At 39.1% G+C, this 101061-nt stretch carries 91 protein-coding genes and 2 rRNA genes; 35 read left to right on the top strand and 58 right to left on the bottom strand.

What is annotated here, in order from left to right:
• Nucleotides 1-158: 158 nt before the first annotated feature.
• Nucleotides 159-1826 carry a methyl-accepting chemotaxis protein gene (locus H5092_RS16565; RefSeq protein WP_182734118.1) on the bottom strand — a complete coding sequence of 556 codons (1668 nt, stop codon included), beginning with the start codon at nucleotides 1824-1826 and terminating at the stop codon, nucleotides 159-161.
• A gap of 521 nt (nucleotides 1827-2347) precedes the next feature.
• Here H5092_RS16565 and H5092_RS16570 point away from each other — a divergent pair.
• The 8 genes from H5092_RS16570 to pelG all read left to right on the top strand — a co-directional run bounded on the left by H5092_RS16570 (nucleotide 2348) and on the right by pelG (nucleotide 17021).
• Nucleotides 2348-5053, top strand: coding sequence for an endo alpha-1,4 polygalactosaminidase (locus H5092_RS16570; RefSeq protein WP_182734123.1), 2706 nt, complete (start codon nucleotides 2348-2350; stop codon nucleotides 5051-5053).
• 305 nt (nucleotides 5054-5358) lie between these two features.
• Entirely contained in the window at nucleotides 5359-8067 is a 2709-nt protein-coding gene (locus H5092_RS16575) for an endo alpha-1,4 polygalactosaminidase (protein ID WP_182734126.1), read from the top strand.
• Nucleotides 8067-11354, top strand: coding sequence for a tetratricopeptide repeat protein (locus tag H5092_RS16580; RefSeq protein WP_182734130.1), 3288 nt, complete (start codon nucleotides 8067-8069; stop codon nucleotides 11352-11354). Before H5092_RS16575 ends, H5092_RS16580 begins: the two co-directional genes overlap by 1 nt.
• A 14-nt stretch (nucleotides 11355-11368) precedes the next feature.
• On the top strand, nucleotides 11369-11884 hold the full coding sequence (locus H5092_RS16585) for a protein PelC (RefSeq protein WP_182734132.1): 516 nt from the start codon (nucleotides 11369-11371) through the stop codon (nucleotides 11882-11884).
• Nucleotides 11881-13179, top strand: coding sequence for a PelD GGDEF domain-containing protein (locus H5092_RS20840; RefSeq protein WP_182734134.1), 1299 nt, complete (start codon nucleotides 11881-11883; stop codon nucleotides 13177-13179). Before H5092_RS16585 ends, H5092_RS20840 begins: the two co-directional genes overlap by 4 nt.
• Entirely contained in the window at nucleotides 13176-14159 is a 984-nt protein-coding gene (locus tag H5092_RS16595; RefSeq protein WP_024597303.1) for a hypothetical protein, read from the top strand. The genes H5092_RS20840 and H5092_RS16595 overlap by 4 nt, the downstream gene beginning before the upstream one ends.
• Nucleotides 14152-15669 (top strand): GT4 family glycosyltransferase PelF, encoded by a 1518-nt coding sequence (gene pelF, locus H5092_RS16600; protein WP_182734136.1) that lies wholly within the window; start codon nucleotides 14152-14154, stop codon nucleotides 15667-15669. Before H5092_RS16595 ends, pelF begins: the two co-directional genes overlap by 8 nt.
• The gene (gene pelG / locus H5092_RS16605) at nucleotides 15657-17021 is read left to right on the top strand and encodes an exopolysaccharide Pel transporter PelG (protein ID WP_024597305.1); all 1365 of its coding nucleotides are present in this window, start codon (nucleotides 15657-15659) and stop codon (nucleotides 17019-17021) included. The genes pelF and pelG overlap by 13 nt, the downstream gene beginning before the upstream one ends.
• A gap of 273 nt (nucleotides 17022-17294) precedes the next feature.
• On the opposite strand, the gene H5092_RS16610 is transcribed toward pelG, so the two are convergent.
• The 3 genes from H5092_RS16610 to H5092_RS16620 form a co-directional block, all read right to left on the bottom strand.
• On the bottom strand, nucleotides 17295-18296 hold the full coding sequence (locus tag H5092_RS16610) for a D-Ala-D-Ala carboxypeptidase family metallohydrolase (RefSeq protein ID WP_182734138.1): 1002 nt from the start codon (nucleotides 18294-18296) through the stop codon (nucleotides 17295-17297).
• A gap of 11 nt (nucleotides 18297-18307) precedes the next feature.
• Nucleotides 18308-19633: a murein L,D-transpeptidase gene (locus H5092_RS16615; RefSeq protein WP_182734140.1), complete on the bottom strand. Its 1326-nt coding sequence runs from the start codon at nucleotides 19631-19633 to the stop codon at nucleotides 18308-18310.
• A gap of 210 nt (nucleotides 19634-19843) precedes the next feature.
• On the bottom strand, nucleotides 19844-20821 hold the full coding sequence (locus tag H5092_RS16620; RefSeq protein ID WP_154903681.1) for a DNA topoisomerase IB: 978 nt from the start codon (nucleotides 20819-20821) through the stop codon (nucleotides 19844-19846).
• 312 nt (nucleotides 20822-21133) lie between these two features.
• Between H5092_RS16620 and H5092_RS16625 the strand changes: the two genes are divergently transcribed.
• Both H5092_RS16625 and purU read left to right on the top strand, forming a co-directional pair.
• Complete coding sequence (locus tag H5092_RS16625; RefSeq protein WP_182725105.1) at nucleotides 21134-23020, top strand: hypothetical protein; 1887 nt, start codon at nucleotides 21134-21136, stop codon at nucleotides 23018-23020.
• Nucleotides 23021-23226: 206 nt separating this feature from the next.
• On the top strand, nucleotides 23227-24057 hold the full coding sequence (purU, locus tag H5092_RS16630) for a formyltetrahydrofolate deformylase (RefSeq protein ID WP_024597310.1): 831 nt from the start codon (nucleotides 23227-23229) through the stop codon (nucleotides 24055-24057).
• 100 nt (nucleotides 24058-24157) lie between these two features.
• Here the strand turns inward: purU and H5092_RS16635 are convergent, their stop codons facing one another.
• Together H5092_RS16635 and acs are read right to left on the bottom strand one after the other, a co-directional pair.
• Complete coding sequence (locus H5092_RS16635; protein WP_182734142.1) at nucleotides 24158-24808, bottom strand: response regulator transcription factor; 651 nt, start codon at nucleotides 24806-24808, stop codon at nucleotides 24158-24160.
• Between the two features lie 104 nt (nucleotides 24809-24912).
• Nucleotides 24913-26853: an acetate--CoA ligase gene (gene acs / locus H5092_RS16640; RefSeq protein WP_024597311.1), complete on the bottom strand. Its 1941-nt coding sequence runs from the start codon at nucleotides 26851-26853 to the stop codon at nucleotides 24913-24915.
• 441 nt (nucleotides 26854-27294) lie between these two features.
• Here acs and H5092_RS16645 point away from each other — a divergent pair, with 441 nt between their 5' ends.
• Both H5092_RS16645 and H5092_RS16650 read left to right on the top strand, forming a co-directional pair.
• A complete protein-coding gene (locus H5092_RS16645; RefSeq protein WP_024600614.1) occupies nucleotides 27295-28461 on the top strand; it encodes a DcaP family trimeric outer membrane transporter in 1167 nt (388 codons plus the stop codon).
• Between the two features lie 219 nt (nucleotides 28462-28680).
• Nucleotides 28681-30804, top strand: a complete 2124-nt coding sequence (locus H5092_RS16650; RefSeq protein WP_182694253.1) for a TonB-dependent siderophore receptor — start codon at nucleotides 28681-28683, stop codon at nucleotides 30802-30804.
• Nucleotides 30805-30994: 190 nt separating this feature from the next.
• Here the strand turns inward: H5092_RS16650 and recA are convergent, their stop codons facing one another.
• Together recA and H5092_RS16660 are read right to left on the bottom strand one after the other, a co-directional pair.
• Complete coding sequence (recA, locus tag H5092_RS16655) at nucleotides 30995-32038, bottom strand: recombinase RecA (protein WP_002958952.1); 1044 nt, start codon at nucleotides 32036-32038, stop codon at nucleotides 30995-30997.
• 67 nt (nucleotides 32039-32105) lie between these two features.
• Nucleotides 32106-32594, bottom strand: coding sequence for a CinA family protein (locus H5092_RS16660; protein ID WP_024597314.1), 489 nt, complete (start codon nucleotides 32592-32594; stop codon nucleotides 32106-32108).
• A gap of 21 nt (nucleotides 32595-32615) precedes the next feature.
• Between H5092_RS16660 and mutS the strand changes: the two genes are divergently transcribed.
• Nucleotides 32616-35201, top strand: coding sequence for a DNA mismatch repair protein MutS (gene mutS, locus H5092_RS16665; RefSeq protein ID WP_182734144.1), 2586 nt, complete (start codon nucleotides 32616-32618; stop codon nucleotides 35199-35201).
• 91 nt (nucleotides 35202-35292) lie between these two features.
• On the opposite strand, the gene rpoS is transcribed toward mutS, so the two are convergent.
• The 11 genes from rpoS to H5092_RS16720 all read right to left on the bottom strand — a co-directional run bounded on the left by rpoS (nucleotide 35293) and on the right by H5092_RS16720 (nucleotide 42879).
• Entirely contained in the window at nucleotides 35293-36267 is a 975-nt protein-coding gene (gene rpoS / locus H5092_RS16670) for an RNA polymerase sigma factor RpoS (protein ID WP_002958955.1), read from the bottom strand.
• A gap of 35 nt (nucleotides 36268-36302) precedes the next feature.
• Nucleotides 36303-37127, bottom strand: a complete 825-nt coding sequence (locus tag H5092_RS16675) for a peptidoglycan DD-metalloendopeptidase family protein (protein WP_182734146.1) — start codon at nucleotides 37125-37127, stop codon at nucleotides 36303-36305.
• 41 nt (nucleotides 37128-37168) lie between these two features.
• A complete protein-coding gene (locus tag H5092_RS16680) occupies nucleotides 37169-37747 on the bottom strand; it encodes a YqaA family protein (protein ID WP_002958957.1) in 579 nt (192 codons plus the stop codon).
• 9 nt (nucleotides 37748-37756) lie between these two features.
• On the bottom strand, nucleotides 37757-38395 hold the full coding sequence (locus H5092_RS16685) for a protein-L-isoaspartate(D-aspartate) O-methyltransferase (protein WP_002958958.1): 639 nt from the start codon (nucleotides 38393-38395) through the stop codon (nucleotides 37757-37759).
• Nucleotides 38385-39149 (bottom strand): 5'/3'-nucleotidase SurE, encoded by a 765-nt coding sequence (surE, locus tag H5092_RS16690; RefSeq protein WP_024600608.1) that lies wholly within the window; start codon nucleotides 39147-39149, stop codon nucleotides 38385-38387. The genes H5092_RS16685 and surE overlap by 11 nt, the downstream gene beginning before the upstream one ends.
• On the bottom strand, nucleotides 39130-40182 hold the full coding sequence (gene truD, locus H5092_RS16695; protein ID WP_182734148.1) for a tRNA pseudouridine(13) synthase TruD: 1053 nt from the start codon (nucleotides 40180-40182) through the stop codon (nucleotides 39130-39132). Before truD ends, surE begins: the two co-directional genes overlap by 20 nt.
• Nucleotides 40179-40676, bottom strand: a complete 498-nt coding sequence (gene ispF, locus H5092_RS16700; RefSeq protein ID WP_024604077.1) for a 2-C-methyl-D-erythritol 2,4-cyclodiphosphate synthase — start codon at nucleotides 40674-40676, stop codon at nucleotides 40179-40181. The genes truD and ispF overlap by 4 nt, the downstream gene beginning before the upstream one ends.
• Nucleotides 40673-41374: a 2-C-methyl-D-erythritol 4-phosphate cytidylyltransferase gene (ispD, locus tag H5092_RS16705; protein WP_182734150.1), complete on the bottom strand. Its 702-nt coding sequence runs from the start codon at nucleotides 41372-41374 to the stop codon at nucleotides 40673-40675. The genes ispF and ispD overlap by 4 nt, the downstream gene beginning before the upstream one ends.
• Nucleotides 41364-41651: a cell division protein FtsB gene (gene ftsB / locus H5092_RS16710; RefSeq protein WP_002958963.1), complete on the bottom strand. Its 288-nt coding sequence runs from the start codon at nucleotides 41649-41651 to the stop codon at nucleotides 41364-41366. Before ftsB ends, ispD begins: the two co-directional genes overlap by 11 nt.
• Before the next feature lie 37 nt (nucleotides 41652-41688).
• Entirely contained in the window at nucleotides 41689-42324 is a 636-nt protein-coding gene (locus H5092_RS16715) for a hypothetical protein (RefSeq protein WP_002958964.1), read from the bottom strand.
• Between the two features lie 75 nt (nucleotides 42325-42399).
• Nucleotides 42400-42879 (bottom strand): DUF2947 domain-containing protein, encoded by a 480-nt coding sequence (locus tag H5092_RS16720; RefSeq protein ID WP_002958965.1) that lies wholly within the window; start codon nucleotides 42877-42879, stop codon nucleotides 42400-42402.
• A 60-nt stretch (nucleotides 42880-42939) separates the two neighbouring features.
• On the opposite strand from H5092_RS16720, the gene H5092_RS16725 reads away from it, so the two are divergent.
• The 4 genes from H5092_RS16725 to H5092_RS16740 are packed head-to-tail and all read left to right on the top strand — an operon-like array spanning nucleotide 42940 to nucleotide 45693.
• Nucleotides 42940-43179: a DUF1653 domain-containing protein gene (locus H5092_RS16725; RefSeq protein WP_039486721.1), complete on the top strand. Its 240-nt coding sequence runs from the start codon at nucleotides 42940-42942 to the stop codon at nucleotides 43177-43179.
• 52 nt (nucleotides 43180-43231) lie between these two features.
• Complete coding sequence (locus H5092_RS16730; protein ID WP_182734152.1) at nucleotides 43232-44080, top strand: MoxR family ATPase; 849 nt, start codon at nucleotides 43232-43234, stop codon at nucleotides 44078-44080.
• A gap of 1 nt (nucleotide 44081) precedes the next feature.
• Nucleotides 44082-45269, top strand: a complete 1188-nt coding sequence (locus tag H5092_RS16735; RefSeq protein WP_182673807.1) for a VWA domain-containing protein — start codon at nucleotides 44082-44084, stop codon at nucleotides 45267-45269.
• A gap of 1 nt (nucleotide 45270) precedes the next feature.
• Complete coding sequence (locus tag H5092_RS16740) at nucleotides 45271-45693, top strand: hypothetical protein (RefSeq protein WP_182692905.1); 423 nt, start codon at nucleotides 45271-45273, stop codon at nucleotides 45691-45693.
• A 322-nt stretch (nucleotides 45694-46015) separates the two neighbouring features.
• Here H5092_RS16740 and H5092_RS16745 read toward each other — a convergent pair whose 3' ends face one another.
• From H5092_RS16745 to tkt, 7 genes are all read right to left on the bottom strand, one after another.
• Nucleotides 46016-46444 carry a DUF4160 domain-containing protein gene (locus H5092_RS16745; RefSeq protein ID WP_182734154.1) on the bottom strand — a complete coding sequence of 143 codons (429 nt, stop codon included), beginning with the start codon at nucleotides 46442-46444 and terminating at the stop codon, nucleotides 46016-46018.
• Nucleotides 46445-46509: 65 nt separating this feature from the next.
• The gene (locus H5092_RS16750; protein WP_182694096.1) at nucleotides 46510-46965 is read right to left on the bottom strand and encodes a GNAT family N-acetyltransferase; all 456 of its coding nucleotides are present in this window, start codon (nucleotides 46963-46965) and stop codon (nucleotides 46510-46512) included.
• A 22-nt stretch (nucleotides 46966-46987) separates the two neighbouring features.
• Nucleotides 46988-47194, bottom strand: a complete 207-nt coding sequence (locus H5092_RS16755) for a hypothetical protein (protein WP_182734156.1) — start codon at nucleotides 47192-47194, stop codon at nucleotides 46988-46990.
• 79 nt (nucleotides 47195-47273) lie between these two features.
• Complete coding sequence (locus tag H5092_RS16760; RefSeq protein WP_182734198.1) at nucleotides 47274-48449, bottom strand: NRAMP family divalent metal transporter; 1176 nt, start codon at nucleotides 48447-48449, stop codon at nucleotides 47274-47276.
• Between the two features lie 202 nt (nucleotides 48450-48651).
• Nucleotides 48652-49008, bottom strand: coding sequence for a ribosome hibernation-promoting factor, HPF/YfiA family (gene hpf, locus H5092_RS16765; protein ID WP_007376058.1), 357 nt, complete (start codon nucleotides 49006-49008; stop codon nucleotides 48652-48654).
• Nucleotides 49009-49185: 177 nt separating this feature from the next.
• The gene (locus H5092_RS16770; protein ID WP_182734159.1) at nucleotides 49186-49500 is read right to left on the bottom strand and encodes a pyrimidine/purine nucleoside phosphorylase; all 315 of its coding nucleotides are present in this window, start codon (nucleotides 49498-49500) and stop codon (nucleotides 49186-49188) included.
• Between the two features lie 184 nt (nucleotides 49501-49684).
• Nucleotides 49685-51676, bottom strand: a complete 1992-nt coding sequence (gene tkt / locus H5092_RS16775) for a transketolase (RefSeq protein ID WP_138489545.1) — start codon at nucleotides 51674-51676, stop codon at nucleotides 49685-49687.
• A gap of 304 nt (nucleotides 51677-51980) precedes the next feature.
• Here tkt and metK point away from each other — a divergent pair, with 304 nt between their 5' ends.
• The 5 genes from metK (at nucleotide 51981) to serA (ending at nucleotide 56417) form a co-directional block, all read left to right on the top strand.
• Nucleotides 51981-53132, top strand: a complete 1152-nt coding sequence (gene metK / locus H5092_RS16780; RefSeq protein WP_002958976.1) for a methionine adenosyltransferase — start codon at nucleotides 51981-51983, stop codon at nucleotides 53130-53132.
• 175 nt (nucleotides 53133-53307) lie between these two features.
• The gene (locus tag H5092_RS16785; RefSeq protein ID WP_024595234.1) at nucleotides 53308-53856 is read left to right on the top strand and encodes a hypothetical protein; all 549 of its coding nucleotides are present in this window, start codon (nucleotides 53308-53310) and stop codon (nucleotides 53854-53856) included.
• An 18-nt stretch (nucleotides 53857-53874) separates the two neighbouring features.
• On the top strand, nucleotides 53875-54471 hold the full coding sequence (locus H5092_RS16790; RefSeq protein WP_182734161.1) for a 5-formyltetrahydrofolate cyclo-ligase: 597 nt from the start codon (nucleotides 53875-53877) through the stop codon (nucleotides 54469-54471).
• Nucleotides 54472-54524: 53 nt separating this feature from the next.
• Complete coding sequence (gene rpiA / locus H5092_RS16795) at nucleotides 54525-55178, top strand: ribose-5-phosphate isomerase RpiA (RefSeq protein WP_002958979.1); 654 nt, start codon at nucleotides 54525-54527, stop codon at nucleotides 55176-55178.
• Between the two features lie 9 nt (nucleotides 55179-55187).
• A complete protein-coding gene (gene serA, locus H5092_RS16800) occupies nucleotides 55188-56417 on the top strand; it encodes a phosphoglycerate dehydrogenase (protein ID WP_024595232.1) in 1230 nt (409 codons plus the stop codon).
• A gap of 52 nt (nucleotides 56418-56469) precedes the next feature.
• Here the strand turns inward: serA and panP are convergent, their stop codons facing one another.
• A complete protein-coding gene (gene panP, locus H5092_RS16805) occupies nucleotides 56470-58095 on the bottom strand; it encodes a pyridoxal-dependent aspartate 1-decarboxylase PanP (protein ID WP_024595231.1) in 1626 nt (541 codons plus the stop codon).
• Nucleotides 58096-58627: 532 nt separating this feature from the next.
• Here panP and H5092_RS16810 point away from each other — a divergent pair.
• Nucleotides 58628-60508, top strand: a complete 1881-nt coding sequence (locus H5092_RS16810) for a GGDEF domain-containing protein (protein WP_182734163.1) — start codon at nucleotides 58628-58630, stop codon at nucleotides 60506-60508.
• Nucleotides 60509-60774: 266 nt separating this feature from the next.
• Here H5092_RS16810 and H5092_RS16815 read toward each other — a convergent pair whose 3' ends face one another.
• The 8 genes from H5092_RS16815 to folB all read right to left on the bottom strand — a co-directional run bounded on the left by H5092_RS16815 (nucleotide 60775) and on the right by folB (nucleotide 66947).
• Nucleotides 60775-61452: a tRNA (guanosine(46)-N(7))-methyltransferase TrmB gene (locus H5092_RS16815; RefSeq protein ID WP_024603594.1), complete on the bottom strand. Its 678-nt coding sequence runs from the start codon at nucleotides 61450-61452 to the stop codon at nucleotides 60775-60777.
• Nucleotides 61452-62219 (bottom strand): ABC transporter permease, encoded by a 768-nt coding sequence (locus tag H5092_RS16820; RefSeq protein ID WP_002961025.1) that lies wholly within the window; start codon nucleotides 62217-62219, stop codon nucleotides 61452-61454. The genes H5092_RS16815 and H5092_RS16820 overlap by 1 nt, the downstream gene beginning before the upstream one ends.
• Complete coding sequence (locus tag H5092_RS16825) at nucleotides 62220-63149, bottom strand: ABC transporter ATP-binding protein (protein WP_024595485.1); 930 nt, start codon at nucleotides 63147-63149, stop codon at nucleotides 62220-62222.
• Nucleotides 63149-63769, bottom strand: a complete 621-nt coding sequence (locus H5092_RS16830) for a flavin prenyltransferase UbiX (RefSeq protein ID WP_002961027.1) — start codon at nucleotides 63767-63769, stop codon at nucleotides 63149-63151. Before H5092_RS16830 ends, H5092_RS16825 begins: the two co-directional genes overlap by 1 nt.
• A gap of 1 nt (nucleotide 63770) precedes the next feature.
• A complete protein-coding gene (gene mpl, locus H5092_RS16835) occupies nucleotides 63771-65126 on the bottom strand; it encodes a UDP-N-acetylmuramate:L-alanyl-gamma-D-glutamyl-meso-diaminopimelate ligase (RefSeq protein ID WP_182734165.1) in 1356 nt (451 codons plus the stop codon).
• Between the two features lie 175 nt (nucleotides 65127-65301).
• A complete protein-coding gene (locus H5092_RS16840; RefSeq protein ID WP_149603106.1) occupies nucleotides 65302-66102 on the bottom strand; it encodes an undecaprenyl-diphosphate phosphatase in 801 nt (266 codons plus the stop codon).
• The gene (gene folK, locus H5092_RS16845; RefSeq protein WP_024604057.1) at nucleotides 66099-66587 is read right to left on the bottom strand and encodes a 2-amino-4-hydroxy-6-hydroxymethyldihydropteridine diphosphokinase; all 489 of its coding nucleotides are present in this window, start codon (nucleotides 66585-66587) and stop codon (nucleotides 66099-66101) included. Before folK ends, H5092_RS16840 begins: the two co-directional genes overlap by 4 nt.
• Nucleotides 66588-66947 (bottom strand): dihydroneopterin aldolase, encoded by a 360-nt coding sequence (gene folB / locus H5092_RS16850; RefSeq protein ID WP_024604056.1) that lies wholly within the window; start codon nucleotides 66945-66947, stop codon nucleotides 66588-66590.
• Between the two features lie 230 nt (nucleotides 66948-67177).
• Here folB and plsY point away from each other — a divergent pair, with 230 nt between their 5' ends.
• Nucleotides 67178-67789 carry a glycerol-3-phosphate 1-O-acyltransferase PlsY gene (gene plsY / locus H5092_RS16855; RefSeq protein ID WP_002961038.1) on the top strand — a complete coding sequence of 204 codons (612 nt, stop codon included), beginning with the start codon at nucleotides 67178-67180 and terminating at the stop codon, nucleotides 67787-67789.
• Between the two features lie 11 nt (nucleotides 67790-67800).
• Here plsY and tsaD read toward each other — a convergent pair whose 3' ends face one another.
• Genes tsaD through H5092_RS16870 form a run of 3 tightly spaced genes read right to left on the bottom strand, consistent with a single transcriptional unit; the run spans nucleotide 67801 to nucleotide 69789 of the window.
• Nucleotides 67801-68814: a tRNA (adenosine(37)-N6)-threonylcarbamoyltransferase complex transferase subunit TsaD gene (gene tsaD, locus H5092_RS16860; protein ID WP_182734167.1), complete on the bottom strand. Its 1014-nt coding sequence runs from the start codon at nucleotides 68812-68814 to the stop codon at nucleotides 67801-67803.
• A 38-nt stretch (nucleotides 68815-68852) separates the two neighbouring features.
• Nucleotides 68853-69443, bottom strand: a complete 591-nt coding sequence (locus H5092_RS16865) for a YjaG family protein (protein ID WP_002961040.1) — start codon at nucleotides 69441-69443, stop codon at nucleotides 68853-68855.
• Nucleotides 69436-69789 carry a DUF2007 domain-containing protein gene (locus H5092_RS16870; RefSeq protein ID WP_002961041.1) on the bottom strand — a complete coding sequence of 118 codons (354 nt, stop codon included), beginning with the start codon at nucleotides 69787-69789 and terminating at the stop codon, nucleotides 69436-69438. Before H5092_RS16870 ends, H5092_RS16865 begins: the two co-directional genes overlap by 8 nt.
• Before the next feature lie 75 nt (nucleotides 69790-69864).
• Here H5092_RS16870 and H5092_RS16875 point away from each other — a divergent pair, with 75 nt between their 5' ends.
• The 3 genes from H5092_RS16875 (at nucleotide 69865) to H5092_RS16885 (ending at nucleotide 72261) form a co-directional block, all read left to right on the top strand.
• Nucleotides 69865-70287, top strand: a complete 423-nt coding sequence (locus tag H5092_RS16875) for a DUF2721 domain-containing protein (RefSeq protein WP_002961042.1) — start codon at nucleotides 69865-69867, stop codon at nucleotides 70285-70287.
• Nucleotides 70288-70664: 377 nt separating this feature from the next.
• Nucleotides 70665-71549 carry a LysR family transcriptional regulator gene (locus H5092_RS16880; RefSeq protein ID WP_182720489.1) on the top strand — a complete coding sequence of 295 codons (885 nt, stop codon included), beginning with the start codon at nucleotides 70665-70667 and terminating at the stop codon, nucleotides 71547-71549.
• 91 nt (nucleotides 71550-71640) lie between these two features.
• Nucleotides 71641-72261, top strand: a complete 621-nt coding sequence (locus H5092_RS16885) for a 2OG-Fe(II) oxygenase (protein WP_154903688.1) — start codon at nucleotides 71641-71643, stop codon at nucleotides 72259-72261.
• A 38-nt stretch (nucleotides 72262-72299) separates the two neighbouring features.
• On the opposite strand, the gene ubiA is transcribed toward H5092_RS16885, so the two are convergent.
• On the bottom strand, nucleotides 72300-73178 hold the full coding sequence (gene ubiA, locus H5092_RS16890) for a 4-hydroxybenzoate octaprenyltransferase (protein WP_039489667.1): 879 nt from the start codon (nucleotides 73176-73178) through the stop codon (nucleotides 72300-72302).
• Nucleotides 73175-73714 carry a chorismate lyase gene (locus tag H5092_RS16895; protein WP_002961048.1) on the bottom strand — a complete coding sequence of 180 codons (540 nt, stop codon included), beginning with the start codon at nucleotides 73712-73714 and terminating at the stop codon, nucleotides 73175-73177. Before H5092_RS16895 ends, ubiA begins: the two co-directional genes overlap by 4 nt.
• 154 nt (nucleotides 73715-73868) lie before the next feature.
• Between H5092_RS16895 and H5092_RS16900 the strand changes: the two genes are divergently transcribed.
• Nucleotides 73869-74267 carry a flagellar basal body-associated protein FliL gene (locus H5092_RS16900; protein ID WP_002961049.1) on the top strand — a complete coding sequence of 133 codons (399 nt, stop codon included), beginning with the start codon at nucleotides 73869-73871 and terminating at the stop codon, nucleotides 74265-74267.
• A gap of 3 nt (nucleotides 74268-74270) precedes the next feature.
• Here the strand turns inward: H5092_RS16900 and glpG are convergent, their stop codons facing one another.
• The 6 genes from glpG to H5092_RS16930 all read right to left on the bottom strand — a co-directional run bounded on the left by glpG (nucleotide 74271) and on the right by H5092_RS16930 (nucleotide 79522).
• Nucleotides 74271-75089: a rhomboid family intramembrane serine protease GlpG gene (glpG, locus tag H5092_RS16905; RefSeq protein WP_024595695.1), complete on the bottom strand. Its 819-nt coding sequence runs from the start codon at nucleotides 75087-75089 to the stop codon at nucleotides 74271-74273.
• Nucleotides 75086-75403 carry a thiosulfate sulfurtransferase GlpE gene (gene glpE / locus H5092_RS16910; protein ID WP_010554397.1) on the bottom strand — a complete coding sequence of 106 codons (318 nt, stop codon included), beginning with the start codon at nucleotides 75401-75403 and terminating at the stop codon, nucleotides 75086-75088. Before glpE ends, glpG begins: the two co-directional genes overlap by 4 nt.
• Before the next feature lie 68 nt (nucleotides 75404-75471).
• Entirely contained in the window at nucleotides 75472-76497 is a 1026-nt protein-coding gene (tdh, locus tag H5092_RS16915; RefSeq protein WP_182734169.1) for an L-threonine 3-dehydrogenase, read from the bottom strand.
• A 50-nt stretch (nucleotides 76498-76547) separates the two neighbouring features.
• Nucleotides 76548-77741: a glycine C-acetyltransferase gene (locus H5092_RS16920; RefSeq protein ID WP_002961055.1), complete on the bottom strand. Its 1194-nt coding sequence runs from the start codon at nucleotides 77739-77741 to the stop codon at nucleotides 76548-76550.
• A gap of 159 nt (nucleotides 77742-77900) precedes the next feature.
• Nucleotides 77901-78464: a D-glycero-beta-D-manno-heptose 1,7-bisphosphate 7-phosphatase gene (gene gmhB / locus H5092_RS16925; RefSeq protein WP_182734171.1), complete on the bottom strand. Its 564-nt coding sequence runs from the start codon at nucleotides 78462-78464 to the stop codon at nucleotides 77901-77903.
• The gene (locus H5092_RS16930; RefSeq protein ID WP_182734174.1) at nucleotides 78464-79522 is read right to left on the bottom strand and encodes a glycosyltransferase family 9 protein; all 1059 of its coding nucleotides are present in this window, start codon (nucleotides 79520-79522) and stop codon (nucleotides 78464-78466) included. Before H5092_RS16930 ends, gmhB begins: the two co-directional genes overlap by 1 nt.
• A 122-nt stretch (nucleotides 79523-79644) precedes the next feature.
• Here H5092_RS16930 and H5092_RS16935 point away from each other — a divergent pair, with 122 nt between their 5' ends.
• Complete coding sequence (locus tag H5092_RS16935) at nucleotides 79645-80373, top strand: 3-deoxy-D-manno-octulosonic acid kinase (RefSeq protein WP_182734176.1); 729 nt, start codon at nucleotides 79645-79647, stop codon at nucleotides 80371-80373.
• On the opposite strand, the gene H5092_RS16940 is transcribed toward H5092_RS16935, so the two are convergent.
• Together H5092_RS16940 and H5092_RS16945 are read right to left on the bottom strand one after the other, a co-directional pair.
• Complete coding sequence (locus H5092_RS16940) at nucleotides 80370-81455, bottom strand: glycosyltransferase (protein WP_182734179.1); 1086 nt, start codon at nucleotides 81453-81455, stop codon at nucleotides 80370-80372. The genes H5092_RS16935 and H5092_RS16940 overlap by 4 nt on opposite strands.
• Nucleotides 81452-82525, bottom strand: a complete 1074-nt coding sequence (locus H5092_RS16945; RefSeq protein WP_182720496.1) for a glycosyltransferase — start codon at nucleotides 82523-82525, stop codon at nucleotides 81452-81454. Before H5092_RS16945 ends, H5092_RS16940 begins: the two co-directional genes overlap by 4 nt.
• A 211-nt stretch (nucleotides 82526-82736) precedes the next feature.
• Between H5092_RS16945 and H5092_RS16950 the strand changes: the two genes are divergently transcribed.
• Entirely contained in the window at nucleotides 82737-84242 is a 1506-nt protein-coding gene (locus H5092_RS16950; protein ID WP_182734200.1) for a capsule assembly Wzi family protein, read from the top strand.
• Nucleotides 84243-84490: 248 nt separating this feature from the next.
• Here the strand turns inward: H5092_RS16950 and hldE are convergent, their stop codons facing one another.
• Both hldE and H5092_RS16960 read right to left on the bottom strand, forming a co-directional pair.
• Complete coding sequence (hldE, locus tag H5092_RS16955) at nucleotides 84491-85930, bottom strand: bifunctional D-glycero-beta-D-manno-heptose-7-phosphate kinase/D-glycero-beta-D-manno-heptose 1-phosphate adenylyltransferase HldE (protein WP_182734181.1); 1440 nt, start codon at nucleotides 85928-85930, stop codon at nucleotides 84491-84493.
• Nucleotides 85930-86520, bottom strand: coding sequence for an SIS domain-containing protein (locus H5092_RS16960; protein ID WP_002961065.1), 591 nt, complete (start codon nucleotides 86518-86520; stop codon nucleotides 85930-85932). Before H5092_RS16960 ends, hldE begins: the two co-directional genes overlap by 1 nt.
• A gap of 182 nt (nucleotides 86521-86702) precedes the next feature.
• On the opposite strand from H5092_RS16960, the gene waaA reads away from it, so the two are divergent.
• Nucleotides 86703-88001 (top strand): lipid IV(A) 3-deoxy-D-manno-octulosonic acid transferase, encoded by a 1299-nt coding sequence (gene waaA, locus H5092_RS16965; RefSeq protein WP_182734184.1) that lies wholly within the window; start codon nucleotides 86703-86705, stop codon nucleotides 87999-88001.
• A complete protein-coding gene (locus H5092_RS16970) occupies nucleotides 87998-88546 on the top strand; it encodes a DUF1415 domain-containing protein (RefSeq protein WP_182734186.1) in 549 nt (182 codons plus the stop codon). The genes waaA and H5092_RS16970 overlap by 4 nt, the downstream gene beginning before the upstream one ends.
• A 48-nt stretch (nucleotides 88547-88594) precedes the next feature.
• Here H5092_RS16970 and H5092_RS16975 read toward each other — a convergent pair whose 3' ends face one another.
• From H5092_RS16975 to purL, 4 genes are all read right to left on the bottom strand, one after another.
• Nucleotides 88595-88924, bottom strand: coding sequence for a YdbL family protein (locus H5092_RS16975; RefSeq protein ID WP_182712287.1), 330 nt, complete (start codon nucleotides 88922-88924; stop codon nucleotides 88595-88597).
• An 11-nt stretch (nucleotides 88925-88935) separates the two neighbouring features.
• Nucleotides 88936-89133, bottom strand: coding sequence for a YnbE family lipoprotein (locus tag H5092_RS16980; RefSeq protein ID WP_024595684.1), 198 nt, complete (start codon nucleotides 89131-89133; stop codon nucleotides 88936-88938).
• Between the two features lie 2 nt (nucleotides 89134-89135).
• A complete protein-coding gene (locus H5092_RS16985) occupies nucleotides 89136-91586 on the bottom strand; it encodes a YdbH domain-containing protein (protein WP_182734188.1) in 2451 nt (816 codons plus the stop codon).
• 121 nt (nucleotides 91587-91707) lie between these two features.
• Nucleotides 91708-95598 carry a phosphoribosylformylglycinamidine synthase gene (gene purL / locus H5092_RS16990; RefSeq protein ID WP_182734190.1) on the bottom strand — a complete coding sequence of 1297 codons (3891 nt, stop codon included), beginning with the start codon at nucleotides 95596-95598 and terminating at the stop codon, nucleotides 91708-91710.
• Nucleotides 95599-95809: 211 nt separating this feature from the next.
• On the opposite strand from purL, the gene mltF reads away from it, so the two are divergent.
• The gene (gene mltF, locus H5092_RS16995; RefSeq protein WP_182734192.1) at nucleotides 95810-97318 is read left to right on the top strand and encodes a membrane-bound lytic murein transglycosylase MltF; all 1509 of its coding nucleotides are present in this window, start codon (nucleotides 95810-95812) and stop codon (nucleotides 97316-97318) included.
• A gap of 164 nt (nucleotides 97319-97482) precedes the next feature.
• Nucleotides 97483-97650: a hypothetical protein gene (locus H5092_RS17000; RefSeq protein ID WP_002961076.1), complete on the top strand. Its 168-nt coding sequence runs from the start codon at nucleotides 97483-97485 to the stop codon at nucleotides 97648-97650.
• A gap of 2 nt (nucleotides 97651-97652) precedes the next feature.
• Here the strand turns inward: H5092_RS17000 and tadA are convergent, their stop codons facing one another.
• Nucleotides 97653-98168 carry a tRNA adenosine(34) deaminase TadA gene (tadA, locus tag H5092_RS17005; protein ID WP_182734194.1) on the bottom strand — a complete coding sequence of 172 codons (516 nt, stop codon included), beginning with the start codon at nucleotides 98166-98168 and terminating at the stop codon, nucleotides 97653-97655.
• 178 nt (nucleotides 98169-98346) lie between these two features.
• Here tadA and H5092_RS17010 point away from each other — a divergent pair, with 178 nt between their 5' ends.
• The gene (locus H5092_RS17010; RefSeq protein WP_182734196.1) at nucleotides 98347-99651 is read left to right on the top strand and encodes an inosine/guanosine kinase; all 1305 of its coding nucleotides are present in this window, start codon (nucleotides 98347-98349) and stop codon (nucleotides 99649-99651) included.
• Nucleotides 99652-99687: 36 nt separating this feature from the next.
• On the opposite strand, the gene glsB is transcribed toward H5092_RS17010, so the two are convergent.
• The 3 genes from glsB to rrf (H5092_RS17025) all read right to left on the bottom strand — a co-directional run bounded on the left by glsB (nucleotide 99688) and on the right by rrf (H5092_RS17025) (nucleotide 101059).
• Complete coding sequence (gene glsB, locus H5092_RS17015) at nucleotides 99688-100611, bottom strand: glutaminase B (RefSeq protein ID WP_024597412.1); 924 nt, start codon at nucleotides 100609-100611, stop codon at nucleotides 99688-99690.
• A gap of 156 nt (nucleotides 100612-100767) precedes the next feature.
• Nucleotides 100768-100882: ribosomal RNA gene (gene rrf, locus H5092_RS17020) — 5S ribosomal RNA — on the bottom strand.
• A gap of 62 nt (nucleotides 100883-100944) precedes the next feature.
• Nucleotides 100945-101059: ribosomal RNA gene (gene rrf / locus H5092_RS17025) — 5S ribosomal RNA — on the bottom strand.
• Nucleotides 101060-101061: the final 2 nt, after the last annotated feature.

Genomic DNA, 101061 nt, shown 5'->3' on the forward strand with positions numbered 1-101061 from the left:
GAGTATGTTCGTTAATCATAATGTGCCCTCAAACAAGATTTGAAGATCTGATCATGACATTGAGATTTAGTTCAAAAAAATCCCCGCTAATTTCTTAGCAGGGATTTGTGTATAAGAGACAGCTATTAGCGGCTTTTAGTGTAGGGCTTTAAGCTTTGTTAAATTTTAAATTGGCCAACTAAGTGTCCTAAGCTTTCACCACGCCCAGCTAAATGCTGACCAACTGAAGAGGTGGTTTTACTTGAAATAGTTAGCTCATTAACTATTTCTTGAATAGCAAATACATTACGGTTTATTTCTTCTGTAACGCTACTTTGCTCCAGCGCCGCTGTCGCAATTTGTGTGCTCATGTCGTTAATTGATCTAACTGAGCTTGTTACAGCGCCTAAACTTTCTGAAATAGCACGAGAGGATTCAACAGAGCGATTACAACTACTTTGGCTTGCTTGCATTGCTGCAACTGCATCTGATACTAAATTATGTAGCTCACTCAACATTTCACTAATCTCTAGTGTGCTAACTTGAGTACGACTTGCTAGGCTTCTTACTTCATCGGCTACAACTGCAAACCCTCGGCCTTGCTCACCTGCTCGCGCAGCTTCTATTGCAGCATTGAGTGCAAGTAAGTTTGTTTGCTCAGCAATTCCACCAATTACACTTAGTACGCTATTAATCTTTTTAGATTGATCACTGAGTGAATCAACCTGTTCAGCAGCTAGGTTAATTTCGCCCATTAAGTTTGAAACCTCACAGAGTGAAATATCAACACACTCTTGAGCTTTAGCAACTTCTTGCGTTGCCGCTTGAGTTGACTCTGCCACTTGGTTTGTATTTTGAGCCACCTCATGAGAAGTAGCCGACATTTCGGTAATAGCCGTTGCAACAAGGTCTGTTTCATGATTGTGATTAAGTAACTTGTCTTCAATTAATCGTGTTTGTGTATTTATGTCACCAGAAGCTGTTTTTACATCGTGTGTTACATCAACCACATTAGCAATAATGCCATGTAGCTTACTTACAAACATATTAAATGCTTCGCCAAGTTGACCTATTTCATCATTAGTATCAATGTCTAGACGCTTAGTTAAATCGCCCTCACCTTTTGCAATATCGTCAAGGCTTTGCGCCATGCGCTGTATTGGTTTTACCATTGTGTTTGCGGCAACTAACGCACATATAATTGTTAAAACAACCCAAAATAAAGCAATTAATAATAAGGTCATTACCTTATCATTCATGTGCTCTTGCATTGTTGTTTGGTATTTAAGTAGCTCTGCGTCTATATCATCCATATATGCGCCAGTACCAATCATCCAGTTTGTGCCTGGTATCATTGCTGCATAGCCCATCTTTTCAACTAAGCCTGTGGTATTTGGTTTTTGAAAATGATAGTTAAAAGCGCCACCGCCTTTTCTAGCTTGCTCTAATAAGCCCACTATTATTTTTTTACCGTTAGGGTCAGTCATCCCTATTTTGTTTTGCCCTTCAATAGCATCACCTAGTAATGCATGAAAAACACTAATGCCATTGGTGTCGTATATAAAAAAGTAACCACCTTGGCCAAATGTTAAGTCTCTTAAAGCGTTTTTAGCATCTTGCTCAGAGCCATTTGCTAATTGATAGCGAACAATTTTGCTAGCAATTTCAATTTCGGTACTTAGTAACGTTTGCTTGTCACTTATTAACTTAGTTTGAAATGCTTCAAAATTTTGTTGCTGATTTTTATTCTCTAAATAATAAGAACTCAGCATTAAGCTGATCAAAAGTAGCATTAGCGGTAAAATAGCTAGTAACAGCAATTTGTTTTTCAAGCTTAAATTACTCATTTTTTCTCCGAGGTGAATAAAGGTGTGTGTGCAGCAACAACTAAAATCTAGCAAAACGAATATAGTTTGCAGATTTACTTATTTGCCCAAAATAACTTCGCTCATTTATATCGCTTTAAACTTATATTAAGAAAAGCATAGGTAAAATTAGGTAGGACCAAGTTAGTTAGAAGTCAGCTTAGCCATATTATAATCCCAACTCGGCATTTTAGACACCAATAACGCAGAGACCTTAGTCTTAATAAAAATAATTCATCCAACGTTTATCCATTATTTAAAACACTCTCTATAAATAATATCCACGTAGCCTTACTGCTTTTATTTAAGTTAATTAGTTTTAATTGCGGCGAGTTAGATTATTTGTAAGCGAGTATAAATATTGGCCTCAAGGTTAAATTAATATGTAGAGATTAATTTTTTATTAACATATAAAAACCCTATCTTCCTAGTAACAAATAACCAGATAGATTAAAACATATTGTTTTGAGCCACTGTTATGAATTAATAAAAATGAATTACTAATGAAATATATTTTATACCTCGTGCTTTTAATCTCTAGTCAAGTATTTGCAAAGCCTGTAAATAATAGTATTGCATTTTACTATTCGTACCCGATGCCTCTAGCCGAAATGACTTTTTATTCTCGCGTTGTAGTTCAGCCCGAACACGTCACTGAGCACGAACTTAATTGGTTGAAACAACGTAATATTGCTGTTTATGCTTATTTAAGTGTTGGCGAGTCTTTTAATAGAAATAAGTCCTCACTTAGTATAAACCCCAACTGGAATAGCCATATTGCCGATTTAGCATCAGCACATTGGCAACAACATATTCAAAGGAGCGCTGAGACATTAAAAGCACGTGGTTTTAGCGGCTTATTTTTAGATACTCTAGACAGCTATCAACTTTTAGATGACAAGCACAGTAAACCCGAACAACAAGCTGGATTAGTCACCATAATAAGCTCTCTATCTGAAACTTTTGATAAGCACCTTATTCTCAACCGGGGCTTTGAGTTATTGCCTAAACTCGCTGATTTAGCCAATGATTTAGTGGCGGAAGGTTTATATAGCCATTACAACCCAAACGACAATAGCTATAAACTGACCAACAAAAACGACCAAAATTGGCTAAGCGCACAATTAAAAAAAGCACAAAACTTAGGCCTCAACGTCCAAATTATTGATTATGCAAAGCCCGATAACCGCCTCGCTATGGCACAAAAGATTATATACGCAGGTTTTAATCCATGGGTGACAGATGGCCACTTGCAAACATGGGGTACATCATCAATAAAACCGGTGCCTAGGCGAATATTAATTCCTTATAATAGCGATATTTCACCCTTAGTTAAAAAATCTGTTCATTCAAAGCTTGCTACAATCATAGAATACTTAGGGTATATTCCTGATTATGTAGATGTAGCTAAAGAAAGCTTACCTAGAATAGATCCCAGTTTACATGCCGGCATTATTTCTTGGACTACTCATAGTATATTTTATAGTACTGAGATTATTAAATGGCTGGAAGGGGGTTTAAAAATAGTACCGGAGCTAATATTAGGGGAATTACCTCAATCAAATAAATTACTGATTAGTTTAGGCGTAGAAAATATAAATAATGCGCAACCTGGCCCTTATGAAGTTAAATACTTTGCCGATTGGCTAAAAGGTGAAACTACAAAAGCACCTGTAATTATCAGACCAAATTCCCTTAAGTTAACCTCAGACGCCACAGCGTTAATTAGCATTAGTTCAGCAAATGGTAAAATCCTAGCGCAAGGAAGTAAGACTAAACTAGGTGGCATAATAGTAGCCCCTTGGCTAATTGATAATTTACCACTGGAAGGCAGTAAATGGGTGATAGACCCTAAGAACTTGTTAACAAAAGTACTAAATTTACCCACAATATTAGCTCCTGATACAACGACTCTGAGCGGAAGGCGTATGTTAACTTTGCACATAGATGGCGATGGATTTAGTAGCGTTGCGCACTTCAAAGGTAAGCCATACAACTCAGAAGTTATTCGCGATGAAATAATAAAAAGGTACAAATTGCCATTAACATCCTCCATAATACAAGCAGACATAGAGCCTAACGGCTTACATCCAAAACAAAGTGAAGAACTTGAGCAAGTTGCAAGAGATATATTTAAACTACCTTATGTAGAGGTTGCATCACACACATACAGCCACCCTTACTTTTGGAAAGTGCTATCAGGGATACAAAACATAGATGAAGATGATACGAAATACGGACTTAATTTAAATATTCCTGGGTATCTCTCTGTCGATTTAGAAAAAGAAATTTCAGGGTCAATTCAATATATTAATGAACGACTGACGCCAAAGAATAAAAAAACAGTATTAATTCTATGGTCAGGCGATGCGGTTCCAGGACCAAAGGCTTTAGCCATAGCAAGAAAAGCTGGCGTGCTCAACGTGAATGGTGGTAATACTTCAGTAAAAGCTGATAACCCAACTCTTACAAATGTATCGCCAATTGGACGACCTGAAGGTGACTTGTTATACCAAATTTATGCACCCATTATTAACGAGAACGTATACACCAACTTGTGGCATGGGCCTTATTATGGTTTTAAGCGCCTAATCGAAACATTTGAAATTACAGAAAAACCATACAGATTAAAACCCTATAGTATTTACTTTCATTTTTATTCTGGTGAACTACCTGCTGGACTTGATGCCCTGAAATATAATATAGACTACGTACTTGCAAGACCGAATACGCCAGTACATTTAAGCCAGTATGCAAAAATAGCTAAAGACTTTTATTTTTCAGCTCTTGCTAAAAACAGCAATAACGAATGGGTTTTTAGCTCTCAAAGTATTCGAACATTACGTATTCCCAATGATTTTGATGTTCCTAATGTAGCTCAAAGTTCAGGAATATCCGGCGTCACTCAAAAGGGTAATTACATTCATATAACTGATGATTTAGCAAAGCTTAGCTTTGATCACAGCCAAGAAAACAATGTACCGTATTTAGCTTCAGCTAATGTCTCCATGGATAATTGGCAAGTGAATGGAGCTGTCAGTTTTAAAGCCTGGGTGCCTGCTAAAATTGATTTAGTTAATGGGCGTTCTTGTGAGTTTGTTTCTAATGATGGAAAGCGCTTTAAAGGTAAATCAAATGCTGATATCACACAGTTTAGTCTGCCAAAAGGTCAATTCTACGGTTACTTAAAATGTAAAAGAGCTGCTTGATGGTGAGTAATAAAAAACTAAGCTCTTATTGTAAGTAACATATTGATACATTCTTTTATCGTTTTTCTAAGTATAGGTTTGTAGGTTGCTCTTAATAACTCGAGTGGCAAACCAATGGGTTTTATTGTGGTGAGTTAATCAAACCAGCATGTTATTATACCCCTTGAGTATATGGTTGAATTAACATGTAGAAATTAATCTTCCATTAACATATAATAACCCTATATTACTAATACCAAATAGCTAGATAAATTGGACCGCATTACTTTGAGCCACAGTTATAAATTAATTGAAATGAATTACTAATGAAATATTTTTTATACCTAGTGCTTTTAATTTCTAGTCAAGTATTTGCAAAGCCTGTGAATAATAGTATTGCATTTTACTACTCAGCGCCGATGCCATTAGCCGAAATGACCTTTTATTCTCGCGTTGTAGTCCAGCCTGATCTTGTGACTGAGCACGAACTTAATTGGTTTAAACAGCGTAATATTGCTGTCTATGCTTATTTAAGTGTTGGTGAGTCGTTTATTGAAAGTAAGTCTTCACTCGCAGTTAACCCTAACTGGAATAGCCATATTGCCGATTTAGCATCAGCACATTGGCAACAACATATTAAAAGTAGCGCTGCGGCATTAAAAGCACGCGGCTTTAGCGGCTTATTTTTAGATACCCTAGATAGCTATCAGCTATTAGATGCTACACACAGTAAACCCGATCAACAAGCTGGGTTAGTCACCATAATAAGCTCACTATCTGAGACTTTTGATAAGCACCTTATCCTCAATCGGGGATTTGAGTTATTGCCTAAACTCGCTAATTTAGCAACTGACTTAGTTGCTGAGGGTTTGTATAGCCACTTCAATCCAACCGACAATAGCTATAAAGTGACCAACAAAAACGACCAAGATTGGCTAAGCGCACAATTAAAAACAGCACAAAGTTTAGGCCTCAACGTCCAAGTTATTGATTATGCAAAGCCCGGTAATCGCCTTACTATGGCACAAAATATTATAGACGCAGGTTTCAATCCGTGGGTGACCGACGGTCACTTGCAAACGTGGGGCACATCATCAATTACGCCGATCCCTAGGCGCATTTTAATCCCTTATAACAGTAACGTAAAACCACTCATATACACTACCGTACACTTAAAGCTTGCGACCATGATTGAGTATTTGGGGTACATACCTAATTACATAGATATGGCAAAACGCGACTTACCTTTGGTTGACCCTAGCTTACATGCCGGTATTATTTCGTGGACCTCAAGCGATGCATTTTACACCCCAACACTTACCAATTGGCTTGAAGCTAATTTAGGTGTTGTGCCAGAACTTATTTTAGGCGAGTTACCACAGTCAACTAAATTACTATTTAACATGGGTATTGAGTCGTTAAACACACTACCTGAAGGTCCATATAAACAAGATAGCTTTGCACCTTGGCTCAAAGGAGAATCCACAACACCTCCCCCTATCGTTAAACCATATTTACTAAAATTAGCAACTAATGCGACTCCTTTAATTACAATAAAATCAGCTGATAACACAATAATTGTACAAGCGGCTAAAACTAAATATGGTGCAGTCGTGGTTGCTCCTTGGCTAATTGATACATTTCCGATGGAAGGCAGCAAATGGGTTATTGATCCGCGTACATTGCTTACTCAAGCAATGGGGTTACCACCTATATTAGTGCCAGATACAACCACCGAAAGCGGCAGGCGAATGCTTACTTTGCATATCGATGGAGATGGATTTACAAGTATTGCCCACTACGCAGGTAAGCCTTATTCAGCAGAAGTAATTCGAGATGAAATAATTAAACACTACAAACTACCGTTAACGTCATCAGTGATCCAAGCTGATATTGAAGAAGGCGGTATTCATTCTAAACAAAGTGCCAAACTCGAAGGCATTGCGCGTAGTATTTTTAACCTGCCTTACGTAGAAGTTGCTTCACACACCTATAGCCACCCCTATTTTTGGACTGCTCTATCTGGGCAAAAAAAAATAGATGAAGACGACACAGATTACGGTTTTCATCTAGATGTACCTGGCTACAACACAATTAGCCTTAAAAAAGAAATTACCGACTCGATAAAGTACATTAATGACAAGCTCGCACCTAAAAATAAAAAAACAGTGATGATGTTATGGTCAGGCGATGCAACTCCTGGTCCTAAAGCGCTTGAACTGGCTCGTGATGCTGGCGTGTTAAATGTCAATGGCGGTAATACTGATGTAAATGCTGATAACCCAAGCCTTTCTCACATCTCCCCTATCGGTCGCCCTGAAAGAGATTTGCTGTATCAAATTTACGCCCCCATATTAAATGAAAATGTTTACACAAACTTATGGCATGGCCCTTATTACGGCTTTAGACGCTTAACCGAAACATTCGAAATAACAGAAAAGCCATATAGGTTAAAACCTTACACTATTTATTATCACTTTTATTCAGGTGAAGTTCTTGCGGGCTTAGACGCTCTAAAACACAACATAGATTATGTTTTAGCAAGGCCAAATACACCGGTGCATTTAAGCCACTATGCAAAAGTAGCAAAAGATTTTTACTTTTCTGCACTTGCAAAAAACAGTAATAATGAATGGTTATTTAGCTCAAAGTACATTCGCACTCTGCGCATACCTACCGATTTTGATGTGCCAAACATAGCTCAAAGTGAAGGTGTATCTGGTGTAACTGAAAAAGGTGACTACATACATATTATAAATAACATAGCTCGCCTTAGCTTTGATCATAGCCAAAATAGTAAAAAACCTTATTTAGCATCTGCAAATGTTGTTATTAATAACTGGCAAGTTAACGGACCGGTTAGTTTTAAAGCATGGGTGCCCGCTTCACTTGATTTAATTAATGCACGTTCTTGCGAATTTGTATCTAATTTGGGTGAGCGCTTCAAAGGTATTAATCGGGGTAAATTAACACATTTCAAAATACCTGCAGGTGATTTTTATGGTTACCTTAACTGCGACGGAGCCGCACTATAATGAATACTACAAAGCGCCCTCAGTTAATTTCAGTAAAAACAATATTAGCGATATTAGCCGTAAGTTGTTTTGCACTTTATGCATTATTTCCACATACCTTATTTTTTGAAGATGATGCACTTTCACAAGACTATACCTTTGAGAAGTCTTACCTTAATGCAGCGCTCAATACAGAGCCCGACAACGAAAAGCTACGCGCAAAATTAGTTGAGCTACATATAGGGCTTAGTGAGTATTCACAAGCTACTAACGAGCTTGAAAAGCTACCTAGAGGTGAGCGCAAAGCAACACTTGAAATAAAGCTGCTCTACTCATTATGGCTAGCAAGCGGTGCTAAAGTTGACGACCGCTTTGAAGAGTTATCTTTAAAAATTGGTGCTCATAAAAACTGGAACGAACAAATATTAACTATTGCAAAAGCAGTTGGGTTAAATGCAAAAGTTGCTCAGTACTATCAAAAAAATAAACAGCCTCTCCTTGCAGCCGATTACTGGTTAAGCGCAGGGGAACCTGACAAAGCATTCGCTATTTATAAAACAAATATAAATGCTGATATTGCAGCTAAAGCGATTGAAACTGCACTTGGTGCAAATAACCCGATACAAGCTTATGCATGGTGGAAAACCTATGGCGACCAAGCCAATATTAAACGCACACTTTATTTGGCTAACTTAGCAGGCAATACAGAAGATGCGGCTCAAGCTATTGAAAGCTTATTAAAGACCGATCCAAATAACAGCGAGTACTTAACACAAGCAATGCACCTGCGTTTAGCAAATGGAAATGCAAAAGGGGCTGAGCAATTACTTGCAAAGCTATTACTACAAAGCCCAGCTGACAAAGAGCTACATTTATTAAATTGGAAGATAAAGCGCTGGCAAAACAAGCCTAAAGAAGCACTTCGAGAGTTTAAATGGCTAATGTCTAACAAAGCTGTAACTCCTGCGATGCTTACCGATAGTATTAACGATGCCACCGCTTTATATTTATACCAAGACGCTAATGATATATACGAATATAAAGCCCAAAATAGAAATCTAAAAGGTAATGGCTTTGCTAATTGGATGCAAGCTAACGAATTTATTGGTAACACAAAGCAAGAATTAAATAATATTGAACGCTTTGAGCAAATAAATGGTAAAAGTGCATTATCACAATATTGGAAAGCAAAAGTACTTCACGATACTGGTAATTTAAAAGCATTAAGAGCTTTGTGGCCTACATATAAAGGGCCTAAAAATGAAGAAGATTTACTTTGGATTGCCCGCGCATTTTGGCTAGATGATGACTTTTCTACAGCTCTGCAAGTACTAAAAAACAAACATGAAAGTTCTGACGATGAGTTTTGGAGCGCCAATGTAGACATGGCAATGCGAGTCCAAGACAAAGCTCATGAGCTATATGCATTAGAGAAGTTACAAAAAATAAGTCCTTTGAGCGTAGGCGACATGCTGCACTACCAACAACTGCGCTTTGAAGGTCGGCCTCAGGAGCTTCTTGATTATTTATGGAAAAGTGAGTCGCAAACTGACCGTCAATTGATTCAAATTGCATTATTAAGCACACAAGTAAATGATGCTAAATCAGTTGCACGTATTCATGCTGAACTTGATAAGCAGCGCTACAATAAAGCTCTCTACCCTGCTTGGTTAATTCTTTCAAATTGGTATCAAAACCAAAGTGATTTAAATTCAGCTTATACAACTTTAAACCGCGCCGCTAAATTAAGCGAATATGACTCTGATGTTGTGCTTGCACAAGGTTGGTTAGCGCTGCAAATGCATGACACTGTAATGATTGGCCGCATTTTAACACGCTATTCTCAAAGCGACACTTCCTATGCGTGGACGCAGCTCTTAGCTAGCCTATCTATTTATGAAAAATCATATAACAGTGCCTACTTTTATTTGCGTAAATTAGCCATTGCAGATCCAAGCGATTTAACAACACTGGTTAACTTAGCCGATGTAATGAAGCAACTTGGTTATTATGCAAATGCTGCTGAACTTAATCACTATTTACTGCAACACTTACCTAAAGATAAATATGCATACAGAGGCTTAATGTTCCGCTGGGCGGGCGCGATGGCTGTTCCTCATTTAATGCAATTAAACACAATGGAAGAACTTGCCCCCGACACTATTGGTGAGCCCCAAACAAACTGGTGGTTAGCGCGCAGAGCTGCACAAAAATTAGAGCCATGGCAAAAACTACAACTTTATATGACCAACGGCGAATTTAATAAAGCGAAACAACTATTAGCAGAAGGCTCACTAAGCAAATTAGATGAACTAAACGCCCTACTCTATCTAAAGCAGCCATACGCAACAATGCAGCGTTGGTACGAAGAACTCACTGGCGAGGCAAATGAATCGCAATTGAGTTTACTCAGAAATGCACGCGCATCCTATTTTAGAGCGCTTGAAATAAACCTATCGCCAGAGGCTGGTTTAAACAGTAGCCAGTACGATGTAAACGTTTATTTTCCTTATGCTAATGGGCAATGGAAATTAAGTTTAAGTAATCAGCAAAACCTTGATAACAACGGATTACTGTTTGCAATAGAAGATAAAATGACATTTGGTCGTTGGTATTTTGATGCAAAAATAGATTCGCACCAAGGCAGCTTAGTTAGCCGCCAAGGTCTTAGCATAGACTCTCGTTATCAATGGGATTCACGAACACAGGTAGGTTTAAAGCTTGAATATAATGTTGAAAACCGCCAATCAGAAGCACTACTTAGCTATGCTCAGCTAGATAAAGCCACGGCCTATGTTAACTACAATATTGATGGTAGACAAAACGTACAGCTATCAGCAGCAGCGATGTCTTTTTCTCGAAGAAGCGATGGCAGCTCACTAATAAACGGCCAAGAATATAATGCTCGTTACCAATACAGCATTTTAAAAGACCGCCCAATTTGGAACGCTTATTTTAGTGCGCAATGGCAAGACTTTGAACGTGTTAATGCATTAATAAATACAGATGCAAGCAGAAGACCGCTAAGAGTTGACCTTCAACCATTTAGACGTTTTGCACTAGGGACTTCATTTGCTTCAACTGGCTCATTAGAACCTCCTTATTTAGGCGCAAGCCCTTCGTGGTTATTTGATATAAGTACTGGCTATCAAACACTTAACGATACAGTAGATGTATCAGTTTCAAGTGGCGCAGGTTGGTCTGTACTGGGCGATGATTTATTTAAATTACAGCTGGGTTACCAAAGTAGTAATAAAGTGGGTAACTCAGATACACAATTACAATTAGGTTATTACGTACATTTTTAATGTTAGGAGAGAGTATGTTTCGTTTAATTATACCGTGTTTGGTATTACTATTATCAGCATGTACCACCAGCAGAGTTGCTGATGATGTAGAGCTTAGCCCTTTAAAAACAGTGGCATTAATGCCACTTGTTAATCATGCTCAAACACCGCTTGCCGGTGAGCGTGCTGAAGATATTTTAGCCAGCATTTGGCAACAAAATAAATTACCAACTCTAATACGTGCACCTCGCGTAAACAGCAAAGAGCTTCCACCACTGGAAGATCAATACCGTTTAGACAATGCTATGCAATGGTTAAGCACTCAACAAGCTGACTATGTACTAACAGGCAGCATTGAAGAGTGGCGCTATAAAGCAGGCCTTGATGGCGAACCTGTTGTTGCACTTACATTATCACTCACTGTAAATGGACAAACCACACCAGTTTGGACAGGTACTATTGCTAAAAGTGGCTGGGGCCGCGATAGCATTGCAGCAACAGCACAAGATGTGATTGCCGATTTAATTTCTTATATAGAGGTTAGTGAGTGAAAACACATTTCCTTAGACCAAGAGACGTTCCTGAGCTACAAATATGGGCTGAGGTATTTATATTTACCGCGCTTGCTTTAGGGCTGCCTGTATTATTTAACGCAGAGGACCCATTTTGGACTGAGGGAGGGTTTTCGTGGCCTGTACTTGGCCCACTTTTAGTTTCTCTACGTTATGGCTTTTCAAAAGGCTTTATTAGTATTTTATGTTTACTTGTTGGCCAACTTTTTTTACTTCAAGCAAATATTTTATCACCACAAACCGACTTCAATATTAACGCCATGATTGGCTACATTATTGTAATTATGATCACAGGCGAATTTAGGGATGTGTGGGAGCGTACTAATCAACAGCAAAGTATTCAGCTTGAGTACGTAACAGATCGTCTTGAAACATTTACTCGTCAGTATCATTTAATTAATTCATCTCACGATAGAATTGAGCAAATGCTAGCTGGCCATACGTTAAGTTTACGTGAATCGCTACAAGCAGTAAGAACCTCTATCGGGCTATTAAAAGAAAGAAGACTTGATAGCGCAGCGCAAAAAATAATCGACTTGTTTGTTGAGTACGGTTCGCTAGAAAGAGCGGGTTTATATAAAGTTGAAAATGACACTGTTTTAGAGCCACCACTAGCCTCTATTGGCAAAATGAGTCAAATAGCTGAAAACGATCCTCTTATATTAGCGATGATTGAAGAAAAAGAATTAGTATCAGTAAAAGACGCAAAAATGGCATCAGGTATAAGTAAATACCATATGGCGATTCCACTTATCGACGTAAATAACACAATTTATGGCGCTATTTTAGTTGAAAGAGTACAATTTTTTGCACTTAAAAATACCACTCTTACACTACTTGCAGTTATGGCTGGGCATATTGGCGATCTACTGCGCCATGAAATAACAAACCCAGTAATGACTTATGAAGAGTATCCATACTTTATTCGCCAAGTTAAACGTGCGAATAAAGAAGCAAAACGATACAACATTCCATCGCAGCTACTAAAAATAAAAGCTAATAATATTACTGATAAATCCACTCAACTTATGAGTTATTTAAGTGAAGCACGCCGTGGTTTAGACATTTATTTGTACGATAATCAAAATCAGGTATTACTGCTATTAATGCCATTAGCTGATGAGCTTGAAAAAGCAGGGTTTATCGCCCGAATGAACACTTGGTGTAAAGAGCGCACTGGTAGCACTTTAGCTGAGCTTGATATTGTTATTGAGCAGCAACTTGCACTACCTATAAGCTCAGATGACATAAAGAGATTGGTTTCACTTTCATGATTATAATTATTGTAGCGGCTATATTAGGGTGTATTTGTCAGTACTTTGCACTAATAGAAGTACTGGAAACACCTGATTGGTTTTTAGCTATATTATTGCATGCTATTGCTAGCATCTTTTTTGCTATTGTTAGTTATGTTTTTATACCTAAAAAATACAAAACGACTCCTTATAGCTCTTTGCTACTCATGTTTTTATTATTGTTTACATTACCAGTACTTGGAATTATAGGTGTTGTAGTAGCGCTTACATTTGCTCTTTGTAAACCTCTCAAGAATGACGAGATAGAAATAGAGGAGCATAAAATACCTGAGCTTCCTTTTGAAGCCAGAGCAATATCAGCAAATCCAACCTATTCAATTGGTGGACTTAAAGCAATTTTGAAGCACGCTAATGAGCCAAATAAGCGTTTAAGTGCTGTAATGGCGGCTCGTCACATGAGTGACTCACAAGCTATTCCTATTTTAAAGCTAGCACTTAAAGATTTAGAAGATGATATTCGCTTGCTCGCCTACTCAACCCTTGATGGTAAAGAAACCAAACTTAACGAAAAAATCAGTTTGTATCAGCAAGAAATAGCAGTTACAACTAAGCAGCCAAAATTGAGTCATTTACAAAAACAGCTAGCCGAACTTTATTGGGAACTGAGCTATTTAGGCTTAGCACAAGGCGCACTGCGTAAATATGTTTTAGAAAAAGCAGAAGCACTTGCATTGCAAAGTATTGAGCACGTAAAAACACCTGCAACTTTTATATTTTTAGGGCGTATATCTTTAGCCTTAGACAAATACGAAATAGCCCATGAGTATCTACTTAAAGCAACTGAGTTTGGTATGGCAAGGCGCCATGTATTGCCTTATAAAGCCGAAGTTGCCTTTTGTATGAACAAGTTTGACGACTGTAAACGCTACTTAAAAGAACTCCCAGAACAACCTAAGGGCAGTGAATTACGTCATTTGCAGGAGTATTGGCATGAGTAATAAAAATGCAGACATTTTACTGCTTTTAGAAGGCACTTACCCTTATGTACGTGGTGGCGTATCTAGCTGGGTTCATCAAATAATTGAAGGGTTACCTCATTATAACTTTGAGCTTGTTTTTATAGGTGGAGCACCAGAGCATTATGGCGAGATTCAATATACTTTGCCTGAAAACGTTACCAAGCTGCATGTTCATTATTTAGTGGAAAATGACACATCTGAAATAAAAGCTAAGCATGGCGTTAAATATAAAAAAGAGCTCTTTGATTTTTGGCAGCAACTACAAAATTATTTTAGGGATTGTGATGAGCCCATCCCAACTGAGTTATTAAAGTTTGCATTTGAGACTTTGGCTAAAAAAGACGGTATTAACAAAGCCGACTTTTTATATAGTGAATCATCGTGGCAAGTACTCACCAATTACTATTCAACTTTTTGTGATGAATCCTCTTTTATTGACTTTTTTTGGTCATACCGCAATTTATATAAACCGCTATTTAAAATAGCCGAAATTGCACGCGGACTTCCAAAAGTTAAACTTATTCACTCAATATCTACCGGGTATGCTGGTATTTTAGGATCTGGTGCCAGTGTAATAAGCGATACTCCCTTTTTGTTGACCGAGCATGGTATTTACACCAAAGAGAGAAAAATAGATCTTATTCAAGCCAGTTGGATCAAAGAGTCTGAGCAAAGCCTAGGTAAAAACTTAAATACCGAAATGGGCTTTATTCGCCGTATGTGGATCAGCTTTTTTGAGCAAATCGGCCGAACAACATACCAAGAAGCAGATAAGGTCATTTCGCTATACGGCGGTAACAGGCAGCGCCAAATAAAGGATGGTGCAGCGCCAGAAAAAGCATTTGTTGTACCTAATGGAATTAAAACAGTGCGCTTTATTGAAGCGCTTGAGCAGCGTCCAAAACAGATACCACCAGTTGTTGGATTAATTGGACGTGTAGTGCCTATAAAAGATATTAAAACCTTTATACGTGCGATTAAAGAGGCGCAATCGATGCTGCCTGAAGTAGAAGGCTGGATCATCGGCCCTTATGAAGAAGATCCGCAATATTACAAAGAGTGTGAACTACTTGTAGGCAGTCTTGATTTACAAAGCAGTGTAAAGTTTTTAGGTATGCAAGATATTACCAAAATTTTGCCTAAGCTCGGAATTGTAGCTTTAACCTCGATTTCCGAAGCGCAGCCTTTAGTACTTTTAGAAGCAATGGCGGCCGGTGTGCCTGTACTTGCTAGTGATGTTGGCTCGTGCCGCGAAATAATCGAAGGCGGAACTGATGAAGATAAAGCATTAGGTAAAGCCGGTGAAGTTGTCTCAATTGCTTCACCTAGCGAAACAGCACAACAAATATCAAACATGCTAACAAATGAGCAAGTTTGGCTTGAGTATCAAAAAAGTGGTTTAGACCGCGTACAAAAATTTTATGACGAGAGCCACATGTTTGCCCGTTACGATAAACTTTATAAGGATACAATGGCATGGCCGGAATAGGTTTTGAGATACGAAAAATTCTCAAAAAAAATACCCTGCTCTCAGTTTTTGAAGCATACGGCTACGCGGGCTTAATAGGCTCAGGTCCTTGGCTGCTCTCTATTGTAGCGTTAATGCTAATTGGTATTTTAAGTTTAGGCGTTGTATTACCCAAAGTACTTATTATTCAGTTTTTAACGCTTGTTACCTACATGATGGCAGCTTCACTTATTTTAACGGGTGGCTTGCAGTTATTATTAACTCGATTTATTGCAGATTTGTTTTTTCAAAAAGAAGAGGCAAAAGTACTGCCTAATTTACTTGGTGCGCAACTTATAACAACAATAGCCGCATTATTGGTGGGCTTGGCTGTATGGCCTATGCTCCCTATACCCGTTGTTACTAAGATTATAATTTTAGGTGCCTTTGTAAGCTTATGTAATCAGTGGCTTGGCGCTATTTTTCTATCGGGTATGAAAGAATACCGGTTGATTTTGATTACCATGCTAAGTGGTTATGCCTTTATGGTACTGCTTGCATATTTATTAAGAGACTGGCAGTTAGACGGCTTGTTTTTTGCGTTTTTTGCAGGCGAAGCTCTACTCTTTTTTAGCTTTTTGTTTATGATTATTCGCCGCTACCCAGGTGAAAAACTTATAAGCTTTGACTTTTTAAGCAATAAAAAAGTGTATTACAGCCTATTCTTTTGTGGTCTGTTTTATAACATTGGTGTGTGGGCTGATAAGATCATCTTTTGGTATTCACCAAGCACATCAATACAAATTATTGGCACGTTAAGAGCCAGCCCAATTTACGACTTACCTATATTTTTAGCCTATTTGTCTATTATTCCCGGTATGGCAGTATTTTTAGTAAAAATGGAAACCGACTTTGTAGAAGAATACGACCGTTTTTACACAGCTATTCGAGAGGGTTCATCGTTAGAAGAGATTTACTATTTAAAAGACAATATGATCCAAACTGCACGTGCCGGTTTATACGATATATTTAAAATTCAAGGTATTACCGTTGCCTGCTTATTATTATGGGGCGAGCAAATACTTACCTTTATTGGTATTGATCCAAACTATAAAACGCTTTTATTTATTGATGTAGTTGGTGTGGGTGTACAAGTTATATTTTTGTCTATTTTAAATATTTTGTTTTATTTAGATAAACGCTCAACCGTCCTATTTTTAGCGGGGCTATTTTTGGTAATAAACGTTGTTTTAACTTTGCTATCAATCGCTTTTGGGCCGCAATTTTATGGTTACGGCTTTGCTCTCTCAACTATTGTTACCTCTGTTGTTGGGTTATTTTGGCTTTCTAAACAATTTGAAGATTTAGAATACGAAACGTTTATGCTGCAATAGCATAATATAAAGGCTGCTTATGCAGCCTTTATATTTAAAGCTTTTCGTACAAAATTAAAATAATTAATTATTGGAAAGCGGCTGATACACACCATGTTTATAGCTCACATAAGCGCCTCAGTTTAAAGTAAAAAAGACTAGCCCAGTAAAGATATAAAATGGGTATAAAACAAAGGGCTTATAAAAACCAAGCCCCTACCTTGGCTTAGCTAATCTCTTGTACAATTAGACTTAACTAGTTTAGCTTTATACTAAATGAGGTAGCCGTTGCAATTACTTACTCACCCATCGCGCTTTAAAACCACGCGTATCAACATGTATAAATGCGCCTCTGTGCGACTTAGGCCCATAAATACCTAAACCACCTAGCAAACCTTTAAATGATTCACGTCTAGCTAACGACTCCACTATATCGGCCATCGCTTTAGCGTCACCAATTGAATGCTTACCGTCATTATTTATATCATCCATACGGTAGTTGCCATCGTTATCTATAAAAATATCGGCAGCATCACCAAATACATGTCGGCTAAGTTTTACATTGCCAATTGATTTGTTGTAGTACGGAGTTCTATAACCGCTCATAACCACCATATTACTAACCGGTATACCTTCTAAAATCAGTTCTTTGCGTATTTTTTCTAGTTTAAGTAACAACTTATTTTGTAAAAATAAATACTTTGGGTACTTACTTCGCTGCTTACTAACAAATTCCTTTAGTGAAAAGTGAGGTGATATTTTTACGTTTTCATTTTCAGGCGTTACCTTAACAAAGCCATCGGGCACTATGTAGTGTGAAGCGTCTTTAATCTGTGAAGGTTTAGGGTAGTGCCCAATGTGGTAATACTTGAGCTTTCCTCCTTCAACATTGTCTGCCGGTACTTTTACAAATACGTTGATTTTCATACGCTGTTTTTTATCGGGCGACTCAATAATTACCGTTGTTAAACCGGGCTCTTTGGGTGCTTGCCATTGCCAACGGTTGGTGTCTGTAAGCTTAGATTTCCCCTGAGTGTTAATTAGCGTGTAAGCATTTTTTGATTGCGCAAAAAGCACTTCAAACTCAACTTGCTCTTGGGGCATTACAAATACTGAAAACACCGAATATGGCATAACTATATCGTTAATTTTTAGGCTAAATTCTGCATCTTCAAAGTTGGCTTTGTTTTTTATATCAACTACCTGATGCGCAGGCTTTGTAGGCGCGGCAGCAAATACACTATTGCTAAATATAATTGTAAATATGGCGATAGAAATATAATGAATAAATTGCATAAACCCTCTCATTATTTATTTTTTAATAAAGCGGCAATCACCGACTGTTCATCATTTTTTAATAGTGCTTTTTTATCGCGTTGATATATGTCATCTCTAAAGTTAACCAGCTTATTTTCGTCAACCCATGCAGTCCAATAAACTAAATGAATAGGAAGAGGCTCATCTAAATAAAACGTCTGAGTACTGTTTTGAGCAAGTGCGCTGTCCATATTATTGAGTGTTTGCGCTTCTCCTTCGTACTTAATAATTTCACGCGCTAACGAAAAAGGCTTTTCTATTCTTATACAGCCATGCGATAAGGCTCGGTTTGCTTGGCTAAAGCGGTGCTTTGCTGGCGTATCGTGAACATAAATTGCTTCGGCATTGGGGAATAAATACTTAACTTCCCCTAGGGGGTTTTCTTCACCAGCACGTTTTACTAAAAAGTGATCAAATTGGTACGGCTTAATAGAGTCCCAATCAATATTGCTTGGATTAACAGTTTGTGAGTCTAGGTAGCTGTTTTTTCTAATTTCAATATTATTTTTTACAAGATAGTCAGGGTCCTCGGCTACCTTTGGAGCAATTTCTTTGGTGGCAATTGAGGTGGGTATACGCCATTCAGGATTAACTACAAACTTTTCTATTTCGTCGCTAAATGCAGGTGTTTCCCAACTTGGTTTACCTACAATTACGTTATTTTTTAATTTTACATCGCCAGCTTTTACAAATCGTAAGCTGTATTCAGGAATATTTACATACACATATTGCTCATCACTTGCGCCTGCAAAGTTAGTTATTCTATAAAAGTTAAGTTTTAATTTATCGAGTTTTTGCTGTGCGGGCACATTAAGCGATGCAAAAGTACGCTTACCCACTCGGCCATCAACTTTTAAACCATGGCGGCTTTGAAATTGCTTAACAGCTTGCTCTATATCTTTATCAAACGTGCATATAACTTCGTCGCACACATTAGTTTTTAAGTCACGCTCTTGGTATAAACGCTGTGCAAGTAAGCTCACTTGTTTATTATTACTGCCTAGTTCAAGCAATTCATCGTTATATAAGTGTGTAAAACCACCTTTGTTAACTATTTCTTGATACCAATTAATGGCTTTTTCTGTACGTTCAATTAACTGCGCTGAATATTGGTCAAAGTAGTAGGTGTCATCTGCTTGCACGTACTTTTGTGAGTTGTAAGTAGTTAGTGAAGAGTTAGCGAGTACCACACTTTCAAGCTCATTGGCAGCGAGTGTTGGTGCTGAGCATAAGCCGCTCATGCCAATAAACAATGCAGTTTTTAAAGTAAAACCCTTTGCTTTAGTAAGCGCTTGATTTGAAAATGACCCCTTCACTGTGTACCTCCTCGCTAAATATCGTTGATAAATGCTTATGTACTTACCACTAAGTAGTACACTGGAGGTGCAACGGTAATGCCAAATTAAAGTTTCAAAATAAACAATTGAAATTTAATGACTTTTTAAAAAATCTTATTCTAAACGTTAATAAATTAAACTAGAGAATATGTAATTACTATGCTCAAGTGTGTAAAGTTGCTATGGCAATTAATCTTTTAAAAAAGCTAAAAAACCACGTTCATAACGACTCAAGTACTTTGTTTTTCGTGGTAATGAAAGAGACTCTCTCCACGCAGTTTGAGTATCTTCATCTTCTTTACACAGCGTAATTAAATCGGGATGCACATAAGATTTGCGTGCTATAGCGGGAGTATTACCAAGTTGCTCAGATACGCTATCAAGCATGTTTTTTAAACTAAGCGCCCCTTTAGCTTTAGCTAATTGTTTGAATGCAATAACGCTTGCTCGCCAAGTTCTAAAGTGTTTTGCACTAAACTCCTCGCCCATTATTTGCTGAATGTATTGGTTTATTTCACTTGATGTAACATTTGTGCGCTCACCTTCATTTATATACTGAAATAAATGCTGCCCGGGTAAATCTTGTAAGTCTTTTATAACATGGCTAAGCACCCTGTCGGTTATATTTACTTCACGTTCTTTACCTGATTTGGCACGATATTTTAGCTGAATATTTTTGCCCGTGAGTTGTGCATGGCGTGTTCGTAATGTTGTCGCACCAAAACTTTTATTTTGCTTTACGTTACGCTCGTTACCTACCCTCAGCGCACCTAAATCCATAAGTCTTACAACTGCTGCTAAAGTGCGTTCAATATTAAGCTCATCGCCTTGTAAGTCTGTTTCTAAACGCGCTCTTAACAAAGGGAGTTTATTACCAAATACTCCACATGCTTGGTATTTTTTTGCTTCTTGTTGCGCCCTAAATTCAGGATGGTAACGGTATTGCTTTCGCCCCTTACTATCAAATCCTGTCGCTAAAATATGTCCGTTTTCTTCTGGGCAAAACCAAGCGTTTTTATAGGCAGGCGGAAATGCCAATCCATTCAAACGATCAATCACATTTTGCTCTTTTATTTGCTTACCGATTGGATCAAAGTAAAGCCAACTTTTCTGTTTAAGTTTACGAGTGATCCCTGGTAAATTATCGTCTACATAAATTAGCTTCATTAACCCTCCAGTTATATTTAAGCATGCGTCGGAATACAAAATGTATCACTTTAAAATAACCTTAAACTGAACAAGATTATTGATATATAATAAAAAACCAACAACAATTATAAATACTTAATATATATTAATAATTCTATTTAGGTTTTCGTAAAAGTAGGTCGAACTTACGCGCCAGCAACAAGCCTATTACGATTAAACTCGATGCACTTAGCGCTAAAAAAAGCTACTTGAGATAGATTTATTACCCTAAGTTCAGATTAATTACACTTTGTCCCCCGCAATTGGGGTGCTGTTTAAATGGAGAATTCAATGGCTTTTGATTATGGATCGATTGATCTTGGACTAAAAAACCCCTTCAAACTGGAAGGTAAAGTAACAGCATTAAGAGGACTCATTGAGTCTATAGCAGGTATTAGTTTACTTGTTATTGCTGCGGGCTCTGTGAAAGAAGATACAACCGCGGGTTGGATTTTAATGGTGTTTGGCATGCTTATTTTAGCATTCGGCATTCGCTCACTATCGGCAGGTATTTACGCAACACTTAAATACTTTGTAGGTAGAAACCACCCAACTTCACTTGCTTATAACTACAGTAAATCGCAAGCATCAACCGCTCAAGAAGAACAAAAAGAAGTAGCCTACACAGCGCAATCACTTGAAGAAATGCTGGTTGGTCGTAAAAACAGTACATTTAAAGAGCCTAATGGTTTTTTATCACGCTTACTTCACAGCTTAATCCCTAAGTTATTGTTTCTACCATATCCTATTCGAAATGTTGCCCAGCGATTATTTGGCTCATGGGTAAGCACCTTTGTCGCCCTTATTGCTTATGGCCTTGTTGCATTTGTATCTTTGTCGGGCTTTACCGGTGAAGCTGGGGAATTAGCATTTCCGGTCTATAGTGCAATATTAATGTTTTACGTGCTTTTTTCGTGGCGCTCTACAGGTAAACCTATCTCTCGAAATGCAGAAAAGAATATTGAAGCACTTGGTACTGGTGCACTCGCTAAAATTATTTCTTTATCTTTTATTTTACCCATCGCTATTGGTCTTTCTATGTCATGGTTGATGAAAGAGCAGCACATTAGTAAACAAGAAATAGATAACTGGCTTGAGCAACTGCCTAGTCTTCATGCTGGAATGTACTTAATTGCAATTATTGTATTAGCAACTCTAAGCTGTGCGCTTGCTTTTATCATGATTAAAGCGCGTTTAAATTCAGTTACCCCTTCAGCTGAAGTATCTGAACTACGTGAAAACTGGCAAGAGTCTGTTCATCCAGACGAGATTTTCATAAACCTCGATAACCTAGTAATGGCTAATCGCCGTTATAAAGAAGTACCTAACAGAGTTTACAGAGAATTAGACCCTAAGCTTCAAGAACAAATAGAAGGTAAAGGCGGTTTTAAAGGTGAAATGATCCAAGAGATTCAGCCTAAACTGCACTCAATGGACTTAGGTAAAAACTTTACACTCGCGAGATTACTTGCTTTGGTGAGCGGTAACTTACTTTATATTGTAGCGTTAGCATTTACTGTACTTTTAGCGTATTCGTTTATTAATATTTACCATTACATTGATGCGGCAAATATTAATAGTTTTAAACAGGCATTTAATAACCAACATGTCATTCAATTTAGTGAGCTATTAATGACAAGCTTTCACTTATTGCTAATAGGCGTACTTATTAAAGCATTTGCGCAGTTACTTGCAAACACAGCGCATCTATTTTTTGCAGAAATGCAATTTGAGTCACTGCTTGTGTACTTTAAATGTGAAGGCACTTTTACTGAGTCTAAAATATCAACAGGTACTGGTATTCACGATAGCACCCGCTCAGAAAATACTTTAGTACGCAGTAGCATAACGCCTTGGATTATTGTTTCTCGTGTTATCTCTACTACGTTTGCTGCAACAGGTATGAAAAACCTTGAACATCCTCGCCACATTATGGAAATGCATAAAGACGAAGGACAATTACAAGCAATCAAAAAAGACGTTATTTCATTCTTAAAAGACCGCGAATCTATCGCCTCAATCACCAGTGAGCGTGATTTAGGTAATGCGTCACAAATACATCAACTAAACCAACAAACGCGCGCTATACCTACTCAGCAAGCGATAACGAAAGATGATGAAGAAGCTGCCGGGTATTTAAGACAAGAAGAAAACTTATCTCCCGAGCCCAAGGGTTAATTAACCTCAAACCTAGATAACTTTTATTAATGCCACCTTGTTAACTTAGGTGGCATTTTTTTTAACCTCTATTCAATACTTTTTAACTTTATTACCTCTTTTGCACTCAACAACATTATTAATATTGGATTAGTTCACAAAGCCCTTGCTTTATGTGCTAAAACACAAATAATGAAAGGATTAATTACAGGGTAAGAATGAGGACAATGAGCTATATACTAACCACCCAATGTGCTGATGATGTAGGCTTAATAGCTAAAATTACAGGGCTTTGCCATAAAAATAATTTAAACATTACGCGTAACAACGAATTTGTAGATAAAGACGCGCAGCGATTTTTTATGCGTACAGAGCTTACAGGTGAGCCACAAAGCGACTTTTTAGATCAATTGCGCGCACTGTTGCCACAAGGCGCTAAACTTGCGCTACATTGCGGCGCAAAAACTAAAGTAGTTTTACTGGCAACTAAAGAAGCTCATTGTTTAGGTGGTATGCTGTTAAAGCAATTTGAACAAACTCTTAATATTGAAGTACTCGCTGTAATTGCTAACTATGCTGATTTAGAGCCGCTAGCTAAAGGGTTTGGTGTGCCATTTCATGTTGTATCGCACGAAGGATTAACCCGTAGCGAGCATGATAAAAAGGTAGGCGATTTAATTGCCAGCTACAACCCTGACATTATTGGCCTTGCTAAATACATGCGTATTTTAAGTCCTGAATTTGTGGGTCGATTTGAAGGTAAGATAATTAATATTCATCACTCATTTTTGCCTGCATTTATAGGTGCTAAACCTTATCATCAAGCATTTGAGCGCGGCGTAAAAATTATTGGTGCTACCGCTCACTTTGTTAATAATGAGCTTGATGAAGGGCCTATTATTTTGCAAGATGTAACCAGCGTTACACATGCTAATACCGCCGAAATGATGGCTAAAATGGGCAAAGATGTTGAAAAAACAGTGTTTTGTAAAGCACTTCAACTTGCCTCAGAGCATAAGCTATTTATTAATGGTAATAAAACCGTGGTGTTTTCTTAGCATTAATCCAACTGCTTAATTATTCTACGTATAAAAAATGCCAGCATTGTTGCTGGCATTTTTTTGCTCATAAATAAGCTAAAAACTTTTTAAATGTAAATTATGCCTGCTCTATTGGTTCGAGCTTTAATTTAGCGGCAATTAAAACGGCTTGGGTACGATTGTACACACCGAGTTTTCTAAATATGGCTGTAATGTGTGCTTTTACTGTCGCTTCTGATATGTGTAGTTCATAAGCAATTTGCTTATTAAGTAAACCTTCGTGCAAATATTGCAGCACTCGGTATTGTTGAGGCGTTAATGAGGCAACTTGCGCTGCTATTTCTCTATCTTCACCTTCAATTTCAGCTACTTTGTTTTTTAGCTCTTTTGGTAGCCATGTTTCGCCTTCAAGTATTTGGTTAATTGCACTGGCAATATCATCAGACGATGATGATTTAGGAATAAAACCCATAGCGCCGTAACCCATTACTTTAGAAACGATATTCACGTCTTCACTACCCGAAACAACGGCAATAGGTAAGCTTGGGTATTCTTCTCTAATACGAATAAGACCATATAAATCACCATTACCTGGCATGTGAAGGTCTAGCAGTAATATATCAAGATCCTCTTGCTCGCTTAACACTTGCAGTGTGCTGTCAAAATCGGATGATTCAAAAACCTCTAAACCCTCAAATTTTGCGCTCAGTGCGCCCTTTAGTGCTTCACGAAATAACGGATGATCGTCCGCTATTAAAAACTGACTCATGGTTCACTCCTAATAAATTCGGCTGCCAGTTAGGTTTAAAACCTTTACTGACAGCCGATATACTACGTTTAGAATCAACTTGTAATCAAGTTTTTAACGCACATTTAACGATTTAATCTGTTCTCGATTAGTTCATCGACAACTGAAGGATCGGCAAGCGTTGACGTATCACCGAGTTGTTGGTGCTCATTTGCAGCGATTTTACGTAAAATACGACGCATAATCTTGCCTGAACGTGTTTTTGGCAAACCCGGTGACCATTGAATCATATCTGGAGATGCAATTGGGCTGAGCTCTTTACGAACCCAATTACGTACCTCTTTAGTTAATTCATCGCTTACAGTTACACCTTCGTTAGGCGTAATGTAAACATAAATACCTTGGCCTTTAATATCATGGGGGTAACCTACAACAGCAGCTTCTGCTACCGCTTCATGCGCAACTAACGCACTTTCAATTTCGGCAGTACCAAGGCGGTGCCCAGACACATTAAGTACATCGTCCACACGGCCTGTGATCCAGTAATAACCATCTTCATCACGACGACAACCATCGCCTGTAAAGTAAACTCCTGGGTAGGCGCTAAAATAAGTTTGTTCAAAACGTTCATGGTCGCCATAAACAGTTCGAGCTTGCGATGGCCAACTATCTAAAATAACTAAATTACCATCTACGGCACCTTCGAGTGTATTACCTTCAGCATCAAATAATGCAGGCGCAATACCAAAAAATGGATGTGTTGCAGAACCTGGTTTTGTATCAGTAGCGCCCGGAAGTGGTGTGATCATAATGCCACCGGTTTCTGTTTGCCACCATGTATCAACAATCGGGCAATTAGATTTACCAATACTCTCGTAATACCATGTCCACGCTTCTGGATTTATTGGCTCACCTACTGAACCTAAAATACGTAAACTATCGCGATGTGACGAAGCTGTAGGCTCATCACCTTTAGCCATTAGTGCTCTAATTGCTGTAGGGGCGGTATATAAAATAGTAACGCCGTGTTTATCAACTACTTCGCCCATACGCCCTGCAGTTGGATAAGTGGGGACACCTTCAAATAAAACCTGAGTACAACCGTTTACTAATGGCCCGTACGCAATGTAACTGTGGCCTGTGATCCAACCTACATCGGCACTACACCAATACACATCATCTTCTTTTAAATCAAATACGTATTCATGTGTCATTGATGAGTAAACTAAGTAGCCACCTGTAGTATGTACAACACCTTTAGGCTGACCAGTAGAACCTGATGTATACAATATAAACAAAGGATCTTCAGCATTCATTGGCTCTGGCTCACACTGTGCCGGTAAGTCAGCAACTAGCTCGTGCCACCATATATCGTGCTCATTCCAATCAACTTCACCGCCTGTTAATTGATGCACAATAACGTGTTCAATTGTGGTTACAGTTTCTTGCGCTACCGCTTCATCTACATTTGCTTTTAATGGAACACAATTTCCTGCTCTGCGTCCCTCATCAGAAGTAATAACAACCTTAGCACCAGAATCTCTAATACGATCAGCAATAGCCGATGGTGAAAAACCACCAAATACAACAGAATGAATAGCACCAATACGTGCACAAGCTTGCATTGCATACACCGCTTGTGGGGTCATTGGCATATAAATAGCTACGCGGTCACCTTTTTGTACACCCAGTTTTTTTAAACCATTGGCAAATTTAGCCACTTCGTCATGAAGTTTTTGATAAGTAATGTTCTCACTTTGAGAAGGATCATCTCCTTCCCAAATAAGCGCAATTTTGTCTGCTTTCGTTTTTAAGTGGCGGTCAATACAGTTGTAAGACGCATTTAAATAGCCATCTTCATACCATTTAATACTGATGTGGCCTTTATCAAAAGAGGTGTTTTTAACTTTAGTGTAAGGAGTAGACCAATCGAGGCGTTTGCCATGCTCACGCCAAAAACTTTCTGGGTCATCAATAGATTGCTTATAAAGCGTATTATATTTATTTTTATCAATGAGAGTCGCATCTTTAATATGCGCAGGAACTGGATAGATACTTTGTGACATCTTCGTCTCCATTTAAATTACTTGCCTTAAGCTTTTATCAAGGATTACTCAGCAGTACTTTATTAAGTATTAGACCTTAGTTGTACTCTACTCCAATTTACTCATTTGTAGTTTATAATCCACCTGCTTTCAATTTTTTACATAAATAATACAACGCGTTAAATGTAAGTAAATGCAAACTAATCAACTCTAAAACCTTAGTCTTATAGACCAATAGATAATTGAGTAAATATTGCACATATTCAAAAGTGTTTGTGTACTTTAATAAAGATATTTGCGGTATTACTTGCCAAAGCTTTATTTAACGAATGAAAACAATATGTGTATTGAAAAGCCAAATTAACACCCTTTTTTATTCGTAAGTAATACTAGTAGCAAGTAATACAACCTTACATGAAAAAAAAAGCAACAAACAACAAGTAGCCTATAAAGGACACCACAATGAAATTTACCCCATTAAAAACATTAGCAGCAAGCGCTGTATTATGTGCACTATCAAGCACTGCTTATGCAGCGACTGCCGCAAAAATTGGTGATACGGAATTTACTTACGGTGGATACATTAAACTCGACTCTATGTGGAGTGATTATTCAGCGGGTGCGCCTGCAGGCTCAAACGTAGGTCGTGACTTTTACGTACCAAGTACGTTAACAGTTGGCGATGATAACAGCTCAGATGCTGTATTTGATATGCATGCTCGTGAGTCACGTTTTAACTTTGGCACAGCCACTGTTATGGATAACGGTAAAACCGTTAATACTAAAATTGAAATTGATTTTTTGGCCTCGGCTGCTGGCGGTAATGAGCGAGTTTCAAATTCTTACGCCCCGCGTATTCGCCATGCGTTTGTGACTTACGATGGTTGGTTATTTGGTCAAACATGGTCTAACTTCCAAAACGTGGGGGCGCTTGCTGAAACGCTTGATTTTGTAGGTCCTGCTGAGGGTACTGTGTTTGTGCGTCAATCGCAAATTAAATACACCACTGGCGCATGGTCGTTTTCATTAGAAAACCCAGAAAGTACAATTTCTACTACTAGCGGTATGGTAGTAACTGATGATGCATCATTGCCTGACTTTACAGCTCGTTACACACACAAAGCCGATTGGGGTAACATTGTGGTTGCAGCGCTTGCTCGCCAACTTACTTATAAAGTAGGCAGTGTTGATGCAGATGAAACTTCTTTTGGTATTAGTGCATCAGGTAAAATAAACCTTGGTGAAGACAACCTTAAATTTATGCTTACTCAAGGTAAAGGCTTAGGCCGTTACGTAGGCTTAAACGTTGCTCACGGTGCTGTACTTAATGGCGATGAACTAGATGCAATTGATTCGACTTCTGGTTTTGTTGCTTACCAGCACAAGTGGACAAGCCAATGGCGTTCAACGTTCTTATACTCATTCTTCTCTGCTGATAACAACACTGATTTATTAGCTATTTCTGGTGATCCGACTGAATCAAGCCAAAGCTATAGCGCTAACATTCTATACTCACCGGTTAAACGTCTAACTTTTGGTGCTGAGCTAAAGCATGCTGAGCGTGAAACTGAAAGCGGCGTTGATGGCGATTTAGACCGCTTACAGTTTTCTGTTAAATACTCTTTTTAATAACTAGAAAGCTAACTACTTTAAAAAGCGGCCTAGGCCGCTTTTTTTATAAGCGAGATTGAGTTCTATATAATTCATCAATTCGTACCTAAAATCTTTATATGTGGCGCTAAAATCCAAAAAAATAGAATTATTATTGATAAAAACACTAAACACAATTGCAAATCGATATCATTTAGATTAAGTTACGCACTTCTTTTGAACTAACTGGAAAAACTTATGTCGTCCCCTCAAGTTTTGCGTTTATCTAAACTAAGCTTTGCTACTTCTTTAATTTTATCTGGTTATGCACTTGCTGATGAGGCAAATGTAAAATCTGAACCTCTCGAAAAAATTGCGGTATATGGTCAGCATCATAAAAACTACATTACTGAAGAAGCGCAATCGGCTACCAAACTAGGTTTAACAATTAAAGAAACACCACAATCAATCTCGGTAGTTTCACGCGCACTAATGGACGACTTTTCACTAGACGACATAAACTCAGTACTTGAAAGCACGCCAGGCGTAACAGTAGAGCAAATAGAAACAGATCGTACTTACTTTAAGGCCCGTGGTTTTGAAATTACGAACTTTCAAGTTGATGGCTTAGGGATCCCACAAAGCTCAGGCTCTATTCAAGGTAGTCTTGATACATCAATTTATGACCGTGTAGAGATAGTTCGCGGTGCTAATGGTTTAATGACTGGCGCTGGTAATCCTTCTGCAACTGTAAACATGGTTTTAAAAAAGCCAACTTATACAACACAGGCAAATGCATCAGCATCTTATGGCTCATGGAATAAAAAACGTTTAGATTTAGATGTATCTACGCCAATAAATGAAGACCACGCTGTACGCGCTGTATTTACAAAACAAAAAGCTGATTCATACTTAGATCGTTACGAAACAGATAAAACAATTATTTACTTAGCCTACGAAGGTAAATTAACGGACAGCACACTATTAAGTGTTAACTACGTTAACCAACAAAAAGACGCAGATAGCCCGCTGTGGGGTGCACTACCTCTTTATTATACAGACGGAACAGCAACCGATTACGACGAATCAACCAGCACTGCTGCTGACTGGTCTTACTGGGATAACAGTGCTGAGCAAGTATATGTAACACTTGAACAAAACTTATCGGCAACATGGGTAGCTAGAGCACGTTATGCTCACATCGAAAACGAACAAGACTCAGAGTTGTTCTACGTATACGGCACCCCTGATAAAGATACTGAACTTGGTTTAACAGGTTATGCTAGCCGTTATGATTACGAAGATAAGCATGACTTATTTGATTTATATGCCAGTGGTAAGTTTGATTTATTTGGCCAAGAGCACGACCTATCATTTGGTGTTAGCCAAGCTAAAATGGATTACAACGAGCAGTCTCTTTACGATTACACTACAGGCAATGGTTTTCCAGCTATGCCATCACTTAAAACGTGGGATGGTGTAGTACCAGAGGCAACACTTGCTGATGGCTTAAATGGTAGTGATATTACTAACGAGCAAAAATCAGCTTACATATCTACTCGCATTAGATTAAGTGAGCCTTTAAGTGTGCTCGCTGGTGTGCGTTATACAGATTGGAAAACTAAAGGGAGTGCTTACGGTGTTGAGCAAACAAGAAGCGACTCTGAAGTTATTCCTTATATTGGCACGGTGTACGACTTTAACGAGTCTCTATCAGCTTATGCAAGCTACACAGAAACATTTGTACCGCAAAAAGAGCTTGATATTAATGCCAACCAATTAGCTCCCGTAATAGGTAAAAGTAGTGAAGTTGGTATAAAAGCACAGTTACTTGATGACCAAATTTTCGTAACTTTTGCTTACTTCGATGCAAAGCAGGAAGGGCTTGCCATAGCTTTACCCGACTCACTACCTAGTGATACGCGTTATTATGCAGCAGATGGTATTAACAGCAACGGCTTTGAAGTTGAACTAAGTGGTCGAATAACCGATGATTTAAGCGCAAGTGTAAGTTTTAGTAACCTAAATATTGATGGTGATGATTTAGTTAAAGATTACACACCTGAAAACCAACTTAAAGTGGCCGCAACCTACCAAGTACCTTTAGTTGATGGTTTATCATTTGGTGCAAACTATCGCTGGCAGGATTCAACTAGCCGAGTTCAAGTCGAAGATGCAAATGGTATTGCAAGCGTCACTACTCACCAAGATGCATACGGGTTACTTGATTTAATGGCCACTTACGAAATTACAGATAACGTAGGAGTCACTTTCAACGTAAATAACACCACCGGTGAAAAATATTTGCACAGCCTGTACTGGGCACAAGGTTACTACGGTGCACCTCGTAACTACGCCCTATCTGTAAACTGGCAATTATAAATATATTTGATTAATTAAAGACTCTAGATTTTTTTAATTCAATAGAAAAAAACGACACATTTTTAATGTGTCGTTTTTATTTTATCTAACCTGATGTAAGTTTTTAATAACAAAAAAGCGCTAATCATTACTGATTAGCGCTTTTCAAAGCTCGGGTCAAATCAAGCTTAAAAACTCATTTGGGTGCAGTTTAAAGGTCTGGATCGTCGCCTAACTTATCTTCACCGTCTTCAGGTTCAATAGTTGCTTTTAGTAAAAGCATTTCGCGTAACTTACCTTCAATCTCATCTGCAATTTCTGGGTTTTCTTTCAAAAACTTAATTGAGTTAGATTTACCTTGACCAACCTTGTTGCCACTGTAACTGTACCAAGCACCTGCTTTTTCAACAATTTTATGCTTAACACCTAAATCAATTAACTCGCCTTGCTTAGAAATACCTTCGCCATACATGATGATAAATTCAGCTTGTTTAAATGGCGGCGCTACTTTGTTTTTAACAATTTTAACGCGGGTTTCGTTACCAACAACTTCATCACCTTCTTTCACAGAACCAATACGACGAATATCAATACGTACCGATGCGTAAAACTTAAGTGCATTACCACCCGTTGTTGTTTCTGGGTTACCAAACATAACACCAATTTTCATACGGATTTGGTTAATGAAAATACATAACGTGTTAGAACGTTTAATATTACCAGTAAGCTTACGTAATGCCTGTGACATTAAACGTGCTTGCAAGCCCATGTGCGAGTCGCCCATGTCGCCTTCAATCTCAGCTTTTGGTGTAAGTGCAGCAACCGAGTCAATAATAACAACGTCTACTGCGCTTGAACGTACTAACATGTCACAAATTTCTAGTGCTTGCTCACCTGTATCAGGTTGAGATACAAAAAGGTCATCAATATTTACACCTAGTTTTTGTGCATATACAGGATCAAGAGCATGCTCAGCATCAATGAAGGCACATGTTTTACCTTCTTTTTGAGCTTCTGCGATAACTTGTAAAGTAAGCGTTGTTTTACCAGATGACTCAGGACCATACACTTCAACAATACGTCCCATAGGTAAGCCACCTATGCCTAAGGCAATATCAATACCTAGTGAACCTGTAGATACAGATTCAATGTTTAACGCTTTGTTGTCACCCAATTTCATAATTGAGCCTTTACCAAATTGACGTTCAATTTGTGATAGTGCTGCGTCTAACGCTTTTTGTTTGTTATCGTTCATTTTGTTCTCCAATCCAGCTAATGCGAACAAGTATACTGTATGAAATCACAGTATCAAGCTAATTTTTTCATTTTATCTCATCTATTACACTTTTTAATGCAAATACAATAGCTTGCAGTCTTACTTGAGCCCTATCACCAGTAAATATTTGTTTAAAGGTCAGTACTTTGTCATCAATTTGTATGCCAAACCATACAAGTCCAACAGGTTTACCTTCTGTCGCCCCGCCAGGCCCTGCAATGCCCGATACAGCTATAGATATATTAGCGTTTGTTGCTTTAATAGCACCTACTGCCATTTCATGGACTGTTTGCTCGCTCACAGCACCGTATTGATTTAATGTACTAGCACTAACATTGAGCAAATCTTGCTTTGCTTGGTTACTATAAGTGACAAATGCACGGTCGATATAAGCTGAACTTCCAGGTGTATCGGTAAGCGCATAACTCACTCCGCCACCAGTACATGACTCAGCAGTAGTGATCCATAAGCATTTATCCGTTAAAATAGCGCCTAATTGCGCAGCAAGTGTTTTAATCTCTTGATGTAATTCCATATTCAGCCTTTGGGTAAATACATGTCGTTTGATCTTTATGCACCACACACTATAAAACAACAAACCCCTATGATGCAGCAGTATCTAAAAATAAAATCAGAGCATCGCGATATTTTATTGTTTTATCGTATGGGCGATTTTTACGAACTTTTTTTTGATGACGCTAAACGCGCCGCTCAATTACTCGATATTTCGCAAACTCATCGTGGTAAAGCTGGCGGCGATCCCATTCCTATGGCGGGCGTACCCTACCATGCGGTAGAAAACTACTTAGCACGTCTAGTCCAAATGGGTGAGTCAGTCGCTATCTGCGAACAAGTGGGAGATCCTGCAACCAGTAAAGGCCCTGTTGATCGTAAAGTAGTGCGTATAGTTACACCCGGTACAATTTCTGATGAAGCGCTTTTACAAGAACGACAAGACAATCTCCTTACCAGCGTTTGGCAAAGTAAAAAAGGCCTATACGGGATTGCTTATTTAGACATTAACTCTGGTCGTTTTAATATTGTCGAAGTAAATACCGACGAAGCCTTTAGCTCAACTATTCAGCGCCTATCACCAGCCGAGCTTCTGTATAGCGAAAGCTTTGAAAACGTTCATTTAATTGAACATATAAAAGGCGCTCGCCGTCGCCCAGAGTGGGAGTTCGACTTAGATACGGCTCAGCACTTATTATGCGATCAGTTTGGTACTAAAGATTTAGTTGGCTTTGGTGTTGATAAAGCCCATAGCGCGCTTGTTGCTGCAGGTTGCCTAATGCAATACGTAAAAGATACACAACGTATTGCACTGCCGCATATTCGTGCAATTACGCTTGAGCACAACGAACACGCTGTTATTTTAGATGCCGCTACCCGTAAAAATTTAGAATTAACTGTTAATTTATCAGGCGGGTTTGAAAATACACTTGCTCAAGTACTTGATAAAACAGCAACGCCAATGGGTTCTCGCTTACTTAAGCGCCGTATTCATACACCAATTCGTAATAAAGACGAGCTAAATTCACGTTTAAATGCAATTAGCGCTATTTTAGATGCGCAGCTTTGCGGTGATTTACACGAATCATTAAAAGAGATTGGTGATGTAGAGCGTGTTATTGCACGCCTAGCTTTATGTACTGCACGCCCGCGTGATTTAACTCGCCTGCGCAGTGCGCTACAAGCACTTGCACCACTGCATACTTTGTTAGCTGACGCTAACGATCCTCGTATAGCAGGTATCATCAAGCACTCGCCTGAACTCCCTGATTTACAAGCGTTATTAGAACGAGCTGTGATAGAAAACCCACCGGTACTTATTCGTGACGGTGGTGTTATTGCTCCAGGTTACAATAGTGAACTTGATGAGTGGCGTAACTTAAGCAAAGGTGCCACTGATGTCCTTGAGCAATTAGAACTGCGAGAGCGCGAACGTACGGGCATTAGTACGCTTAAAATTGGTTATAACCGCGTACATGGCTTTTTTATTGAAGTAAGTAGAGCTAATGCGCACTTAGTGCCAGCCGACTACATTCGTCGCCAAACGCTTAAAAATAACGAACGCTACATTATTCCAGAGCTTAAAGAGCACGAGGATAAAGTACTCGGTAGCCAATCAAAAGCTCTCGCGCTTGAAAAACAACTATACGAGGAGCTGTTTAGATTTATTGCTCCACATATTGAGCAGTTGCAAATGATGGCAGCAGCATTGGCCGATTTAGACGTTTTAAACAATTTAGCTGAGCGTGCATTCGCACTCAATTATGCAAAACCAGAATTGTGCGATAACGACAATATAAGCATTAAGCAAGGTCGTCACCCTGTTGTTGAACAAGTAATGAAAGAACCGTTTATTGCTAACCCTGTTGAATTAAACAGCCAACGTAAAATGCTAATTATTACCGGTCCAAACATGGGCGGTAAATCAACCTATATGCGCCAAACGGCACTTATTGTTTTAATGGCTCACATTGGCAGTTATGTACCCGCTGACAGCGCTAAAATTGGTAATATCGACCGCATATTTACACGTATTGGTGCAAGCGATGATTTAGCATCAGGGCGTTCAACCTTCATGGTAGAAATGACCGAAACAGCGACTATTTTAAATAATGCCACGGCGCAGTCTTTAGTGTTAATGGATGAGATTGGTCGCGGTACAAGTACTTACGATGGACTCTCTCTTGCGTATGCAACAGCCGATCATTTAGCATCAAAAATATCTGCTAAAACATTGTTTGCTACGCACTACTTTGAATTAACAGAACTTGCTGAGCAAACTACGGGCCTTGTAAACGTGCACCTTGATGCAATAGAGCATAACGACACTATTGCGTTTATGCATACAGTTCTCGACGGTGCAGCAAGCAAAAGCTTTGGTTTACAAGTAGCAGCTCTTGCAGGTGTGCCAAAAGCTGTGATTGCACAAGCAAAGCAAAAACTTAAGTTGCTTGAAAATCATCAAAGCGTTACTGCACCAAATACAGAGCAACAAGCCTTTACTTTTAATAACGAAATTGCACAAAGTACACCTTCTGAAGTTGAAGAGCAGTTAAGCGCAATCGACCCTGATAATTTATCGCCACGCCAAGCGCACGATTTGTTATATAAACTAAAAGCATTGCTGTAATTTATATCACCTAATTTACAAGCATAAAAAAAGCCGAAGAATAAACTCTTCGGCTTTTTAACACACATAGTCTCTTAAACTATTTAACTAGTTACGAAAACTGATTAAACAAGCTATCTGTACTTAAACCTTCTTGTTGCAAAATGTCTTTTAGACGACGTAATGCCTCTACCTGAATTTGTCTTACTCGCTCACGTGTTAAGCCTATTTCACGACCTACATCTTCAAGTGTAGATGGCTCATAGCCAAGCAGTCCAAATCGACGTGCTAACACTTCACGTTGTTTAGGGTTTAATTCACCTAACCAATCAACAATATGTTTATTAATATCATTATTTTGTACTTCGCCTTCAGGACCAGCACTTTTTTCATCAGGGATGATATCAAGTAGTACACTGTCGTTTTCGCCACCAATAGGCATGTCTACTGATGCAATTCTTTCGTTTAAACGTAGCATTTTAGTAACGTCTTCAACGGGTCTATCTAGGCAAGCTGCAATTTCGTCAGCTGTTGGCTCATGGTCAAGCTTTTGAGTTAACTCACGCGCTGTACGTAAATAAACATTAAGCTCTTTAACTACATGAATAGGTAAGCGAATGGTACGCGTTTGGTTCATAATGGCACGTTCAATTGTTTGACGTATCCACCATGTAGCGTAAGTAGAGAATCTAAATCCACGCTCAGGGTCAAATTTTTCAACTGCGCGAATTAAGCCTAAGTTACCCTCTTCAATTAAATCAAGTAGAGCAAGGCCGCGATTATTGTAACGACGTGCTATTTTAACAACCAAACGTAAGTTACTTTCAATCATACGTTTACGTGAGGCTTCACACCCTCGAAGTGATTTGCGAGAAAAAAACACTTCTTCTTCAGCACTAAGCAAAGGAGAAAAACCAATTTCGCCTAAATAAAGTTGAGTTGCGTCAAGATTTTTAGTTACTTCTTCTTTAGCAAAGATTTCATCGTCGTCTACTTTATCTAGTAGAGCTGTGCTTTCATCAACATCGATGTCATCGAACTTTTCGTCAGTCGTAGTATGTTTGTCAAGTTTTGCTGCGCTAGCCATAAGCCTTCTCCCGAGCAATTATCAATACCTAAAAATTAGGGTAGGTATTTAGCAGGATTGACAGCTTGCCCTCGGTAGCGAATTTCAAAGCGAAGCGCGGTGACCGGAGATTCTGAATTACCAATTTCTGCTATTTTTTGTCCTGCCTTAACTTTCTGCTTTTCTTTAACAAGTAATTTCGAGTTATGTGCATAAGCACTTAGGTAATCATCATTATGTTTCAATATGATTAAACTACCATAACCTCGAAGGGCGTTACCCGCGTATACCACTGTTCCTTGTGCCGCAGCTAAGACTGAAGCCCCTTTGCGATTAGTAATCTGTAAACCTTTATAACCGTTTTCCTTATTAGAAAAGCGTTTGGTAATTTTGCCCTGTGCAGGCCAAAACCACTTAACTTTACTGCTCGACAAACGTTTAGTATTACTAATTTTGTTACTGGCTTGTTTCTGAACATACTCTCGTTGTTTTGGGGGATCAAGCTCTTTCTTTAAAATTTTGTTATTTTTTTGTAATTTTTTTATAGACTTTTTACTCGAATTCGTATAATTTCCATCCCTTTTTGTTTTTTCGGGCTTAGTGAGTAAGGAGATGTTTTGCCCAGGGAAAATTGTGTAAGGTGATGGAATTGAATTGTTTTTTGCAAGTAATCTAAAGTCTTGCCCAGCACTAAAGGCAATAGAGTAGAGCGTATCTCCTTTTTGTACTTTATAGCTAGCCCCATTGATGTTAACAGTATGACCTAAATCATTAACATTATTATTTAAGCTACTAACAGGTGCAGGAACATGGCGAGAAGAGCAACCAAAGAGAAAAATACTAATAAATATAGTTACATACAGTAAACACTGTTTATTCATTGTATTTTTCCCCTAAATTAGAAAATTGATATTTTTAACGCTTAACGCAATAAAAAGTAAGCTAGCGCAATTAATACCACTAATCCCCAACCAAGTATTTCAATATACTGACGTAATTTTCGCTCCATTTGAGCTCCGCCCCACTTCATTAAGGCTGAAACTAAAAAGAATCGCGCACCGCGCCCAATGGCTGATGCTATTAAAAATGGCAAAAATGCCATTTGTAAAACGCCTGCGCCAATCGTAAATACTTTATATGGTATAGGCGAAAAACCGGCTAAAAACACAACCCAAACACCGTAATCCTTAAACCAGTTTAGTGCTATATCAAACTTTTCTTGCCAGTGCATTTGTGCAATCAATGGCTCTACAACGGGTTCAAATAGCCAAAAACCAAGTAAGTAACCAACCACTCCACCAATAACCGATGCTATTGTGGCAAAGCTTGCAAATCGCCATGCTTTGTTTGGTTGCGCAAGTGACATAGGTGCAAGCATTACATCAGGTGGTATCGGGAAAAAAACTGATTCTGCAAAGCTCATAGCAGCTAAGTAACGTTCCGCATGACGGTGTTTTGCCCACACTAGGGCCATATCGTATAACTTGGTAAACAACTTCAAAATGAATTCCTATTCAATATCGCCAGGTACTAACGGCACAAATCTAACGGGAGCAATAACATGCTCTTTATAATTATCGCCTTTGCGGATAACCATTACTAATTTTTGATCGCTCTCACCAATTGGGGCTAATAACACGCCACCATCGGCCAACTGAGCAAGTAAGTCTTGCGGAACTTTAGAGGCCGCAGCAGTCACTATAATACCATCAAACGGCGCTTGTGATTGCCAGCCTTGCCAACCATCGCCATGCTTCATGGTTACATTATATAAATCGAGTTGCTGCAAACGTCTTTTTGCCTGCCACTGAAGTGTTTTAATACGCTCTACCGAGTAAACCTTTGTAAACGTTTTGGCCAATATTGCAGTTTGATACCCAGATCCCGTACCTATTTCTAGCACTTTATTGCGCACACCAGCTAAACGAAGTAGCTCTGTCATGCGCGCTACTATGTAAGGCTGAGAAATTGTTTGCCCTTGCCCAATAGGGAGCGCTGTATTTTCATAGGCTTTGTGTTTTAGCACATCATCTATAAAAATATGGCGCGGAATATCAGCTATAGCACTAAGTACTTGCGTATCTTCAACACCTTCACGCTTTAGTAAGTCAGAAAGCGCTTTAGCACTGCGGGTATAATTAGCGAGCACGATTAATCTCCAAATCGGCTAACCATTCTCCTACTGCCTTTAAGCTATCTTTAGCTGTCATATCAACACTCAGTGGCGTAACTGAGGCATAGCCATTATTGATTGCGTAAAAGTCGGTGCCTTCACCAGCATCGCTTTCGGTGCCAAGCGATCCGTACCAATAAATATCACGCCCCCAAGGATCGGTTTGTTTAGTCATAGTTTCGGCTTTATGACGAGCACCTAAACGTGTTACTTGCACCCCTTTTAATTCACTTAATGGAATATCTGGCACATTAATATTTATTATTTGATCTTTTGGAAGCGGATGCGAAGCCAAGCCTTTAATAATATTTACGGTAACAGCAGCGGCTGTTTCAAAATGATCGCCATTATGTGAGCAAAGCGATACCGCAATTGCAGGCAGACCTAAATGGCGACCTTCAGTTGCAGCGGCAACAGTACCGGAATAAAGCGTGTCATCACCCAAATTGGCACCATGGTTAATACCTGCAACAACAAGGTCGGGCTTTTCATCAGCTAGCTGATTTACACCTAAATGTACACAATCAGTGGGTGTGCCATTAACTGACATAAAACCATTTTCGAGTGTAGTCGCTCGTAGCGGGTTCATAAGTGTTAAAGAATTACTCGCACCACTACAGTTGCGATCAGGTGCAACAAGGGTTACATCTGCAATTTGTATAAGCGCCTGATATAAAACCGCAATGCCTTTGGCATTTACGCCATCATCGTTACTTAACAGTATCTTCATTTATGCCATTATCCTTTTCTTTGCGCTCTCGAGGGCTAGCATCAGTGTAATCCACCAGCTCACGTAATAATGCGGTTGCAAAACACCCTTTTGGCAAACCAAAGCTTAGTTTTAGTGTGGTTTCATCAAGTGTTTCAACGGTTAAGTTTTGTGGAATTAAGCGCAGCATTCGGCGCTCATTTTTAAGGCCTAACTCACCTAAACCATCACACCATGTTTGGAAAGGTGCAAGCCATATTTTTTCTTGTTCGGTTAAGCCTTTTTCGCTTTTTCCCACCATAGGTGCCGAAATCATAATATCGCCGGTAGCTAATCGCTCTATGTTTTCGTCATTAATTGCATCTTCAAAAAATGCATTGCTGCCGCTGAGCATAAATACTTCACGGTGCATTGTTTTAGCTAAACCATGCTCTTTTACACGTAAGCTCACTAACTGATTAAATACATGCGATCGTGCTGCTGAAATAATAATACCGCGCAACTTTTTATCGCGAATACGCTCACCGGCAAACATTTTTTCAGCCATAACTAAGTTATGACCGCCATGCCCAAAGCGCTGCTCGCCAAAGTAATTAGGCACACCTGCGCGTACTGCGTTAATACGACATAAAATATCAAGAGGGTTGGTTACGTTACGAAGCGTAATAGTAAATTTATTACCTTTGTGGCAGCCCGTACGTAACTTACGGTCGTGGCGCTGTTGCGACACAATAAAAATACTCTCACTATTTAAATCGCTAAAATCGATAGGCTTTTTAATTGGTACTTTTACACTAAACCACTGTGAGCACACGCCGTGGCGATCTTTCATGCCTGCATAGCTTACGTCTCGCGGTGAAACACCCGCACGCTGTGCAATTAGCTTTGCAACGTATTGCGTGTTTTCGCCTTTTTTAACCACCTGCAAACACACGTGTTCGCCACTGCCGGTAAATTCTATACCTAAGTCTTCATCAACCATAAAGTCTTCAGCTGTGGTTTTAAAATCAGCTTTAGAAAGCGGTGCACCGTATAAATAATTTAAATCGCTCATGCGTTTTTTGTACTCGCAAGCTCTTTACTCATAATAACCACCGCATGGCTCGAAATACCTTCTTTGCGCCCTTCAAAGCCTAGCTTTTCGGTAGTAGTGGCTTTAACGTTAATTTGGCTAAGGTCGCAATTTAAATCGCTGGCTAAATTAGCGCGCATAGCTTGAATATGTGGCAACATTTTTGGTGCCTGAGCAACAATAGTCACATCGCCATTACCAAGTACATAACCTTGTTCTTTAGCTAAGCCCACCACATGGCGAAGTAAAATACGGCTATCGATATTTTCATACTCGCTTGCCGTATCGGGAAAGTGCTTACCAATATCACCCATTGCAAGTGAGCCTAAAATAGCATCGCATAATGCATGAATAGCAACATCACCATCTGAGTGCGCTAAAAAGCCCTGTGGGTAATCAATTTTTTCACCACAAATAGTTAACGGGCCTTCGCCACCAAATTTATGTACGTCAAAACCATGGCCAATTCGTATCATAATCCACTCTCGTTTTGTTGTTTATGTAATAAAAACCCAGCCAGATCTAAATCCTCTGGCGTGGTTATTTTAATATTATCGCTACGACCTGCTACAAGCTTAACCGGTTTACCCGCCCACTCAATTGCACTGGCTTCATCGGTAATAGTAGCCCCACTTGCTAATGCGTTTTGCAGTGCATTTTTAAGCTCGTCGTATTTAAAAAACTGCGGGGTAAGTGCTTGCCATAAATCGTCTCGTGGCACAGTTTGTAGGGCATGAGTGTGGCCGCGTTTTATAGTATCTTTTACTTTGCTAGCTAAAATACCGCCTTCATCAGCGCGTATACATTCATCAATTAAACGTTCTATATCACTGATATTAACTAATGGACGAGCAGCATCATGCACCAATACCCATGCTGGAGGGTTAGGCGCTAAAAAAAGCAAGCTGTTAAGCACCGAGTCGGCTCGCTCTTTCCCACCACTGGCTCGCACAATGCGATTATCAAGCAGTGGGAGTTCGTCAAAATAGGGGTCGCTGTCGCTAAGGGCAACAACAATAGTGCGTAATTGAGGTAATTGAGAAAGTTTAGCTAAGGTGTGTTCTAAAATGGTTTTACCGGCTAATTGTATATATTGCTTAGGCGCATTGTGCTGCATTCTACTGCCAACACCCGCAGCAGGTACAATTGCTGCAATAGTCTGTTTATTTGTCATATTGTTTGCCCGGTAAAACACGAATAAATGTTTCGTCCGGTTTAATCATTCCCAATTCGTTGCGTGCACGCTCTTCAATGCCTTCTTGGCCAAGCTTTAAGTCTTCAATATCTGCTTTAAGTACTTTATTACGTTTAATGAGTTTTTCGTTGGTTTGATGATGCGACGTTACTGCACCTTTTAGTCGTGTGTAGTCTTGTAAACCATTATGACCAAACCATAACCTGTATTGTACAAACAGTGCTAAGCACAGTAAGCCAACTTGAAAAATACGCATTTAACACTCCTTATTTTAAATTCCAAATACCTTAACTTTAATACGCTAAGGGGCGCTTTAAATTGCGCCAATTAATACTACCCGCTAAAAGCATTTCGCGTAGTGATAAAACCCGTGGCATGCAACGCTTCGAAAATTGCCACTGATGCCCGCAACATGCAGCGGTTAAACTCACTTTACTTGGCTTTATTAGCTGAGCATTTTGCTGCTCTAGCCCATTTCCTAAAAAATCAAACCAACCAAGCTCGTTACAATGCAGCTTATTTTCGCCTAACTGATCGATACTGTCTATTCTAAGACGCACCTGATCGTAGCCATGCAATATAACGGGCACAATAAGCCCCACTTTGGCATACGTTTGATAAAAAAGTTCATTAGCTTGAACATTCACATCGGGTGGGGTCGGTTTTTGCTTTTCAAGCCACGTACCATTTTGTGCATCAAGCGTAAAAGGCGTGTCACCATTGGCAACTAACGTTGCCGCTCGCTCAATATAATAAGGTAGGCTTTTTAACTGGCGGCGCAGTTTATCGGCATTAGGCTCTGCAACTAATCGCTGAACCTCACGCTGATAAAACGCATTGCACAATTGTGCATACAACACTTTTTGTGCATCAGTTTGCCAAATTTCAACTTGCTGTTGAGCACCAAGTGACTGATTTTTAGCGACCAAAAGCTGTACTCAAAAATATTCAGGTAAATGTTTTATAACACAGTATTGAATGTTTTTTAAGCGCAGCGCACTATTTTAAGCGCTTGGCTTTTCACCTAATTTTGCTTTACCTGATTCTAAAAATTGCACAACCGTATTACGCTTTTTACCAATCAATAAACTGCCATCAGCTAAAAACATAAAGTTTTGCCAATTGCGTTTAAATACATCAAACGTCGTTTCGATAATATTATCGCGTGCCATACAAAAATAAACCGTGGTGTTAGCTTCCCAATCTAAAAACGTTAAGATTGCTTCTGGTGGTAACGCATCGCCATTTTCCCACGCATCTTGCCAATCTACTTCTTGGCTAAAGCTTTTTTCTTGACCACACCAATCGGTGTCTTCAAAAAAATCAGGGTGATCAAACTCACGGCTCACCATGGTTGTCCAAAGTACGGCTGCGCGCTCGTCGCTCATAGGCTTTATTTTTGCTGCGTCTTCATCAGATACAGGTAAATCTTTGTGGCGAAAAACCCACGCCTTTTTGTAATCATCTAAAGAAATATAGTTCATAGTATTGGCAAATTAGTTAACATTAAAAGTGCAAAGCCAAATTATACAAGAGATCAAAACATGACTACAGCAATAAAACCACTTTCCCTAAAACCAGGCATATACCAACACTACAAAGGCCCGCAATATAAAGTTATTCATGTTGCCACCCATAGCGAAACCGAGGAACAGCTTGTGATTTACCAAGCACTTTATGGTGAATTTGGTATATGGGCGCGCCCACTTAGTATGTTTTTAGAAACTGTTGAAAAAGAAGGTGAGGTCATACAGCGTTTTGCTTATATTGGACCTGCTGCTTAACTATGGCATTATAACAAAATAACTTACTGCTCAGACCAGACAAGGGTACACCGTGCAATTTAATTCAACTGACAATTACATAGCGAGTAGCGCGCTTAAACAAGCTGTAAATGCTGCCATTATGCTCGAAAAACCACTTTTAATTAAAGGCGAACCTGGCACAGGTAAAACCATGCTGGCTGAGGAGTTGGCTAAAAGCTTAGATACTACGCTTATTCAGTGGCATATAAAATCGACTACTAAAGCGCAGCAAGGTTTATACGAGTACGATGCGGTTTCGCGCCTGCGCGACAGTCAATTAGGTGACGAGCGTGTACACAATATTGGCAACTACATCGTTAAAGGTAAGCTTTGGCAGGCATTTACATATGCAGAGCTCAACGGTAAACGCCCAGTGCTTTTGATTGATGAAATAGACAAAGCCGACATAGAGTTCCCAAACGACTTACTACTTGAGCTTGATAAAATGGAGTTTCATGTTTATGAGACTAACGAGCGCATTGTCGCAAAAGAGCGCCCTATTGTGATCATCACATCAAATAACGAAAAAGAATTGCCGGACGCATTTTTACGCCGCTGCTTTTTTCATTATATTGATTTTCCTAGCAGCGACGAAATGCAGCAAATTATTGACGTGCACTACCCTAACGTTAAACAGGATTTAGTACGCCAAGCACTTGAAGTGTTTTTTAACCTGCGCGAAGCAAACGGCCTTAAAAAGAAACCTTCCACCAGCGAATTACTCGACTGGTTAAAGCTTTTAATGGCTGAAGACATAGACACTAAAACACTGCACGACAAAGCTAAAAAAGGCGGTTTAATGCCCATGTTTGGCGCATTACTTAAAAATGAGCAAGATATAAGCCTAATCGAAAAACTCGCCTTTATGAGCCGCCGTTAAGATGTTGATTGCGTTTTTCTTCAAACTGCGTGAATACCGCTTGCCTGTAAGCCTGCGCGAGTTACTCGACTTAATTAACGCCTTAAAAAAAGGCGTTATATTTGCCGACGTAGACGCCTTTTACCATTTAGCTCGCACCATAATGGTAAAAGACGAAACGCACTTTGATCGATTCGACAAAGCCTTTAGCGACTACTTTAGTGGTATTGCTGACCTTGATTTGCTCGAGAGTTTAAAGCAACAACACAACTTACCTGAAGATTGGCTACGTAAAGAGTTTGAAAAAAACCTAAGCGATGAAGAAAAAGCTCAACTTAAAGCTATGGGCGGACTCGACGAGCTTATGAAAACCCTAAAAGAGCGTTTAGAAGAGCAACAAAAACGCCACGCAGGCGGCAATAAATGGGTGGGCACTGGCGGCACATCACCTTTTGGTGCATACGGCTATAACCCCGAAGGCGTGCGTATAGGGCAAGACGGCAACCGTAACCGCCAAGCGGTAAAAGTGTGGGATAAACGAGAATACAAAAACCTCGACACCGACAGAGAAATTAGTTCGCGCACAGTTAAACTCGCCCTTAAAAAGTTACGAAAGTTTGCCCGCACTGGCGCAAGCGACACGCTTGATTTAAACGAGACCATTCGCGCTACTGCAAAGCAAGGCGGCATGCTTGATGTAAAAATGGCACCCGAACGCCACAATGCAGTAAAAGTACTCATGCTGTTTGATATTGGCGGCTCAATGGATGACTATATCCACACCTGCGAAGAATTATTTAGCGCCGCTCACAGCGAATTTAAACACCTAGAGTTTTACTACTTTCATAACTGTTTATACGAGCACGTTTGGCAAGACAACGCACGCCGCCATTCAAACGTAATTGACACCATGACGCTGATTAATAAATTTACCAGCGACTATAAAGTAATATTTGTCGGCGATGCCACTATGGGACCATACGAAATAGCCTACCCTGGTGGCTCGGTAGAACATTACAACGAAGAGCCTGGCAGTGCATGGTTGCAACGTGTCACAAACCACTTTGATAAAGTCGCCTGGCTCAACCCACAACCCGTTGAACACTGGCCGTACTATCAATCAATTGGCTTTATAAAAGAGTTAATGAACAACCGCATGTATGCGCTGAGTTTAGATGGGATAAGTAGAGCGATAAAAGAGCTGAGTTAAAGTGAATAATAGAAATATATTAAAATTAATTTTGTTTGCATCACTTATTATAAATTTGGTTTTTATAACTATCTTTATAAGTGACTCTAAAAAGGATAAAAGCATTTATTTATTAGCAAGCAATGTTGAAGCTAAATGCTTGAATGATTGGAAATCACAAGACTCTAGGGTGCCTTTTATTACCTCTCATCAAGTTTTAGGACCAGATCCCTTTACTGAATATAACCTTTTAGAGCTGGGAGGTTATGATCAGTCAACATCTTTCACATACGAATTCTCAGCATGTTTTAAAGATAAATTTTCTACAGTAAGAACAATTGCAGAGATGAAATATGCTATTGATTTCATTGGTAAGCAATCAAAAAATGTTGGATTTTATAAATTACCAAATTCTGACGAAATTATTGTTTACTCAAATGAGTAACAATTAGGCTAGATTGGCTAAACTCACAACTCGTTGAGCCTTGGCTTTACTACCAATTATTTATGAAGTAGCTGATAGATAAATCGATAAAAAACTGCGTCAATTATTAAATACGTACATTAAAAGAACTATTATTCCAATTAATATATAACCCTTCATTCTATCAACTTTACGTGCTCGACCTGTTCTTGATGTTGGAATACCTGTTGCTTTTGCAACTTTCCTTTTAAAATTAGCTTTCGGTCTTTTTAATGGGTTCATTATTAATTTCTATTTTATTTAAATTAAGTAACGCCTACATACCTATAAAACGTCGATATACTTATTCGTTACCAATTTCATAATACTTCCCTACTGTACAGTTTGCAGGCCTTGTATTGTTCCAAACTGAAATCAATGCTTTCTTTGCGTTCATTTCATTAAACCAATATTCAACTTTTCTTTTTTGTTTGCTTGTTAAGCTACCCTCAATTAATTCACAATTATCAAGCCTAAAAGAAGCTTTCGAGTCTGAGGTAATAACGTGAAAATGTGGTGGAGGGTGTTCGTTAGAATAAATCTCTATTTTAAGACCATCAACCCTTTTAACTAATTGCTTTATTTCAGTTAAAACAGGTCCATCCGGATCTATATCATCACTAACTAGAGTCTGTGAAGACAACAAAGAATGATGGTGCTCGGTTAGCTCATCTAACGACTCAAACTGTTCAGGCGAATCCTCATAGAACCACTTAGTTCCTTTAAATGACATAAATATTCCTGTGTTAAAATTTAATTTAAGGTTCTAAACGAAGACTAATTATATTTCTTATTAATTCAAAGCGCTTTACTCATAAACAAGCTGTACGGATCTAACTCATAATCACCAAATGGTTCGCACTCTTTAAAGCCAAATTGAGCGTAAAGCTTTTGTGCGGGTAAAAATGCCTTTGCAGTGCCTGTTTCTAAACTTAACTTTTTATAACCTCGCAAGGTCGCTTGCTCAATAATATGCGTGAGCAATTTAGCAGCGATGCCTTGGCGTAAATAGTTGCTTGATGTGCGCATTGATTTAATTTCGCCATGCGTTGTATTTAGTGCTTTTAAAGCGCCAACACCCGCTAAATTATTATCAATCCATAAGCTATAAAAAGTTATATCGGGCTGAGTGAGTTTGCTCACATCAAGTGCATGCACGCTCTCAACAGGTGAGTGCTTTAGCATATCGTTATGGTGTGCTTGTAGTAGCTTTATAACTTCAGGATTTGAAAGCTCGCCTGTTTTAATTTTCATTTATAGCTCATTTTTTAGTGTATTAATATTTATTGTAAAGCGCCAATAACTTAACATTCAATTCATCATTATTAGAAGCTAAAACGCTACCGACTGATTTCGAGTTATCTAAATCCCCTACTCGCACCTCAAATGTTTTATTATCAAAGCTATCAATAAAAATATATCTTTCTTTTTGTTCATCAAAAAAGGATGCAAAATTATCTGTAATAGACATATCAAATTTCATGTCACTTTCCTCATAAACTCAAATTAATGCCTACATATATACTTAACTAACTTAAAAATATCATATTTATATAATTGGTTTATGCAGCTAGCTTCCACACTATAAACGCTAGGGCAAACCCGATTAAATAGACTAAACCTAACCAGCTTAAAATACGCAGTAATACACTGTGTTTAATATCGGGGTTTGAGCGTACTAAGCTAAAGTTAAGCCATGCAAAAACGGGGGTGGTAACAAACGAAAGTGTCATTGCAAACGTAAGCATTGGACCAAGGGCTGATTTAAAGAATAAAATAACGGCCATGCCAGCTAGTGCTTGCAGTACAAGCCAAATATTTAGGCTGTGTTTTGATTGCTTAAAGCCAAGTAGTTTATGAGATTCGTTAAGCGTGCGGGCGTAGCCATCTAGCACGGTAAGTGTAGTGCCAAACATACATAAAAAGGCGATTGCTGATACAAGCGGCCTTGCCCACTCGCCTATTGTTAATGCGTACATATCAATAAGCTGCTTGGCAAACGCGACACCGCCGAGTTCTATACTACTGGTTTGCCCGTACTGCACTAATACACCTAAGCTAAAAAATACCAAGGCTAAGCCAGCTGTAAGCCAGTAACCTACGTTAAAATCGAACAAGCCTTGGCTTTTAGAAACTGTTTGCTGCGCTTGTTTTTCTTTTAGCCATAAAGAACTTAATGCAGATATTTCGATAGGTGCTGGCATCCAGCCCATTAAAGCCACCATAAAGCTAAGCATGGCAAGTTCATACGGTGAAGGACCCACATAATCAGCAGGTGCCATTGGGCCGTTACTAAATGCAATGGCAAGGGCAATCAAAGTAGCGAGCGTAAGTAGCCCCATAATGCCTTTGGCAACGTTATCTAGCGCTTTAAAGTGTCCAAGTAGTAATATAACTAAACATACACCCAGCAGCATCCAACAAAGTAAGGTTACTTCGATAACCACAGGTAAGGCGTAATGCAGTAAGCTTGCGGTAAGCAGTAATACGCCAGCGGTATTAACAACAGCGGCTACAATGTTTAAGCCAATAAAGCTGTAAAAATAAAACGGGCCTTTACTCTTATAGCCCTCCACTAGGCTATTTTTAGTCGCGAGTGTGTATTCCATACCAAAGCGAAAAAACGGATATTTTAAAACATTAACAACGAGGATAAGCCAAAATAGTTGCCAACCAAATATTGCTCCAGCTTGCGTAGAGGCAACTAGGTGAGATCCGCCAATAGCGGCTGTTGCCATGAGTATTCCAGGTCCAAGCGCACCTAGTCGAGACTTCCATACTGCTTTTGTTGTGTGCATTAATTTCTCAAAATATGTGTGTTATACGCTGCTTTTATTAATTTTTTTGATTAATAAACTGCAAGAACGCATAACTTACCTAAATTACAGGCAATAAAAAAGAGCCATACGGCTCTTTTTTACAATACTTTGGAACTAAATTTTATTTAAGATCCATCTCTTGGATGATCTCGTGTGCGATTTCAGGTGTAGTGCTAACAGGCTTTTCGTGTAAGTTTGCTTTTATCTGCCCTTTTCGATGTTTTAGTGCCGCATCGAGTTTTTTAGCTGCGCTTGCAATGGCTGGGTACATAACTTCGTTTTCCCCTTTTACCGATATGCGCGTGCCTTCGTAATTAGTGCTAATTTCAGCTTGGATTTTATGATGCTCTTTAGACAAAATAATATCGAGTGCAATAAGCGATGGAAAGTGGCTCTCGATTTTTGAAAATTTTTCGTTGATGTGCTCTCTAATAGAGTCAGTAACTTCAACATGGTGACCAGAAAGATTAATTTTCATAGGGTATCCTTTTATTTGTTACCTCATAAATAGTATTGGGGGCTATTTAGATTAACACAAGGAAAAAAGAGAGATATTTGAGGTTTATTTGCGGTTTTTGGTGATTTAAATCATGCGTTGTGCAAAGTTTATGCAAAGCCCATAGTGCATGGGCTTTCAGACGTCTAGCTGTATTGATTAATCTGTGTACGAACAACAGTAGTCAGCAAAATCAGATACTTTTATTTTAAAGCTTACATTTGCATCAACATTAAACGATTCACCCGCGTTAAATGTTTTCCACTCACTTGCCCCTGGTAATAAAATATCCCATTGGCCAGCTAAAAGCTCCATGCATTCTTTTTGGTTTGTATCAAAAACAAACTCACCAGGTTGCATAAAGCCTAAAGTTTTCGCTTCTCCATCACCTAAAATAACGGTACGGCTCGACACTTTTCCGTCAAAATATACATTGGCTTTTTTTACTACACTTACGTTATCGAACTTTGGCATTTTTAGCTCCTGCTATTAATTTAAGATTTTTATTTATAAATTTTATCGCACTACCTTGCCTGATAGCTTACTTTCTTGCAAGGAAAGCAGCATTGTTCAAGGTGAAGTTGCTTCATGTTAGGGCATAAAAAAACCCGCAACATGTGCGGGTTTTTCAATTACTTACTTTATTTAATCAAAGCGATTAAAAAAGCTCGTTTGCTTTGCTTACAATGTTTGCCACTGTAAAACCAAAGTGCTCAAACAGCTCACCAGCAGGTGCCGACTCACCAAAGGTAGTCATACCTACTACTGCGCCATTTAGACCTACGTACTTGTACCAGTAGTCAGCAATACCTGCTTCTACTGCTACGCGGCGTGTAACAGATGCCGGTAATACGCTTTCTTTATACTCTGCGCTTTGATCTTCAAAGGCATCAGTACATGGCATAGATACAACACGTACCTTTTTACCTTGGCTGCGTAGCTCAGTTGCTGAATCTTGTGCTAGTTGCACTTCAGAGCCTGTCGCAATGAAAATAATTTCAGGGTTGCCGTCACAGCTAAGGATGTAACCACCCTTTTTAACATCGCTTAATTGCTGTGCGTCACGCGCTTGTTGCTCAAGACCTTGGCGAGTAAAGATTAACGATGTAGGACCGTCTTTACGCTCAATAGCTTGTTGCCATGCAATTGCCGACTCAACTTGGTCACATGGGCGCCAGTTGTATAAGTTAGGCGTTAAACGCATGCTTGCAATTTGCTCTACTGGTTGGTGAGTTGGACCATCTTCACCTAAACCGATTGAATCGTGCGTGTATACAAAAATGCTTGGTTGCTTCATTAATGCAGCCATACGTACGGCATTTTTTGCATATTCAACAAACATTAAGAACGTAGCACCGTAAGGAATAAAGCCTTTATGAAGGGCAATACCATTCATAATTGCCGACATACCAAACTCACGTACACCGTAGTAAATGTAGTTACCGCTTGCATCGTCGTGTGTTAAACCTTTAGAGCCATCCCAAATTGTTAAGTTTGAGCCTGCTAAATCGGCTGAGCCACCCATAAATTCTGGTAATAACGGACCAAATGCGTTTAATGCATTTTGCGATGCTTTACGAGACGCTGGGTTTGCAGGGTTTGCTTGTAATTGCTCAATGTACGCTTGAGATTTTTCAGCCCAATCGCCAGGCAGTTCGTTATTAATACGACGCTTGTATTCAGCCGCAAGCTCTGGGTATGCTTTTGCGTATGCTGCAAATTTTTCGTCCCAGCTTGATTCAAGCTGCTGACCTTTTTCTTTGCTATCCCATTGTGCGTAAATATCATCAGGAATTTCGAACGCATCGCCAGTCCAACCTAAGAATTCGCGAGACGCTTTAATTTCGTCATCACCTAGTGGTGCACCGTGACAATCGTGGCTACCAGATTTATTAGGTGAGCCGTAACCAATAATTGTTTTACAACAAATTAGTGATGGTTTATCGGTAACACTTTTAGCTTCTGCAATTGCAGCACTTATAGCATCGCTGTCGTGGCCATCAACACCACTAATTACATGCCAACCGTATGCTTTAAAGCGAGCTGGCGTGTCATCTGTAAACCAACCTTCTACTTCACCATCGATTGAAATGCCGTTGTCATCCCAAAATGCAACAAGTTTACCCAGACCTAATGTGCCTGCAAGTGAACCAGCTTCATGAGAAATACCTTCCATAAGGCAGCCATCGCCCATAAATGCATAGGTAAAGTGATCAACAATATCGTGACCTTCACGGTTAAACTGCGCAGCTAGCGCTTTTTCAGCAATTGCCATACCTACGGCATTTGTGATCCCTTGACCTAATGGACCCGTAGTAGTTTCGATTCCTGGTGCATAGCCATATTCAGGGTGACCTGGTGTTTTAGAATGCATTTGACGGAAGTTTTTAATTTCGTCCAGTGGTAAGTCGTAACCACTTAGATGCAATAGAGAATAGATAAGCATTGAACCGTGGCCGTTTGAAAGAATAAATCTGTCACGGTCAGCCCACTCTGGATTTGTTGGGTTGTGTTTTAGATAATCGCGCCATAATACTTCTGCGATATCAGCCATGCCCATAGGGGCTCCAGGGTGACCAGATTTGGCCTTTTGTACTGCGTCCATTGACAAGACGCGAATAGCATTTGCAAGTTCTTTGCGAGATGGCATGAATTCTCCTACCTTTATGTGTATTTGCGCGGGTATTTATGTGTTTGTTTATGCACCCAAGTAACTTGGGTTTGTTTATATCGACCATTCTTACTTATTGTGGGGGCTGTGTGCAATTAAAAACCCTATAAAAGTGAGGCATTATGAATATTTTTTAAGACCAAAAAGTTATTAGTAATTTTATTTAGACGTCTAGGCGTAAAAACACTATGCAAGGTGTTTTGTTTTCGATAAAATACGCCCCTTAATTTTTTAGCGCTAATACCGACGTTTGTGAAGCGCAATATTTGTGAGCAGAAATACAATGGCAAAACATTTATTTACTTCTGAATCAGTTTCTGAAGGTCATCCGGATAAAATCGCCGATCAAATCTCTGATGCGGTACTTGATGCTATCCTAGAGCAAGACTCTCATGCCCGTGTTGCGTGCGAAACTTACGTAAAAACAGGTATGGTTATGGTTGGTGGTGAAATCACTACTAGCGCATGGGTTGATATTGAAGAAATTACACGTAAAACAGTACGTGAAATTGGCTACACGCATTCAGACATGGGTTTCGATGCAGATTCATGTGCAATTTTAAACACTATTGGTAAACAGTCTCCTGACATTAACCAAGGTGTTGACCGTACTAGCCCAGAAGAACAAGGTGCTGGCGACCAAGGTCTTATGTTTGGTTACGCATGTAACGAAACAGAAGTGCTAATGCCTGCGCCAATTACTTACTCACACCGTTTAGTACAGCGCCAAGCGCAAGTACGTAAAAGCGGCGAGCTTAACTGGTTACGTCCAGATGCAAAATCTCAAGTTACTTTTGCATACGAAAATGGTAAGCCAGTAGGTATTGATGCAGTAGTACTATCTACTCAGCACAGCGAAGACATTTCGCAAAAAGATTTAGTAGAAGCGGTGATGGAAACTATCATCAAGCCGGTACTTCCTGCAGAGCTTATTACAAGCGCGACTAAATTTTTCATTAACCCAACGGGTCGCTTTGTAATTGGCGGACCAATGGGCGATTGTGGTTTAACAGGTCGTAAAATCATCGTTGATACATACGGTGGTATGGCTCGTCACGGTGGTGGTGCTTTCTCTGGTAAAGATCCATCAAAAGTTGACCGCTCAGCTGCATACGCTGCACGTTACGTTGCTAAAAACGTAGTTGCGGCTGGCCTTGCTGATAAATGTGAATTACAAGTTTCTTACGCAATCGGTGTTGCAGAGCCTACATCTATCAGCGTTGAAACGTTTGGTACAAGCAAGTTAGAAGAAAGCCGTTTAATCGAGCTTATTCGTGAACACTTTGACCTGCGCCCTTACGGTTTAATTCAAATGCTTGATTTAGAGCGCCCTATCTACCTTCCTACAGCGGCTTACGGCCACTTTGGTCGTGACGAATTCCCTTGGGAACGTACAGATAAAGCTGATGCACTTCGTGCAGCCGCTGGCCTTTAAGCTGAAAGTGTTGAAGAAAATTAAAAACGGCCCTTAATAGGGCCGTTTTTGTATCTAAAACTTATCAGTTACATTATTTGTAGTGCGTCTACAAAATAACTATAAAATCGACCTCGAATTCTTTTGTACTTTAGGTATATACTCATTTCATTATAAAAGCTTTAGGGATAGTTAAATGGCCGATAACTTTCGCGTTATATTTGCAGGACTTGCCGATAACGTTGACATAAAAACAGCGTGCGCAAACTTAGCTGCAAAATTAAAAACGTCAGATGAAAAAGTAGCTCTTTTTTTTAAAGGTAAGCCGCTGTTTGCGCCAAGCGATAAAGACAAAGCGTTAAAACAGACTAAGTTATTAGCAAGCCTAGGTATTAAAAGTAAGCTGCAAGCTGTTTCAAATGCGATTCAAAATAGCTCCCCCGCAGCTGCAAATAACAACCAACGTGATGAACGTATTTTTGATGCACTTGATTACATCACTAGCAGCTTAATACGCCTTGAAGAAAAGCTAGATGAGTTAGAGCAACGCCTTCCTGAAGCTCAATTAAATACACCAGACGAAAGTGTAGACGAATGGCAAAATGACGACCTAATGCTAGATGAGGATTTAGCGACTCCTAAAAAACGCAGTAACTTACTTTTATATTCATTGATTGCAACTGCCACCATTTTGCTAGTCGTACTGGCTGTTTTTTTAATTTTTCCCGATTTATTCTCTTTTTAAAAATGGCTAATTAGTTTAATGAGCAATAAACGCGCACAAATAAGAGCTGAAATTCGTAACACCCGTAACAACTTGTCAAATAATCAGCAAATAATTGCTGCGCAATCGCTAAAAATGAATTTTATTCAACACTTAAAAAGCGAAAATACAACGAATTCAAAGCATATTGCCATTTATTTAAGTAACGACGGAGAACTAGACACTTCATTGTTAATTAAAGAATTATGGAACTTAAACCATGCTGTTTATCTACCTATAATACACCCATTCAATGGCGCTAATTTACTATTTCAGCGCTATGAGAAAAACTCACCCATGAGGGCAAATCGCTATGGTATCTTGGAGCCTAAGCTGAACTGCTCTCAAATATGCCCATTACCAGCGCTTGATTACCTCCTTATGCCATTAGTGGCATTTGATAAACAAGGTAATCGCCTAGGAATGGGAGGTGGGTTTTACGACCGGACATTGGCGCGTTTACATGAACAAAATTGGCAAAAACCGCAACTAATTGGCCTTGCACATAAATGTCAAAAAGTTGATGCTCTACCAATCGAGTCATGGGACGTACCACTTAAAACCATTATCACCCCAGATAAAACATACTGTTGGTAACATTTAATTTTGGTTACTAGCCGCCTATTTCTGACATACATGAGCACAAAGCAATGACACAAGACGAATTAAAAAAAGCAGCTGCCTGGGCAGCACTCGAGTTTGTAAAAGAAAACACCATTGTAGGTGTCGGTACAGGCTCTACTGTTAATCACTTTATTGATGCCCTTGGCTCAGTAAAGGACACTATTGTAGGCGCTGTATCAAGCTCAGAAGCGTCAACTGCACGTTTGGAAGCGTTAGGTATTGAAGTGTTTGAACTTAATAACGTTGATGCTTTAGATGTATACGTTGACGGCGCTGACGAAATAAACGCTCAAAACGAAATGATTAAAGGCGGCGGCGCAGCGCTAACACGTGAAAAAATAGTAGCAGCAGTTGCAAAACAGTTTGTGTGTATTGTTGATGACACAAAGCTGGTAGATACATTGGGCGACTTCCCGCTTCCGGTAGAAGTTATTCCAATGGCGCGCAGCTACGTTGCACGAGAATTATTAAAACTTGGTGGTGACCCTGTTTATCGCCAAGGCGTAGTTACCGATAATGGTAACGTTATATTAGATGTATTTAACTTAAAAATTACCAATGCCAAACAACTTGAAACACAAATAAATTCAATTGTTGGCGTAGTTACCAACGGCCTATTTGCGATGCGAGGTGCTGATAAAGTGATTATCGGTACCAAAAATGGGCCACAAATTAAATAGGATGAGGTTATGAGTAAGGTATCGTTAGCAAAAGACAAAATTAAAATTCTCTTGCTTGAAGGTGTTCACCAAAGCGCTGTTGAAACGCTAAAACGTAACGGTTACAGCAATATTGACTACGTTAAAACATCCTTACCTGAGGACGAGCTTAAAGAGCGCATTAAAGATGTTCACTTTGTAGGACTTCGTTCTCGTACTCATATTAACCAAGCCGTATTAGACTCAGCTGAAAAGCTAGTTGCTATTGGTTGTTTTTGTATTGGTACAAACCAAGTTGATTTAGATGCAGCACGCGAACGTGGTATTGCTGTATTTAACGCTCCATTTTCTAATACTCGTTCAGTTGCTGAACTTGTACTTGGCGAAATTCTACTTTTATTACGTGGTATTCCAGAGCGTAATGCAGCGGCTCATCGTGGTGGCTGGTTAAAAACAGCAAATGGTTCGTTTGAAGCACGTGGTAAAACATTAGGTATTATTGGCTACGGTCACATTGGTACTCAGCTAGGTATTATGGCTGAAAATATCGGTATGAACGTGGAGTTTTACGATATCGAAGATAAGTTATCACTGGGTAATGCAACACAAGTTCATAACCTTACTCAGCTGTTACAACGCTCTGATATTATTAGCTTACATGTACCAGAAACACCGCAAACTAAAAACCTTATTGGTACAGCAGAACTTGCAGTTATGAAGCAGGGGTCTATTTTGATCAATGCATCACGCGGAACTGTTGTTGATATTGATGCTCTTGCAGAAGCGCTTACAGAGAAAAAACTAAGTGGTGCAGCAATCGATGTGTTCCCTACTGAGCCAAAATCTAACGATGAAGAATTTGTATCGCCACTGCGCCAATTCGACAATGTTATTTTAACGCCGCACATTGGTGGTTCTACACAAGAAGCGCAAGAAAACATTGGTATTGAAGTAGCGGGTAAATTGGCTAAATATTCAGATAATGGCTCAACTATTACTGCGGTTAACTTCCCTGAAGTATCGCTACCTGAGCTTGCTAATCGTAGCCGTTTATTACACGTACACCACAACCGCCCAGGTGTACTAACGCAAATTAACCAAGCGTTTGCACAGCACGGTATTAATATTGCTGCGCAATACCTACAAACAGACGCATCTATTGGTTATGTAGTTATTGATGTTGATACAGATCAATCTGAAGTAGCACTTAAAGAACTGAGCGCTGTTGAGGGTACAATTAGAGCACGTATTTTACATTAACCATTCTTTGATATTAAAAAAGGGTCCTTATGGACCCTTTTTTGTATTTAGATTACATATACTTTCTCAAGTATTTTTTGAATACCGGATCTGTTGCAGCCAACTCTTTTTGCTCAGCTAATATCTCTTTTAAAATAGCGCCTGAGGTAAGCGGGTTAGCAAGAACCACTCTAAATACAACCGTTGGTTGATTGTCGTATTTAGAAGGCGTTAAGCGTGTACGTGATACAAATGAGCGACCTGACTCGCGTTGACGCTTTTGCATACTGGCAGTAAAACGGTTCAGTGAAGCAAAAATATCTAACCGAGTTGCAGCATCTGCATCGGCTATTGCTTGTTTAATTTGCTTAGGTACATAACGATACGTTAATAAGCACAACTCAGGCTCCGAAATAAGCTCAAAGTCTTCATCAGCCTTAATTAAATCAGCAAAGTAATGTGCTTTTTTGATGCTTCGATCAATCAGCATTTCGTAACCTTTACGACCAATAACACGTAAGCAAGCATGTACTAACATTGCCATACCAGGTCGGCTGCCTTCAAGCGTGTGGCTACCTAAGTCTTTTGAACCTTTACGTAATATATACTCAGCGTGATGTTCTATTGCATCAGTTGCAGCGGGGTCTTTAAATAAAACCAAACCCGCTCCCATTGGTACATACATTTGTTTATGTGCATCGATGGTAATTGAATCTGCTCGCTCAATCCCTTTTAGTAAAGGACGGTGCGTACTCGATAAAAGGGTCGCTCCCCCCCATGCTGCATCTACATGAAAATGGCAGTTAATGTCTTGTGCTAAGTCGGCCATTTCATCAAGTGGGTCAATATTACCGGTTTCGGTTGTCCCCGCGACCCCAATAATCGCCATTACTTTAATACCTTGCGCTTCAAGCTCACGTGCTTTTTCGCGCATAGCTCCTACATCAACTTTATTATTTTCACAGGTTTTAATACCAATTAAGTTATCGCGACCAATGCCGAGTAAATCAACCGATTTACCTAATGAGTAATGCCCGCGTTCTGATATTAATACTGCTAAACCTTTATAACCGTAATGCAGCATACCAGCAATTAAGCCTTGTGCACCTATGCCTCTAAAATCGCCATCAGGTTTTAATAAGCGGTTTCGCGCAATCCAAAGCGCAGTAATATTAGCAACCGTACCACCAGAGCAAAATGCACCTAATGAGGTTTTAGCACTGTGCATCCATTTAGAATAAAATGAGTCTTCTTGCCCATAAGCTAAATGATGCATCATCCCAAGCACTTGACGCTCAAGAGGCGTAAACGCTTTAGATGTTTCTATTTTTACTAGATTTTGATTTAGCCCTACCATCAATTTTGACAGCGGTAATAAAAAGTGCGGCAAGGCAGAGGTCATGTGACCAATAAAACTAGGCGCAGCTGTATGCACAGAATGTGCAACAAGTTGCTCCATTATGTCTTGGGCATAAGCAGAGACAAACGTTGGATCTTCTGGGATCACTGCCGATTGAAAATCTTTTTCTATTTCATGTAATGGTTTTTCAATTGCCGCTATATTTTCGTTTAGAAAACCTGCTAAATTACTCGAAATTTCAAGCTCGATTTTGCTTAAAGTTGAGTCTGGCGCTTCAGGTACAGTAAATATACGCTTAAGGCTTTCTTTAGAGGCGACGGCACAACGCTTTTGATCCATCTTAATACCTAGTGTGTGTGTAGCTAAAACACGCGCTTACCCATCAAAAACGCCTACTTATTAGGACATTTGGAGCAATCGTGTTTCTTTAAAAATTGCGCTAACTTTACTGCAATATAACTAAAATGTCTCGTTTAAACCTATAAAAGCAATCAAAGCGATGACAAAAAAATGATAATTTAGGGTCTATTTATCTTTCAAGGTTAAATTTGCAGCAGCCTGTTTGGTATTTAGGCAAGGCAGCGCCTATGTAGTGTGGTTATTCCCCATAAATAGGCGATAACGTAGCATTAATGCCAAACAGGCGTTGCCCAAAGGGTTCTGCCTAGGGTCTATTTACTCTTTGTTGCTCGGTTTTTACTTAGACCACTAGGTTACAAATCTCGCGCCGCGATTAAATCGCCCCTAGTTTGAACAAATTATAATCCGCAAAGATAAACAGACCCTAATTAAAACTCTACCAAACCTAATTATTTATTGGGCATTTACTTATTTTGGGTATAATAAATTTGATAACAAAAAAGGGACACATATGCCAGAAGGAAGAGTCAAAGTTAGTTGGATAGTGGCAGGCTTTAGCTTGTTTTTAATAAGCTTGCTAACCTACGTTTACTACACTTACCAAACCACGCGTGCTGAAATAATGCAGTCGGTTGATAATCGCTTACTTAATGCCGCCACCAGCGTTAAACATATTTTAGGTGACGATTATTTAAGTGCGGTTAATCAAGGCGATAATATAAGTTTTTCTTACTATCAAGATAAAAGTAAACAACTCTCTGAGTTTGCTCAAGCACTTGATATTGCTTATGTCTATTCAATGATTTTAAAAGACGGTAAGGTGCTTTTTAGCTCATCAAGCTACACGCAAGACGATCAGAATAATGGCAAGGTAACTCAATTTTTAGATCTCTACCCTGAAGCTACCGATGCAAATATAAGTGCTTTTTATTCAACAGAGCCAGTATTTGAAATATCGAGCGATCAGTGGGGCCACTTTAAAACAATTTTTATTCCTTACGTTGACCCAATCAACGGCAATACCTATTTAACGGGTGCCGATATAACTATTTATGATTTAAACGAGAAACTTAAAGAAAGCGTATCAAAAGCAGCTGCAATGGCTAGCTTCTTCTTTTTTATCGCGATACTCGTTGCCGCCATATATATTTATTTACTAAAACGGTCTTTAGCAACTGACTCAAGTACTGGTTTTTCAAATCATATTGCACTTGAGTACTTTATTAAAAAAAGTAATGCTCATCACATGCAATTAGCCGTTATTTGGGTTAATGAAATAGAAGATATAAACAGTTTTTATGGCACTGAAGTGGGTGACAAGGTAATGAAAAACTTACTTATTCACTTTAAACTTAGAAGCTCTACGCATTGCCATATATACAGACTAGCAACAAATAAAATAGTATTACTCGCGCCTAAGGAAATGAGTAATGACGAATTTACCGACCTCGTAAAAACATATAACTTTAATACACCGGTATTAACTGACCCTTTTATCTACATAACCCTATGTGCAGGTATTGCCAGTGGTAATAAATCGCTACTACTTGAAAACGCTCATATAGCAGCGCTGCAAGCTAAACAAGGCAGGCATAGTGTAGTTAACTACTCAAAAGCGCTACACGATGTAAAAACGCAATATCAGTACAATGTAGAAATGGCTAAAGAAGTGCGAGAAGCGTTTGATAACAATCGTATAGTGCCTTACTTTCAACCCATTATTGACACAAATACCAATAAGGTCGTTCAATACGAATGTTTAGCTCGAATGGTAACAGCGCAAGGGGAAGTATTAAAACCTGATGCATTTTTAAATGTTGTTACCCGCTCAAGAATGGACGGAATACTTACCCGTACTATATTTTCACAATGTGTTAGTCGCTTTAGAAAAACCGATATTTGCTGGAGTTTAAATATAACAGCACAAGATATGCTCGACCCTAATTTAAGTGAGTTTATTGCGGACGAACTTAAGCGCTACCCGCATCCTGGTAATATCACATTAGAGCTTTTAGAAACCCAAGCTATTGCCAACTTCTCTGAAGTAAAAGCATTTATTGGAATGGTTAAAACGAAAGGCGTTAAGGTTATTATTGATGACTTTGGTAGTGGTTATTCAAATATATCAAACGTACTTAAGCTTGAAGTAGATGGTATTAAATTAGATGGCGCACTAATAAAGCAAATAGTGAATGACAAAGATATCTACTTGTTTATTGAGCATATAGCCAGCTTTGCTAATCAACTTGGTTTACAATTAATGGCAGAATCGGTAGAAAATACAGCCATAGTAACCGCACTTAAAAAGGCGAATGTGACACTAATGCAAGGCAATTATTTTGCCCACCCAGTGCCACATGTTAATACGGTTACAGAAGAATTAGCACTTTGACTTACTTTAACCAGGGCGTGTTGATCTTTGTGGATTGAAATTTGTTCAATCTAGGGGCGATTAAATCGCGGCGCGAGGTTTGTAACCTAGTGGGCTAAGTAAAAACTGAGCAACAAAGAGTTAATCGTCCCTAGAAAGAACCCAAAGGGCAGCACATGTTTGGTCTTTATGCTGCGTTATCGCCTATTTATGGGGAATAACCACACTACATAGGCTCCGCCTTGCCTAAAAACCAAACATGCTGCTGCAAAATCAATCACGAAAGGTCAACACGCCCTAGGTAAGTTTATAACGAGTCGGTGGCTTTGCTGGCCACTGGCCCAGTATTTACGCTCAAAAGGCGTAATTGCATCGTCTGACTCATAAAGTGTTACATCGCAAGGGTTGCCTGTTAATTCAAGCGCCCGAGCAAACTCCTTAACGTAAATATCCCAATTGCTGCGCACTTCTAATTTTCCACCTAACTTAACGATAAATGGAAAAATAGCTGCGCCATGCCAGCGCCTACGAATATGCTTAGATTTAGGCCACGGGTTTGGATACAACAAATAATGGTGCGTAGGTTGCCAATTGGCGGCTACCGCTAAACGCCAAAAGTCATTTAAATCTGCTTGCACTAAGATGTACTGACCACTGTCGGTTTGCTTATATTCAACATCATGCTTATCTAATCGGTGCGAAGATTTATCAATTCCAACTATAAGTGCATCAGGGTGGCGCTTAGCTAAGTTAGCTGAGCTTTCACCCACGCCACAACACGAGTCCAAAATAAGCGGGCCACTAAAGGCTTGTACTTTAGCATTAACCTCGTCAAATGCAGTTTGCGTATGCGCTGCTATTGGCTTTTTAAATTCAGCATCTAAGTGCTTATTTACTATTTCATCAAGCTTTTCGTGAATACCCGCTTGATTAGATACAATACTACGTGAATTTGCATCACTCATTAGTGTCTTAGCCCCACACCTTTTTTAATTAAAGTTAGCGCTAAAGTAAATAACACCGTAATAAACACCAAAATAACACCTAGCGCTACACTTAAATCAACATCCGACACACCTAAAAAGCCATAGCGAAATGCATTTACCATGTAAATAATAGGATTTATTTGCGATACGTTTTGCCAAAATTCTGGCAATAACGTTATTGAATAAAATACACCGCCTAAGTAAGTTAATGGCGTTAGTATAAAGGTGGGAATAATGCTTATATCGTCAAAGCTATTTGCGTAAATTGCATTAATTAAACCACCTAAAGCAAACACAGCTGAGGTTAAAATAACGGTCGCCATAATTACAAAAATATTATGAATTTGAATATCAACAAATAACAACGATACACAAGTAACTATAAAGCCCACCATAATACCGCGCGTCATACCGCCGCCCATATAACCCAGTACAATGATGTAATTAGGCACAGGTGCAACTAAAAGCTCTTCAATGCTTTTTTGAAATTTTGTTGAATAAAAACTAGAGGCTACGTTGGAATAGGAATTAGTAATAACCGACATCATTATAAGGCCAGGTACAATAAACTCCATATAACTAAAGCCGCCCATATCACCAATACGTGAACCAATTAAGTTACCAAAAATAACAAAATATAAGCTCATCGTAATTGCTGGCGGCACTAAGGTTTGCACCCAGATACGTAAAAAACGAATACACTCTTTAATCCATAAACTCTTTAAGGCTACGCCATATTTAAACATTTATTCGCCCCGCCCTTGCTCTAATAATCCTACAAATAACTCTTCTAGTCTGTTTGCTTTATTTCGCATACTCAATACTGTATTACCTTGGGTTGTTAATGCGCTAAATACCGCATTTAAGCCCTGTGATTTAGCGACTTCTACTTCAACAGTATGATCGTCCGTCATCGTAAACTTATAACCTTCAAGCGTGACAGGGTTTGCTGGCATTTTTAAATCTAAAATAAAGGTTTCTTTATCAAGTTTTGCAAGCAGTGCTTTAATGGTGGTGTTTTCAACAATTCGACCAGAATCAATAATCGCTATGTTTTTACACAGTAACTCAGCTTCTTCAAGGTAGTGTGTGGTTAAAATAATAGTAACGCCTTGCTCATTTATTTGGCGTAAAAAATCCCACATTGAACGACGAAGTTCAATGTCTACACCCGCTGTTGGCTCATCAAGTATAAGTAATTTTGGCTCGTGCATAAGGGCGCGTGCAATCATTAATCGACGTTTCATTCCGCCTGAAAGCGTACGTGCTTGCTTGTCTTTTTTCTCTAATAAACCCAGCTGTGCAAGGTATTTATCAGCACGTTTATGGGCTTCGCCACGTGGCACACCATAATAACCGGCTTGGTTAACCAGTATTTGGCTAAGCGTTTCAAACTGGCTAAAGTTAAATTCTTGCGGCACTAAGCCTAAATGCGCTTTTGCAGCTTCTAAATCAGTATCAATATCACAGCCAAATACTTCTACTTTGCCTTTTGTTTTATTAACAAGTGACGAAATAACACCAATAGTAGTTGATTTACCAGCTCCATTTGGACCAAGCAAAGCGAAAAAATCGCCCTCTTCAACTTGTAAATCAACGCCTTTAATAGCCTCAACACCATTTTTATAAACCTTGGTAAGGCCTTCTATATTTAAAGCAATATTTTGCTTATTCATTACTTACCCTCACCATAACCCCAACGTTTTGTTAGGTTATGCTCAATGTTTAAATGATCTAAAATTCTCGCCACCATAAAATCAACTAAGTCTTCAATACTTTGTGGCTTATGATAAAAACCAGGTGCGGCTGGCATAATTGTTACCCCTAAACGAGATAACTTAAGCATGTTTTCTAAATGAATTTCGTTAAATGGTGTTTCGCGAGGCACTAAAATGAGCTGTCCGCGTTCTTTAATTACCACATCAGCGGCGCGCTCTAATAAATTATCAGACGCCCCCACTGCAATTGCAGAAACCGATCCGGCACTACATGGGCATACTACCATTTTTTTAGGAGCAGCAGAGCCCGAAGCTACTGGGCTAAACCAGTTATCTTTACCGTATACTTTTAGCTGTTCAGGCTTGGCATTAAACAGCGTACTTAACTGCTCTGTGGCTTTATCTTCATTACCAGAGAGCTTAATATTTGATTCTGTATCAAGCACCACGCGTGCTGCACTTGAAATGAGAACGTAGACCTGAAATTGCTGCTCTAGTAATACTTCAAGTAACCTAAGCCCATAAGGCGCACCCGATGCACCACTAAAAGCGAGCGTAATTCTATCTTTAAATTGCACACTATTCTCCGCTGTATTTATCAGCTAAGCCATCAACAAGGTGTTGATGAAGGCCATTAAAGCCGCCATTGCTCATAATTAAAATATGCTGATTAGGCTCAATATTTTCAAGCACCGTATCAATAATTGTTTGCGTGCTGCTAAAGCACTGCATGCCTGCTTTATCTGCTTGCTCTTTTAGCGACCAATTTAGATTCTCTGGTTCAAAAAGGAGTACGTTGTCAGCATCACGCAGTGAATCTAATAATGTATATTGGTGCACGCCCATTTTCATGGTGTTTGAGCGCGGCTCTAAAATAGCGATAATTTTTTCATCGCCTACTTTTGCGCGCAATCCTGCAAGCGTAGTTTTAATTGCTGTTGGGTGATGCGCAAAGTCGTCATACACTTTAATATTATTTATATCCGCTTTTAGCTCCATACGCCTTTTAGGGCTAATAAATTCTTCTAACGCATCAATACTATGATCAACAGCTATACCCACATGGCGCGCTGCTGCGATAGTCATAATCGCATTTTTAACGTTATGCTCGCCTATTGCTTGCCAACAGACAGTGCCCTGCTTTTCGCCATTAAGTAATACATTAAACTCACTTCCATCGGCTTTTATTAATTCATAGCTCCAATCATCGCCTAGCGTTTCGCTTTCGCTCCAAAGCCCTTGTGCTATTACATCATTAAGCGCTACGTCTTGCTTTGGCCAAATTACCTTGCCGCTTTGAGGTAATGTACGCATTAAGTGATGAAATTGTTTTTTTATTGCGTTTAAATCTTCAAAAATATCAGCGTGATCGAATTCAAGATTATTTAAGATAAGTGTACGCGGGAGGTAATGCACAAACTTACTGCGCTTATCAAAAAAAGCAGTGTCGTATTCATCGGCTTCAATAACAAAAAATGGCGTTTCACCCACTTTTGCCGATACACCAAAATTTTGCACTATGCCGCCAATTAAAAACCCTGGTTTCAAACCTGCGTACTCTAACACCCACGCAAGCATACTTGCTGTGGTTGTTTTACCATGCGTACCAGCAACCGCAAGCACCCAAGAATCTTGCAGTAAGTTATGCTTAAGCCACTCAGGGCCTGAAGTATAAGGCAGGCCTTTATCAAGCACATATTCAACACATGGGTTACCCCGGCTCATTGCATTACCAATAACGACCATATCTGGCTTTGGCTCTAACTGAGATACCGCATAGCCTTGAGTTAGTTCAATGCCAAGCTCTTCAAGTTGCGTACTCATTGGTGGGTATACGTTCTGATCAGAACCCGTTACTTTATGACCTAATGACTTAGCAATGGCTGCAATGCCACCCATAAACGTGCCACAAATGCCCAAAATATGTATATGCATATACTTTCCTTAAATCGTATGCTCACTTTACAGCTATGCAAAGTTTAATGGCGCTATAATGCCAAAATTCGTGCTTAGTTACCATTGCGAGTAAGCACTTCACTCGTGCCAAAATGACCACTTGATAATAAAAAAGCCTTCTTAATTAGAAGGCTTTTTTATTAGTCATTATTTGCTACATCATTAAAAATACTATTAAACCTACACCGAGCAATAAACGATATATCACAAATGGCAACATGCCCATTCGCTCTATTACTTTTAAAAACATAAATATACATGCATAAGCCGATAAGAACGATAGCACTACACCTAGTAATAATGTATTCCAATCAACCACATGGTCACCCAAAGCAAGCTCTGCAGTATAATAAAGCCCCATCATAGAAATAATTGGAATTGCCAGTAAGAACGAAAAACGCGCTGCGCTTTGCTTATTCATTCCAAGCATTAAACCAGCTGTCATCGTGATACCTGAGCGAGAAGTTCCCGGGATCATTGCAACAGCTTGTGCAAAACCAATAATAAGTGCTGTTTTCCAATTAAGCTGATAAATAGTTTTAATCTGCTTACCTTTTGCATCCGCGTACCAAAGCAATAAACCAAACACAATTGTGGTAGTAGCAATTACCCAAGCGCTTCGTAGGTACAACTCTATAAAGTCTTTTAAAAGTAAGCCTAAAATAGCGGCAGGCACAGTGCCTAAAATTATCCACCAACCTAGCTTACTATCATCAGTAGTACCCTGTGCTCCAAAGGATTTAAACCACGCACTGAGTATGTCGACGACCTCTTTGCGAAAATAAATAACAACAGCAATTAAAGTACCAACATGGACTGCCACGTCAAACGCAAGCCCTTGATCTTCCCAGCCTAAAATTTGCGATGGGAGAATTAAGTGCGCAGAACTAGATATTGGTAAAAACTCAGTAAATCCCTGTATGAGGGCTAAAATAATTATTTCGATGATACTCATGGGTTAGAAAACTCCACCTTCCATAGCTTTTGTTGAGGGTTATTATATTCATTCCATAACTGCGCAATCGTTTGTTTAGCTACAGGATGATAGAAATCTGGGGCAACCTCGCTAAGAGGTTGTAATACAAATGCGTTTTTAGTTATTTCATCTCGTGGTAATTGTGCTGGAGAAGCGCAAATTACATCATCATAAAATAGTAAATCTAAATCGAGCGTTCGTGGACTAAACTTTTTATCGTTCGCTGTGCGTCCATTATCACGCTCTATTTGTTTTAATAAAGCGCATACATCAACAAGCGACATATCAGTTGTAGCGCCAACGACTGAATTATAAAAATTATTGCCAGCAAACCCTACTGCTTCACTTTCAAAAACAGACGAGTGTACAATATGTTCAAAGTGCTGCTTAAGTGCAATTAATGCACATTGTATATAATGCGCTTTATTTATATTTGACCCTAGGCTGATATAAATTTGAGCCATTTAGTCAGTTGCCTTAACACGTGTAATTTCAACACCTACAGTTTGCGCTTGTGCTACTGCTGCTGGTTTACTTACTCTTATAGTAACTTGTGGAGTATTAAACTCGCTTAAAATAATATGCGCTAATTGTTCAACTAAAGTTTCTAGCAACTCTACAGGTTTTAAAGTGCAGTGCTCAATAACTCGCTCACTTACTTTTGAGTAATCGAGTGCTAAATTAATATCGTCATTTTCAGCTGCAGGCTTAATATCGCTTAGCATTTCAATATCAAAATAAAGGCTCTGTTTACTTTCTTTTTCAAAGTCGTACACTCCAATAATAGTGTCGACGTGCAATTGAGATATAAAAACCTTATCCATTGATACTCCAAATAACAACAAACTACTAAGCAACTATACTAAGCATCAATAAAATTAATACTGTATATGGTTTAGCCAGTGTTTAAATATGTAAAAATAACTTCTACAATAGCAAAATAACTAAACTAGCTATTAAATAGCCTGTTAATAATTTTTACGATAAATTTTGCTGCCAATAATAGCCTAAAAGCACTATCAATTGGTATAGCAATTAAAAAATAAGGAAGCGCGTGTTAGCCACTATAATGTTTGTTTTAGCTTATTTACTTGGGTCGATTTCGTCGGCTATTTTAGTGTCGCGGTTGTTCAAACTTCCAGACCCTCGTAATAGTGGTTCTAACAACCCAGGAGCTACAAATGTTTATAGATTAGGCGGAGCATTTCCGGCTTGCTTGGTTCTAGTGTTTGATATTTTAAAAGGCACTATTCCGGTATGGGGGGCTTATTTTTTAGAAGTTGAACCTTTAGAGCTTGGTTTAGTCGCAGTAGCTGCTTGTTTAGGCCATATGTACCCACTGTTTTTTAGCTTCAAAGGCGGTAAAGCCGTAGCAACGGCATTTGGCTCATTATTACCTATTGGCTTATCATTGGCTGGTTTACTTGTGTGTACTTGGTTAGTTATAGTGGCAATAACACGCTATTCATCACTGGCGGCGCTTGTTGCTGTATCTCTAGCGCCCTTGTATACATGGCTAATAAAGCCACTTTATACTCTTCCCGTTACTTTTATCACGCTGTTAATTATATTTCGTCACCGTACTAATATTATTCGATTATTTAGTGGGGAAGAACCAAAAGTGGGTGCTAAAAAAGCACCCACCGATGAAAACAAAAATATCTAAAATATGAGTCATTAAATCGGCTCAAGGCTATCTATAGGCCAACGAGGTTTTGTTTTCATATCAAGCGTGGCAAATTGCCCTGCTTTTAAACGTTGCATTCCGGCATAAGCAATCATTGCACCATTGTCGGTACAAAATTCAGTACGCGGATAAAACACTTCGCCTTTCATACCCTTCATTACGCGTTCAAGCTGCAGTCGAAGCTGTGTATTTGCACTCACACCACCGGCGATGACCAAACGCTTAATACCTGTTTGTTTAAGCGCACGCTTACACTTAATAACGAGCGTATCAATAACCGCCGTTTGAAATGCATGCGCTATATCAGCTTTGGTTTGATCGTCGTCGTCATTTTCACGAATCGTGATTGATGCCGCTGTTTTTAAACCACTAAAACTAAAATCAAGTCCTGGCTTGTCGGTCATAGGGCGAGGAAATACAAAACGCTTTGCTACGCCTTGTTCGGCCATTTTAGCTAAGCGTGGACCACCGGGGTAATCAAGACCAAGTAACTTAGCCGTTTTATCAAAGGCCTCGCCTGCGGCATCATCAACTGACTCACCTAGTACTTCGTATTGTCCAATACCTGCTACTTTAACCATCATGGTATGACCGCCCGATACAAGCAATGCAATAAACGGAAACTCAGGGGTATTTTCCTCAAGCATCGGAGCAAGTAAATGCCCTTCCATGTGATGTACTGCTACCGCAGGTATATCCCAACCGTATGCTAATGAACGACCAATAGACGTACCTACCAATAATGCACCAACTAGACCTGGGCCTGCAGTATAAGCAATACCGTCTAAATCTTCAGGGCCACAACCTGCTTGTACAAAAGCTGCATCTATAAGTGGTAATGTTTTACGAACATGATCGCGCGATGCAAGTTCCGGCACTACACCGCCGTAATCAGCGTGTACTTTTACTTGGCTGTATAATTGATGAGCTAACAAGCCTTTTTCGTCATCATATATTGCAATACCCGTTTCATCACATGACGATTCAATGCCTAAAATTCGCACTGTACTTCTCCTGCCTTTTAAATTCTACTTTGCTTCTTTTATAACGTAAGACCAATATTTGTTTGGCCATCTTCAAGGGCAAACTTTTTAAGTGCCTTTACGCTATCAGAGGTAATACGCCCCATATTTTCTACAAAATCAATTAGCTCACCTAATACTTCAATTTCGTACTGCATTAATGGGTGCTCTCTCACTGCTGTGTTATCAGCAATCTCACCTTCAACCGTCATTTGATATTCAATAAAGCGAGCCACTGTTGCTTGAGATATTTTGCTCACACTAATGAACTCTTGCTCATCTTGCGCCACTAAACCGTGCATTAAGCTAAGTAAAGACGTTGCAGCATCAATAGCAGGATAAGTACCAAACATATCAAAATCAGCAAGTTCAGGAACATTTGGCTCTATTTTTTCAACTTGTTTTTCGAGATCTATTTTACTTTTAGGCAGTAAGATTTTTTCCCAACAAACATTAAGCGAATTACGTAATAAGGTTTCATCACCAAACCCCGTTGCTTCGCTAAATAAACCGTAATTTGGCAGCATTCGCTCTATTAAAGCACTTGCTAAGACGGCCTTTTGTAAATAGTTAAGCTCTCTAATACGCTGAAAATTATTTGCTTTAGTCATTCTTTAACGTCTCACACGACCAACAAAAATCAAATGTTGATCCATTATGCTCATTACAATTAGGGCATACCCAATCTGGAGCGGATTGTTTTACTTGTTGATAGTTTACCAATATTTGCCGCGCATGGCGCTCTTTTATCGCATAAACCTGCACACTAACTTGCGCCTGATCATATGGAATTTCTCCAAGCGCCCCTTGGAGCATCTCGCCTTTAATTTTACACTCTATTCCAGCAGTTTGTATTAAGCCTTTTACGATATTCGCTTCCAAGGTATTTTCAGCTTTATAAATTGTAACCCATTGAAAAGAGCTATCTGTTGAATTGTTATTATTAATATTTTGCAATATTCACCTCATTTATTTTGTGTTAACAATATCCTGCGCTAAATTATTAGCATGCTGTACTTTTAAGGAATAAACATGACACTAACAACCCCAGGCTTACTTTTTCCGGCCATATCGCTGCTATTACTCGCCTATACAAACCGATTTTTAGTTTTAGCGCAATTAATTAGGGAGCTAAATGCGCGTGAAGGTGAATCTATTCGGCCTGTTGTAGTGGCTCAAATCACTAACTTACGTAAACGTATTAAGCTAATTAGAACGATGCAAGTGTACGGGGTAGCCTCTTTTCTACTGTGTACACTATCAATGTTTGCATTATTTATTGAGTTTAATGCCACAGGAATTATTTTATTTGGCATTAGCTTAGCTTGCTTAAGTTTATCGTTATTAACGTCTTTATTTGAAATACATATTTCCTGTGATGCAATCGAGATAGAACTACAAAGCATTGAAAATAAACCACTAAGTAGCCGAATAAATAGAAATTTTGTAAAATAGTTTATTATAAATAAAACACTCTATTATTTGTCACAATCATGTTGTATGAACGCCCCTTTTTGGGGCGTACTTTTTTATTAATTAGAACAATTTAATCCAAATATACTAACTAACTTACTGACTACAAATAAGTTTACTTAGCTAGCCCATTGCAAAAACATAGATAAAATACAATAAACAACTAGTTATGAATTTAAAAAGTAATACTATTTGGTCGCTTTTCTCTTTAATTAATACTAAAAGGGGGGTATCCTGCTGGAAACACGTATGAACTTGCAACCGTATTTCAATATAGAATTTTACTAAACTTTAGAATAGAAATTAATATATTTGATGTCCGTGGTATCTGCGACTTACTTATAAAAAGGGACTATAAAGTGAGATTTGAACAATTAGAGCAATTTGTAGCACTTGGTATATTACGTCATTTTAGACAAGCTGCTGAACAAACCCAAATTAGTACTTCAGCGCTAACGCGCAGCATTCAAACACTTGAAGATGAAATGGGATATGAGTTAGTAAAACGCTCAACACGCTCTGTTAAATTAACGCCAGAAGGCGAGCTTTTTCTAGAATATGCTAAAACAACCCTATCGGAACTTGAGCTAACGAAAAAGCGGATTTTTCAATCAGTAAACGGTAATGCCAATGAAAAGCTCGTTATTGGGTATACCAATAAGGCAAGCAGCATAGTACCTATTTCTTGTGGACAGTTTTTAGCTCAATACCCTCATATAAAAATTGAGATGCAGCTACAAGATCAGCAAGAGTTAACACGCAAACTCCAACAAGGTGAAATAGACATTAGCGTATACTCTCAAGCTATTAATAGTATTGGCAGTGACATTCACTTACCTGATCAGCTTGTGTTATTTGTTTCAAAAAACCACCCTCTTGCCCATAAAAACGATATAAGTAAACAAAACCTTGATAACTATCCGATGTTTGGCTGTTTCTCTGAGTCTAAACAAGTACAAACTATGCTTAATGAAGCAATTGATTCTTTAAATAAATCATCAAGTATTAAAGTGGGCAGTATTGAGCAAGTAATGGCAGGTGTAGTTAAATCAGATCATTTTGCTATTGCAAGCATTGAACATGCTAATGCAATCGCAGAGAATTCTGAATTAGTACAACTTAAAACAAATAAAGATTTAAACCACGAACAACTCGTTGTACAAACAAGCCAACAGACGTCGATTACTGAACATGTAGAGCATTTACTATCGCTTATAAAAAAAGCGGGTGCTGCATTTAGCTAATCTGATGTTTCAAAAAGTGCGGCACAATAAACAGTAGCTTTTAACAGCTTTTCGGCTACACTGTCGCACCTTTTTTAAACAGCTGATGTGAATGAACACACTTTTTGGTCCTGATGTCTATTTAGATGATATAGAACGCCAAGGATATACCGTAATTCATAACGCGCTTATTGCTGATTTAGTTAACGATTTAGTTGCAGACTGCCACCGTATAAACCCTCACTTTAGCCTTGCTGGTATTGGTCGATTAAATGACTTACAAATAGATAAAGCCGTACGTACTGATAAAACCTATTGGTTTGACGGCAGCTCTCAAGCACAGCTTACCTATCAAGCAATAATGCAAAGTATAAAGACCACGTTAAATCGCAGTTTTTTTATGGGGTTATTTGATTACGAATGCCATTATGCAAAATATACACAGGGTGATTTTTACAAAAAGCACTTAGATGCATTTAAAGGTCGCTCTAATCGAGTATTTACAACGGTACTTTATTTAAATACGCCTAAGCAAGGTGGCGAACTTGTTATTTATAAACCTAAAAGTAAAGAGATAGAAATAACAATTAAACCAACTGCTGGCACATTAGTAATGTTTGAAAGCGAACGCTTTGCCCACGAAGTACTTCCCGCCGTTGACGATCGCTATTCTATTGCAGGCTGGTTTAGGAAAAACGCCTCTATTAGCGGCATTATTGATCCGCCCCGATAACTCCTAATAGAGCATTTTAACAGCCTTTATTGAGGCTTTTAAAATGCTATTGGGTATGAAAGTAATAACCCTATAAAGATGGCCAAACCCACGTAATGATTATTTAAAAACGCTTTAAAACAGGCATCTCTTTCACGTTTATGAATAAGCGTTTGTTGGTATGCCAATAGGCCCACAGCAATACTTAAACCAACGCCAAATGCGACACTTAAATGATTGCTTATACCAATAAAAGCAACCAACGCTATAAATACAGCATTAAGTAAAAAGATAATATGGCGGTCGTATTTACCAAATAAAATAGCGGTTGATTTTACCCCTATTTTTAAATCGTCGTCCCTATCAACCATCGCATACATGGTGTCGTAAGCCACTGTCCAGCAAATATTGGCTATAAATAATAACCATGCCTGCTGTGGTAGTGCATTAATTGAAGCCATATACGCCATAGGAATAGCCCAACCAAATGCAGCCCCTAAAACAACTTGAGGTAACTGTGTATAGCGCTTCATAAAGGGGTAACAAAAGGCTAAAGCCAAAGCACCAAAAGAAAGCAAAATAGTATTAACGCTAAGCATTAATACTAAAATGAACGCAATAACTATGAGTAGTAAAAATAGACTAAGTGCTTCACCACTACTCACCTGCCCTGAAGCTAGCGGCCGTTGAGCTGTGCGTTTTACCGAGCCGTCTATTTTTCTATCTGCAAAATCATTAATTACACACCCTGCGCTACGCATAACAACAACGCCCAGCGTAAATACAATAAAGTTGAGTAAGCTCGGCATCCCACTATTAGCAAGCCATAAAGCCCAGTATGTTGGCCAAAGTAATAACAAGGTACCAATGGGCTTATCTATACGCATTAACTGTATATAATAAGGAATATGTTTTGGCTTTAAAGCGGCTAATTTCATGAGTATAAATATGCTCCAGGTAAAAACACTTCACACACTAAAAACTTATATTCTTTGAGTGAGAATACACTTCGACGCCCTAGTAAGTTTTTCTCGGGTAAGTTCAATTTTGTAACTAATTGCTGAATAGGGTGCGTGTCATCAAAATAAGCAATTTCTATATCCGTTCTTTTTAATGCTGGGTCTTGAAAAATCACATCACCTAAAGGACGCTCGCCCATATTGTGCAAAGGATTAATAGAATCATTTTTAGGAAGCCAGCTTTGTGCGTACACCACAGGTTTGTTATCGCACAGTAAGAGAACTTCTCTATTAATAGCTGTTTTAGCTGTGCTGTTTAGTAGTAAGTTTTGCTCTGGGCTTAAAGTAAATAACTGCTCACTTAATACCTTTACATTAAAAGTTTTTGAGTTACTTTTTAATTTAGCCGTTAATGAATTCTGTTCAAAAAGCCACTCTTGCTCTAGAGGAGATAAGTCACTTATATAAGAAGTGGACTGCCAATTAGCAGATATAGACAGAGGATAAGTAATCACAATAGCTCAACAAAATAAAAAACAACGAGATGATACCATTGCCAAAGCTTTTGAAAAAGTGATGTTTTATAACCATAAATAATTGCTTGGCGCTGTTTATTACCTACTATTAAGTATAAACTATTTGTAACAAGTTTTAAGAAACGCTTTAAATATGAAAAAAATAGTATACGCAGGTCTTTTTACGTTCTTTGTAAGCGTTATAAGCTTTACAGCTCGTGCTGAATCCACAGTTGGTTATTTTGGTTTTGAGCCTGATATAATCACCAACTACATTGGCGCATCAAGTAAAAAAATGGGCTATGTGCGTGTAACTATTGATTTAATGCTTACTGATACTTCTGATATTGCAGTGGTTGAACACCACACGCCATTACTTCGTGATGCCCTAGTAGAGATTTTATCTAAAGAACCAGAAGAAAAAATAAAATCACTCACTGGCCGTGAAGAAATACGTGCAAAGTGCGCCGAAAAACTAAAAAGCCTGCTAAAAGAAGAAACAGGACAAGAGATCATCCGTGAAGTCTTGTTCACTAAATATTTATATCATTAGTATTTAACGTTTTGCGTTAAATATTTTGGCGGTATAGGCAAAAGCCATGCCGCTAAGTAACCCACCTAAGTGCGCCCAATTAGCCATACCTACAAACAATACATCAGCAAACCCAAGCACTAACCAAATCAACATAAAGCCAACAATAGCCGTACTTACAAGCGCAGGCTTGTTAGGATTTAAAAAGCTATGAATCCAGCAAAAACCAAGTAGCCCATACACCACACCACTCAAGCCGCCAAAATTGGGGCCAACCATTAAGTATTGTGCCCAATTACTTATAAGTGCAGTTACTAAAAACAAACCTATTAGGGTGAGTTTTCCGCATTGTTTTTCGATATTGTCACCAAGCGACATCCACCAAATTAAATTAAACACTATATGCATCGCGCTAAAATGTACGAGGGCGGGCGTTAACCAACTTAAAGGCTGCGTAGGTTTAAACTGCATCATGGTGTAAATGGTCTCAAAACCACCTAGTAAAAAAGCAAAATAAATTATAACGCTTACAATACTTACGGTTTGATTTAACCAGCTAAGCGCTTTAAATCGCGTCATTAGATTAAGTGATTGCCCTTGGTATTTAAGCGGCGATTGTGTGCTACCTACATCCCATGAAGCTTGTTGATAGCGTTCATGGTTTGGGTTTTGTGTAAATTCGGCCCATAAAGGTTGTATTTGATGAAAATGCTCAGGCGCAACACTAATAATGACATTGCTACCATCTGAGGAGCTTAATTGTCCTTGTAAACCTTGGCTTTTTAAATAATCTATAAAGCCCTGTGCGGCGCGCGGGTTATTTAAACTGCCAAGCTCTATCATCGCTCTACTTTCTCGCTGTAAGCAGCTTCCCAAGCTGTAAAGCCGCCATCCATACTGTAAACGTCTTCAAAACCTTGCTCAACTAAGTAGCTAGCTGCGCCTTGTGAGCTCATACCGTGGTAGCAGACAATAATAATTGGCTGATCGAATTCTTTTTCCATCATAAATTGTGCGATATTACCGTTAGAAAGTGCTTCTGAGCCTGGAATACGACCAGCTTGATACGAATTAGGATCGCGAATATCTGCAATTACCACGTCTTCTTTATCTAAAAGCTCTAACGTTTGCGCTATAGAAATATGTTTAAATGCCATTGAAATCTCTTTAATTAATAGTATAAAAAAGGCGGCTAAAGCCGCCCTTCTTGTAATTTAGTTAGGAACTAATCCCAGTTTAAAATTACTTTACCTGACTGACCTGAAATCATCATATCAAAGCCAGCTTGGAAGTCATCCACAGAATATTGATGTGTAATGATTGGGTTTAAATCTAGGCCAGATTGAATCAAGCTTGCCATTTTGTACCACGTTTCGAACATTTCGCGACCGTAAATACCTTTAATCACTAAACCTTTAAAAATAACTTGGTTCCAGTCAACTGCCATATCTGATGGTGGAATACCTAGCATGGCAATTTTACCGCCGTGGTTCATGTTATTAAGCATTGAATTAAACGCGCTTGGCACACCTGACATTTCAAGGCCAATATCAAAGCCCTCTGTCATACCTAAGTCTTTTATTACGTCTTCAAGCTTTTCGCTTGCCACGTTTACAGCACGTGAAGCACCCATTTTACGTGCTAAATCTAGGCGATATTCGTTTACGTCGGTAATAACAACGTGGCGAGCACCCACGTGTTTTGCTACAGCTGCTGCCATAATACCAATTGGGCCTGCACCAGTGATAAGTACATCTTCGCCAACTAAGTCAAACGATAGTGCGGTATGAACTGCGTTACCAAATGGGTCGAAAATAGAAGCGAGTTCGTCAGAAATATTATCTGGAATTTTAAATGCGTTAAATGCAGGAATAACTAAATATTCGGCAAACGCACCTTCACGGTTTACACCTACACCCGTTGTATTACGGCATAAATGTACACGCCCTGCACGACAATTTCGACAATGCCCACACGTAATATGCCCTTCGCCAGATACGCGGTCGCCAACCTGAAAGCCACGAACTTCTTGGCCCATATCAACGACTTCACCAACATATTCATGGCCAACAACCATAGGCGTTGGAATGGTTTTACTTGCCCATTCGTCCCACTTGTAAATATGTACGTCGGTACCACAAATAGCTGTTTTGCGAATTTTAATCAGTAAGTCGTTATGACCTACTTCTGGCTTTGGTGCATCTGTCATCCAAATGCCCGGTTCTGCTTTTAATTTTGATAATGCTTTCATAATCCACACTCAATTAAAAAACCGAAGCGAGGCTTCGGTTTAAAATAAAATTAAATAACGCCCATTTCTTTACCAATACGGGTAAATGCATCGATAGCTGTATCGAGTTGCTCAATACTATGTGCCGCTGAAATTTGTGTACGAATACGCGCTTGCCCTTTTGGTACTACAGGGAATGAAAAACCGGTTACGTAAATGCCTTCAGCAAGTAATTTATCAGCCATTAACGAGGCTACTTTGGCATCTCCTAGCATTACGGGGATAATTGCATGATCTTTACCTGCACACGTAAAACCAGCAGCTTCCATTTGCTCACGGAAATATTTAGCATTTGACCAAAGTTTGGCGCGAAGCTCGCCGCCATTTTCAAGCATTTCAAGTACTTTAATTGATGCAGTAACAATTGAAGGCGCTAATGAGTTTGAGAACAAGTATGGGCGTGAACGCTGACGTAACCATTCAACAATTTCTTTTTTACCTGATGTATAACCACCTGAAGCACCGCCCAGCGCCTTACCTAATGTACCGGTGATAATATCTACACGGTCTAATACATTACAGTACTCAGGTGTACCCTTACCGTTTTCGCCAACAAAGCCAACTGCGTGAGAGTCATCTACCATTACAAGCGCATCATATTTATCGGCTAAGTCGCACACAGCTTCTAAATTACAAATAACGCCGTCCATAGAAAACACGCCATCGGTAGCAATTAGTTTAGTTTTAGCACCGGCTTCGTCTGCTGCAATAAGTTGCTTCTCAAGATCAGCCATGTCGTTATTTGCATAACGAAAACGTTTAGCTTTACATAAACGTACACCGTCAATAATTGATGCATGATTTAATGAATCAGAAATAATAGCGTCTTCTGCGCCTAAAATAGTTTCGAACAAACCTGTATTTGCGTCAAAACATGAAGAATATAAAATAGTATCTTCTGTTTCTAAAAACGCACTGATTTTTTGCTCTAGTGTTTTATGGATATCTTGCGTGCCACAAATAAAACGTACTGAAGCCACACCAAAACCATGATTATTTAAACCATTTTGCGCCGCTTCAATTAACTCTGGGCTATTAGCTAAACCTAAGTAGTTATTAGCACAAAAGTTGATTACTTTACCTGATGCAACTTCGATTTGAGCTTGCTGCTGGGACTTAATAATACGTTCGTTTTTATACAAACCTTCGGTTTTTACGTCTTCAATTTGCTGTTGTAACTGGCTAAAAAAAGCAGATGCTCTCATCTAGGTTCTCCATCTATTTGAACGGGTAAACAACCGCACTTTCACGGCTGTTTATTATGCGGGGTATTGTAAAAGTTTAATGGGTAAAATGCACGGTTTGCAGTTCGTCGCAAACACCCTCAGTTGGAAGGAATTCCTGCCAGTTTACAGGCTGTTTATTTATGTGTTTAAAAGTGCAGGTAAACTACTTATAGAATCGATAATTAAATCAGCTTCTTGCTTAGCGCTTTCGTCAAAGCTTTGCCCTGAACGCACTAAAACACGGGTAGTGATCCCTGCTTTTTTCGCAGCATGCATATCACTGAGTTTATCGCCCACCATAATACTGCAAGCAGGGTCGATATTATGCTCTTGTATGCCTTGTAATAACATACCTGGCGCAGGCTTTCTGCAACTGCACTCTTTCAAATATTCAGGGCCCGCTTTTTTAGGGTGATGCGGGCAAAAATACACATCGGTAACTGCAATGCTGTGGGCACTAAACTGGTCTTTCATCCACTCGGTCAGTGCTAAAAAATCAGCTTCGGTGTAATAACCTCGACCAATTCCAGATTGATTAGTGACGATTATGATTTTATAGCCTGCATCATAAAATGTTTTACAAGTACTAAAAACACCGTCAATAAATTCAAATTTATCGCTTTGATACACATAACCATGATCAACATTTACCACGCCATCTCGGTCTAAAAAAAGCGCTTTATTTTTTTGTTGTGCATTCATTACAAAGACTCTTTTTGTACAACATGGTCAAACATCGCTTTTACATCATCAACTGTAATTTGGCTCATTAAATCATCGCCTTTTACGCGTGTCCCCCACGGTACTTGCTCAGCCGTTTTACCTGTTTGCTTAAACAAGTTTTGATGATAAACCTCTACCACGTAGTCTTGATATAAATAAGGACCTGTGCGTGCTGGATTTGAATGTGCATATAAACCAATAACCGGCGTACCAACTGTTACTGCCATATGCGCAGGACCCGTATCGGGCGCAAGCACTAAGCTGCCACGCTTTAAAACGCACAACAACTCTTTGAGTTTTGTTTTACCTACTAAATTTAAAATAGGCGTGTTGCTGTGCTCAATAACGCTATTTGCTAGGTTAATTTCAAGCTCTGTTGGGCCACCCGTCAATACCACCTTAAAGCCTTGCTCGCTTGCATAATCAGCCAATGTGGCATAACGATCAGCGAGCCAATTACGCTGCGCTTTACTAGCTGCGGGCGATATTACTAATAGTTTATTAGTTAGGTATTCTGATGTTAATAACTCATCTGCAACCGCTTGGTCTTGCTCGGTGTATGGCATGTCCCAACTCGGTTTATAATCAGAAACACCAATGGCTTTTGCAAAACCTTTAAAGCCTTCAAGCACATGCGCCTGGGCTTGTGGGTCTATTCGTTTATTAATAAATAAGCTGTGCAATTCTTTTGAACGAGCCCTATCGAACCCTATTTTTACTTTTGCAGGAATACAACGCGCTACAAACCCAGCCCTTAATGCAACTTGCATATTAAGAAGCACATCAAATTTTTGGTTGTTTAAGCGTTGCTTTAAGCTTTTAAGCGCTGCTTTGCCTTGCTTTTTATCAAATACCACCAGCTCAACACCCGGTAAGTCAGCAAGTAGCATGGCTTCTATTTTGCCAATTACCCAGGTGATTTTTGCATTCGGGTGTGCCTTTTGAATAGCTTGTACTGCACTCACAGCATGACATACGTCACCAATGGCAGAGAGTCTTAATATACAAATAGATGAATAATTAGGAGCTTGAGTCACACATTCCCTTAGGTATTAAATACAAAAGCCGATCTTAAATTATAATCACGCTATTGCAAGCACTTATCCTGCGCTTTAAAACGCGCTAATATAGACTCATTATTTAGCAATTACACAGAGCTATGTTTAAACAACACGTGCAAGGCAATCACACGCTATTAAGCCACCCTAAATACACAAGCCAAATTACCCTCGATTGGTTTGATGCAAATTATTGGCAACAACAAAATAAAATTGTGGGCGCTAAAAAAGGTCGAGCAACTGCGTGGTTTTTTAAGCAAGACGAATTAACAGCCGTACTTAGGCATTATTGGCGCGGTGGCTTAGTGGGTAAATTGCTAAGCGATCAATATTTATACCCAGGACTTGAACAAACCCGCGTATTTAAAGAGTTTAGCTTAATGAGTAAGCTTATAGAGCTTGGTTTAAACGTACCAACCCCTGTTGCAGCTAAAGTAACCCACAGCGGATTAATTTACCGTGGTGATATTATTACCGAGGCTGTTAAAGGCGCTAAAAGTGTACTCGATGTATTAATTGAACGCCCATTGACTGAAGATGAGTTGGAGCGCATTGCTAAAACAATCGCGCTATTTCATTCAAAAGGTGTGTATCACGCCGATTTAAACATTAATAACATATTGTTTGATGATACTGGTGATGTGTATATTATCGACTTTGATAGAGGTGAAATAAGAGCGCCGAACCCACAGTGGCAACAAAGTAATATGGCACGCCTTGAGCGCTCATTTTTAAAAGAGCAAGGTCGAAATGATGTATTTAATTGGCAAGTGAATGACTGGCAAACTCTGCACAGCAACTACCTCAAAACACTTGCTAATATAAGTTAATTAGCCAATGCTAAATACTGCAGAGCAACCTGCTCTGCCTGTACTTGTTTTAGAATATCTGCGTTTTCTACATTTGGCTTATCTGCTAGCACCTGCTTAACGGCATTGGCTAATGCCTCACTTTGTTGAACGGGTACTAAATATTTACTCAGCTCGCCTGTTAATATCTCGCTTGGTCCAAATGTACAATTAGTGCTAACTACCGGAGTACCCACCGCTAAAGCCTCAATTAATACCGTTGGCAGCCCTTCAAAATCAGAGCTCAAAACTAAAGCTTTGGCATGCTGAATCCAGTTGTACGGGTTTTGTTGAAATCCAGGCACTACTAACTGTTTATCTATGCCATATTGCTGTGCAAGCTTTAACACTTTTGCAGGTTTATTACATAAAAGGACTAACTTGTATTTTTTATCAAGCTTTGCAAATGCTGCAAATAATATATCGTGGCGTTTTTGTTTGGCGAGCCTTCCTACATGAATTAAGTAAGGCTCATTTGGGATGTCGTTATTTTTCTCATTTGCTTGTTGGTTTATTTTTTCAAAATCGAACGGGTTATAAATAGTCGCGATTGCACTTGGGTTAATTAAATCCCCTTGTGTTATTTCTTTTTCAACACCCTTTGATACGCAAATAAGTGATTTACCATTTAAGTTTTGCTTACTTTTTTTAAGGTATAAATATGAAAATGGACCTAACTTTTTTTGACGGGCAAGTTCTGCATTGACGGAGTTATGAATAACAAAGTGAACATTTTTGATATTACTAAGCGCGAGCAAGTTATTACTTCTATCAAGGTTAGAAAGCACTAGGTCAATATTGCCAATCTCGCTTTGTTTTTTTTCAAACCACGCTTCTAATCGCAAAATACTATTTTTTCGCCGCCAGAATCTATCTACTTTAGATGCTCTATCAGGAAAAAGGCTATCAACTTTAACTATATCAGGAATGTCATACTCAGCGTTGCTCGCAAGAGATAATATAGTGACATTGTGCTGTAGTTTCGCCATTTTTTCAGCCAAAGTAAGCATTACTTTTTCAGCACCACCACCTACTAGTGAATCAATTACAATCACTATATTCATAAGCGATCTCCTACAAGCATATTTTTTATGCCAGTAGTGATCACGTCGAAGCTATGTGTGCTATCGAGTTGCTTATACTTACCAATAAATTCACTATAAAAAGGCTCGGTAATAACTTGAGCTATTTTCGTTGTAATTTCATCAATATCAAGATTCGCTTTTATTACAACACCTGCATTAACGCAATGATCCAAACGTGTATTTTGATCTTTTGAGATAGCACATGCCACAACAGGGGTTTGAACTGCAATTGCTTGCAATAAAGTATCTCCACCACTAAGTAATGCGACTTTAGCTTGGCTCATTAATGCCAAAAATTCGGTTCCTTGCAGGCTTGATAAACAAGTAACCTCATCACTTTTAGGAATTGCTTTATTATAATTTGCACCAAACACAACAACTGCTTTTAAACCAGTATGCTTAGTAATTTTAAGCGCGGCTTTAAAGTAAACCTCAGCACAATTAAGATTATTTAATATATGCCCGCCAGAACCCGCATTAACAATAAAATAGCCATCAGATACTAAGTTATAGCGATTTAAAACATCACGTTTTTGCTCACAAGAAGCAAATGCAACAAAAGGGCCTACATTACGAGGGGGTGCCAAGGGAAACATGTCTAACTTCGCACTTTCAGCCCATGTAAGTGGCTCAATACAATAATCAGGCTGTACAACCCAATGTGTATCAATTAAATTAATCCTGTTTAGCTTCAATCCCTTAGCGCGTTTTTTTGCATGCTGAGAAATAAATATAACTTTAGCGCCTACTTTTTTAGCCGCTTTCATATGCCCTGCACGTCCTGCACAATCAAAAACAACGACGTCAGGTTTAAATTGCTCTATAAAGTCGCAAACAGAATCAAGCTCTTTAGTCGCTGAGTGTTCAAGCAATGTGGCTTCAAAAGGACACTTTTTTGCGTAGCTTGTATGCTTGTTTAGTATGAAGTGAATATCTAGAGAATCAGTAAGTTCTGCCTTTAAACTTTGAGCCAACAACAACGAGCGCATATATTCACCAATGCCTTCTGGTGATGATACGGGAATAAATAAAAGTCGTTTGTTGCTCATTACATTCTCAATTTCCTATTTGAACTCCAGTATACCAATCAGATACTTATTACGATAGCTAGGTTACATTTTAATATATTAAATTAGCTCTATAAATTTGATTATTTACTGCAATAACAAGCTTAGGTTGATAAACTTAGCCGCAATCTAAATCACAAGGATCTGAACTTTGCGAAACAGAATTTTTCTACTTTCTACTCTTTTTTGCGCTATGAGCGCGTCAGTTAATGCTGAGCCATGGGTAAAACCCGATGATTACGGTCTTAGAGCTGATATTCAACAATTAGCTGATGCCGGTGTTATTTTAGCTCCTGTAACTACCTATCCGCTTATGTGGAAAAGTTTTATAAGTGATGTGCAAAGCATGCCGCTGGAGCAATTATCTCCAAGCTTGCAAGATGCTTTACTTCGCGTAAAACATCGATATAAATCAGAAAATAGTAGCTCGCATAGTCTTCAATTATCAGCTTTTGCAGCCACAGATCCAATCATAGCAACAAGCTTTGGTGCAACAAATACTCAAGAAACAGAGCTCTCAGCAGCTTACGCTTATTTAGGCGATAACTTTGCAGCTAAAGTAGCCGTAAATTATAGAAAAGATGGTAAAAAATGTTTAGTTGATGGAAAAACGACTGACGATATAGTTACCGATGAGCAAGCTTTAACCGATTGTAACGATACCTCACTTGACGATAGTTACTTAGCTTACCGTTTAGGTAACTGGATTTTTAGAGCCGGTGCTGTTGAGCAATTTTGGGGACCTGGTGTTGATAACAGCTTAATTATGTCTGGTAATGCGAAATCTTTACCTGCACTAAGTGTAACCAGAGAAAAAAGTACTGCTTTTGAAACACCATGGTTAAGCTGGATTGGTCAATGGGGCTTTACCGCACAAATGGCTAAACTTGAGTCTACACGTGTAATTCCTGATGCTTTACTTTGGAGCAGTAGATTAAATATACGCCCAATACAACAATTAGAAATTGCTGTTAGCTGGTCTGCACAATGGGCTGGAGACGGCCAACCAGGCTCTGCAGGTGATTTTATTGATGTCATAACTGGGCAAACAGCATGTATTGATGGCAATGTTAGTTGTGATAGCCAATTAGAGTCAAAAATAGGTAATCAATTAGCAGGCATAGATATTCGCTGGTCAGATACACTTTTCAACCAACCTTATGCTGTATATGCCAGTACGATTGGAGAAGATGCCAGTTCACAGTTTAAGCCAGCCGATAGAGCCTATTTGTATGGTGTACAGACAACACAACGTGTATATGATCAAAACTTATTAATAAATGTAGAGTACATAGATACAGGTGTTTCATGTTCAGCAGAGTCTACCAATGAAAATTGCTACTATGAGCATTCAGATTACAAATCAGGTTACCGTTACCACGGTCGCACTATTGGCTCTACTTATGATAACGATGCACAGTCAGTTGTTTTAACCCTATTAGGTCAGTTATCTAATGGAGACGATTGGCAGGTAAAATTACGCAGTGTTGATTACAACAGCGATAACCGTGACCTTTATCCTAATAATCCTGACTTAGGAAATACAATTACTAAAACAGGCTTTAATAGTAAGCAATTAGAGCTTCGTTATAGAATGCTTTCTATGGGAGGGCGAGTCACTTTAGGTGCTTTTGCATCTAACAATGACGGTGCTGAAAACGATACATCAGCATTTGCTAAGTATGAATTAAATTTTTAGTAAGTTACTTTATTAAAAATAAAAAGGGATGAAAACACTGTTTTCATCCCTTTTTTGTATTTTTTAAGCAAACTTAAATCAGTAATTATACCAATTGCATTAAATTATTGTTCTATTATAGCGATAAGAAAACAGCTCAATAACAAGGCTAAAATTATGATACATAGTTGTTCTATATAAATAGTTTTTAACGTAGTTAGTGAGTTATTTAATACGCTAAAATGATCATGTTTTTAATAAAATTGGTATTACTGTTTAATTTTACTAATTACTTTTGATGTTGAGCACCCATCTAAAAATTCAAGCACTTCAACTTTTCCGCCATGACGAAGTACGTGCTCAGCACCCGCTATTTGCTCTACGGTGTAGTCGCCACCTTTAACTAAAATATCAGGGCTTATTTGCTCAATTAATTTAGCGGGAGTATCGTTTTCATCTAAGCTACCAAACGGAATAACCCAATCAACTGATGAAAGTGCGCTAAGTACCATCGCACGCTCATCTAGCGGGTTAATAGGGCGTTCTGCCCCTTTTAAGCGCGTAATAGATTCATCGTTATTTAATCCAACAACGAGCCTATCGCCTCGCGCTTTAGCTTGTGCTAAATAACGTACATGCCCAGCATGTAAAATATCAAAACAGCCATTAGTGAATACAATGGTTTCGCCGTTTTGTTTTGCAAATTCAATATGCTGAAGTACATCATCAAATGGTGTTTGGTAATGCTCACCCGTAGTATGTAAATACTGACCAAGCTTGCGGCTTAGCTCTTCTGGCGAAACTGTAGCTGCACCAAATTTACTAACCGCTATACCTGCCGCTAAATTAGCAATTTCGACAGCATCTTTAGGTTCCATGCCCGCGCCAAGCATAACCGCGAGTGTAGCTATAACCGTATCACCGGCCCCGGTTACATCGCTTACTTCAAGCTCTTGCGCTGCAAAATCAAACTTTTCATCTGCACTAATAAGCGACATACCTTGCTCAGAACGCGTAAGTAACATAGCTTTAATGCCATTTTTGCTTATTAAATCACGCGCACTTGCTGCTAAAGCCTCTTCTGAATCGGTTTGACCACCCGCTAACTTAAACTCATGTAAGTTAGGTGTAATGTAATCAGCACCTTCATATAAATGTAAATCTGGCGATTTAGGGTCGATTAAAACCGTTTTTCCGGCGCTCTTAGCAAGGCTTACCATTTCTTTAATTAAGCTTAAAGATCCTTTGCTGTAATCAGAAAACACAATGAAGTCGTATTCATCAAGTACAAGCTCTAAGCGGTTTAATAAAAGCTGGCTGTGTTGCTCGGTAAATGTTTCTTCTAAATCAAGGCGAACGAGTTGTTGATGGCGGCTAATAACACGCATTTTTGAAATAGTCGGTAAATCACATACACTGACTAATTGTGAGCTTATTTTTTCACCTTTTAGGATGGTCTCTAAAATCTGCCCGCTTTCGTCCTCACCAATTAAACCCAATAAGCCAACTTTTGCATCTAAACGCGCTATATTTTTTGCAACGTTAGCTGCGCCACCGGCTTTGTCTTCAAATTTACTTACTTTAACAACCGGTACTGGTGCTTCTGGCGAAATGCGACCTGTATCACCATACCAATAGCGGTCTAGCATTACATCGCCAACAACTAATATTCGTGCCGCTGATAAGTTTTTTAATAACGATAAATCCATTACTGCTGCTCCGCAACAACCATATCCATGGCTTCACATAACCAGTGACCTATAAACATGTGAGCTTCTTGAATACGTGCTGTTTCGTCATTTTTTATAATAATAGGTAACTTAGCAATGTCTTTTACTTTACCGCCATCACGTCCTGTTAATGCAACAGTAAAAGCGCCTAGTTTATTTGCAGCCTCTAATGCTAAATTAATATTGTTACTAGTACCTGATGTGGTTAAACCAATAACTAAATCTTCTGGCTTGCATAGCGCTTGAACTTGGCGTTCAAACACCGTATCAAAGTGATAATCGTTGCTGTGCGCTGTTAAAATTGAGGTATCAGTGGTCAATGCCATTGAGGCAAGCGGACCTCGTTCTAATTTATAACGCACTACAAATTCTGCAGCTAAATGCTGTGCATCTGCTGCACTACCACCGTTACCAAACCAAACAATCTTGCCACCAGCTTGTAATGCACTATGGCATGCTTCTAACAATTGCATAGATTCTTGATGATAAGCCTCCATCGTTTCAAATAATGCCTGATGACGGTTTAATGTTTCAACGTAGCTAGTTGCCACTGAATCGATAATTGACATGAAAAAATTCCTCTTGGAACTGAAATGGCAGGAAAAATTAAATTCATTATTCCATAATTTTATTTAATTGTGTGTATTTTATCGGGTTATAACTGAACCCAGACCATATTTTATAACGAGTCTGTTTAGAAAACGGCTATTTCACGGTAAACTAACGCCACTTCCCTTTAAGAAAGATCAGTATGGCACGCATTTTTTACTCATTCGCATTAATTATTATTAGCCCACTGATTGTATTTTATCTCTATATTTTACGAGGTAAAAAAAACCAAGGCTATCGTGCACACTTTAAAGAGCGCTTTGGGTTTGTCAGTAAGTCTTTATTTACGGTTAAAACTAAACCTTTAGTTTTTCATTGTGCTTCTGTTGGCGAGGTACTTGCCGCAACGCCACTTATTAAAGCTTTGCAAAAAGTGCATCCAAATTTAAATATACTTATAACCTGTAATACTCCAACAGGCAGAGAGCAAATACTTAGCCAGTTTAAGAATACTGTAGCGTGTAGCTATTTACCAATCGATTTCCCGTTTGCGACGGCTCGATTTTTAAAGCGTATAAAGCCACAAGCATTATGTATTTTAGAAACCGAGCTATGGCCAAATTTAATGGCGATAAGCCGCAAAAAAAACATACCAGTGCTTGTCATCAATGCAAGACTCTCTGAAAAGTCACAGCAGGGCTATCAAAAGGTCGCTAAATTAACGCATATTATTATGTGCTCAATTACAGTACTTGCGAGTCACAATAAAACAGATGCTACACGCTTTATTGAACTTGGTCTTGAAGCTTCAAAAAGCCATGTAACAGGCTCAATAAAATTTGATATAACACCAAGTGAAGAGCAATTAGCTAAAGTACTCAACCTTAAACAGCTTTATAACAGTAATGAAGACAATAACGATGAACGCTTTGTATGGGTGGCAGGCTCAACACATCCTGTTGAGCATGAGCTGGTACTTTTAGCCCATCAAGAATTACTAAAAAAGCAACCGAACGCATTACTTATAATTGCCCCGCGCCATCCAGAGCAATTTGACAAAGTGGCAGAGCTTTTAACGCAAAGCCCACTTAGCTTTAGCCGTCGTAGCCAAAATAACTATAATAATGAGCAAATACTCCTTGCTGATACGCTTGGTGAATTACAGTGTTTATATGGCGCTGCAAATGTGAGCTTTATTGGTGGCAGCTTAATTCGCAGAGGTGGGCATAACCCACTGGAATCAGCAGCGTTTTCGGTAGGTGTAATAACAGGTCCACACACATACAATTTTGACCATGTTTATCCAGAGCTAATAAAGCTCAAAGGTGCTGTAGTGGTTGATAATAACGACGAACTCGCAAAGCAGCTTATAACGTTTAGCCAAAACACAAAAGCGTGCCAAACCTTAGGTATTAAAGCTGCGCAATGCGTAACTAAAAACCAAGGTGCTATACAAAAAACACTTAACATTATTAATCAATATTTAGAGCCAAAACCGTGACCAACATAGCTATAAGCCAAACCCGTGAATGGGTGTCATCTGTTATTGTTAAATATAACTTTTGCCCATTTGCACGTAAAGAAGTAGAAAATAACTGTATTCATTACATAGTAAGCTCTGCAACGAGCATGGATGATGCTGTAATGGATATGCTTGAGCAATGTGTTGAGCTTGACCGTGAACCAGAGTGCGAAACAACCCTTATCATGTTTGACAATGGCTTTAGTGACTTTGAAGACTTTTTAGACTTGGTCGATTTAGCTAATGCACTTTTAGTCGCGCAAGGCTTTGAAGGTAAGTATCAAATCGCTAATTTTCATCCTGATTACGTATTTGCTGACAGTGATGAAACCGATGCCGCAAACTACACAAATAGAGCGCCCTTTCCTACATTGCATTTAATCCGCGAAGCAAGTATGAGCGAAGCACTTGATAGTTATAACGAGCCTGAATCTATTCCTGAGCATAATATAAATCTAGCAAGGCGTAAGGGGATTGATTTTTGGCAGCAGTTACTTGAAGGCTGTAAAAAACCGAGCGCTTAAATGCTCGGTTTTATTTTGGTTTGTGCAGAACAAGACAATAACAAACGCTTATTTTTTAACCCAGTTACCATTTACTTCAACGTAATGACCACTTTGGGTTTTTTCAATTGTTTTAGCGGCAGCAAGTGCTTCTACTTGTGAAAGCGACAAGTTATTCTTTTTAGCGAGCTTTAAGTACTGCGCTTTACGCTTTGTATTTATGTCATCAACAACGGCTTTTGCCTCTGCGTTTTGTACAACAAGTCCTAAATAACCAGAGCTATCTTCACCTACTAAACCTTGGTTTTTAGCGTCATCAAGGCTAATAGCCCAAGCAGAGAAAGACATACATACTGCACTAACTAACGTAATAATATTTAATTTTTTCTTCGTATTCATGTTCTAGCTCCTTAAAATAACTCACTGTCGTCACTAAATAAATTGTCGAGTTCTTTATCTACTTTTACGCGAATTTCGTGATCGACCTTCACATTTAAATTAATAGTAATGGGCTCTTTAGCAGACACCTCAACACGATGCGTGCAAGCACTTAGTGTACTAATAGCACTCAGCGCGAGCAGTACTTTTATCAATAACGACTGTCTCATTATTAGTTTCCTTTTTGTGAGTATTGTTGCTCAACCTTTTGTGTAATTTCGTCACTTAAACGCAGTGCGCGTAAAAGTGTAAATACGTTTTCTTCGTGGTTATAATTAAAGTTAACCTGCTGCTGCTCTGCTTTATTATAGCCTTGCAAATTAACCCCTAGTTTTAACCAACCATCATTTTTTAGTGCCACACTGCTATTAAGTTTTTGAATATCTAAATTAGTTAATAACCCTAACACAGGTTGTAACTCTTGCTGTTGCTGCATTACTGAATCAAAAGCGGCATTATTGGTAATTTTTAAATTACCTGTTCCTTGGCTAAATAAGCTTCCGTCAATTATCTCAATTTTTCCACTATCAAAGTGAACCGGTAAAGACCCCGCCAAGCGTCCCGTTAATACAATGCCCGACTTATCGTCGAGTGTAACAAGTTTGCTTGCATCAATATTTTCAAACTTAACATTAGCAACTTGGTTTGGCTTCCCTACTGTGTAGCTATCTAATGAAAACTCGCCACCAAACACACTTCCTTTTACATCATTTATAAGCGCGGTATTGTTATTAACTTGCCATTGACCTTTAATAGTTTTAACTACGGCACCGGCTCTAAATTCATTTAAATTAAAGGTAGTTGGTTTTACATTAAGCTTACCTGAATTATATTCCCCGCTAAATGTACTGCTTAAATCACTCGCAAGGTAATCGTTATACAATGCACTTGTATGACTAATCCCTATATTGAACAGTGCATTTTGTAAGTTTATATCGCCACTAATATAGCCATTAAATTCGCCCTCTGTTAACTGTGCAAGTGGCTCAAATTGACTAATAAACGCATTTAACGACAGCGCACTTTGTTCAGGAATAACTACTTCAAATGGATGAGCTTGCGACGACATATGATGATTTATCACTAACTCAACATCGTTTATAAATGCGTGATGCGTGGCTTTTAGTGCACGGCTTTGCAAGCCCGTAGACTCTACTTTTATATTATTAAGTTTTATGTCGGGGCTATTAACAGCCTTTATATTCGTTTTTGCTGTTAGATCAGCAAATAACTCACCTACGCCTAAATTAGCATTTGCTGTTAATGTGTTACTTATATCTGTGACTTTAAACTCTTTATATTCTGCGCTTTTTAATTGCTGAGTTAACGCTACCTCTGCGTTTAACTGTTTATCCATTTTTGCTATTAAATCACCTTGGTATTGCACTGCACTTATATCAAACGCATCTACACTATTAAGCGTTAATTTAGCATTTATAAGCCCAATGGGTTTTAAGTCTATAAACTCACTTATATTAAAGTGACCACTAAGGCTAAGCCCATCCGCTGTTGCGGGTACAAACTCAGGTAAATTTTCAAGCATAACGGCGTAATCGCCTTTAATCGCAGCGCCAGATAACTGAGCATTAACGTTAATATTATTTATATCGGGTGTATTTATTTGAGCTGATAAAGTTGACTGTAAGTCTTTAAATGGAGATGTAATATTTAGTGTTGTATCTGTTATTAAAATATCAAATTGCTTATCGCCCACGCTTACCAAATTAATTGCAGGCACCCTCAACTCACTAGCCTCTAAGCGAATTGATTGAGGGAGTTTAAGTTGCCAATTTAAAGGAACTTGTTTGCTAATAAAGCCTGCATATTCACTTGGTGGAATTAACTCAGTACAGCTTGGTGTTAAATTAATTTTGTTATTAAGCAAATCGGTATTAAACATTAACGCTTGGCTATTTAAATTAAAACGCGTCGCCAATTTACCAGTGGTTAATACGTTAACTTTGCACTGCTCATACGTGTGAGCAAACTGGGAGCTAATATCGCCATTTAACTCAAGTTCTATACCATCAAAGCTAAATGCTTGCTGAGTATTAAAGTTAAAATCTGCTATTAATGTATTTTTAGTGTTTATAACGTGCTTTAAAAAAGTGTCATTAATTTCAAACTGACCCCTTACTTTATTAGCAGTCAAAATTGCACTTGCGTTTATATCACCTGAGACATTAAATTTATTTAATTCGGGTTCTAATATGCTTATTTTAAGTGGCTTATTGAGCTCATCACTTTTTACTACAAGCTGTTTAATATTGATTAATGGGCGATTTAAGGGAAGTGCTAAATCGAGATTTTTAGCAAGCTGATTAGCATTATCACTTTTAGGGAGTGGATTAACAGTTAGCACTGCATTTTCAATATCTACACGCTTTGTATTTGCAGTAATACCCGTCAGTTGTAACTGTTGATTTTGATAATTTAAACACACTCTGTCAGCATGAATATTTAAGCTAGACGTGATTGAAAAATCAAGGCAGTTTAATGTGACACCCGCTTTTTCGAGCTCAGGCGCTATAACCCACTGTAATAAAGGCAAGCGAAATACATAACCAAGCAGTAAGGTACTTAGCAATAAAACGCCAACAATTAAACCAATTCGCTTAAACATACTATCCTTAAATGCTTTGTGCTTTTAGCTAAAACTATACTAATCAAAAAAGGCTGCACAATGCAGCCTTTTTTATTTTACAGTAAGATTATGAATCTAACTTGTATAAACGTAAATATAATTAACCTACGTTTTTACGTGCATTACGGAACATACGCATCCACGGGCTATCCTCGAGCCACTCATCTGGGTGCCAAGAGTTGGCAACGCTTCTGAATACACGTTCTGGATGCGGCATCATTACAGTGGCACGACCATCAGTTGACGTAATACCGGTAATACCTTCTGGAGAACCATTAGGATTCGCTGGGTACTGCGTTGTAGGGTTACCGTAGTTATCTACAAATTTAACCGCTACAGTGCCGCTATCAAGCGCCGCTTTAGTGGCTGCATCGTTTGCAAACTCAGCATGACCTTCACCATGAGAAACCGCTATAGGCATACGCGAGCCAGCCATTCCGTTAAAGAACACAGACGGATTCTCTTGTATTTCTACTAAACTAAAGCGTGCTTCAAAACGCTCTGATTTATTAGTTACAAAGCGCGGCCAATGTTCAGTACCAGGGATCAACTCTTTTAACGTTGATAACATTTGGCAACCGTTACATACACCTAAGCTGAAAGTATCTTCACGGTGGAAAAAGTTTTGGAACTGATCGCGTGCCATGTCGTTAAACAAAATAGACTTAGCCCAACCTTCACCTGCACCAAGTACGTCACCGTATGAGAAACCACCACAGGCCACTAAACCTTTAAATTGCTCTAGTGTTAAACGACCTTCTAAAATGTCGCTCATGTGTACATCAACGGCTGAAAAACCTGCGCGATTAAACGCTGCCGCCATTTCTAAATGAGAGTTAACACCCTGCTCACGTAAAATAGCCATTTGCGGTTTAGCACCGGTTGCAATGTATGGTGCAGCTATATCTTCGTTTAAATCAAAGTTAAGTTTTACGTTTAAGCCTGGATCTTTTGCATCAAATTTAGCATAAAACTCTTGCTTAGCACACTCAGGGTTATCACGGCGCGCTTGCATTTGATACGTTGTTTCAGCCCAAATAGTACGAAGCTCAGTACGCGTATGATTAAGTACCGTATTTTCGCCACGGTTAAATATAATCGTATCATCACTGTTAAGCGTGCCAATGTTGTGACTAATGGCTGCTATACCATGTTGTTCAAACACCACATTTACTGCATCTAAATCAGCATTAGCAACTTGAATTACCGCACCTAGCTCTTCGTTATAAAGCGCTTCAATGTCTGAACCTGTTAAAGCTGCTAAATCAACAGTTACACCGGTATGACCCGTAAACGCCATTTCAGCTACTGTGGTAAATAAACCACCATCTGAGCGGTCATGATAAGCAAGTAACTTACTATCAGCCACAAGTGCTTGCATTGCGTTATAGAAGCCTTTTAATAACTCAGGGCTATCAACATCAGGGGTTACATCACCTAATTGCTTATAAACTTGTGCAAGGCTTGATGCGCCCATGCGGTTTTTACCCGCACCTAAATCAACTAATATAAGCGATGTATCGCCTTTATCTGTGCGCAGTTGTGGCGTTACTGTTTTACGTACGTCGTCAACACGACCAAACGCAGTTATAACCAGTGAAAGCGGCGATGTTACTGACTTCTCTTGTGAGTCACCTTCATCTTTCCATGTCGTTTTCATCGACATAGAATCTTTACCTACAGGAATCGTTAAACCAAGCGCAGGACAAAGCTCTTCGCCTACGGCTTTAACAGCTTCATATAAACCAGCATCTTCACCTGGGTGGCCCGCTGCTGCCATCCAGTTTGCCGATAACTTAATGTTTTCAAGGCTACCAATATTTGCACAAGCAATATTAGTTAACGACTCTGCCACAGCTAAACGAGCAGATGCACCGTAATTAAGTAATGCAGCCGGAGTACGCTCACCGAGTGACATAGCTTCACCGTGGTAAGTGTCATACGTTGCCGCAGTTACAGCACAGTTAGCAACAGGTACTTGCCAAGGACCAACCATTTGGTCGCGCGCCACCAAACCAGTAACTGAGCGATCGCCGATTGTTATTAAGAATGTTTTTTCTGCAATGGTTGGTAAACGCATTAAGCGCTGCGCTGCATCTGCTGCATTTATTGATGTGATATCAAGCGCTTTGCCAACAACTTGCTTTGACGTTACATCGCGGTGCATTTTAGGTGCTTTACCTAATAATACGTCCAGCGGCAAATCAACAGGGTTATTTTCAAAGTGGCTGTCTGACACCGTTAAGTGAGGTTCAGCTGTTGCTTCACCAATAACAGCGTACTGGGCACGTTCGCGCTTACAAATTGCTTCAAAGCGGTCAAAGTCCTCTACGCCAACAGCGAGTACATAACGCTCTTGTGATTCATTACACCAAATTTCGTGTGGTGCCATGCCTGGCTCATCGTTAGGGATGCTACGTAATTGGAACTTACCACCACGTCCGCCATCATTAACAAGCTCAGGAAACGCGTTAGATAAACCGCCGGCACCTACATCATGGATAAACGCGATTGGGTTTTCATCACCTAGCTGCCAACATTTATCGATAACTTCTTGGCAACGACGTTCCATTTCTGGGTTTTCGCGCTGTACTGAAGCAAAGTCTAAATCTTCGTTTGACTGACCTGAGGCCATACTTGATGCAGCACCACCGCCTAAACCAATGTTCATTGCAGGCCCGCCTAGCGCAATTAATTTAGCGCCTACAGGAATATCACCTTTTTGAACATGATCAGAGCGAATATTACCTAAACCACCGGCAAGCATAATTGGTTTATGGTAACCACGTACTTCTTCACCGTTATGGCTTGTTACTTTTTCTTCGTAAGTACGGAAGTAGCCTAATAAGTTAGGACGACCAAACTCATTATTAAATGCAGCGCCACCTAGTGGACCTTCTGTCATTATATCAAGTGCGTTTACAATACGACCCGGCTTACCAAAATCGCTTTCCCACGGTTGCTCGTAACCTGGAATACGTAAATTTGATACAGTAAAGCCAACTAACCCTGCTTTTGGCTTAGAGCCACGACCAGTTGCGCCTTCATCGCGAATCTCACCACCAGAACCTGTAGCAGCACCTGAGAATGGCGCAATAGCTGTTGGGTGGTTATGAGTTTCAACTTTCATTAGTATTTCAATGTCTTCTTGATGATACGCATATTCACCTTGCGCATTTGGGAAGAAGCGACCCGCTTTTGAGCCTTTCATTACTGCCGCGTTATCTTTATACGCCGACAATACATTTTCAGGATTTAGCTCAAACGTATTTTTAATCATTTTAAACAGCGATTTTGGCTGCTCTTTACCATCGATTGTCCAGTCAGCATTAAATATTTTATGGCGACAATGCTCTGAGTTCGCTTGTGCAAACATAAACAATTCGATGTCGTTAGGGTTACGTCCTAACTTTGTAAAATTTTCTACTAAGTAGTCTATTTCGTCATCAGCAAGCGCAAAGCCTTGCTCAACATTGGCTGTTGCTAGTGCTTCGCGTCCACCACCTAAAATATCGACAGACGACATTTGGCGTGGGGCATCACTGCGAAACAGCTGAGCCGCATCTTCAAGTTCATTGTGTGTGGCTTCAGTCATGCGGTCGTGCAATAACGCAGTTACTTGTGCAAGTTGTTCTGCGTTTAAATCACCTTCAACATAATAAGCAATACCGCGTTCAACACGGTGAACCTGCTTTAAACCACAGTTGTGGGCGATGTCGGTAGCTTTAGATGCCCAAGGTGAAATGGTACCTGGGCGAGGTGTAACAAGTACAAGTTTGCCAGCTGGGGTATGCTCAGCAATAGTTGGACCGTAAGTTAATAGTTTTTCAAGCTTGGTTTGCTCAGAGCTACTCAACGGCGATGTTAAATCGGCAAAGTGAGCATACTCGGCGTATACGTTAGTGACTGGAAGTTGCGATTGTTGGCAACGCGCTAAAATTTTATTAACTCTGAACTCTGAAAGTGCTGGTGCACCACGAAGGATCAACATAGGTAATTTCATCCGGGGTTAGGGATTGAACGATATTTTAGGCACGCATTATAGTCCAATTAGCATTCAGATTTAACTCAAAATTACGCTTTTCATAAAATTAACTTTTTAGCTTTATTTATAGCCTCTTTTGGTTAATAAAATAAAAGGTAAAGTGACGCGATGGCTTAGTTTTGCTATAACGGTGGCTGGCGAGCTTAAGGGGCACTCAATGTTCAAAGAAAAACTAATAATAATCATTACTTTAGTTATGCTGTTATGTGCATGCGATATGCAAGAGCAGCCAACTCAACTCGCCCAAATAAAAGAACAGAATAAAATTCGTGTGGGCACCCTTGCGAGTGCTAGTAATTATTATCAAGCCGTTCAAGGTGAACAAGGCTTTGAATATGAGCTATCTCAAGCATTTGCTGAATATCTAGGTGTAGAGCTTGAAATAGTGCCATTTTTTAACTTATCCGATATGTTTGAACGCCTTGAAAGCGGTGATTTAGATTTAATAGCCTCAGGGCTTACCTATAATAAAACCCGTGCAGAGCAATACCGTTATGGACCAACTTACAGAACAATCAGCCAAAAATTAGTTTATAAGCAAGGACGTGTTCGTCCTCGAGAGTTTGCCGACTTAGATGGCAACTTTACTGTTATCGCTAAAAGTAGCCATTCGCTTACTCTGCAAAAAATGAAAAAAAACAATCCAGATCTTACTTGGATAGAAAGCGAAGAGTTTGATGAAGAAGAACTACTTCAAGCGGTTATTGATGGCGAAATAGATTACACACTCGCTGATACACATACCCTATCGTTATTTCGCCGTTATCATCCAAATTTAAGTATCGGTTTTTCTGTTAGTCATAACGACCCGATTGCATGGATACTTAATAAATCAAAAGATGATTCTTTATATTCCTTATTAGTGCCATTTTTTGGCGATATAAAACAGAGTAATCAGCTCTACGTACTTGAAGAAAAATACTTTGGCCACGTGCGCCAATTTAACTATGTAAATACCCTTGCTTATATCGAAGCTATCAAAGAAACCTTACCAACATACCAACCATGGTTTGAACAATATGCTGGTAGCCTTGATTGGCGTTTATTAGCGGCACTTAGCTATCAAGAATCTATGTGGAATCCTCGCGCTAAATCGCCAACAGGCGTTCGCGGTATTATGATGCTAACCCGCAGTACAGCAAAACAAGTAGGTGTTACCAACCGCTTAGAGCCAGAGCAAAATATTCGCGGTGGTGGTAAGTATTTAAGTAAACTGATTAAGCGTATACCTGATAGAATTCCTCAACCTGATAGAACATGGCTTGCACTAGCGGCTTACAATGTAGGTTGGGGGCACGTTAACGACGCGCGTATAATTACCGAGCAGCAAGGCGCAAGCCCTGATAAATGGGCTGATGTAAAAAAACGCTTACCGCTGTTAATTAAAAAGCGCTATTACCGTAAAACTCGCTATGGTTATGCGCGTGGCGATGTAGCGGTTAAATATGTTGATAATATTCGTCGCTATTACGATGCACTTGTTTGGCTAGATGAGAATAATGCTATTGCTGTAGAACCTGAACCAGAACCAATCACAGAGCAGAGCACTGATACCGAGCCAAACTTAAATGAAGAAAGTGACGATAAAAGTAACAAAGATGAAGCGCAAACAGAAAAACAACAGCCTATAATTGAGCCCGAACTACCAAGTGAAAACAATAACTAAGATTTATATAGGTATCAGTTTTTTGAGCAAACCAGTAAGCAAAATTTAAGTAAATTAAATATCTGTTTACTTGTCATCAAATGATCACTAATGTGTATTACTTGTATATTATTATTTTATAAGATATACCCTGCGCCTTTCTCACTCTTGCATTAGGAGAAAACATGCTAAAACGTAGACGCACACAAAAATTAAAACGCAATGTGATTTATTCAACAGCCACACGTCGTCGTGTTATGCTAAGAAAACTGCACAAAAAAATCATCTGGCGCCGCCGAATGTTTGCTATGCAGCAAATGGCTGAAACAGAAATAGAGCCAATCGCTAGTTAACTCTAGCTAGGTTTATTTATTTGTTCATCACGAGCAGCTTTCTTAGCTGCTTTAATTTGCGCTCTTCTACGCTTAAAAAAATTCGAAATAGTATCACCGCATTGCTGTGCCAAAACACCACCGCACACCTCAACTTGATGATTTAACCTCGGCTCTTGTAATAAGTTCATAATTGAACCTGCAGACCCTGTTTTAGCATCGAGGGCACCAAATACTAAACGCTTTATTCTGCTATGCACCAACAGTCCTGCACACATAGAGCAAGGCTCTAACGTTACATATAGTGTGCAATCAATTAAGCGGTAATTATTAAGTACTTTTCCAGCTTCTCGCACTGCAATCATTTCCGCATGGGCTGATGGGTCGTTATCCGTTATTGAGCGGTTGTACCCCACTGAAATTAGCTGGTTATCTTTTACTACAATTGCTCCAACCGGAATTTCATCAAGCAACTCTGCTTGCTTTGCATACAAAAGCGCTTGCTCCATCCAGTAGGAATCATTAAATGGCTGGTTCATTCTTTCTACTTAAATAACTTTTTATGCTGTAATTATACCTAGTTAGCACTCTAAAGTGCGTCATTCATTACTTTATTGCAAAAATAAAACGATATTTACCTGTTTGTAATGGCTCACTAGTGTGGATTTACGCTATAATCTCACGCTTTTTTTATTTAGCTCACAACACGGGTAGCAAATGAAATTTCCTGGACGCCGCAGGCATAAACATTATTTTCCAGTGGAAGCCAAAGATCCACTTACTAATCAACTTAACGCAACAGAGCGATTACAACGTAGTTATATTACGGGTATCGATCAGATCGTTGTTGATATAGAGGCAAAAGTTGATCAAGCTTTCCTTGACGAATTTCAACTACGTAGAGGTATGTCACAAGTTATTGATAGCGACATAACGAACGCCTTATACGATCGTTTAAAATTAAACGATATGGTTGATTTTGAGTTTGCCGGTGGGACCATTGGTAACACTATGCACAACTACTCTGTACTTGCAGATGATCGCTCAGTTTTATTAGGCGTAATGAGCGAAAATATAAAAATAGGTAGCTATGCTTACCGCTTTTTATGTAATACCTCAAGCCGTGTAGATTTAAACTATCTCCAACCAGTAGATGGGCCTATAGGTCGTTGTTTTACATTAATTGATGAAACCGGTGAGCGTACTTTTGCGATAAGTGCGGGCCTAATGAATCACTTACGTCCTGAATCTATCGATAAAAACCTTATTGAAAATTCATCAGCATTAGTGATCAGTGCCTACCTCATGCGTACGCAAGGTAGTGAAACGATGACTGAAGCGACTATGCAAGCGGTAAAATACGCTAATGATGCAGGTGTGCCAGTTGTTCTTACACTCGGAACTAAATTCTTAATTGAACAAGACCCGACCTGGTGGGCAAACTTTGTTGAAAAGCATGTTGATATTCTTGCTATGAACGAAGAAGAAGGGTTAGCTATTACAGGTTTTGAAGACCCTCTTCTAGCTGCCGATAAAGCACTTGATTGGGTAGATTTGGTAATTTGCACCGCTGGCGAAAAAGGCTTATTTATGGCCGGCTACGTAGACGAAAGCTTAAAGCGTGAAACCGAATATCCGTTATTACCAGGCGCCATACCTGATTTTAATCGATACGAATTTTCACGTGCTATGCGTAAAACCGAGTGTGATGAGCCTATCAGAGCATATAGCCATACAGCCCCATTTATGGGTGGACCTGATTCAATCAAAAACACCAATGGTGCAGGCGATTGTGCTTTAGCGGCTTTGCTACATGACTTATCAGCAAATGTTTATCATAAACTTAATGTGGCAAACTCTGCTAAGCATCAGCAACAAGCTATTACTTACTCGTCACTATCGCAAATTAGTAAATATGCTAACCGAGCTAGTTATGAAGTGTTAGTTCAGCACTCTCCTCGTTTATCTCGCGGTTTACCAGAACGCGAAGACTGCTTAGAACAGGTTTATTGGGAACAATAATAACGGTGGGAGCAATCATTGCTCCCTATCAACTTCCTAAAAAATAGAAATATCGAGCTTTTTAGATAGCAGTTCCAACGCTGCAATTCCTGCAACCGAATTACCAAACGAATTAAGTCCCGGAGAATAAACAGCTACCGTAAACTTATTTGGTAACACGGCTAAAATAGTCCCTGACACTCCCGATTTACCTGGCATACCTACTCTGTAACCAAAATCCCCCGCAGCATCGTATAAGCCACTGGTAAATAATAGCGAATTAAGCTGCTTATTTTGACGGCTACTTAAAACACGATCGCCCGATCGATTATCAACACCTTTATTTGCTAAAAAATTATAAGCTTTAGCTAATTCAATACAGTTGAGCTCAATAGAACAAAAGTTAAAGTAAGACCATAAAACATCATCGACTTCATTTTCAAAATTACCAAACGACTTCATTAAATGTGCCATAGCCGCATTACGATGCCTAAATTCATACTCAGAATTAGCGACTTTTTTATCAATCACTATCCCTCTATTACCAGCTAACAACCTAAAGGTCTCGAGCATAGAGTGCATTGGTGCAGATAAGCGGCTGTATAACGCATCACACGTTACAATTGCGCCTGCATTTATAAAAGGGTTACGAGGAATCCCTTTTTCAAACTCAAGCTGTGTAAGCGAATTAAAGGCAGTACCTGAAGGCTCCTTTCCAACTCGATGCCAAAGTTCATCACCATAACGTTGCAGTGCCATAGTAAGTGTCATAACTTTTGAAACAGACTGAATGGTAAAACGTTGAGAGCAATCCCCCGCACATACAGTCTTACCATCAGTTGTATAAATAGCGATAGAAAATTGCTCAGGATCGACCTCTGCAAGGGCCGGTATATAATCAGCTACTGTTCCTTGTGATAATAAAGGGCGTACTTCATGTGCTATTTCATCAAGCACCTTTTGGTAATCAGCTGTAGGCAAACTAGACCTCTATATCATCATTCATAAAAATTGGATTTTAGCACGCGCGAATAGACGCAACTAGTTTTGTTGTTGAATTTAAAGGAGGGATGTTTTTCTTAATTTAAAAAAGCAAAAAACCCGTCACATTACTGTAACGGGTTTCTCTTAATTAAATCCTGGTAATGTCCTACTTTCACATAGCAAATGCTACACTATCATCGGCGCTGTTTCGTTTCACTACTGAGTTCGGCATGGGATCAGGTGGGTCCAAAACGCTATTGTCACCAAGAAAATTCTTTTCAATTTTCTTATTTTAATTATTAAGGTTAAAGTCCTTCGACTGAATTTGAAGCCTGGTAATGTCCTACTTTCACATAGCAAATGCTACACTATCATCGGCGCTGTTTCGTTTCACTACTGAGTTCGGCATGGAGTCAGGTGGGTCCAAAACGCTATTGTCACCAAGCA

It is taken from the genome of Pseudoalteromonas sp. SR41-7 (assembly GCF_014163935.1).
Lineage (GTDB): Bacteria > Pseudomonadota > Gammaproteobacteria > Enterobacterales > Alteromonadaceae > Pseudoalteromonas > Pseudoalteromonas distincta.

Coding starts and splice junctions, on each gene's coding strand:
- H5092_RS16565 (WP_182734118.1), bottom strand. CDS start 1,826: ATGAGTAATTTAAGCTTGAAAAACAAATTGCTGTTACTAGCTATTTTA.
- H5092_RS16570 (WP_182734123.1), top strand. CDS start 2,348: ATGAAATATATTTTATACCTCGTGCTTTTAATCTCTAGTCAAGTATTT.
- H5092_RS16575 (WP_182734126.1), top strand. CDS start 5,359: ATGAAATATTTTTTATACCTAGTGCTTTTAATTTCTAGTCAAGTATTT.
- H5092_RS16580 (WP_182734130.1), top strand. CDS start 8,067: ATGAATACTACAAAGCGCCCTCAGTTAATTTCAGTAAAAACAATATTA.
- H5092_RS16585 (WP_182734132.1), top strand. CDS start 11,369: ATGTTTCGTTTAATTATACCGTGTTTGGTATTACTATTATCAGCATGT.
- H5092_RS16595 (WP_024597303.1), top strand. CDS start 13,176: ATGATTATAATTATTGTAGCGGCTATATTAGGGTGTATTTGTCAGTAC.
- pelF (WP_182734136.1), top strand. CDS start 14,152: ATGAGTAATAAAAATGCAGACATTTTACTGCTTTTAGAAGGCACTTAC.
- pelG (WP_024597305.1), top strand. CDS start 15,657: ATGGCCGGAATAGGTTTTGAGATACGAAAAATTCTCAAAAAAAATACC.
- H5092_RS16610 (WP_182734138.1), bottom strand. CDS start 18,296: ATGCAATTTATTCATTATATTTCTATCGCCATATTTACAATTATATTT.
- H5092_RS16620 (WP_154903681.1), bottom strand. CDS start 20,821: ATGAAGCTAATTTATGTAGACGATAATTTACCAGGGATCACTCGTAAA.
- H5092_RS16625 (WP_182725105.1), top strand. CDS start 21,134: ATGGCTTTTGATTATGGATCGATTGATCTTGGACTAAAAAACCCCTTC.
- purU (WP_024597310.1), top strand. CDS start 23,227: ATGAGCTATATACTAACCACCCAATGTGCTGATGATGTAGGCTTAATA.
- H5092_RS16635 (WP_182734142.1), bottom strand. CDS start 24,808: ATGAGTCAGTTTTTAATAGCGGACGATCATCCGTTATTTCGTGAAGCA.
- acs (WP_024597311.1), bottom strand. CDS start 26,853: ATGTCACAAAGTATCTATCCAGTTCCTGCGCATATTAAAGATGCGACT.
- H5092_RS16645 (WP_024600614.1), top strand. CDS start 27,295: ATGAAATTTACCCCATTAAAAACATTAGCAGCAAGCGCTGTATTATGT.
- H5092_RS16650 (WP_182694253.1), top strand. CDS start 28,681: ATGTCGTCCCCTCAAGTTTTGCGTTTATCTAAACTAAGCTTTGCTACT.
- recA (WP_002958952.1), bottom strand. CDS start 32,038: ATGAACGATAACAAACAAAAAGCGTTAGACGCAGCACTATCACAAATT.
- H5092_RS16660 (WP_024597314.1), bottom strand. CDS start 32,594: ATGGAATTACATCAAGAGATTAAAACACTTGCTGCGCAATTAGGCGCT.
- mutS (WP_182734144.1), top strand. CDS start 32,616: ATGTCGTTTGATCTTTATGCACCACACACTATAAAACAACAAACCCCT.
- rpoS (WP_002958955.1), bottom strand. CDS start 36,267: ATGGCTAGCGCAGCAAAACTTGACAAACATACTACGACTGACGAAAAG.
- H5092_RS16675 (WP_182734146.1), bottom strand. CDS start 37,127: ATGAATAAACAGTGTTTACTGTATGTAACTATATTTATTAGTATTTTT.
- surE (WP_024600608.1), bottom strand. CDS start 39,149: ATGAAGATACTGTTAAGTAACGATGATGGCGTAAATGCCAAAGGCATT.
- truD (WP_182734148.1), bottom strand. CDS start 40,182: ATGAGCGATTTAAATTATTTATACGGTGCACCGCTTTCTAAAGCTGAT.
- ispF (WP_024604077.1), bottom strand. CDS start 40,676: ATGATACGAATTGGCCATGGTTTTGACGTACATAAATTTGGTGGCGAA.
- ispD (WP_182734150.1), bottom strand. CDS start 41,374: ATGACAAATAAACAGACTATTGCAGCAATTGTACCTGCTGCGGGTGTT.
- ftsB (WP_002958963.1), bottom strand. CDS start 41,651: ATGCGTATTTTTCAAGTTGGCTTACTGTGCTTAGCACTGTTTGTACAA.
- H5092_RS16720 (WP_002958965.1), bottom strand. CDS start 42,879: ATGAACTATATTTCTTTAGATGATTACAAAAAGGCGTGGGTTTTTCGC.
- H5092_RS16725 (WP_039486721.1), top strand. CDS start 42,940: ATGACTACAGCAATAAAACCACTTTCCCTAAAACCAGGCATATACCAA.
- H5092_RS16735 (WP_182673807.1), top strand. CDS start 44,082: ATGTTGATTGCGTTTTTCTTCAAACTGCGTGAATACCGCTTGCCTGTA.
- H5092_RS16745 (WP_182734154.1), bottom strand. CDS start 46,444: ATGTCATTTAAAGGAACTAAGTGGTTCTATGAGGATTCGCCTGAACAG.
- H5092_RS16750 (WP_182694096.1), bottom strand. CDS start 46,965: ATGAAAATTAAAACAGGCGAGCTTTCAAATCCTGAAGTTATAAAGCTA.
- H5092_RS16755 (WP_182734156.1), bottom strand. CDS start 47,194: ATGAAATTTGATATGTCTATTACAGATAATTTTGCATCCTTTTTTGAT.
- H5092_RS16760 (WP_182734198.1), bottom strand. CDS start 48,449: ATGGCAACAGCCGCTATTGGCGGATCTCACCTAGTTGCCTCTACGCAA.
- hpf (WP_007376058.1), bottom strand. CDS start 49,008: ATGAAAATTAATCTTTCTGGTCACCATGTTGAAGTTACTGACTCTATT.
- H5092_RS16770 (WP_182734159.1), bottom strand. CDS start 49,500: ATGCCAAAGTTCGATAACGTAAGTGTAGTAAAAAAAGCCAATGTATAT.
- tkt (WP_138489545.1), bottom strand. CDS start 51,676: ATGCCATCTCGCAAAGAACTTGCAAATGCTATTCGCGTCTTGTCAATG.
- metK (WP_002958976.1), top strand. CDS start 51,981: ATGGCAAAACATTTATTTACTTCTGAATCAGTTTCTGAAGGTCATCCG.
- H5092_RS16785 (WP_024595234.1), top strand. CDS start 53,308: ATGGCCGATAACTTTCGCGTTATATTTGCAGGACTTGCCGATAACGTT.
- H5092_RS16790 (WP_182734161.1), top strand. CDS start 53,875: ATGAGCAATAAACGCGCACAAATAAGAGCTGAAATTCGTAACACCCGT.
- rpiA (WP_002958979.1), top strand. CDS start 54,525: ATGACACAAGACGAATTAAAAAAAGCAGCTGCCTGGGCAGCACTCGAG.
- serA (WP_024595232.1), top strand. CDS start 55,188: ATGAGTAAGGTATCGTTAGCAAAAGACAAAATTAAAATTCTCTTGCTT.
- panP (WP_024595231.1), bottom strand. CDS start 58,095: ATGGATCAAAAGCGTTGTGCCGTCGCCTCTAAAGAAAGCCTTAAGCGT.
- H5092_RS16810 (WP_182734163.1), top strand. CDS start 58,628: ATGCCAGAAGGAAGAGTCAAAGTTAGTTGGATAGTGGCAGGCTTTAGC.
- H5092_RS16815 (WP_024603594.1), bottom strand. CDS start 61,452: ATGAGTGATGCAAATTCACGTAGTATTGTATCTAATCAAGCGGGTATT.
- H5092_RS16820 (WP_002961025.1), bottom strand. CDS start 62,219: ATGTTTAAATATGGCGTAGCCTTAAAGAGTTTATGGATTAAAGAGTGT.
- H5092_RS16825 (WP_024595485.1), bottom strand. CDS start 63,149: ATGAATAAGCAAAATATTGCTTTAAATATAGAAGGCCTTACCAAGGTT.
- mpl (WP_182734165.1), bottom strand. CDS start 65,126: ATGCATATACATATTTTGGGCATTTGTGGCACGTTTATGGGTGGCATT.
- H5092_RS16840 (WP_149603106.1), bottom strand. CDS start 66,102: ATGAGTATCATCGAAATAATTATTTTAGCCCTCATACAGGGATTTACT.
- folK (WP_024604057.1), bottom strand. CDS start 66,587: ATGGCTCAAATTTATATCAGCCTAGGGTCAAATATAAATAAAGCGCAT.
- folB (WP_024604056.1), bottom strand. CDS start 66,947: ATGGATAAGGTTTTTATATCTCAATTGCACGTCGACACTATTATTGGA.
- H5092_RS16865 (WP_002961040.1), bottom strand. CDS start 69,443: ATGACTAAAGCAAATAATTTTCAGCGTATTAGAGAGCTTAACTATTTA.
- H5092_RS16875 (WP_002961042.1), top strand. CDS start 69,865: ATGACACTAACAACCCCAGGCTTACTTTTTCCGGCCATATCGCTGCTA.
- H5092_RS16885 (WP_154903688.1), top strand. CDS start 71,641: ATGAACACACTTTTTGGTCCTGATGTCTATTTAGATGATATAGAACGC.
- ubiA (WP_039489667.1), bottom strand. CDS start 73,178: ATGAAATTAGCCGCTTTAAAGCCAAAACATATTCCTTATTATATACAG.
- H5092_RS16900 (WP_002961049.1), top strand. CDS start 73,869: ATGAAAAAAATAGTATACGCAGGTCTTTTTACGTTCTTTGTAAGCGTT.
- glpG (WP_024595695.1), bottom strand. CDS start 75,089: ATGATAGAGCTTGGCAGTTTAAATAACCCGCGCGCCGCACAGGGCTTT.
- glpE (WP_010554397.1), bottom strand. CDS start 75,403: ATGGCATTTAAACATATTTCTATAGCGCAAACGTTAGAGCTTTTAGAT.
- tdh (WP_182734169.1), bottom strand. CDS start 76,497: ATGAAAGCATTATCAAAATTAAAAGCAGAACCGGGCATTTGGATGACA.
- H5092_RS16920 (WP_002961055.1), bottom strand. CDS start 77,741: ATGAGAGCATCTGCTTTTTTTAGCCAGTTACAACAGCAAATTGAAGAC.
- gmhB (WP_182734171.1), bottom strand. CDS start 78,464: ATGAATGCACAACAAAAAAATAAAGCGCTTTTTTTAGACCGAGATGGC.
- H5092_RS16935 (WP_182734176.1), top strand. CDS start 79,645: ATGTTTAAACAACACGTGCAAGGCAATCACACGCTATTAAGCCACCCT.
- H5092_RS16940 (WP_182734179.1), bottom strand. CDS start 81,455: ATGAATATAGTGATTGTAATTGATTCACTAGTAGGTGGTGGTGCTGAA.
- H5092_RS16945 (WP_182720496.1), bottom strand. CDS start 82,525: ATGAGCAACAAACGACTTTTATTTATTCCCGTATCATCACCAGAAGGC.
- H5092_RS16950 (WP_182734200.1), top strand. CDS start 82,737: ATGAGCGCGTCAGTTAATGCTGAGCCATGGGTAAAACCCGATGATTAC.
- hldE (WP_182734181.1), bottom strand. CDS start 85,930: ATGGATTTATCGTTATTAAAAAACTTATCAGCGGCACGAATATTAGTT.
- H5092_RS16960 (WP_002961065.1), bottom strand. CDS start 86,520: ATGTCAATTATCGATTCAGTGGCAACTAGCTACGTTGAAACATTAAAC.
- waaA (WP_182734184.1), top strand. CDS start 86,703: ATGGCACGCATTTTTTACTCATTCGCATTAATTATTATTAGCCCACTG.
- H5092_RS16975 (WP_182712287.1), bottom strand. CDS start 88,924: ATGAATACGAAGAAAAAATTAAATATTATTACGTTAGTTAGTGCAGTA.
- H5092_RS16980 (WP_024595684.1), bottom strand. CDS start 89,133: ATGAGACAGTCGTTATTGATAAAAGTACTGCTCGCGCTGAGTGCTATT.
- H5092_RS16985 (WP_182734188.1), bottom strand. CDS start 91,586: ATGTTTAAGCGAATTGGTTTAATTGTTGGCGTTTTATTGCTAAGTACC.
- purL (WP_182734190.1), bottom strand. CDS start 95,598: ATGTTGATCCTTCGTGGTGCACCAGCACTTTCAGAGTTCAGAGTTAAT.
- mltF (WP_182734192.1), top strand. CDS start 95,810: ATGTTCAAAGAAAAACTAATAATAATCATTACTTTAGTTATGCTGTTA.
- H5092_RS17000 (WP_002961076.1), top strand. CDS start 97,483: ATGCTAAAACGTAGACGCACACAAAAATTAAAACGCAATGTGATTTAT.
- tadA (WP_182734194.1), bottom strand. CDS start 98,168: ATGAACCAGCCATTTAATGATTCCTACTGGATGGAGCAAGCGCTTTTG.
- H5092_RS17010 (WP_182734196.1), top strand. CDS start 98,347: ATGAAATTTCCTGGACGCCGCAGGCATAAACATTATTTTCCAGTGGAA.